This is a genomic window from Bradyrhizobium sp. 4 (assembly GCF_023100905.1).
In the GTDB taxonomy this organism is placed as follows: domain Bacteria; phylum Pseudomonadota; class Alphaproteobacteria; order Rhizobiales; family Xanthobacteraceae; genus Bradyrhizobium.
On record NZ_CP064686.1, the window covers coordinates 6,970,001 to 7,081,458 of the forward strand.

Here is a 111,458-nt window from a genome sequence, read left to right on the forward strand (position 1 = left end):
CTCCTCTTTACGATGTCAGAAATCACGCAGCTTACTGTCCATCCGGACTAGTAAGTGCGAAGTGATGTTTCGCGGACGACGGTAAGAGTAGTCGGTGATCAAACCATCTGGTGGAGCCAGACGGGATCGAACCGACGACCTCATGCTTGCAAAGCACGCGCTCTCCCAGCTGAGCTATGGCCCCGTAACCAGAAGACGAATGCTCACTCGATGAGTGTGGTGGGCCTGGGAAGACTTGAACTTCCGACCTCACGCTTATCAAGCGCGCGCTCTAACCAACTGAGCTACAAGCCCCTAACGCATATCCAGTCAAGGACCAGGGATTCTGCAAGGTTGCAGCCCCAGCGCGTGTTCGTCCGCGAAGAAAGAGAAACGAAGACGGCGAAATCCCGCCAATGCAGCTCAACGATCCTGACGACCGTTGGCCACTGATGTTTCTAAAACGGTTCGATAGAAGCAAGCTTCTGAAGAACCATCCTTAGAAAGGAGGTGATCCAGCCGCAGGTTCCCCTACGGCTACCTTGTTACGACTTCACCCCAGTCGCTGACCCTACCGTGGCCGGCTGCCTCCATTGCTGGTTAGCGCACCGTCTTCAGGTAAAACCAACTCCCATGGTGTGACGGGCGGTGTGTACAAGGCCCGGGAACGTATTCACCGTGGCGTGCTGATCCACGATTACTAGCGATTCCAACTTCATGGGCTCGAGTTGCAGAGCCCAATCCGAACTGAGACGGCTTTTTGAGATTTGCGAAGGGTTGCCCCTTAGCGTCCCATTGTCACCGCCATTGTAGCACGTGTGTAGCCCAGCCCGTAAGGGCCATGAGGACTTGACGTCATCCCCACCTTCCTCGCGGCTTATCACCGGCAGTCTCCTTAGAGTGCTCAACTAAATGGTAGCAACTAAGGACGGGGGTTGCGCTCGTTGCGGGACTTAACCCAACATCTCACGACACGAGCTGACGACAGCCATGCAGCACCTGTGTTCCAGGCTCCGAAGAGAAGGTCACATCTCTGCGACCGGTCCTGGACATGTCAAGGGCTGGTAAGGTTCTGCGCGTTGCGTCGAATTAAACCACATGCTCCACCGCTTGTGCGGGCCCCCGTCAATTCCTTTGAGTTTTAATCTTGCGACCGTACTCCCCAGGCGGAATGCTTAAAGCGTTAGCTGCGCCACTAGTGAGTAAACCCACTAACGGCTGGCATTCATCGTTTACGGCGTGGACTACCAGGGTATCTAATCCTGTTTGCTCCCCACGCTTTCGTGCCTCAGCGTCAGTATCGGGCCAGTGAGCCGCCTTCGCCACTGGTGTTCTTGCGAATATCTACGAATTTCACCTCTACACTCGCAGTTCCACTCACCTCTCCCGAACTCAAGATCCTCAGTATCAAAGGCAGTTCTGGAGTTGAGCTCCAGGATTTCACCCCTGACTTAAAGACCCGCCTACGCACCCTTTACGCCCAGTGATTCCGAGCAACGCTAGCCCCCTTCGTATTACCGCGGCTGCTGGCACGAAGTTAGCCGGGGCTTATTCTTGCGGTACCGTCATTATCTTCCCGCACAAAAGAGCTTTACAACCCTAGGGCCTTCATCACTCACGCGGCATGGCTGGATCAGGCTTGCGCCCATTGTCCAATATTCCCCACTGCTGCCTCCCGTAGGAGTTTGGGCCGTGTCTCAGTCCCAATGTGGCTGATCATCCTCTCAGACCAGCTACTGATCGTCGCCTTGGTGAGCCATTACCTCACCAACTAGCTAATCAGACGCGGGCCAATCTTTCGGCGATAAATCTTTCCCCGTAAGGGCTTATCCGGTATTAGCACAAGTTTCCCTGTGTTGTTCCGAACCAAAAGGTATGTTCCCACGCGTTACTCACCCGTCTGCCGCTGACGTATTGCTACGCCCGCTCGACTTGCATGTGTTAAGCCTGCCGCCAGCGTTCGCTCTGAGCCAGGATCAAACTCTCAAGTTGGACTTGAACTTTGAACCGGCTGATCACAACGTTTTGACGAGGTCCCACCATTTTTCATCGACCGAAGTCAATGAGCTGCCCGCGATTCACATCGCTGGCAACGATGGTGTAACCTTAAAACGTGTACCGCCGAAGTCTTTCGTCCGGTCCCGATCCAAAAAGCCGAAGCTCTTTAAATGCGAGACCCGCAAGGACTCCGCCGTCCACGTTTCTCTTTCTTCATCTTCACTTGTCAAACAGCCCGGGACCAGGAGGCCCCAACCTTCCAGAGAGGAAGGGTTCCGACACCCTTACCGACGATGGATGAACTCCAATCGACTTACGTCGACTGTTGTGTCACTCAACAAGGTGAGGAGCATCAGTGGCGCGTTCGCTCGCCTTGGTCAGTGACCCGGCGGCGCCGCGCTCAGTGGTCGGGTTATAGGCCCCACCCATCGGGGTTGTCAACGACCATTGTCAGAAAATCGTCGCACGGTGGATTGTTCGAAAAATCCACGCATTTACAGCAGGTTAGAATATCGCCGAGCGGCCGGATCGGGCCAGCGCGGAGAAAAAGCCCAAAAAAAGTTTGGGCCCGAGTGGGCTCCGGAGGCGGCATGGAGGCGCCTTGAACGCGGCTTGGAGCGCCCGCCCCTGGAAGGCCCCTGGCGCCCAGTCGTTCGGGAAACTTTTCCATATTAGGCGCCGTACTTGAGCCACAATCCCCCGGCGTTCTGATACAGACAAAGCTTGAATCGCAGGGATGCCAGTGGGGGCTGCCGGCGGTTTGTGTGGGGTCCGAGGAAGGCGATCATCCGATGAAGCGGCCTTCTTCAGACATTCGAGACACATCGAGAGATCTTTTTCCGCTTAGCTGTTCGTAATTTCGGCCGGTCCGTCATCTGGGCCTTCTGACCGCGGACGCCTATGCGGCTTGCCTTTTCCGGAGACACCCCGAAGGGGGGCGGCGTAAGGAGGGGCTCGATACCGGGCTCTTGGGTCGTTGATTGGGGGATTTGGGTTGAACCACAGGACGTCACGCGGCGCTTACGGGCGTGAGACCGGGATCATCGATCTCGGCCACGAGCCGCCGCTGTCCGTCGATGGTTCCGAAGCCGCCGTCATCGATCGCCGCCGTGTCTCGGTGCAATGGTTCAGCGGGACAATCTTGACCGGACTCTGCGGCGCAGCCCTGATCGGCGGCGCCGTTTTCGCTTCGCTCGACGGCGAGATGACCTTCGCCAAGGTGCCGGAGCGCGTCGAAGGCGCGCTGCGCGGCGCATTCGGCGCAGCCGACCGCGCCGCCACGCTGCACAAGAGCGACCGCCTGCCGCCCCCGAACGAATCCACGGCCTCGCGCAACATCGTGCGCGTCTCGACCGTTGCCCGCGTCGGCAACCGCGACGTGATGCGGGTGCGCCCCTTCATCCGGATTGCCGGCAATCTGTCGATGACGACGAGCGACCTGTCGGCGAAGATCCCGCCATTCAACGCCCAGCGCCTTCTCACCGATGTCGGCTCCGATCCGAAGGCGGCATCCGAGGATCCCAACAATCCGGAAGCCGTCGAACCCGACGCCGAGGTCTCCTTCGTCACCAAGGACCTCTCCCAGGTGCTGCCGAAAGCCAAGATTTCCGCAGTGGTGGCGCTCGACGACATCCTGATGCGGGTCCGTGATGCCGCGAACTGGCGCGGCAATGGCGGGGTGCGCTACGCCGCACTCTCCAATGCTGCGGCCGACGTCTCCGGCGCGACCGGCCCGTCCGACATCAGAAGCGCCTACGCCACCGAAGTGTCGCCGTCCGATCCCTATGCCGGCTTCGAGACGCGCGTGGTGCCGGAAAACGTCACGCTGCTGCCGAAGACCAAGGAACAGATCACCGGCGGCAATCCCAACGGCGAACGCGTCCACGTGGTCAAGAAGGGCGACAGCGTCGCCGGCGTGCTGCGCGATCTCGGCGCCACGGCCGAGGAGATCAAGGCGATCACCGCGACGCTCGGGCCGCGCGGCCGCGACGGCGGTCTGAAGGAAGGCGAGAAGCTGCGCATCCTGATGGCGCCCGCAAGCCCCGGCGCCCGTCTGCAGCCCTACCGCGTCGTCATCGCCAACGAGACCATGGTCGAGGCGATCGCGGCGCTGTCCGATCTCGGCAAATACGTCGCGGTCGACGTTTCCAGCATGAATACCGTCGCCGACGCGGCGGCGAACGCCAACAGCGACGACGATGACGACGATGACGGCACGGGCGTGCGGCTCTACCAGAGCATCTACGAGACCGCGATGCGCAACAAAGTGCCGATGCCCGTCATCGACGACATGATCAAGATCTACTCCTACGACGTCGATTTCCAGCGCAAGGTGGCGCCGGGCGATTCATTCGACGTGTTCTACGCCGGCGAAGACGAAGGCGTGACGGCGAGCGAAAAGAACGACGTGCTGTTCGCTTCGCTCACGCTCGGCGGCGAGACCAAGAAATACTACCGCTACCAGAGCCCCGACGACGGCGTCGTCGACTACTATGACGAGACCGGCAAGAGCGCGAAGAAGTTCCTGGTGCGCAAGCCCGTCAACAACGCCATCATGCGCTCCGGCTTCGGCGGCCGCCGTCACCCCATCCTCGGCTACGTGAAGATGCATACCGGCGTCGACTGGGCGACCTCCTATGGCACGCCGATCTTCGCCTCCGGCAACGGCGTGATCGAGAAGGCCGGCCCCGAAGGCGGCTACGGTAAATACATCCGCATCAAGCATAACAACGGCTACGAGACCGCCTATGGCCATATGTCGGCCTTCGCCAAGGGCATGGAGCCCGGCAAGAAGGTGCGGCAGGGCCAGGTGATTGGCTTCGTCGGTTCGACCGGCGCGTCGACCGGCCCGCACGTCCACTACGAAATCCTGGTCAACGGCCGCTTCGTCGATCCGCTCCGTGTGAAACTGCCGCGCGGCCGCTCGCTGGAAGGCCCGATGCTGGCCGGCTTCGAGAAGGAGCGCGACCGGCTCGACGGCATGATGAGCGGCCGCGCCGGCGCCATCGCCCGGATGTCGGACGCAACCGGCGGTCCGTTGCAGGTCACCAACAGGTAAAAGCCGGCGACCGGCCGAGATCGGCCGATCATCTTCAAACACGATCCGGTTTTGACGTTGTCGCGCGGAGCTCGCCTGGCGGCATCACAACGTCAAGTTTCGTTTGCCAAAGCGGCATGAGGAGCGAATATTTTCCAAAAAACGGGAGGTCTCGCCATGAAGAACAGGCTCGCCTGCGCAGCCTTCGTTGCTGCGATTGTCTCCGCCACCAGTGTTTCGGCCGAAAACTGGGAGGTCACCAAGCTCGTCCCCGGCTCGGCGTTCCACGGCGTGCACGGGCTTGCGATCGACAAGGCCGGCCATCTGTTTGCCGGCAGTGTCGCGGGCGCGGCGCTCTACGAGGTCGACATCGCCGGCGGTACCGCCAAGGTTGCAATCCCCGCTCCGGTCGGAATGGCCGACGACATCGCATTCGCGCCCGACGGCACCATGGCCTGGACCGGCTTCCTGGCCGGCGATCTCTACTCGCGCAAGGGCGACGGCCCGATCAAGAAGCTCGCTTCCGGCCTTCCCGGCATCAATTCGCTCGCCTTCCGCAAGGATGGCAGGCTGTACGCCACCACCGTCTTCCTCGGCGACACGCTCTATGAGATCGACGTCGAGGGCGTCAAACCACCGCGCCAGATCATGGAGAAGATGGGAGGCCTCAACGGCTTCGAGTTCGGTCCCGACGACAAGCTCTACGGTCCGCTCTGGTTCAAGGGGCAGGTCGCAAGGGTCGACGTCGACAAGGCCGAGCTGACCGTCGTCGCCGACGGCTTCAAGGTCCCGGCCGCGGTGAACTTCGATTCCAAGGGCAATCTCTGGGTGGTCGACACCGCCCTCGGCCAGCTCGTCCGCCTCGATCCGAACTCGGGCGCCAAGACCATGATGGCGCAATTGAAGCCGTCGCTGGACAATCTCGCAATCGACGACAAGGACCGGATCTACGTCTCCAACATGGCCGACAACGGCATCCAGGAGGTCGATCCCGCGACCGGCCAGGCGCGGCAGGTCATCATCGGCAAGCTCGCTTTGCCCGGCGGCATCGGCGTCACGTCGGAGAACGGCAAGGATACGATCCACGTCGCCGACGTGTTCGCCTATCGCACGGTGGACGGCGCGACCGGCGAGGTCACCGAGAAGGCCCGCATGCACGCCGCCGGCGTCACGCTCGAATATCCGATGAGCGCGACGGCGAAGGGCAACGATGTGGTCCTGTCGAGCTGGTTCACCGGCACGGTGCAGGTGATCGACGGTAAGACCGGCGCCACGCGCGACATGCTGCACGGCTTCAAGGCGCCGCATGACGCGCTCGTGCTCGCGGACGGCAGCATCCTGGTGGCCGAGCTCGGCACCAAATCGCTGGTCCGCGTCAGCGGCGAGCACGGCAAGGACCGCACCACGCTGATCGGCGGACTCGAGGGTCCGGTCGGGCTGGTCGCCGGATCGCGCGGCGAGGTCTATGCCACCGAAGCCTTTTCCGGCGTCGTCTCGATGATCGAGAGCAACGGCGAGAAGACGGTCATCGCCAAGGACCTGAAAATGCCCGAAGGCATCGCACGCGCCAGCGACGGCAAGCTGATCGTGGCGGAGGTCGGCGCGAAGCGGTTGATCGAGATCGCACCGGAGAGCGGCACGATCACCGAGATCGCGGCCAATCTCCCGATCGGCCTGAGCGGTGCGCCCGGAGGGCTGCCGACGCATATCCCGACGGGCGTTGGCATCGGGGAATCCGGCACGATCTATTTCTCTTCTGACATCGAGAACGCGATCTACAAGGTCACGAAGAAATAACTCCCCGCGCGTCGAAATTGTAGATGGATTGCATATGCCGGCAGGGCCGCACCGCAAAGATTGCACGTCCTAGCCAGACCACACTCCGGCTGCAGCAACATCGTCAACAACCCGCAAAACAAACCGCCCCGGAGAGATTGACCTCTCCGGGGCGGCATTTTGCTTCAGGCTTGGATTGCCGGCGCTCAGTTCAATTTCCGCTTCGACACCGGCGCCTCGAACTGGGCGATCTCCGCGGTCTGCGGCGCCTTGCCGTTGAAGGTCAGCACGTTGCCTTCGGACGAGATCGCAACGGTATCGCCGTCCTTGACGTCGCCGGCCAGGATCATCTCGGCGAGCGGATCCTGGACGTGACGCTGGATCACGCGCTTGAGCGGCCGTGCGCCGTAGGCGGGATCCCAGCCCTTGGCGGCGAGCCAGTCGCGGCCCGCAGCGTCGAGCGTCAGCACGATCTTGCGATCGGTCAAGAGCTTCTGCAGCCGCGCGAACTGGATTTCGACGATCCGGCCCATCTCGCTCCTCTGCAAGCGGTGGAACAGGATGATCTCATCGACGCGGTTCAAGAACTCTGGCCTGAAGTGCGACCGCACCATTCCCATCACCTGCTCGCGCACGGCCGAGGTGTCCTCGCCCTCCGGCTGGTTCACCAGAAACTCCGAACCGAGGTTCGAGGTCATGATGATCAGCGTGTTGCGGAAGTCGACGGTGCGGCCCTGGCCGTCGGTGAGGCGGCCGTCGTCGAGCACCTGCAACAGGACGTTGAACACGTCGGGGTGCGCCTTCTCGATCTCGTCGAACAGCACGACCTGGTAGGGCCGGCGCCGCACTGCTTCGGTCAGCGCACCGCCCTCGTCATAACCGACATAGCCCGGAGGCGCGCCGATCAGCCGCGAAACCGAGTGCTTCTCCATGTACTCGGACATGTCGAGCCGGACCATCGCGGTCTCGTCGTTGAACAGATACTCGGCGAGTGCTTTCGTCAGTTCGGTCTTGCCGACGCCGGTGGGCCCCAGGAACATGAACGAGCCGGTCGGCCGGTTCGGATCTTGCAGCCCCGCGCGCGAACGGCGCACGGCGGTCGCGACCGCACGTACGGCTTCGGCCTGGCCGACGACGCGCTTGCCGAGCGAGTCCTCCATCCGCAGAAGCTTGTCTTTCTCGCCTTCCAGCATCTTGTCGACGGGCACGCCGGTCCAGCGCGAGACCACCTGCGCGATGTGGTTGGCGGTGACCGCCTCCTCCATCATCTCGCCGGAGTTCTCCTTGGCCTCGATGTCGGCAAGCTGCTTTTCGAGCTCGGGGATCCGGCCATAGGCCAGCTCACCGGCCTTCTGGAATTCACCGCGCCGCTGCGCGTTGGCGAGTTCGACCCGTAAGCCGTCGAGCTCGGCCTTCAGCTTCTGGGCGTCGGAGAGCTTGTTCTTCTCCGCGCTCCAGCGTGCGGTGAGCGCCGCGGACTTCTCCTCGAGATCGGCTAGCTCCTTCTCCAGCGTCTGCAGGCGGCTCTTCGAACCGGCATCGCTCTCTTTCTTCAATGCTTCCTGTTCGATCTTCAGCCGGATGATTTCCCGATCCATCGAATCCAGCTCTTCCGGCTTGGAGTCGACCTGCATCTTGAGCCGCGCGGCCGCCTCGTCCATGAGGTCGATGGCCTTGTCCGGCAGGAAGCGGTCGGTGATGTAGCGGTTGGACAGCGTCGTGGCGGCGACCAGCGCGGAATCGGTGATCCGCACGCCGTGGTGCTGCTCGTACTTGTCCTTCAGCCCGCGCAGAATCGAGATCGTATCCTCGACCGAGGGCTCGCTGACGAAGATCGGCTGGAAACGCCGCGCCAGCGCTGCGTCCTTTTCGACGTGCTTCTGGTACTCATCGAGCGTGGTGGCGCCGATGCAGTGCAGCTCGCCGCGGGCGAGCGCAGGCTTCAGCAGGTTGGACGCGTCCATCGCGCCATCGCCCTTGCCGGCGCCGATCAGCGTGTGCATCTCGTCGATGAACAGGACGAAATTGCCCTCGCTCCCGATCACCTCCTGGAGCACGGCCTTCAGCCGCTCCTCGAACTCGCCGCGATACTTCGCACCCGCGATCAGCGCACCGAGGTCGAGCGACAGCAGCTTCTTGTCCTTCAGGCTCTCCGGCACGTCGCCGTTGACGATGCGCAGCGCCAGGCCCTCGGCGATGGCGGTCTTGCCGACGCCGGGCTCACCGATCAGGACGGGATTGTTCTTGGTCCTGCGCGACAGCACCTGGATCGTGCGGCGGATCTCCTCGTCGCGGCCGATGACCGGATCGAGCTTGCCATCGCGCGCCGCCTGGGTGAGGTCGCGGGCATATTTCTTCAGCGCGTCATACGCGTTCTCGGCCGTGGCGGAGTCCGCGGTCCTGCCCTTGCGCAGCGCCTCGATCGCCGCGTTGAGGTTTTGCGGGGTGACGCCGCCCTTGGCCAGGATCGCGCCCGCCTCGCTGGTCTTCTCCAGCGCGAGGCCGAGCAGCAGCCGCTCGACCGTGACAAAGCTGTCGCCGGCCTTCTCGCCGGCCTTTTCGGCGGCGTCGAAGGTGCGGGCGAGCTCAGGCGCCAGATAGATCTGGCCGGCGCCGCCGCCGGAGACCTTCGGTACCTTGTTCAGGGCGTCCTCGGTCGCTTTCAGAATTGCGCGGGAATTGCCGCCGGCACGGTCGATCAGGCCGGCAGCGAGGCCTTCATTGTCGTCCAGCAGCACTTTCAGGACGTGCAGGGTCGAAAACTGCTGGTGCCCTTCGCGCACCGCAAGCGACTGCGCGGACTGGACGAAGCCCCTGGAGCGTTCGGTATATTTTTCGATATTCATATCGTGGTCTTTCCCTCGGCCTGCCCCTGGAGCCCTCTAAGGCACTCCAAACGGCATCTTCATTGGGTTTCCGATGACCGCATTGACGTTTCTCAACCGGCAACGGTCGTTATCAGCCGGCGCTGGCGCCGGCCTGACCCAGATGTGGGAAGCGAGGCCTCCGACCGGAAGAGGCGAGTTCACAATTTCGTGCGCGGATCCACCCGCTTGGCGCCGATGGGCCGAATCCCCTAAGTAGCGGCATGACCCCTAGCGCAATGACAGCCAGCCAGACCGCCGAGATCACCGGCCTCTACCGCTATCCGATCAAGGGCCTGACGCCGGAGCCCCTGCCCCGCGTCTCCCTGCGAGCCGGCCAGACCCTGCCCGCCGACCGCCGCTACGCCATCGAGAACGGCCCCAGCGGCTTCGATCCGGAACAGCCGCAGTGGAAGCCGAAGATCCAGTTCCTGATGCTGGCGCGCAATGAGCGGCTGGCTTCGCTCGACAGCCGGTTCGAGGACGCGACCAACCGCCTGACCATCCGCAAGGACGGCCAGATCGCCGCCAGCGGCGATCTCGAGACCGCCGCCGGGCGCGCCGCCATCGAGGACTACTTCGGCCAGAACTTTCAGCCGGAGCTGAAAGGTCCGCCCAAGATCCTGTCCGGCCGAGACCACAGCTTTTCCGACGTCGCCCGCAAGGTCGTGTCCATCATCAATATCGACAGCGTCCGCGCGCTCGAGACCATGCTCGGCGGCGCCGCCGTCCACCCGCTGCGCTTCCGCGCCAATCTCTACGTGAAGGGCTGGCCGGCCTGGTCCGAGCTCGACCTCGTCGGCCAGACGCTCGCGATCGGACAGGCCCGGCTGCAAGTGGTCAAACGCATCAAGCGCTGCCCGGCCACCAACGTCGACCCCGAGACCGCCAGGCGCGATCTCGAAATCCCGGCCACGCTCTCGAGCAATCTCGGCCACATGGACTGCGGCATCTATGCCGAGGTGATCGCCGACGGCGACATCGGCGTGGGCGACGCGGTTGCGTTTGAAGAGCCGAAGCTGGTGTGACGCGGCGCCGGCGCCACGTACTCCGTCATTGCGAGCGCAGCGAAGCAATCCAGATATCTATCTGCGGAGACAGCCTGGATTGCTTCGTCGCTTCGCTCCTCGCAATGACGGCCGTCAGTTCGGCATCACATACGCATAGATCCGGCCGCGCGAGACTGGTGCTTCGCGAACGCGGTTGCCGTTGTTGCCGGAGATCATGATCGGATTGCCCTGCGCGTCGACGCCGGTAATGATGCCGACATGACCACCCCGACCACCGCGCGACATCACTGCGATGGCGCCGACCTGCGGACCGGAGACGCGCGTCCCGTAATGCGCGAACGAATTCGCCATATCGGAGCCGGTGCCACGGTGACCGGTCTTCTCAAGCACCATGTTCATGAACCGCGCGCACCACAGGCTGCCGCGGCCGGTCGGATTACCGCCGACATAGCGGCGTGCCTCGGACACGAGGCCCGATCCGCCGCCGAAGCCGCCGCTGCCCGTGGCGCTATGGGCCACGCCGCCGTCATTCGCGTTAGTGGCCATCCCACCGCCACGCCTCGTGGCGATTCGACGGCTGGCGCGCGTGATCATCCCACCGCTATCGCTGGTAACCATTCCTGCGTTGCCCCTCATGGCCATTCCACCGCTGCCGCTCATGGCGATGCCGCCGGTATTGGCGTTCGGGTCATAGCTGGCGAAGGTGTTGCCGAAGCCGCTCGCCTGCAATTGCGCCGCGCCGCGATCGAAACGCGAGCTGCGTGCATGCCGGTAATGATGATGTCTGCTGGCGTGATGCGCGTAAGCGTGGCGCTCTGCGCTATGACGATGAGGTCGTGCTGACGCCGGAGAAGTGAAGGCGGCGACCGCCGCGAAGAAAACAGCCAGCGCGACGACACAGCGCGACAGGCGAGACGCAAACAACTCGAACATTCTTCATCCTTCGTTGACACCCCCACTTCCCGATCGGCCGGTGCGGTGGCCGATATCCGCGGGCTGTATCAGTATCCTGATGTGGCGAGAACAAGACGCGGTCGCGGAGATTTTCGACGATGATTAATAAGTGTTAGGGTCGTATGCGCTCACCGCAGGACGGCATTCCAACGCCGCAGCCACCTCAGGGAGAAAACCGGATGCCTCACGCCCTCACGAAGGATAATTGTCGCCTCTATTTCGAAGAAGCAGACACCGGCACGCCGATTATTTTTCTGCACGAATTCGCGGCCGACTACACCAATTGGGAGCCGCAGATGCGCTACTTTTCGCGCGGCCATCGCTGCATCACCTATTCGGCGCGCGGCTACACGCCATCGGACGTGCCTGATGGCGAGGTCTACGGCTACACGCATTTCTATACCGATGCGCTCGCGGTGCTCGATCACCTGAAGATCGATCGCGCGCACTTCGTCGGTCTCTCGATGGGCGCCTATTCGTCGCTCCAGATCGGGCTCAACGCGCCCCAACGTGCGCTATCGATGACGCTCGCCGGCGTCGGCTCAGGCTCGGAGATCGAGAACCTCGACGCCTGGTGCAAGCAGTGCCGCGCCAACGCGGAGCAATTCGAGATGCTCGGCTCAGCCGAAGTCGCAAAAGTCACGCGCGAGGCGCCGAGCCGGATTCCCTTCCTGGTGAAGGACCCGCGCGGCCACGCCGATTTCTATGCCGCCCTGGCGCGGCACGACGCCAAGGGATCGGCGCGGACGATGCGCGGCTTCCAGGCCGGCCGTCCCTCGATCTTTACGATGACGGACGCGATCAGAGCGGCCACGACGCCGGCACTCATCATCTGCGGCGACGAGGACGATCCGTGCGTGGGCGCAAGCCTGTTCCTGAAGAAGCATCTGCCTGCGGCAGGGCTCGCCATGTTTCCGAAGTCCGGCCACGTGCTCAATCTCGAAGAGCCCGCGCTGTTCAACGAAACGGTGGAACGGTTCGTCACGCTGGTGGAAGCGGGAAGATGGCCGGCGCGCGACCCGAGGTCACTGGCGCCACATTAGCGCTGCGCGCGCAATGACGAAGAACTACTTCCTGCCGCCGCGCGTCAGCAGAAACACGCCCTGCTCGCCGAACAGATTCCACACCCACCAGGGCATCCGCAGCCGCAGCGGACGGCCGTAGAGGTCGAGCGCCTCGGCACGTTCCATCTTGACGTCGATCGCATCGCAGAGCTCGACGAAATCCTTGATGGTGCAGAAATGGATGTTGGCGGTGTCATACCAGCTTGCCGGCAGGTTCTCCGTGCGCGGCATGTGGCCGCCGATCAGGAGCTGGAGCCGCATCTTCCAGAAGCCGAAATTCGGGAACGACACGATGGCGCGGCGGCCGATGCGCAAGAGATTCTCGAGCACGACCTTGGGCTGCCGCGTCGCCTGCAAGGTTTGCGACAGGATCACGTAGTCAAAGGCGTCATCCGGATAATTCACGAGGTCGGTGTCGGCATCGCCCTGCACCACCGCGAGACCCTTGGCGACGCAGCGGTTGACGCCCTCGCGCGACAGCTCGATGCCGCGGCCGTCGATGCCGCGAGTTTCCAGCAGCTGGAGCAGGTCGCCCTCGCCACACCCGACATCGAGCACTTTCGAGCCCGGCTTGACCATCTCGGCCACCAGCACATGGTCGGCGCGAAAATCACCGGGCTGCCCGGCCGCAAGGCCGCCCAGCGGCAGCGCTTCCTGTACAGACATGACTAGCCGTCCTTTAAGCTTTCTTGGCGGTGAGCCCGCGCGCCTTGCCTGCCGACTGCAGGAACGCACGGCCGATGTCGAAGAACTCGGGCACGTCGAGGAGGAACGCGTCGTGACCGCGATCGGTCTCGATCTCGGCGAACGACACCCGCGCGCTCGACGCATTCAACGCGTGCACCAGTGCGCGCGATTCCGATGTCGGGAACAGCCAGTCGCTGGTGAAGGAGACCACGCAGAACCGGGTCTGGATTCCCGCGAACGCCTTCGCCAGCACGCCGCCATGGTCGCCCGCGATGTCGAAATAATCCATCGCGCGGGTCAGATAGAGATAGGAGTTGGCATCGAAGCGTTCGACAAAGGACGAGCCTTGGTAGCGCAGGTAGGACTCGACCTGGAAGTCGGCGTCGAACGAGAAGGTCGGCAGCTCGCGGTCCTGCATCCGCCGTCCGAATTTGCGATGCAGCGCGGCGTCGGAGAGATAGGTGATGTGCGCCGCCATCCGGGCGACAGCGAGCCCACGATGCGGATGGATACCTTGATCGGCATAGCCGCCATGGTGCCAATCGGGGTCGGCCATCACCGCCTGGCGGCCAAGCTCGTGGAACGCGATGTTCTGCGCCGAATGTCGTGTCGAGCAGGCGATCGCCAGCGCGGAGAACACCCGGCTCGGATACGCCGCCGTCCATTGCAGCACTTGCATGCCGCCCATCGAGCCGCCGACGACTGCGAACAGCGTGTCGATGCCGAGCCGGTCGATCAGCATCGCCTGCGCGCGCACCATGTCGGGGATGGTGATGACGGGGAAATCGAGGCCCCAAACCTTGCCGGTCGCCGGATTGATCGAAGCCGGACCGGTCGAGCCCATGCAGCCGCCGATCACGTTGGAGCAGATGATAAAATACTCGCTGGGATCGAGCGGTCGGCCCGAGCCGACCAAAGTCTCCCACCAGCCGGGCTTGCCGGTGACAGGGTGCACATTGGCGACGTGCTGGTCGCCGGTCAACGCATGGCAGATCAGGATCGCGTTGGAGCGATCGGCATTCAGCTCGCCATAGGTCTGGTAGGCGATCTGGAACGGGCTGAGATCGACACCGCAATCGAGCCGCAGCGGCTGTTCCAAGCCAAACTGCGCGACGTGCGAACTCGGATGATCCACCTCGTGCGACCGCTCGTCGGCGGTGATCGCGGGACTCGGAATTGACTGGACGCCAACCATCTGACCATCGACCTCGTTTGCGGTCGTCGTGGTGACCGCATTGACATCAGGCCATGAAAAACCCGGCCTGAACGATAGGTTCGGCCGGGATCGAAAGCGTCCCCGGCCTGTTTAGCGAGTTTTTTAACGTGGCTGCAAGCCGGCCGGCTCAAATGACCACGGAACGGGTAAAAACTACCGTCTTGGACGGTTTTCGTCAAGTCACGGCCCGGATCAGCCAAATTCGCCTGTCGCGCCACGGGCGGAAAGGGCCCGATTTCCCTTTGCATTTCTCTTTGCTTTCGCAGCCCCGACTGCCTAATCAGGATATCCATCACAGCGGTGACGGCTCGACTGATCCGCATTGGAACGCCTCTCAACAGCACCTGTCAGACATGTCCCAACGTCCGCCCGCGCCACCATCACTCCAGGAATTGCGCAAGGAGATCGACGCGATCGACGAGGGCATGCATCGCCTGCTGATGCAACGCGGCGACATCATCGACCGCCTGATCCAGGTGAAGCAGACCCAGGAGGTCGGCTCGGCGTTCCGCCCGGCACGTGAGGCCTCCATGATGCGCGACCTCGTGCAGCGTCATCGCGGCATCCTGCCGCTCGATACGGTCGAGAGCATCTGGCGCGTCATCATCGCGACCTTCACCTATGTCCAGGCCCCGTTCTCGGTGCACGCCGACATCTCGGCGAGCGAGCCGGCCATGCGCGATTCCGCGCGATTCCATTTCGGCTTCACGGTGCCTTACGTCGCGCATTTCAGCGCGCAGGCGGCGGTCGAGGCCGTCGCGAAGTCCAAGGGCGATCTGGCGCTGGTCTCGGCGACTTCGAGCCGCACGCCGTGGTGGCTGTCGCTGGAAGAAGCCGGCGCGCCAAAGATCATCGCGCGGCTGCCCTTCGTCGAGCGCGCCGACCATCCGGCGGCGTTGCCCGTGTTCGCGGTCTCGCGCGTCGCCGACAGCGCCCTGGTGACGGAGGTCGAGACCTTCAGCGTGCGCGTGTCGGGGTGGAATGCGGAGGTCGCGCGCGCCCTGTCGCCGCTCGCCGAGATCGTGGCAGTGCCCGACACCGCCTTCGACGGCGCCGCGCTGCTGGTCTCGGTCACCGCGACAAGCAGCATCGACAAGATCAAGGCTGCCCTGATCGAAGCGGGGGCCTCGGTGCGCTCCACGGCCCTCGTCGGCAGCCACGCAACGCGCTATACGGTGCCCCCGACCGGGTCGAAATCGTAAGTCGCGAACCGCTTAAGCCAGTCCGGAGTTGAAGATGTCCCGCCCCGTGCCGAATCCCGGCATTCTCGATATTGCGCCCTATACGCCCGGCAAGACCCCGGTGGCAGAGCCCGGCCGCAAGGTGTTCAAGCTCTCGGCCAACGAGACGCCGTTCGGGCCCTCGCCGAAGGCGATCGAGGCGTTCAAGCAGGTGGCGGATCATCTGGAAGACTATCCGGAAGGAACCTCGCGCGTGCTGCGCGAAGCGATCGGGCGCACCTTCGGGCTCGATCCCAACCGCATCATCTGCGGCGCCGGCTCGGACGAGATCCTCAACCTGCTCGCCCACACCTATCTCAGCCATGGCGACGAGGCGATCTCGACCACGCACGGCTTCCTGGTCTACCCGATCGCGACCATGGCGGTCGGCGCGAAGAATGTCATCGCGGCCGAGAAGAACCTCACCTGCGATGTCGACGCCATCCTCAAGGCGGTGACGCCGAAGACAAAGCTGGTCTGGCTCGCCAACCCCAACAACCCGACCGGCACCTATGTGCCGTTCGACGAGGTCAAGCGCCTGCGCGCCGGCCTGCCCTCGCACGTGCTGCTGGTGCTGGACGCAGCCTATTGCGACTACGTCTCGCGCAACGATTACGAGATGGGGATCGAGCTGGTCGCGACCACCGAAAACACGGTGGTGACACACACCTTCTCCAAGATCCATGGTCTCGCGGCGCTGCGCATCGGCTGGATGTTCGGCCCCGAGCACATCATCGATGCGGTCAACCGCATCCGCGGTCCCTTCAACGTGTCGACGCCGGCCATGTACGCCGCCGTTGCCGCGATCGAGGACACCGCGCACCAGGCGATGTCGAAGCAATTCACCGAGACCTGGCGCAACTGGCTGACCGAGGAGATCGGCAAGCTCGGGCTGAAGGTGACCCCGAGCGTCGCCAATTTCGTGCTGATCCACTTCCCGACCGAGGGCAAGACCTCGGACGCCGCCGACGCGTTCCTCACCAGGCGAGGCCTTGTGCTGCGCGGCTTGAAGAACTACGGCCTGCCGCATTCGCTGCGCATGACCGTCGGCACCGAGGAGGCCAACCGCCTCGTCGTCGAGGGCCTGCGCGACTTCATGGCCGGACGATGAGCGCGACCCCGCACTTCCAGCGCGTCGCGCTGATCGGCTTCGGCCTGATCGGCGGCTCGATCGCGCGCGCCGCGAAGCTCCAGGGCCTGGCTTCCGAGATCGTCACCACCGCGCGCTCGGAGAAGACGCGCGCACGCGTGATGGAGCTCGGCATCGTCGATCAGGTCGTGGCGACCAATGCAGAAGCCGTGAAGGACGCCGATCTCGTTATCCTCTGCATTCCCGTCGGCGCCTGCGGCCCGGTGGCGCAGGAGATCGCCCCGCATCTCAAGCCCGGCGCGATCATCTCCGACGTCGGCTCGGTCAAGGGCGCCATCGTCAGGGATATGGCGCCGCATCTGCCGAAAGGCATCCATTTCGTGCCGGCGCATCCCGTCGCAGGCACCGAGCATTCGGGCCCAGATTCCGGCTTCGCCGAGCTCTTCATCAACCGCTGGTGCATCCTTACCCCTCCGGAGGGCGTTGATGCGGCCGCCACCGATGGCCTGCGTGCGTTCTGGGCGGCGATGGGCGCCAAGGTCGAAATCATGACGCCGGATCATCATGATCTCGTGCTCGCGATCACCAGCCATCTGCCGCATCTGATCGCCTACACCATCGTCGGCACCGCCGACGAGCTGGCGCAGGTGACGGAGTCCGAGGTCATCAAGTTCTCCGCCGGCGGCTTTCGCGACTTCACGCGCATCGCGGCATCCGATCCGACGATGTGGCGCGACGTCTTCCTCGCCAACAAGGAAGCCGTGCTGGAGATGCTCGGCACCTTCACCGAGGATCTGGCAAAGCTCACCCGCGCGATCCGCCGCGGCGACGGCGAGGCACTGTTCGACCACTTCACCCGCACCCGCGCCATCCGCCGCGGCATCGTCGAAATCGGCCAGGACTCGGCCGCGCCCGACTTCGGCCGGCCGCACGCGCAGCTCGGCAACAAGCCGTAGCACTGAAGTAGCCCGGATGGAGCGCAAGCGTAATCCGGGACCTCCGTCGCTTGAGGCAAGATTCCCGATTGCGCTTCGCTCCATCCAGGCTACCAGCCTGCGTGGCTCCGTGACTAGAACGGATAGTAGCGGATCTGCGTCATGACGACGTTGTCGTCCGTCCTCGGAGCGCCGCCGACGCCCGCGAACGCGAACCGTTGCGTGTGGGAATACTGCAGGCCGGCTTTCAGCGTACCGAAACTCCCCTGGTAGATGGTGTCGTAGATCCCGGTCGTGATCTGCCGGACCTCCCTGGTGTTGCCGTTGCAGGTCGCGGCCGGCGAGTTCTCGGTCAAGCAGCCGGTGTTGTTGTAGAGCGGATTGCCGTAGCCGAACGGCACCGTTCCAACATTGGCGAAATTCGCCTTGGCCTTTTCGAGGCCTGCATAGGAGTAGACATCGAGGCTCGGCGTCGCGTGCCAGATCAGGCCGACGGCGGCCGCCGTGATCGTCAGCGGGAGGATGGTGCCGTCCTGCGCCACCGCCGCGTCGGGGAACGGCGTTGCCGTGAAGCGGCCCAACACGCCGTGCGAGCCATAGAGCTGAAGATCGAGAGTTTTCGGAATCAGTTCGGCGAAGATGTGTCCACCGAAGCTTCCGGTGTCGTAGGTGTGGTTGGCGTTGTTGAAGCGATCGAACAGCTGGCGGTAGAGCGCCCACGCCTCGACATGCAGCTTGGTGGGCCCGAGCCGTGGGTCCCACGCTGCCTTGACGGTGATGTCGGGCACCTGATTCAGACTGACATTGTTGAGGTTGTTGAAGAAGCTGCCGCCGGGACCGGTCAGATTGACCTGAAGGTTCGGGTTCAGCACGCCCTGTGGTCCGATGGCGGGTGTGCCGACGGCCGGGACGTTGCCGCCGAAGAACGCTGTCTGGGCATTCTCGACCGAGGCAGCCAGCTTGAACTCCGGTCCGATGTCCTGCCAGACGCGCAGCCCGGGCTGGCGTGCCGCAAGAAATCCCGGAACGGATTCGAAGTCGATCACGCCGGGCGCATCGACGCCACGAGGATCGATGCCGGACTTGGTCGGCGCGTTGAGCGACCAGGATTGCCCGGCGAGGAAGTGAAGACCGAGATCACTGCGGTCCAGTTCCAGACTGAGCTGCCGCATGCGCGGATTGAACGAGTTGGTCGCAACCGAGCTCGCCGTCTGAGCCGCACCTTCGAAATCGATCTCGCCATAACCCGCGAGGTGCGTGTCCGCATCGGCATTGCCCTCGGCCAGCACCGAGAACCTGCTCTGGCGCGCGGAGAAGCGCGTTTCCGGAATGTTGAAGTTGCGGCTCTGCTGATAGGGGATGAAGTTGTAGACCGAGCCGGTATCGGAGGCGAGATTGCGTGAGCGGTAGATGCCGGTGAGATCGACCCAACCACCGAATGTCAGCGTCACGCCCTTGTTGCAGACCTTGCCGGCCGCACATGGATCGGCGGCGAGCGCCTTGTAGCTTGCAGGTAACTGAACGGTTTTCGCCTGCGCTTCAACCTGTCGCGTCTTGCGCGCCTCGGAGTCCACGCGCTGCTGTAGCTCCTTCAGCTTGGCCTTCAGCGACTGGATTTCGGTTGTGACATTGTCGTCGGCACGCGCCTGCCCGGAACAGGCAGCGAGAATGCCCAGCATCAGTCCGCAATTGATGATCCGCACTTGAAGCTTCCTCCATTTGGGAAGTGGATTGGATTCCGCGCGCCGTCTCCGGCGCATGCATGCTTCCCTGGTGTGGAGTGATTTGAATGCGGCTGCGATTATTCGCGGCGCCGTGCATCTTCTGCATCACGTTTTCCTGACGATCCTGTTCGGAATATTTTTCGTTGGCTGCGGATCCGCACGCGCGATTGTCCAAAGCCACGTTCAAGGCAACGCGCATTGGGCCCGGCCGGGACATGACCGGGCCCAGTTCGCGAGGGGCAAGTGGTGGGACGGCGGCTATTTGCCCTTGGTCGCGCGCATCACCGTGGGGCGCGGTGATTTCGGCGTGGGGACGAATGCCATCGTCTCCCGCGTCGTGGGATTCGAGATGTTGCGATCACCATTCGGATACATCGAGGCGTATGCGGCCGGCTCCTGCGACTGCCATTGCCACTGCGCGAAGGCGGGCGTCGCGATCGCGGCCGAGATGGCGACGACGGCAACGAACAGTTTGGACTTGATCATGATTATCTCTCCTGCCTGGGGCGACCGCATCATCGTGCGGCCGACATGGAGAGAGAGCGGAGTTTGCGGCTCCGCATTCCCGGCGGGTCATCACGATCCGGCGAAGCGGCCGTGAGTTCAGCTCGTAACCCGCATGGAGCGCGTTACGACAGCTGAGGGCGATGAATGGAGAGAGGCGACTCTGAATTCTTCCTACTGCTTCGCGCTGCGAACAAACTTTCCCGGCTTGAACAGATCGAGGTCGATGGCCTGTCCCATCGCCAGATATCCGGTGCGGTTGGGATGAAGCTTGTCGCCGGCGCCGCCTGTCGTGCTTTCGGGAACGAACTCCGGCTTGAGGCCACCCGAGGCCGGGTCGAGCGTCGCGCGATCAAAATCTATCACAGCGTCGAATGTCCCCGAGCTACGGATGAATGCGTTGAGCGCCTTACGCTTGTCATCCTGCTCGGGAAAACCATGGGCCGCGCTGGTGCTGCCCAGTGCCGAAACAACGGTGGCGCCGATGATCCGGGCTTGCGGCCATTTCGCGCGTAGTTTCGCGACGCCGTCCTTCATCGCGGCGATGACCTGGTCGGCGGCAAAATTGCCGTTCTTGCTGAAATCGTTGATGCCTTCCAGCCAGATCAGGCTCGATATGCCGGACAGCGACAGCACGTCGCGATCGAGCCGCTGACCCGAAGCGGGGCCGCCCGCGTACGGTTTGTCGGGACCGTATTCGGCGGGGCCTGCGATTTGGTTGCCACCGATGCCGCCATTCACGACGGCGACCTTGTTGCCGTAGACCGCCTTCAGGCGACGCGACAGCACGTTGGGCCAGCGATCGTCGCCATTCATGGTCGAGGCGGTCCCGTCGGTAATCGAATCCCCAAACGCCATGATGGCGAAGGCGTCCGCAGGCGCAGTCATCTCGATCGCATCGAGGAAGAACCACGACGCGGTCGCATAGGGGAAGGAAGCCTCGTCTTCGAGGGCGCCCTTCGCGCCGCCGCCCGGCGCACTGACATAGGAGGTGGTCAGCGCTTTGGCGTGCCAGGTCATCGGACCGCTCTGGCCGGCGACATGAAAACTGACCGCAAGCCCGCGGCCGGCGAGGTCATCGGGCCGCTTTGCAAACGGCAGCGCGATCGCATCGCTCCAGACCGAATTCCCCGGCGACACCGTAACGGAAGGCGTGCCGGCGAACGTAATGGGAGTGTTGGAGCCGCGGATCAACGCGGCACTACCCGACTGCAGGCCGACGTAAACGCCGTCAAACGTGACGGGTTTGGTGCCGAAGGCGTTGCTGAGCCGGATGCGGGCCTGACGGCCCCAGATATCCGGCCGCACGATCAGGCGAAAAGTCTGGTCCCGCGCACCGGCCGCAGGCTCGGGAAACGCGAATTTCTGTTCGGGCTGGGCAGACGGATTGCCGACGGGGTATGGGCCCTGAACCGCGCCCGTCCAGGACACCACCCAATGTTCGCTATCCCTGGCGGTTGCGGTCTGAAGGGAGGCGACGAGCAGCGATGCTGCCACGAGATAATTCAACGCGCGCATTGTTTCCCCCGAACCCCAGATAATCTGGGCGCGACTTTAGAGCCGGCAGTTGGTCTTCAATAGGGCGGCAGAACGCTACCTGTCGAGCCGCAACTGATACACTCCTCGCCCGACGCCGGAGAGGACCTCGCGGGTTGCATCACCGGCGCTAACAAGAAGCTCCTCGGAAGCCATCTGTTTACAGCTTCAAACGCGTCAGGCGGACCAAGCTGTCCGCCCGGCAGATTTATGAATTCACGACCTAATACAGCGGCGGGATCTGGCCGACCTTGACCGGGCCGAGCAGCACGGCGCCGTCGACGAACTTCAGCGGGAAGCTGCGGGCCTTCTTGCCTTCCAGCGTGCTCTCGGTGCCGATCGAATTGATGCCGGCGGCCACACCGGCATTGGCGTTCTGCTTGATGACCTTGCCGAGGCCGGGAACGGCGCGGTCGAGCGCACCGAACAGATTGTTGAGGTCCTGCGACTTTACGCCGGGCGCGACGCGATCGAGGGTTGCCTGCGGCACCCCCTCCTCCAGCATCTTCTCGATGCCGAGCGCGGGGATCACGCGCTCGAGACCCGTCACCGTCATCTGCAATTCGCCGTCGAGACGGCCGTTAGCCGAGAGCCCGAGCGTGCCGGCCGCAACCGCGATCATCTCGCCCTGCTGGATCCGGGACTGTACGATCTCGATATGGCCGCCGGCGGCCTGGATCTCGCGGAAGCGCTGCGGCCACGGCTTTGGCGTGAGGTCGGACAGTCCGGTGATCTTCGCCCGCGTGTCGGCCTCGAACGGCTCGGCGAGCAGCGGATGAACGCCCTGGATGCTGCCCTGCGCGATCTGGAGCACGGTCTCGATCACGGGATGATCGGACGGCGATCCATCCGCGAGGCGTCCATGCAGCTCGACCTGTTTCGCGCGCGCGAGCGGCACCTGCACGCTGCCGTCGACACGATTGACCGTCGGCTCCTCGAATACGATGGAGGCGCGCTCCGGCACGGCGGGCAGGCCGACCACGCTGCTGCGACCCTTGCTCCAGTTCACCACGAAGGTGCTCTGCGTGACGCCATCAGTGAGCGTCGCGGGTGCGGTGAATTCCGCGATGACGCGCTTGGGGTCGTAGACCTGCGCGACGACCAGGATGTTGTCGAGCTTCGCCGTGAACGGCGTCTTGCTGGCGTTCTGCGACACCAGGGCGACGCTGGCGCCCGAACACTGGACCTCAAAGCGGAAGGGGAAGCCCGCGATCGAGCGCTTGGCGCAATCATAGACGCGGCCGGATTTGGCCTCCTGCGCGCGCCAGGCATCGGCGGCGATTTCGGCCTGCGACGCCGCATAGAACCAGAAGCCGCTCCACGCCACCGCGAGGATCAGGAGGATGACAGGGGCGATGAAAAGGCCCCAGCGGGAGCGCCGGCGTGCGGCAACGGTCATATCGGACATGCGGCGACCCTTTGACCCCTGATTTTGTCAAATGTAAGCGAGGTTGGCTTGCTCCGAAAGGCGGAGAATTCGCTTCGCTTGGGGGCGCGGTTCTGGTAGCCGTGCCCGAAATGTCGGAAATCACCCTCCCCTCCGTCACCACTGCCAAAGGCGACCTCTGGGTGTTCGGCTACGGCTCGCTGATGTGGCGGCCGGGCTTCGAATTCGAGGAGCGCGTCCCCGCGCGGCTGGTCGGCGAGCACCGCGCACTCTGCGTCTATTCCTTCGTGCACCGTGGCACGCCGGAGAAGCCGGGTCTGGTGCTCGGCCTCGACCGCGGCGGCGCCTGCCGCGGCATCGCCTTCCGCGTCGCCGAAAAGAACCGCGCCGACGTCGTGGCCTATTTGCGCGCGCGCGAGCAGGTGACGTCGGTCTATCGCGAAGTCATGCGCTCGGTGTGGCTGGAGAACGATGCGCGGCAGCGCGTCTCCGCGCTCGCCTATGTCGTCGATCGCGGCCATGTGCAATATGCCGGCCGGCTGTCGCTCACCGACCAGCATCGCCACGTGCTCCAGGGCCACGGCCAGTCCGGCGCCAACCGCGACTACGTGACCGCGACGGTGAAGGCGATCGAGGCCGAAGGCTTTCGCGACGCGCAGCTGCATCAGCTTGCCATGATGCTGCATGGGGATGCGCATTCTCCGCACGCCCCGGCTCCGGTGGACAATCGGGAAAACCGCTAGTTCTCCAACGGCGCATAGCTCGGCGCCGAGCCGATCAGCTGCTCCTGCTCCTTGCGACCCGCTTCGACGAGGCGGCCGGTCGCGTCTTCGATCGCCGTTTGCACGCGGGAGAGAAACTCGTCCTTGGGCAAGCCCGGCGGCAGCGGATCGAGGAACTCCACCACCAGCGTGCCGGGATAGCGCATGAAGGTGCGGCGCGGCCAGAACAGGCCGGAATTGAGCGCGATCGGCAGGCACGGCGCGCCGCAGGACGAATAGATCTGCGCGAAGCCGCTTTTGTAGTCCGATGGCGCGCCCGGAGCGCGGCGCGTGCCTTCGGGAAAGATCACGAGCTGCCCGCCGCTGCGCACCGCCTCGCGCGCCCGCCGCGTCATGTCCAGCAGCGCCTTGACGCCGGCATTGCGGTCGATCGCGATCATCCCGGTCTTGACCAGGAACTGACCGAACACCGGGATCTGCATGAGCTGACGCTTGAGGATGAAAATCGGACGGTCGAAGAAGCCCGGCAAGACGAACGTCTCCCAGAACGACTGGTGCTTCGCCACGACGACCAATGGTCCCGTCGGAATCTTGTCGAGGCCGCGGAATTCCACCTTGATGTTGCAGACCGCCCGCATCAGGAACAGCGTCGCCTTCGCCCACCATTGCGCGACCGTGAGCATGGCGCGCGGCGGCAACGCGAAGGTCGGCAGCGCCACGATCGCGAGGCACACCAGCACGGTGTAGAACAGCACGTTGAAGACGAGCGATCGCAGGAAAATCAAGAACATCGAGGATCCGATCAATTGCCGATCAGTTGCCGATCAATTGGCCTGTGCGGTGGCGGGCCGCTTCGGCTGCAGCCCGGAAGGCTGCTCCGACATCTCGGGCGAAAGGTCAATCCCGAAATCCTCCAGCCGCACCCTGAGCTCGGCCGCGATGTACTTGACATATTCCGACAGCAGCAGCCGCAAGGTGGACGCCGAGGTCCACCACGGCTCCTCGCGCCATTTGTCGCCGACCACCACGAACGGGATCAGTGTCGTCTCCGGCATCGCATGCGAAAATTCCACCAGCGCGCGCGGCATGTGATAGTTCGAGGTGACCACGATCAGCGATTTGAATCCGCGCCCCGCGGCCCAGCGCCGCGCTTCCGCGGCATTGCCGCGGGTCGAGACCGCGGTGCGGTCGAGATCGACGCAGCAACGCATGAAGGACTGGTTCTCCGGCAATGTCCGGGAGATGTCGGTCGCCGTCGAGGTCGGGTGCACGCCGGAGATCAGGAGTCTCCTGCCGTAGCCGGCAGCGAGCAGCTCCATCGCATCCGACACCCGCGAGGAGCCGCCGGTCAGAACCACGATGCCGTCCGCCTTGCGGTCCGGCGCGATCTCGGCGCCGCGCAATTGCGACAGAAACGCGATGAAGCCCACCGCCACGCCGACGAAGGCGAGCGCAATCGCCGACATCACGGCCGCGCGCAGCCAGCCGCGCGGCAGTTTCGGCGATCGATCGTCGGTCGGCGCGGTCATGTGATGTCGGTGATCCCTTCCCAGAGATGATTTTAGGACGTTTTGAGGCGAAGTGGAGTCCGGTTTGTCGGCCTCAATCGACATCATTCAGCGTCGCGAACAGCGTCTGGCGCGAGGCGACCGCGGTGATGGCGCCGATCAGCACGGCCTGCACCGCGAGCACGATGTAGCCGGACGGCCGCAGCGAGAAGGTGCCGAGCAGCGCGGCGAACTGGTCGCCGACGGGGGTGCCGGAAAACCAGCCTGCAATCGACTCGGAGAAGCCGAACACCAGCATGGCGGCGCCGCCGCCGATCACGCCGCCCTCCAGCCCCAGCCTGAGAAAATGACGCAGGAAGCGGTTGGCGATATAGCGGTCGCCGGCGCCGACGAAATGCAGCACCTCGACGATCGGACGGTTCGCCGCCATGGCGCCCCGGGTCGCGAACGACACCGAGATGATGGTGGCGACGATGACGAGCGCGAGGATGCCGAGACCGGCGAGCACGGTGGCGTTGGTCATCGAGCGCATGCGCTCGATCCATGCGCGGTGATCGTCGACGCTGGCGCTTGGCGCCACCTGGGTCACGCGGGCGCGCAGAGCGCCGAGATCGAGCGCCGTGCCGGGCTGCACGCGCGCGATGATCATGCGCGGCACCGGCAGATCGTCCATCGACAGGCCGGTGCCGAGCCAGGGCTCGAGCAGCTTGCCGCTCTCGTCCTTGGTGAACGGCTTGACCTCGACGATGCCGGCTTGCGCGCGCATGGCCTCGGTCACCGCCGCGGTGTCGCGTTCGAGATCGCGGCCCGTCTGCGGGCGGACCTGGATGGTGATCTCGCTCGCGACATCCGACTGCCATTCAGCGGCGGAGGCGCTCACCAGCAGCACCGTGCCGGTCGTCATCGACGCCAGGAAGGTCATGATGGCGACGACGGCGACGAGCGCGCGGCCGTGGATCGAGGCGCGCGGCACGATCGGCGACATGTTGCGCGCCCGGGCCGGAAGCGGCGGCCCCTCCTGCCCGAGATCGACCAGCACACCGCGCTCCTCGGGCCTACTCATAGACGTGCAGCCGTCCCTGGTGCAGCACGAAGCGTCGCGCCTCGTACTGGTCCATCAGGGCGATATCGTGGGTGGCGATGATGACGGCGGTGCCTGACTTGTTGAGCTCGATGAACAGCCGCAGCAGGCGGCGGCCGAGCGTCGGATCGACGCTGCCGGTCGGCTCATCTGCCAGCAGCAGCTGCGGCCGCGAGATCACGGCGCGCGCGATTGCCGCGCGCTGCTTCTCGCCGCCGGACAGGATCGGCGGCAGCGCGTCCATGCGTTCGCCGAGCCCGACCCATTTCAGCAGGTCGATGACCTCCTTGCGGTAGCTCGATTCGCTGCGGCCCATCACCCGGAACGGCAGCGCGACGTTCTCATAGGTGGTCATGTGGTCAAGCAGGCGGAAATCCTGGAGCACGATGCCGATGCGCTTGCGCAAGTCTGCGATCTCGTCCTTGCCCAGTTGCGAGATGTCGTGACCGAACAAATTGACGAGGCCGCGCGTCGGGCGATGCGACAGGAACAACAGGCGCAGCAACGAGGTCTTGCCGGCGCCGGACGGGCCGGTGAGAAACTGGAAGGAATGCGCCGGAATTTGGAAGTTGAGGTCGCGCAAGACCTCGGGCCCCAGACCGTAACGCAATCCGACATTTTCGAACCGAACCAAGCTCAGCTCCGTTCGAGAGAGGCCGCGGACCGCACGGCTGTGCTCCGCCACACGCGATCAGCGGGTTTTGCGGCCGTTATGGTTTCCGGTTCGTTAACGGTCGTCCTGTAGCATAATTGGTAGCATCTTTCCCGCTCGGTTCTCCGCGACCGTGTCACCGTCACGACTTGGCCATGCATCAAGGCTCGTCCATGCATATCGTCTGCCCTCATTGTACGACATCCTACGCCATCAAGCCCGCGAGCCTTGGGGCGAACGGCCGGGCCGTGCGCTGTTCCCGTTGCAAGGAAACCTGGGTCGCCCATGCCGAGGATGCCATCGAGGAGGCATCTGTCCCAGCCATGGCCGCGGCCAGCCGGGGCGACGACCAGTCCGATCTCGCCGAGCAGTGGAACTCCTATGCCCAAGACGACGGCGCCGCTGAGGCGCCTGTCGTTGACAGCCCCTCGATCGCGAGCGACTGGCCGGACCAGGAAACCAGCGACACCGAGGACGAATGGTCCGCGGCCGCCCGGTCCGTCGAGGAGGAAGTCGTCGGCGAACAGCACCAGTCCTGGTTCCGCGGCCTGTTCGGCCGCCGCCGCGGCGCCCGAGTGCGCCGTCCGATGGCCACCGCGGCCCCGCGAAAATCCCATTTCGGCCTGCCGACAGCCTGCGCCGCCATGGGCGCGCTGGTGCTGGCGCTGGTGATTTGGCGCGGCGACATGGTGCGGCTGCTGCCGCAGACGGCCGCCTTCTACAGGATGGTCGGCCTCGAAGTTAACCTGCGCGCACTGGCCTTCAAGGACGTCAAGCTCTCCAGCGAGACCGTGGACGGTAAGCAGGTGCTGGTGATCGAGGGCGTGATCGTGGGCCAGGGCAAGAAGCCGCTCGACATTCCCCGGCTGCGCTTCGCGGTGCGCGACGCGCAAGGCGCGGAAATCTACGCCTGGAACGCGGTTCTGGAACAGACCGTGCTACAGCCCGGCGAGCGCGCCTTTTTCCGCTCGCGCCTGGCCTCGCCGCCGCCGGAGGGCCGCAATATCGACGTTCGCTTCTTCAACCGGCGCGACATCGCCGGTGGCAGCGTATAATCGATTTCGCAGGTCTCGCAGGCAAAGTTGGTCGCGAGATTGATCCCAAGGTTGGTCTCATGTCCAAAATCCTGATTGCCGACGACGAGGATTCGATGCGCCAGCTGGTGGCGCGCGCCATCGCCATGGACGGCCACGAGATCGTCACCGCGCAAGACGGCGCCGAGGCGCTTGAAATCCTGACCCTCGCGGACGGCCAGTTCGACCTGCTGCTCACCGACATCCAGATGCCGGTGATGGACGGCATCGCGCTGGCGCTTTCCGTCGCACGAGATTTCCCCGATTTGACCATCCTGCTGATGACCGGCTTTGCCGACCAGCGCGAGCGCGCCTCGAACCTCAATGCGCTGGTGCACGACGTCGTGACCAAGCCGTTCTCGGTCGCCGACATCCGCACGGCGGTGGCGGATGCGCTGGCGGCGAAGAAGGGGTAGCAGGCGGAGCGGCCGGGTATTCCGCTGTCATGCCCCGGCTTGACCGGGGCATCCAGCACGGCGCAGCCTCTCGATTGAAACACAACCGCTTCGGAGTACTAAATCGCCCGGTCAAGCCGGGCGATGACAGAGAACTCAAAAATCCTTCAGCAGCCGCTCGATGTAGTCGAGTTCGATCTGCGGGCGCGAGCTATCCCCCAAGCGGCGGCGGAGCTCCTCGAGGATGCGACGGACGCGCTGGGCGTCGATCTCGCCGGGAATCTTGACCGTGTAGTCGTCGCTCAGATCGCGGCCATGAAGGGGGCGACCCAGCGGATCGGTCTGATTGCCGCCGCTCTGCTGACGGCCGGGCCGGTTGCCGGGACCATCGCCCTGCCCGTCGCCATCGCCCTGCTGCATCGCCTCGGCCATCTTCTGCGCGCCCTTGCGCAAGGCCTCGAGCGCTTTCCCTTGCGCGTCCACGGCACCGTCCGAATTGCCTTCGCCGAGCTGCGAGCCGGCATCGCCCATGGCCCCGTCGGCGGCGTCCAGACTGCCGTCGTCATCGCCCTGGTCACCGTCCTGATCGCCGTCCTGGCCCGGTTGTCCCTGCTCGCCCTGCTGACCCTTTTGCCCTTTCTGGCCCTGGCTCTTCTGGCCCTTTTGCCCCTTCTGCGCGAGGCCGCGCTTGGCGAGCTCGTCCTGCAGCTTCTTCAGCCGGTCGCGCAGCGACTGCTGATCCTGCTGGAGATCCGACATCGACTGGTCGCCCTGCTGCTTGCCGCGCGAGCGCTCACGCCGGGAATCCTGCCCCTGCTTGAAAGTCTTGTCGCGCAATTGCTGCTGCTTGCGGATCATGTCGCTGAGCTCGTTGAGCGCCTGCTCCATGTCGCTGTCGCCGGATTGCCCGGGCTGCGCCATCTGGAGATTTTCCATGATCTGCGCGAGCTGCTCGAGCATGCGCTGGGCCGCTTCTTTATTGCCTTCGCGCGCGGCCTTCTCGATTTGCTTCAGCAATTCGTCCAAGTCGCGCTGCGTGATGACGGAACGATCGCGATTGGAGGATTGGCTCTTTTCCGTCGCGCGCTTGTAGTCCTCGAGCTTCTGAATCGCATCGGATTGATTGTTCAGGCTCTTGCCGGATTCCTTCTGCCTGAGGCTGTCGCCGGAATCCTGCATCGCCTTTTCAGCGCCATCGAGCAGGGCATCAACATCCTGATCCTGCTGGGCAGCCACGGGCGAGACGCCTCCCAACAGGAAGGCGAGACAAGCGATCGAGATCGCCTTCAAGACTGGCACGCGTGCTAGCTTCCGCATTTACGGTCTCGCGTCGACTGGTTGGCCCCGTCGTTACCCGCCTTCGCCCGGTTGTTCGCCGACTTGCGATAGGCCTGAAGCTGCTCGCGCAATGCGTCCTGCTGCTTCGCCAGCTCTTCGAGCTGCTCGGGCGTGGCGTTCTGGGTCTTTTGTTTCAGCTCGACTGACTTGTCGAGGATGAGCTGAACCTCTGCCGGGAAAGGCTGCCGGGGTCCAAGCGGATTCTGCTCGGCGCGCCGGGCGAGATCGCGCACCTTGCCGGCCATCGCCTCGCGAAGCTTTTGCGTCAGCGCCTTGATCTCGTCCTCGCTGGCGCCGCGTTCCAGCGCCCGCTTGAGCGCGTCCTGGGCCGAACGCAGCGCGGCGTTGACGCTGCCGGCGACACCGTCGTCCTCGATGGTGACCGCGAACGCCCACATGCTTTTCACCACATCGCGCATCGCGTCGTCGGTGCGGGCGGCTTCCAGCTGCAGCGCCAGGCTGCGCAGGCCGAGATAGCAGCCCGCATCCGGCGTGAACAATTCGGGTGCGATCATCAGCGCGTCGAGCGCGGCGTAGACATCCGAGTTCTTGTTGGCGTCGAGCGCGAGGATGCGGCGCTGCTCGACCAGCGCGCGCGCGAGCGAGTTGGTGAACAGTCGCTCGGGCAAACGCATGTTGAAGGGCTCGCTCCTGGCCTCGTTGCCCGCCTCGTCCTTGGCGGTGAGGGTCAGCGTGACGTCAGCGCCGGCATAGGGATCCTCGCTGAGGTCCTTCACCGTCTGACCGACGCCGTTTCGGGTGCGCGCATTCGGCAGCACGAGCGGGAATTGCGGAGGCTGGAATAGCGGCCGCGCGGCGGCCTCCTTGACGCCATCCTTGACGCCATCCTTGGCATCGACGGTACGCAGGCCGATTTGCGCGTCGGCTCCAGTGACGCCGTAATCGTCCTCGACCTTGTATGTGAGCTGGAGTCCGCCACGGGCCTGGCGCTCGGGATCCTTGGCCAGCGCGATCGTCGGCGCACGGTCTGGCGTTGCCGCAAACACCCATTGCGGCTGGCCGGAGGGAGCGCGGACATGCGCGGTGCCGTCGCCGCTGATGGCAAAATGCTTCTCGTTGGTACCCTTGGGCGCGGCTTCTGTGGGCGCGACTTCCTTGAGGCCGCCGGAGACGACAACATCAAGGCTGCCGCCGGAGGAGCGAACGATCAGGGTCGAGCCTGCGGGAACGGCAAGCGGCCCGCTGGCCGGCAGCGCCGCGGCCTCCTTGTTCGCCGCCGACAGGATGATTGGCGGCTTGCCGGTGTAGAGCGGTGGCGTGACCCAGGCATCGACGCGAACATTCGTCAGCGCCAGTACGCCGTTCCAGTGGAAGGCGGCCCCGAGCCGCATCGCACGCTCGTCGCCGGCGGCGAAGAAGGTCGCAACCAGCATCACCATGACCAGCGCGCGCAGCGCCCAGGGGTCATGCAGAGCGAGCCGGGGCTGCGGCAGACCGGCGCGGATGCGCTTGATCGAAGCCAGCGTGCGCTCGCGCTGCGCCCGCCACAAGGCCTGCGCAACCGGGTCCTGTGAGCTCAGCGTGTCCGTCAGCGTGGTGGCCGGCCGATGACGGATGCCAGAGCCGCGGTCGAGCCGGGCCAGAGCCTCCTCGCGGCTCGGCCAGCGGAAGCGACTCAATGGGAACAGGACGGCAATCGCAACGCCGGCGAAAACGACAAGACCGATGGCGCGGGCAATGGACGGCAGCGCCAGCCAGAGGCCGGCCCAGGACACCACCAGGAACAGACCGACGACGGTAAGAAGCCGCGCCAAATTTGGCCAGGCACGCTCCCACGCGATGGCATAAATGGCCCGTTGCAGGGCTTGCGCCAGCTTCAGCCGCAACAGAGCGTCGCCATCGCGGATCGGGTCTGACGGGTCGGGGGTGACGCCGTTCAATCAACTCTCCAGGTTGCCCGGTAGAGAAGCGTACCACAACGGCAGCACTGAGGCATCCGTTCCTGTACGGGAGACACCCCTTTTCCCGCATAACACGAGGACGTGACTGGCCCGCCGCAACCCCGTAATTTCCGCGCCGCCATCCAAGGAAAAAGAAGGAAACGCCATGGACAAGAAGATGCACGACAAGGGCCTGGAAGTCCGCAAAGCGGTGCTCGGCGAGGCCTATGTCAACAACGCTCTGAAGAGCGTCGACGATTTCAACCGTCCGTTTCAGGAGATGCTCAACGAATATTGCTGGGGCACGGTGTGGGGCCGCGAGGAGCTGCCGCGCAAGACCCGCAGCATGCTCAACATCGCGATGATCGCGATCCTCAATCGTCAGCACGAATTCCGCGCGCATCTGAAGGGCGCACTCACCAACGGCGTCAGCCGCGACGAAATCCGCGAGATCCTGATGCAGGTCGCAATCTATGGTGGCATGCCGGCCGCGGTCGACAGTTTTCGGATCGCGCGCGAGGTGTTCGCGGAGATCGACGGCAAGGCGTGAGCTAGACTAACGCTCTTAACTCTATCGCTTCGTCATTGCGAGCGGAGCGAAGCAATCCAGAACCCCTCCGCGGCGACAGTCTGGATTGCTTCGTCGCTTCGCTCCTCGCAATGACAACGGGAAGGAAACACCATGGACATCGGATTCATCGGCCTCGGAAACATGGGTTTCCCGATGGCGCGGCGGCTGATCGAGGCCGGCAACCGGCTCGTCGTGTTCGACACGCGCCGGGAGGTCGTCGACAAGCTGGTGGCGCGCGGCGCCACTGCAGCGACGTCGCCGAAGGACGTCGCCGACCAGGTCGAGACGATCATGGCGAGCCTGCCTTCGCTGCAGGCCTCGCTCGCGGTTGCGACGGGGCCGAACGGCGTGATCGAGGGAAACCGCGTCAAACGCTTCATCGATCTCTCCACGGTCGGCTCCGCGATGGCGGTTAAGATTCACGGCCTGCTCGCCAAGCATGACATCGTGCAGATCGACTGCCCCGTCTCCGGCGGCGTCGGCGGCGCGGAGAAGGGCACGCTGGCGGTGATGGTTTCGGGGCCAAAGACCGAGTTCGAGCTGCTCAAGCCCGCGCTCGACATCATCGGAAAAGTGTTCTTCATCGGCGAGAAGCCCGGCGCGGCGCAGACCATGAAGCTCGCCAACAACTTCCTGTCGGCCACCGCGATCGTGGCGACCTCGGAAGCGGTAGTGATGGGCGTCAAAGCCGGGCTCGATCCCGCCGTGATGATCGACGTCATCAATGCCGGCTCCGGCATGAACACCGCGAGCCGCGACAAGTTTCCGCGCTCGGTGCTGCCGCGCAGCTTCGACTTCGGCTTCGCCACGGGACTGATGGTGAAGGACGTGCGGCTGGCGCTGGAGGAGATGAAGCAGCTCGGCCTGTCGATGGAGGTCGCGGATGCGGTCGGCCGGTTGTGGGAGACGGTCATCAGCGCGGAAGGCGCCGACTCCGATTTCACCGTGGCGATCAAGCCGATCGAGAAGAAAGCGGGCGTTGTGGTTGGCGGCAGGCCACCCAGCTAGCGCCAACACGAAAACGCAGCGCCGGCGACCGGCGCTGCGCTGTCCTCCTTGGATCGATCTGCTACGAGCCGCGTCTGCCAAGTTCCAGAAGGTCGATCGGCTGCTCCAGTTGCAAGGAGGCCGAGCCCCCGCTGCATTTGATATACTTCTCGTCGCACCTGCGCATGCATCGTCTCTCGCTCGAGCATTTCGCAGAGGTGTTGTTGCAGCTGACCCACGTAATGTCGCACCGTGTGACCCGGGCCGACGCGACGCCGGAAAGTGCGAGCAGCAAGGCCACGCTGCAAGCTACGAAAAGCATGCGAAGCAGGCCGGCGCCCGCGAGTGAATCGTTCATTCCAATCTCCTGTGTTGGCCGGGCAGGTCTGCGCCTGCGCGCCGAGTTTTTGACGAAACGCAGTTCAAGCCTTGGCGAGATAGGGGATCGTGCCGGCCAAGTCGGTATCGTCGATCAACTGGAAGCGACTCTCGCTGCCGCCCCTGCGCGATGCCGCGAAGCGGCTGTAGGCGGGATCAGTGACGAAGGACTCTGCTGCCTTCACCGTCGGAAACGACATGATCGCGATCAGCGAGGTGTCGAGAGGGGCACCTTCCAGCGTCTTCACATTGCCGCTGCGCGAGAGGTACTTGCCGCCGTGCTTGTGCACGAGGTCGTGAACGGAGGCCGCATAGTCCGGCACCCATTTTCCGTCGGTCACTTTGATGTCTGCGATCAGATAGGCTGTCATGCCGCGTCTCCTGGCTCGAGTTCAGCTCCGCGTTGATAGGGGCGGGCATCACTTGGGTGCCAGAACACGGCCGGGGCTCGCCAGTACGGGAACTGTAGCGGGGCGATACAAATACTGAATTGCGCCGCCCTGGATCAGCTCGCCAGCTTGCGTTCCTTGGCGAACGGGCTGAGGCCCAGCCAGCTTTGCATGGCCGCGGCAAGCTGCCGGTCGCCGGTGAGCAGCATCCGCCGGCTTGCGACGGCCGCGCGCACGGTATCGAGTCCCATCCAGATCGCCGTCATGGTGCGCAGATCAACCGACACGTAAAGGTCAACATCGAAACCGGGATCAATCGAGCAGAGGTCGACACTTTCGCCGGGATCGACGATCAGCCACCACAATCGCTGCGTCGAAGGCAATTCCGGATACGCGAACTGCAGCACACTGCGGTGGGTCGGCATCGGCGTCGTGTTCAAGTTCCGCCGCATGTCCCACATCAACAGCTGGACATCGAGATGCTGAAGCGACAGATCGGACTCGATGCGGCGCTGGCCCCAGATGCCGAACGCCTCCACGATTGGGCCGAGTTCGCGTCCGGCTGTGGTCAGCAGATATTCGGTGATACCGCGCTCGGAAGCCGATGCCCGACGCGTAACAATGCCGGCGGCTTCGAGCTCCTTGAGACGTTGCGAGAGCAAGGCAGGCGACATCCGCGGAACGCCGCGGCGCAGCTCGTTGAAGCGCGTCGAGCCGGCAATGAGTTCGCGAAGGAGCACGACGGTCCAGCGCGTGCATAATATCTCGGCCGCCATCGCGACCGGACAGAACTGCCTGTAGCTGCCAATGGTCATGCGGGCCTCCGTCACAAGCGAAGGCGCAACCTTAAGGCCGCGGCGCGCGGCTTCCTAGTTCAGTTTCTGTATCAGCACCGATTCATTCTCTGAACTGGCCGCGGACCGTGGTGAGCGTCTATTCGACCGGCATTGGCAAGCCGGCCGCCGCCATCACGGCCCGCCGGACACAGGAGATTACCATGAAGAAATACGATTCAGCGGCTTCCAGATTGCTCGTTTCGGTTCGTAGCGCCGCGATTTGCACCCTCGGCCTGGGCGTCGGCGTCATGCCGGCGTCCGCAGCCAATCTGACGAGGAGCATCGAGGTCAGCAGTGCTGCGGCCGAGGTGTGGTCCGTCATCGGGCCGTTCTGCGCGATCAAGGATTGGCTGCCGCCGGTGGGGCAGTGCATTGTGGACGGCAAGTCGCCGCCAACCCGCACGCTCGTCACCAGGGACGGCAAGGCTTCGTTCGTGGAGACGCAGACTGCGCGGAACGACAAAGACTACAGCTATTCCTACGCGTTCCTGTCGAGCCCACTGCCGGTGAGCCAGTACAAGTCGACCATCAAGGTCACGGCAAAGGGTGAAGGCGCGTCGGTGGTGACATGGACCGGCATCTACACGCCCGACCCGGGGCGAGAGAAGGAAGCGGTCGATGCCCTCGGCGGCGTCTATGATTCCGGCCTCGCCGCGATCAAGGACCGGTTCAAGAAGTAGGGGTCAATGCAGCGATGGGCGCAGCGGTAGCTGCGCTCATCGTGGACAATCACAGCCTCACAGCCACGGCGCCGGCGTATCCATCGCGATCAATTGCTCGACCTCGATGCGCGGACGCACGACGGCGTACTGGTCGCCCTTCACCAGCACTTCGGCCACCAGCGGCCTCGTATTGTAGGTGCCGGCCTGCACTGCGCCATAGGCGCCGGCGGTCATGATGGCGATGAGGTCGCCGGGCTTTGGCGTCGGCAGCGTGCGATCCAGCGCGAGGTAGTCGCCGGTCTCGCAGACCGGGCCGACGACGTCGGCCATCATGGTCGCGGCCCCCTTCGCAGGCTGCGTCACCGGCAGAATGTCGTGATGGGCCTCGTACAGCGTCGGACGGATCAAATCGTTCATGGCGGCGTCGATGATGACGAAATTCTTGCCGTCACCGTGCTTCACATAGATCACCTTGGCGACCAGGATGCCGGCATTGCCGACGATCATGCGCCCCGGCTCGAACATCAGCGTGCAGCCGAGATTGTGGCTGACGCGCTTGACCATCGCGGCATAGGCGTCGGGCGCAGGCGGCGCCTCGCGGTCCATGTAATAGGGAATGCCGAGGCCGCCGCCGAAATCGACATGCGAGATGTTGTGGCCGTCGGCACGCAGCGTCTGCACGAATTCGGAGAGGATGCGGAACGCGATCTCCATCTTGGACAGGTCGGTGATCTGGCTGCCGATATGCACGTCGGTGCCTGTGACCTCGATGCCCGGCAGCTTCGCGGCGCGGGCATAGACCTCGCGGGCCTGCGCGATCGGGATGCCGAACTTGTTCTCGGACTTGCCGGTCGAGATCTTTGCGTGCGTCCCGGCATCGACGTCCGGATTGACACGGATCGAGATCCGCGCGGTCTTGCCCGTCTCGGTCGCAAGGCGCGACAGCAGCTCGAGTTCGGGCTCGGATTCGACGTTGAGGCAGAGGATGTCGGCGGCCAGCGCGGCGCGCAGCTCGTCTTCCGTCTTGCCGACGCCGGAGAACAGGATCTTGCTTGCCGGAATGCCGGCGGCCAACGCGCGCTTCAATTCGCCGCCGGAGACCACGTCCGCGCCGGCCCCGAGCCTGGCCAGCGTGCGCAGCACCGACTGGTTGGAATTCGCCTTCATGGCGTAGCAGACCAGCACCTTCTCGCCGGCGAAGGCGTCGGTGAAAACGCGATAGTGCCGCTCGAGCGTTGCGGTCGAATAGCAATAGAACGGCGTGCCAACGGTTGCAGCCAGCTCGGACAGGTTCACTGCCTCGGCGTGCAGCACGCCGTTGCGATAGTCAAAATGGTTCATGGCGTTGGCTCAGTTGCCCCAGCCTATCGGCTGGGTCTTTCGTCCAGCAGCGGGTCGAGGATAAACGGTTTCTTCCTGCCCTTGGTCGCCGCCGGTGCGGCGTCCGCGCCATAGGTGGGATTGAACACGCTCGGCGTCCTCTGGGCTTCGGCCTCGGTGTCGGTCGGCGGTGCGACGTTGGCTGTGGACGCGCTCGAAGCGGTCGGCGGCAGATCCAGCGGGCCCTTGCGGCCACAGCCGGCAAGCGCGAGCGCCGTCAGGCTCAAGACAATGATGGCCCACCCTGAGCCGGCCGGGCGAAACTTTGACGTCACGACGAAATCCCCACTACGCGCGGCCCACCATACAGAGATTGGCGCGCTCTGGCGAGACCCGGATGATCATGAAACATAAGCGAAATTTTGCTCTCAGCCCAATTTTCGCTCTTTTTCCAGCCGCCTCAGCCAGGCCTTGGCCTGCGCCGCCACGTTCTTCGGCGCGGTGCCGCCGAAGCTGGTCCGGCTCTTGACCGACGATTCGACCGAGAGCACGCCAAGCACGTCTTTCGTAACCTTCGGCTCGATCGCCTGCATCTCCTTGAGCGGGAGCTCGTGCAGCGCCACGCCGCCCTCGGCGGCTTTCGCGACGATGCGGCCGGTGACGTGATGGGCCTCGCGGAACGGCATCTTCAGCGTCCGCACCAGCCAGTCGGCAAGATCGGTCGCGGTGGCGTAGCCCTCGCCTGCAGCAAGCTTCATCTTCGCTTCATCGGGTACGAGATCCCGGACCATGCCGGTCATGGCGCGGATCGCGAGCGACAGCGCGGCGAAGCCTTCCATCGCGCCCTGCTTGTCCTCCTGCATGTCCTTTTGATAGGCGAGCGGCAGGCCCTTCATCACGATCAGCAACCCATTGAGCGCGCCGATCACACGGCCGGTCTTGGCGCGCACCAGCTCGGCGGCGTCAGGATTGCGCTTCTGCGGCATGATCGAGGATCCCGTGGTGAACTTGTCGCTGAGGCGGATCATGCCGACCAACGGGGAGGTCCAGATCACGATCTCCTCGGCGAAGCGCGACATGTGCACCGCGCAGATCGAGGCCGCCGACAGCGTCTCCAGCACGAAGTCGCGATCGGAAACCGCATCGAGCGAGTTGGCCATCGGACGATCAAAACCGAGCGCCTTCGCCGTGGCGTGACGATCGATCGGGAACGAGGTACCGGCGAGCGCTGCAGCTCCGAGCGGGGATTCGTTCAGCCGCTTGCGCGCGTCCTGGAAACGGCCGCGATCGCGCGCGGCCATCTCGACATAGGCGAGCAGATGGTGGCCGAAGGTCACCGGCTGCGCGGTCTGCAGGTGCGTGAAGCCGGGCATGACCGTTCCGGCATGCTCCAGCGCGCGCTCGACCAGCGCCCGCTGGAATGCCGCGAGCGAGGCGTCGGTCTCATCGAGGACATCGCGGACGTAGAGACGAAAATCGGTCGCGACCTGGTCGTTGCGCGAGCGCGCGGTGTGCAAGCGGCCGGCGGCAGGGCCGATCAGCTCGGACAGGCGGCTCTCGACATTCATGTGAATGTCCTCGAGCGCGCGCTTGAATTCGAAGCCGCCCTTGCCGATCTCTGACAAAATCGTGTCTAGACCCTTGCCGATATTTTTCGCATCAGAGGCCGTGATGATGCCCTGCGCGGCCAGCATCGCGGCGTGGGCCTTGGATGCGGCAATGTCCTGGGCAAAGAGGTGCCGATCGACGTCGATGGAGACGTTGATCTCTTCCATGATCTCGTCGGGGCGTTCCGAGAACCGGCCGCCCCACATCTTGTTGCTCATGATCCCCTGCTCACGCCTTGCCTGTCGCCGCCGCACGTTTGCTGACGGCTGCCAGCCGTATTAAGAGGCCTCTGATAGCCATATCTGCGACCGGATGACAAACGATATGCTCGACCCCAACGACAGGCTCGACCAAACGAAAGCACGGTCGGCCACGCGCCGCATCCCCGTCGTCATCGCTACCGTCGTGGTCGGGGGCCTGGCTGGCTTTGCCGCGCTGTACGGGCTCGGCCCGGGCCGGTCCCCATCCGGCGATCCCGCCTGCCGGGCGGCGGTGAACACGGCGCAGAAGATCGCCCCGCTCGCCCATGGCGAGGTGGCGGCGCTGACCATGGCGACTGCACCGCTAAAGCTGCCGGACCTGGCCTTCGAGGACGCCGACGGCAGGCCGAAGAAGCTGTCGGATTTCCGCGGCAAGACGCTGCTGGTGAACCTCTGGGCGACCTGGTGCGTGCCCTGCCGCAAGGAAATGCCGGCGCTGGACGAGCTCCAGGGCAAACTTTCGGGGCCGAATTTCGAGGTGGTGGCCATCAATATCGACACCCGGGACCCCGAGAAGCCCAAGACGTTTCTGAAAGAGGCCAATCTTATCAGGCTCGGCTATTTCAACGATCAGAAAGCCAAGGTTTTTCAGGATCTTAAGGCGATAGGCCGAGCCTTGGGCATGCCCACCTCGGTGCTGGTCGATCCCCAAGGCTGCGAGATCGCGACGATCGCGGGGCCGGCGGAATGGGCGAGCGAAGATGCGCTCAAGCTGATCCGGGCTGCGACGGGCAAAGCCGCCGCGTCGTTCTAAGCGATGATGTTAGGCGGTGACGTTGAGGCTGCTGCCGACGCCGGCGCCGACATTGGCAAGCGAGGGCTGTCCGGCGCCGAGCAGCGTCAGGACGGTGGATTTCTCCGCGTCCGCGTTCTGCTTCATCAGCGTCGCCGAGATATTCGACTGCAGCGCGCCTTGCTGAGAGGCCAGCATGCTGCTGACCATCGCCATCATGTCCATTACGCAAACCCTCGTACCGGCCGTAACCTAGACGCGAGCGGTTAACGGGACATGAATTGCCACGAAACGCCCTAGGTGGGGCTTTGTCCGTGTTCCGGACGCGGCGCGCCATGCAATGACGCGACGCAGAGCCGGGGCGCGAGACCGGCTTATCTCGTCGGAACCGGCTTGGCGCCGCGGTAGTCGTAAAAACCGCGCTGGGTCTTGCGACCGAGCCAGCCCGCCTCGACGTATTTCACCAGCAGCGGGCACGGGCGGTACTTGGAGTCGGCGAGACCCTCATGCAGCACTTGCATGATCGACAGGCAGGTATCGAGGCCGATGAAATCGGCGAGCTCCAGCGGGCCCATCGGATGGTGCGCCCCGAGCTTCATCGCCGCGTCGATCGCCTCGACGTTCCCCACGCCTTCGTACAGCGTGTAAATCGCCTCGTTGATCATCGGCAGCAGGATGCGGTTGACGATGAAGGCCGGGAAATCCTCGGAGACCGCGACCTGTTTGCCGAGCTTGCCGACGAATTCCTTTGACGCCTCGAAGGTCTGGTCGTCGGTGGCGATGCCGCGGATCAGCTCCACCAGCTCCATCAACGGCACCGGATTCATGAAGTGAATGCCGATGAAGCGTTCGGGCCGGTCGGTGGCGGCGGCGAGCCGCGTGATCGAGATCGAGGAGGTATCGGAGGCAACGATCGCCTCCGGCTTCAACACCGCGCAGAGATCGTGGAAAATCTTGCGCTTGACCTCTTCCTTCTCGACCGCGGTCTCGATCACGAGATCGCAGTCCGCGAGGTCGTCCAGCTTCTCGCCGGCCACGATACGCGCCATCGCCTTGGCTTTGTCGTCCTCGCTAACGGCCTTCTTGGAGACCTGGCGCGTCAGGTTGCCGTTGATCGTAGCCATGCCTGACTTGAGGCGGTCGGTCGAAATGTCGTTGAGCACCACGTCGAAGCCGGCCAGCGCAGCGACATGTGCGATGCCATTGCCCATCTGCCCCGCGCCGATCACGCCGACCTTCTTGATTACTGCCGCCATAATTTCATCCACCGGAACGGCGCGCTATCAACCGCGCCTGCCTATCCCCCTGAGCCGGGAGGTCTGATTTAATCAGAACCCGGCCTCGAAACCTAGATTGGATCGCTTCGAAGGCGTGTCCCGCGCCAAAGAAAACGCCTCAAAAAGCAACACCGGCCGGAGTTTATAGCTCCGGCCGGTGTTTTAGCGCGTTTTACTTGCCGAGCTTGCCGAGTTCGGCCGTCAGCTCCGGAACCGCCTGGTAGAGGTCAGCGACCAGGCCGTAATCGGCGACCTGGAAGATCGGCGCGTCCTCGTCCTTGTTGATCGCGACGATCACCTTGGAGTCCTTCATGCCGGCCAGATGCTGGATCGCGCCGGAAATGCCGACTGCGACATAGAGCTCGGGGGCCACGACCTTGCCGGTCTGGCCGACCTGCCAGTCGTTCGGCGCATAGCCCGCATCCACCGCCGCGCGCGAAGCGCCGACGCCGGCGCCGAGCTTGTCGGCGAGCGGCTCGATGTACTTTGCGAAGTTCTCGCGGCTCTGCATGGCGCGGCCTCCGGAGACGATGATCTTGGCCGAGGTCAGTTCGGGACGGTCACTCTTTGCGACTTCCTCGCCGACAAAGGACGACAGGCCCGGATCGGCCGCCGCCGCGACGCTCTCGACCGACGCGCTGCCGCCTTCACCCGCTGCGGCGAAGGTGGAGGTGCGCACCGTGATGACCTTCTTGGCGTCCTTCGACTTCACCGTCTGGATGGCGTTGCCGGCGTAGATCGGACGCTCATAGGTGTCGGGGGCGACCACCTTGGTGATTTCCGAGACCTGCATGACGTCGAGCAGGGCCGCGACGCGCGGCATCACGTTCTTGAAGCGCGAGGTCGCGGGCGCGACGATGGCGTCATAGGACGGCGCCAGCGAGACGATCAGCGCGGCCAGCGGCTCGGCCAGATCGTGCGCGTAGAGCGCGCCGTCGGCGAGCAGCACCTTCTTCACACCGGCAAGCTTTGCGGCCGCGTCCGCTGCAGCCTTGGCGTTCTCGCCGGCCACCAGAACCTCGACGTCCGCGCCGAGCGCGGCCGCCGCGGTCAGGGCCTTGTTGGTCGCATCCTTGAGCGACGCATTGTCGTGTTCGGCAATCAGAAGCGTCGTCATCAGAGCACCCCGGCTTCGTTCTTGAGTTTCGACACCAGCTCGGCGACGTCCTTGACCTTGACGCCCGCCTTGCGGCCCGCCGGCTCGGTCGTCTTGAGAACCTCGAGGCGCGCGGCGAGATCGACGCCGTAATCGGCAGCGGTCTTGTCCGCGATCGGCTTCTTTTTGGCCTTCATGATGTTGGGCAGCGAGGCATAGCGCGGCTCGTTGAGACGGAGATCGGTGGTGACGATCGCCGGTCCCTTCAGCTTCACGGTCTGCAAGCCGCCGTCGACTTCGCGGGTGACCTTGAAGTCGCTGCCTTCGACCTCGAGCTTCGAGGCGAAGGTCGCCTGCGACCACCCGAGCAGCGCGGCCAGCATCTGGCCGGTCTGATTGCTGTCGTCGTCGATCGCCTGCTTGCCGAGAATGATCAGGCCCGGCTGCTCTTCGTCGGCAATCTTCTTCAGTATCTTGGCGACGGCGAGCGGCTCGACCGCGCCCTCAGCCTTCACCAGGATGCCGCGATCGGCGCCCATGGCGAGACCGGTGCGGATCGTTTCCGAGGCCTGCGCCGGTCCGATGGAGACCACCACGACTTCGGTCGCCTTGCCGGCTTCCTTCAAGCGCAGCGCTTCTTCGACCGCAATTTCGTCGAACGGGTTCATCGACATTTTGACGTTGGCGAGTTCAACACCCGATCCATCGCTCTTGACGCGGACCTTGACGTTGTAATCGACCACCCGCTTTACCGGCACCAAGACCTTCATCGATCCTCTTTCACTCAATCTGGGAGGGGGTTATCAACTGGCGCGGAACCTAAAGGCCTGATCCGGCCCGGTCAACGCGCCGAAGGGGTCTAATTTTGGCGCCCAGAAATGCGCCGCCTAATGGGTCAGCGATTCTGGCCCGGAACCCAGAGCACGTCGCCGGCGCCGTCGTCGTTACTGGCGCGGCTCGCGACGAACAGGAAGTCCGACAGGCGATTCATATACTGGATGCCAGCGACACCAACGGGCTCTTCCGGCCGGGCCGCCAGTTCCACCATCACGCGTTCCGCCCTGCGGCAAATCGTACGGGCGACATGGAGGGTGGCGGCGGCCGGCGTGCCGCCCGGCAGCACGAAGGAGGTCAGGGGTGCCAGCTTGTCGTTGAGCGCGTCGATGTCGCGCTCGAGCCGCTCGACCTGGCTCGCCACCACCCGTAGCCGCTCCGCCTTGCCCTCACGTTCGGGCACCGCGAGGTCCGCGCCGAGGTCGAATAGATCGTTCTGGATGCGGCCAAGCATCGCGTCGAGCTCGGGCGCATCCCTGGTGTGAAGCCGGACCACGCCGATCGCGGCATTGGTCTCGTCGACCGTGCCATAGGCCTCGATGCGCAGATCATATTTCGGCCGGCGTTCGCCCGAGCCGAGCGCTGTCGTGCCGTCGTCACCGGTTTTCGTATAGATGCGATTGAGCACGACCATGTTAACGCCCCATCGCCCACACGGCGACCATCGCGATGACGATCGCCACGAACTGAAGCAGCACGCGCCAGCGCATCAGCTTCTGCGAGGTGTTGGGCGAGCCACCGCGCATCATGTTGATGAGACCGAGCAGCAGCACCAACGCCACGGCGCCGACCGCGATCGGCAGGATGAAAGTACTCAGAAGAGATGCCATTCGAGGGTAAATAACACCCTCCGCGCCGGTCCGCCATGGCGTTCCCGATCTGGCTTTTAAGCCAATAATATCAGAAGCTAGCTGGATGAATCTGGATTTGCGCGAATTACCCGTCCTCTTCGCCTCTTCCCGCCTGCGGCGAGAGGTCGGAATGCGTTTCCCCTGCGCGGGAAGAGGAAACGACAACAGCAGTGCAGGTGGTGCGTGAAGGCAATCCGTGCCATCTACGTCGTCGCGATGGACGCGTTCTACACGTTCCTGGCCGACGATGGCTGGGCGATCGCGAGCCACATTGCACTGTCGACACTGATGGCGCTGTTCCCGTTCCTTATCGTGCTGACCTCGCTCGCCGGCTTCTTCGGCTCCAAGGAACTCGCGGACCAGGCCGCAAGCCTGATGCTCCAGGTCTGGCCCAAGCAGGTCGCGGATTCGATCTCGGGGGAAGTCCACGACGTGCTGACCACGACCCGCACCGGCCTATTCACCATCGGCGCGGTGCTGTCGGTCTACTTCGCCTCCAACGGCGTCGAGGCGCTGCGGGTCGCACTGAACCGCGCCTATGCGGTCGTGGAGATGCGGCCCTGGTACTGGCTACGGCTGGAATCGATTGCCTACACGCTGATTGCGGCCATCACCGCGCTCGCCATGGCATTCCTGATCGTGCTCGGGCCGCTCCTCATCGAGGCCGCGCGCGCCCACATTCCGCTGTTCGTCGAGTCCAACGAGAGGATCCTCACCTGGCTGCGCTACGGCATCACCGTCGGCGCGCTGGTCGTGGCGCTGATCATCCTGCATACTTGGTTGCCGGCGGGACGGCGCCGGTTCCTGCAGATCCTGCCCGGCATCGTCTTCACCATCGTGGCGTCGCTGATCTCGGGCATCGTGTTCGGGCAGTATCTGGCGCGCTTCGCCAACAATTACGTGACGATGTATGCGGGGCTCGCCTCGGTGATCATCGCGCTGGTGTTCCTGTACTTCATCGCGGCGATCTTCGTTTTCGGCGGCGAGCTCAACGCCGCGATCATCAAGTCGCGGCTTCCTCACGGCGTGTCGCTGCAAGCAGCGCAGTCGCTAGCGCCCGCGGAGACACAGGCTTGACCAGAAAGGCGTCGGCGCCGGCCTCGCGTGAGGCGACTTCGTCTTCGCCGCGGCCGGACACCCCGATGATGGGGATCTGAGCCAGCGGCGTCGCCATGGTGCGGATCCGCCTGATCGCCTCGACGCCATTGATGCCCGGCAGCACCATATCCATCAGCACCGCGTCGAAGGCGCCCTGCGCGAGCCGGTTCACCGCATCCTCGCCGCGCCCGATGAACTCGGCATGATGGCCAAGCTCGGTCAGGATGGTGTTGAGCACGACGCGGCCGAACGGATTGTCCTCGACGCTGAGCAAGCGCAGCGCCGGGACCGCATCCATCTCGGCTTCACCCTTCGACTTGCGGGACTTGCCCGATCCCGTGGCATCCACCGACACCGTCAACGTGAAGGTGGCGCCGCCGCCGAGCCGAGGGGCGACCGTGATGTCGCCGCCCATCGCGCGCGCCAGTTGCTTCACCGACGACAGGCCCAGGCCGGCGCCGCCGAAGCGCGAGGCAATGGTCACATTGGCCTGGGTAAACGGCCGGAACAGCCGCTTGATCTCGGCCATGGTGAGGCCAATGCCGCTGTCGGACACCGCGAAGGCGATTCCGACCCTGCCTTTGCTCTTTGCTTGGCCTTTGCTCTTGGTGCTGCCCTTGCTGTTGCTCTTGCTCTTGGCGGAACGCCAAGGCGCGACCGTGAGCGCCACGCCGCCGTGCTCGGTGAACTTCACGGCATTGTCGATCAGGTTCTCGAGCGCGGCGCGCAGGCGCACGGGATCACCGACCACCAGCCCGGGCAGCTTCTCCGAGATATTGACCTCGGCCTGGAGGCCCTTGGCCGCGGCGCGACCGGCCAGCGAATCGCCAGCGTTGCGAGCGAGCGTCCGCAGGTCGAACAAATCCTGCCGCAGCGAGCTTCCACCCCCGACCGTCTTCCCGGTCCCCTTGCCACTTCGGGCGGCATCGACGAACAGGGTGGCAAGGTTCGCCAGATGCTCGGCCCCGGCCTTGATCGTGTCGGCCCAGCGTCTTTCCCGTTCCCCGAGATCCGAAGTCGCGAGCAGGTCGCTGATCGCGAGAATGCCGGTCAGGGGGGTGCGGACCTCATGGGCAAAGGCGGCAAGCGCGGCCTGGACGACGTCCGGCTCCACCCGCTTGGTGCTGCGCTTGCGCAACCGGGCAGTCGGCCCGGAGCGCTTCCGAGCCACTCGCTTGGACGTCCCCGTAGTGCGCGCTGCGCGCGTTTTCGCCGCCATAACTCCCCTTCGAAGTATCCCCTTCGAACCCCGGGCCGTCAGGTGAGCATGGCACGGCGGAACACCCGGAGTCACGGCGGCGTTTGGCTAACCCCCAGAGAAACTTAATCTAATCCCACCAACTGGCGGATACCGGCCGGCGTGGCGCCGGCAGCGCGCAGCTCACGAAGGCCGGTCGAGTTGGTTGATTTCGACAGTTTCCGGCCACCCTGGTCGCGAACTAGCCCATGGTGGCGGTAGACGGGTTCCGGCAGGCGGAGCAGAACCTGGAGCAAACGGTGGACCGAAGTGGCGTGGAACAGGTCTTGGCCCCGCACGATCTCGCTGATGTCCTGGAGCGCATCGTCGACAACGACGGACAGATGGTAACTGGTCGGCGTCTCCTTGCGGGCCACAATGACATCGCCCCAGGCTTCTGGCCGCGCCGGAACGACACCACGCTCACCATCGGGCCCCTCGCCTAGTTCGTTCCAGCTCAGGCCGGCGGCGCGGCGGCAGGCAGCCGCCATGTCGAGCCGAAGCGCATAAGGCGCACCGGTGTCGATGAGGCGGTCGCGCTCGTCGGCGGACAGCGATCTGGCGTCGCCGGGATAGAACGGCGCGCCGTCGGGATCGCGCGGCCACGGCCCATCTGCTTCACGCGCCGCAACCAGCCTTGTGATCTCGGCGCGGCTTTCGAAGGCGGGATAGACCAGGCCGAGCGCCGAGAGCCTGTCCAGTGCCGCGCGATACGCGTCGAAATGCTCCGACTGCCGCCGCACCGGCGTCTCCCAGGCGACACCGAGCCAGGCGAGGTCTTCGTAGATCGCTGTCTCATATTCCGGCCGGCAACGCGTCGCGTCGATGTCCTCGATCCGCAGCAAGAGCCGCCCACCGGTCTCGCGCGCGCGGTCGGAATTCAACAGCGCTGAATAGGCGTGGCCGAGGTGCAGAAAACCGTTCGGACTGGGGGCAAATCGGAAAACGGGTGGCGACATATGCACAAATCTCGTCATGGCCGGGCTTACCCGATCATCCATCTTCCAACACTCTGTTACGATAGGAGATGGATGCGCGGGTCAAGTCCGCGCACAACGAGTTCAGCAAGCGATGACCATCCACCTCGAAACCCAATCCGATCTCGAAGAGGCCGTCTATGCGCTGGTCAAGCGCGACCCGCGCCTGAAGCCGGTGCTGGCGACTGCCGGCATGCCGGCGTTGCGGCGGCGCGAGCCTGGCTTTGCGGGGCTTGCCCACATCGTCTGCGGGCAACAGCTCTCGACCGCGAGCGCCGCGGCGATCTGGGGACGGCTGTCGGCTGCGTTCGATCCGTTCGACCACGAGGCGGTCCGCCGCGCCCGCACTGACCGGCTGGGGCGGCTCGGCCTGTCCGCCGCCAAGATCAAGACGCTGAAACATCTCGCGCGCGAGATCACCGCACAGCGGCTGAACCTCGACGTGCTCGCAGAAGAAGACGCCGATGCCGCGCACCACACGCTGATCGCACTGCCCGGCATCGGGCCGTGGACCGCAGACGTCTATCTGCTGTTCTGCCTGGGCCATGGCGACGCTTGGCCGGCCGGCGACCTCGCGGTGCAGGAAGGCATCCGCATCGGGCTCGGCTTGCAGGCGCGGCCGACGGAGAAGCAGATGGCGCCGCTCGCCGAACCCTGGCGCCCCCTGCGCGGCGCGGCGGCGCATCTGTGGTGGAGCTATTATCGCGCGGTAAAAAAACGCGAAGGCGTCATCGCGGGATCAGCTTAGCCCCGCAGCCTAACGCGATCGGTCCGGGCGCAATCGGCGACGAAGTCGATGACGGCCCGCACCGCCGGCAGTTCGACGAGGTCGGGATGGGCGAGCAGCCACAGGTCCGCGATGCTGGCGAGCTTCTGGGGCGCGACACGCACGAGATCGGGATAGCTTTCGGCGACGAAGCACGACAGGGCGGAGATTCCGAGTCCGGCGCGGACCGCCGCCAGCATGTCGCCCTGCGACGAGCAGCGCATCACCACCCTGGCCTGACGCGTGACGACGTCGCTCCAGCGCGCAAGCTGGGCATTGGAGGCCTGATCGGCGAAACCGATGACGCTGTGCCCCTTCCACTCGCCGCGCCGTTCCGGCAGGGACCGCCCGCCGGCGTACTCGCGCGAGGCGTAGAATCCGGTGCCGAGACGGCCGACCTTGCGGCCGACCAGATTTTCCTCGCCGCTGTCGAAAGGCCGCAGCACCACGTCCGCCTCGCGCCGGCGTACGCTGGCCGGAAACGGATGGGTGATGACCTCGAGCTGGACGTGATCATGCGCGCGCAGGAACGCAGGCAGGCACGGCATCAGCCAATGTGAGGCCAGCGTCGCGCCGATCGACAGCTTGACGGTCCCGCGCGCCTTGTGCCCTCCGGCCGAGACTGCCGTCTCCGCCCGCAGCGCGGCCGCCGCCATCACCTCGGCGTGCTCGCGCAGCGTCCGTCCCTCCGCGGTCAGCGCCAGGCCGTCGGCGGCGCGCGCCACCAGCCTGGTACCGAGCTGGGCTTCCAGCGCCGCGATCTTGCGGCTGACGGTGGGATGGCTGCTGTGCAGCCGGCGTGCCGCGCCGGTGAAGCTGCCGGTATCGGCGACCGCGACGAAGGTCTTGCAAAGGTCCCAGTCCATGAGCGGCCTCTGTTCAAATCTGAATAGTCATCCGTTCAATATTGAACGATGGGAGGCCGCACTCCAACCCCTATAATGGCGTGAAGTGAAACATGGGCGGCAACTCGCCCGCGACGATCAAAGGGAAACGCCACGTCATCCGCCCGCCGGCGGGCTGCGTTTTCCGGGAGGACATCATGGCGCTGCCCGCTCTCTTGAAGGATTCGCTCGAGCTGCCCGTGGTCGGCTCGCCGCTCTTCCTCGTCTCGGGCCCTGAGCTGGTGATCGCCCAATGCAAGGCCGGCATCGTCGGCTCGTTTCCGGCGCTCAATGCCCGTCCGGTGGAAAAGCTCGACGAGTGGTTGAGCCGCATCGAGGACGAACTCGGCGAATACAAATCGCTCAATCCCGGCAAGAAGGTCGCACCCTACGCCGTCAACCAGATCTGCCACGCCTCCAACGACCGGCTGATGAAGGACATGGAGACCTGTGTGAAGCACAGGGCGCCCATCATCATCACCTCGCTGCGACCGCCCGCCGAGCTCGTCGAGGCCGCGCATTCCTACGGCGGCCTCGTGTTCCACGACGTCATCAACGTCAAGCACGCGCGCAAGGCGGCCGAGCAAGGCGTCGACGGGCTGATCCTGGTCTGCGCCGGCGCTGGAGGACATGCAGGAACGCTCTCGCCTTTCGCGCTGGTACGTGAGGTCAAGCAATGGTTCGACGGCGCGATCCTGCTGTCGGGCGCAATCAGCGATGGCTTCGCAATCGCCTCCGCGCTGACGCTGGGCGCCGACCTCGCTTATATGGGCACGCGCTTCATCGCGACGAAGGAAGCCAATGCTGACGAAGCCTACAAATCCGCCCTGACGCAGCACGCCGCCCACGACATCGTCTACACCAACCTCTTCACCGGCGTGCACGGCAACTATCTCGGTCCTTCGATCGCCGCGGCCGGGCTCGATCCGGACAACCTTCCGGCCGCGGACAAGACGAAGATGAACTTCGGCTCCGGCGGCAACATGAAATCCAAGGCGTGGCGCGACATCTGGGGCTCGGGCCAGGGTATCGGCCAGATCACAGACGCGCCGCCGGTCGCCGAGCTCGTCGACCGGATAAAACGGGAATTCGACCAGGCCCGACAGGATTTCCTGATGCGCGCCAGCGCCTGACGACTCGGAACGACAATAAAACGGGAGGACACCATGAAGCTGGCAGCCGCACTGATCGGCATGTCGTTGCTGACGCTCGCCGGCGGCAGTGCCCATGCCGAAGGCAGCGACGAGATTCGCATCGGGCAGACCCTGCCCTACAGCGGTCCGGCCTCTGGCTTCGGCGCGATCGGACGGACGCAGGAAGCGTTCTTCGAGAAGGTCAATGCCGAAGGCGGCATCAACGGCCGCAAGGTCAAGTTCATCACGCTGGACGACGCCTATTCGCCGCCAAAGACCGTTGAGCAGACCCGCAAGCTGGTGGAGCAAGAGGAGGTGCTGATGATGTTCGGTTCGCTCGGCACCGCCACCAACAGCGCCGTGCAGCGCTATCTCAACGCCAAGAAAGTGCCGCAGCTGTTCGTGCTCTCCGGCGCCACCAAATGGGCCGATCCGCAGAAGAACCCGTGGACCATGCCGGGCATGGCGGCCTACGAATCCGAGGGCGTGGTCTATGCCAAATACATTTTGCAGGCCAAGCCCGACGCCAAGATCGCGATCCTGTCGCAGAACGATGATTTCGGCCGCGACTATGTCGCGGGGTTCAAGCGAGCGCTCGGGACCAAGGCGGCCGGCATGATCGTCGCGGAAGCAAGCTACGAGACCAGCGCGCCGACGATCAGCTCGCAGCTCTCGACCTTGAAGGCCTCCGGCGCCAACGTGCTGTTCGGCGTCGTGCTCGGCAAGTTCACCTCGCAGATGGTCAAGGGCGTGGCCGAGATCGGCTGGAAGCCGGAGCTGTTCTTCGTGCCGACCTCGGCGTCGTCGATCTCTTTCCTGGAACCGGCAGGGCTCGACAACGCGGTCGGCCTGATCTCGTCCAGCAACCAAAAGGACACGATGGACCCGCAATGGGCCGACGATCCCGGCGTGAAGCAATATTTCGCCTTCATGAAGCGCTACATGCCGACCGCGGACCTCTCCAACTCCAACTACGCCGCAGGCTACCACTATGCCACGCTGCTGATGACCGTGCTGAAGGCGTGCAAGGACGATGTCAGCCGCGACAACATCATGCGCCAGGCGGCCTCGTTGAAGGATGTGAAGCTGCCGCTGCTGCTGCCGGGAATGACTGTTGCGACCGGCCCCGACGACTATCTGCCGTTCCAGCAGCTTCAGCTCCGGCGTTTCAACGGCAAGAGCTGGGTCGGCTTCGGCGACGTGCTGGATGATCGCTAGACGAGCGGAATGAGGAGACGCCATGATCATCAGCGGCGAACGCCAGATCAGCTATGACGACATCCGGGCCCGGATCAAGCGGGCGATGAGCGGCTTCCGTGCCCTGGGGCTTGCGGAGGCAGCGCCGGTCGCGATGATGCTGCGCAACGATTTCGCCCTGTTCGAGGTGGTTGCCGCTTCCGCCGCGCTGGGCAGTCCGGTGGTGCCGATCAACTGGCATCTGAAAGCCGAGGAGGTCCGTTACATCCTAGCCGACAGCGGGGCGAAGATCCTCGTCTGTCATGCCGATTTGCTGCCGCAGATCCGCGACGGCATACCGGCGGATGTCCTTCTCCTGGTCGTCGCGACGCCGCCCGAACTCGCGGCGACCTTCTCGATCCCTCGGGAGCTGACCGAGATCCCTGTGGGACTGACCGATTGGGACCGCTGGCGCGACGACCATCCGCAAGCGCAGGAGCCGCCGCGGCGGGCCGCAGCGATGATCTATACATCGGGCACCACGGGCATGCCGAAGGGCGTGCGGCGCATGCCGATGCAGCCCGAACAGGCGGCCGCCTCCGAACGCGTGGGCGGGATCGCCTATGGCATCAAGCCGCAGGAAGACCAAATCGTGCTGATCAACGGGCCGATGTATCACTCGGCGCCGCATTCCTACGGCATGTTGGCGTTCCGCAGCGCTTGCACCATCATCCTCCAGGCGCGGTTCGATGCCGAGGAGCTGCTGGCGCTGATCGAGCGCCACCGCGTCACGCACATTCACATGGTACCGACCATGTTCGTCCGGCTGCTGCGGTTGCCCGAAGCGGTCAGGCAGCGTTACGACCTGTCGTCGCTGCGTTTCGTCGTGCACGGCGCCGCGCCCTGCCCGCCAGACGTCAAGCGCGCCATGATCAACTGGTGGGGACCCGTCATCAACGAATATTTCGGTTCCACGGAGACCGGGATCCCGGTCTGGCACTCGGCCGAGGAAGCCTTGAAAAAGCCCGGCACGGTCGGCCGCGCCATCGAAGGCGGCATCGTCAGGATCTTCCGCGATGACGGCAGCCCGTGCGGTGCCAACGAAGTCGGCGAAATCTACATGCGCCAGACGGCAGTGCCCGATTTCGACTATCACGGCAGGACGCAGGCAAGGGCCGAGGCCGGCCGCGACGGCCTCGTCAGCGTCGGCGACGTCGGTTACCTCGACGAGGACGGCTATCTGTTCCTGTGCGACCGCAAGCGCGACATGGTGATCTCCGGCGGCGTCAACATCTATCCCGCCGAGATCGAGAACGCGCTGATCGGAATGCCCGGCGTGCGCGACTGTGCCGTGTTCGGCATACCCGACGCGGAATTCGGCGAACAGCTGTGCGCCTTTGTCGAGCCTGAATCGGATGCCGGGCTCTCGGCCGACGCTGTCCGATCGTTCCTGCGCGAGCGGCTTGCCAATTTCAAGGTGCCGAAGGACGTCGAATTCCGCGACGCGCTGCCGCGCGAGGCAACGGGAAAGATTTTCAAGCGCAAGCTGCGGGAGCCCTATTGGGCGACGTGAAAACAGCCGACGCGTCCGAGAGTGCGAGACCGTATAAACGGGAACGAGTGGCAATCGTTCCTGGGCCTCTTCAATATCGAGCAATTTGAAGACGCGCGCTTCCGTCGCAAAATGGAAGAGCAACCAATTCGAATCTCGTCTGTTGTCGACCGGCACAATCACTGCCGGAGGATAAACTATGTCACGTCTAATTTCGCTCGCTGCGGCTCTCCTGCTGCTCGGATCGGTACCCGTAAGCGCGCAGTCGCAAAAGGCACAAAGCGGCCCGGGCAACAATGCGGTCAACAGCTCTGATCACAACAACTCCAACGCACCGGTCGCAGGCCGCAACAGCTTCACCGAGGGCCAGGCGAAGTCGAAGATCGAGGGCGCGGGCTATTCCAATGTTTCCGGCCTGCAAAAGGACGACAACGGCGTCTGGCGCGGCAAGGCCGACAAGGCCGGGACCAAGGCGGACGTGAGCGTCGATTTCCAAGGCAACGTGAACCCCGCCAAGTAAGGAGGATAAAACATGACCACCACCATTTCTCGACTCTATGACACCTATTCGGATGCGGAACGTGCGGTCAGCCGCCTGGAGGCCGCGGGCGTGCCGCACTCCGACATCAGCATCGTCGCGAACAATTCCGATAATTGGTACGGCTCATCCACCGGCAAGGTCGACCGCGATCGCGACGGCGTCGACGATCGCGCCGAAGGCGCCGGCACGGGTGCCGGCATCGGCGCGGGCCTCGGAAGCGCGGCGGGCCTGCTTGCAGGACTCGGCTTGCTGGCCATTCCGGGACTCGGACCGGTGGTTGCCGCCGGATGGCTGGCTTCGACCGCAGTTGGTGCCGCGGCCGGCGCCGCGACGGGCGGCATCGTCGGCGCGCTGACCGAAGCCGGCGTCTCCAAGGACGATGCGTCGCGCTACGCGGAGGGCGTCCGTCGTGGCGGAACGCTGGTATCGGCGCGGGTCCCCGACCAGGACCGCTCACGGCTCGATGCTCTTCTGCACGAAAAGGCCGTGAACCTGCAGGAACGGAGCACCGCCTGGCAAAAATCCGGCTGGAACGGCTTCGATGCCGCAAGCCCGCCGCTGTCGCCTGACGATGTCGGCCGTGAGCGCGAGTTGTACGGCAATGGGATGCGGGGCAGATAAGGATCCGCGAACCAAAACGACAGCACGAGGAGGCTCCACTCAGGTGGAGCCTTTTTCGTCATACACCTCTCTCGTTCCGCGAGCGTGCGGCGGGCATCTCGCAGCGCTCACCGGCGTATTCCGCCTGAGCAGGGCCACATGCTTTCGCTGCTCGGGTAAAGCGCTTTCGATACCCCTCCTTCCAGTATAGCTTTCGACCCTAGAGGAAACGCCGCGAAGACGGCACGAGGTCGCGCATGCTGGACAGGACCAAGGATATTGCCGCATCCGCGCAGGCCTGGCTCGACGAATTTGAGCGCACGCTTGGCGCACCCGATGGCGCTGGGCTGGATCGTCTTTTCCTCGCCGACAGCTATTGGCGCGACGCGCTGGCACTCAGCTGGAACCTGCAAACGATCGCCGGCGGCGATTCGATCAAGCGGGAGCTGACAACGCTCGCCGCACGGGTCGCGCCGGGCAGCTTCAAGATCGCGCCGAACCGGGCGCCGCCGCGCTGGGTCACGCGTGCCGGGACCAACACGATCGAGGCGATCTTCAATTTCGAAACCGCATTGGGACGCGGCAGCGGCATCGTCAGGCTTGTGCCCGACGCCGCCGACGGCGACCGCCTGAAAGCGTGGACGCTCCTTACCGCGCTCGACGAGCTCAAGGGCTTCGAGGAGCAGCTCGGCACCTCGCGGCCGCGCGGCCAGGCCTATTCGCGCGACTTCCGTGGACCGAACTGGCTCGACCTGCGCAACGCCTCGCGCGACTACGCCGCTCGCGATCCTACCGTGCTGGTGGTCGGCGGCGGCCAGGCCGGACTCGCGATTGCGGCGCGGCTGAAGCAGTTGAAGATCGACAGCCTGATCGTCGATCGCGAGGCACGGATCGGGGACAATTGGCGCAAGCGCTACCACGCGCTGACCCTGCACAACCAGGTGCAGGTCAATCATTTGCCCTACATGCCGTTTCCTCCGAGCTGGCCGACCTATATTCCCAAGGACAAGCTCGCCAACTGGTTCGAAGCTTATGTCGAGGCGATGGAGCTCAACTTCTGGACCGACACCGAATTCGAAGGGGGCGCCTATGACGATGCCAAGGGCAATTGGACCGTCACGTTGCGACGTGCTGACGGTGGCAAACGGACCATGCACCCGCGCCATGTGGTGATGGCAACCGGTGTCAGCGGCATCGCCAATGTGCCTTTCATCCCGACACTCGACAACTTCAAGGGCACGCTGCTGCATTCGAGCCGCTACGAGGACGGCGAACACTGGACCGGCAAGCGCGCCATCGTCATCGGCACCGGCAACAGCGGTCACGACATCGCGCAGGATCTTCACTCCAGCGGCGCCGAAGTGACGCTGGTGCAGCGTTCACCTACGCTCGTCACCAATATCGAGCCGTCGGCCCAACTCGCTTATGCGACCTACAATGAGGGCACGCTCGAGGACAACGATCTGATCGCGACCTCGATGCCGACACCGATTGCGAAGAAGACCCATGTGATGCTGACGGAGCAGTCGAAGCAGCTCGACAAGGAGCTGCTCGACGGCTTGCGGCGCGTCGGCTTCAAGCTCGATTTCGGCGAGGCCGGCACCGGCTGGCAGTTCAAATATCTCACCCGTGGGGGCGGCTATTATTTCAACGTCGGCTGCTCCAACCTCATCGTCGAAGGCGCGATCAAGCTCAGGCAGTTTTCCGAGATCGAGAGCTTCGTCGCCGAGGGCGCCCGGATGAAGGACGGCGCGACTATTGCCGCCGATCTGATCGTGCTCTCGACCGGCTACAAGACGCAGGAATATCTGGTGCGGAAACTGTTCGGCGACGGCGTCGTCGACCGGGTCGGCCCTATCTGGGGCTTTGGCGACGGCCTCGAGCTGCGCAACATGTATGCACGCACCAGGCAGCCCGGCCTCTGGTTCATCGCCGGCAGCCTCGCGCAATGCCGGATCAACTCGAAATATCTCGCGCTCCAGATCAAGGCGATCGAGGAAGGGATTTTGGGGCGTGAGGCGGGCGCAATTTGAGCCTCCTCGTCATTGCGAGCGCAGCGAAGCAATCCAGTGTCTTTCCGCGGACACAGTCTGGATTGCTTCGCTGCGCTCGCAATGACAGTGTGGAAACGATCGCGCATCGCCGACACCAATAAGAGGAGAACACCCATGCCAGCCATTCTCGGCACCGGCGAGCACCGCTACCGCGTCGTTGAAAATTTCGCAAAGCTGCCGGACGGATGGCAGCTCACCGACGTCGCTTCGGTCGCCGTCGACAGCAAGGACCGCGTCTACGTCTTCAACCGCGGGGCCCATCCGATGGTGGTGCTGGACCGCGAGGGCAATTTCTTGCGCAGTTGGGGCGAAGGCCTGTTCTCGCGCGCCCATGGCCTGCACATCGATGCCGACGACAATCTCTATTGCACCGATGACGGCGACCACACCGTGCGCAAGTGCAGCACAGACGGCAAGGTGCTGCTGACGATCGGCATTCCCGAGAAACCGTCGCCGTTCATGAGCGGCGATCCCTTTCACCGCTGTACCCACACCGCGCTGTCGCCGAAGGGCGAAATCTACGTCTCCGACGGCTATGGCAATGCGCGCGTGCACAAGTTCACGCCCGGCGGCAAGCTGATGACAAGCTGGGGCGAGCCCGGCACCGACCCCGGCCAGTTCAACATCGTGCACAACATCGCCACCGATGCGGACGGCTTTGTCTATGTCGCCGACCGCGAGAACCATCGCGTTCAGGTGTTCGACGGCAACGGCAAGTACGAGACGCAGTGGAACAATCTGCACCGCCCTTGTGCGCTATGCCTTTGCGGTGGGGCTAAGAGCCCGACCTTCGTTATCGGGGAACTCGGCCCTGGCCTGGCGGTCAACCGCAAGGTACCCAATCTCGGCCCGCGGTTGTCGATCGTGGACGCCAAGGGCAACCGCATCGCGCGGCTCGGCGGCGAGGCAGGCCCGGGCGTTGCGAGCGGAAAATTCCTGGCACCGCACGGCGTTGCACTGGATTCCAGGGGCGACATCTATGTCGGCGAGGTCGGCGTCACCGACTGGAAGACCAGCTTTCCGGATGAGGAGATGCCGGCCGCGGTGCGCGCGACGCGATGTTTGCAGAAGCTGGAGCGGGTGCGGGAGTAGCTGCCTCGGCACATCCACATCGCGCTGTCAGGACGACGCTGCCTCCGCGGCCTCGGACCTGGAATCACGGCGTTTTTCGCGCTTTGCCACCCCCCGGCCGCGTTGCTTGCGCCGGAATAAGTCGCTCAACGGGCTTCACAATCCCGTCACGCTGCATGTAGTATGTCAGTTACGTGCTGCTTCGCAGCGTACATTGGAGGCCAGGAGCGTTACTTGAACGCACATGTCTCGCAAGGCCATTGGCCGGTGTTGGTGCTGAATGCGGACTTCCGGCCGCTGAGTTACTACCCACTGTCTTTGTGGTCGTGGCAGGACGCGATCAAGGCGGTATTCCTCGACCGCGTCAACATCGTCGCGCATTACGATCAGGCGGTCCATAGCCCCACGCTGCAAATGCAGCTACCGAGCGTGGTCTCGCTCAAATCCTTCGTCAAGCCGACCACCCACCCTGCCTTCACCCGATTCAACGTCTTCCTGCGCGATCGTTTCGCCTGCCAATATTGCGGCTCGCCCGAAGACCTCACCTTCGACCACATCATCCCGCGCAGCAAAGGCGGCCAGACCACCTGGGAGAATGTGGTTGCGGCGTGCTCGCCCTGCAATCTGCGCAAGGGCAATCTGACGCCGGTGCAGGCCAGGATGTTTCCACGCCAGCACGCGTTCGCGCCGACCGTGCACCAGCTCCACCGTAACGGCCGGCTGTTCCCACCGAACTATCTGCACGACAGCTGGCTGGATTATCTCTACTGGGATACGGAGCTGGATCCGTAGCGTCGGCGTGCAGGCCCTCGGCAGTCCATCGTTGACTCGCGCCGCTCAACGCCGGGAGAGATCAGCGAGCTTCGCTATCTGCGCGCCTGCTCCAGATCGATCTGATAGACAGAAATCCGGTCGATCTCGAATGCGACGGTAGGCGGCGACTCCGCGTCGACCGGACCGACGCCGAGAAAGAATCTCGATCCGATCGCGAGATTGACGATCATGTACATGGGATCGTCGAAACCGATCGGCACCTTGATGTCGGACACCGGCCTGCGATCGATGAAATAGACCAGGCGATCCTCCTCCCACAGCACGCCGTAAGTGTGGAATGCGCTCGACGCGTCGCCGACCGCGAAGTCGAAGCCGCAGGACTGGATCTTCTGGGTCGAGGGAATCCGCCAATGCGTCGTCATCACGAGATCACCCGGCTTTTCGCCGCGGCCTTCCAGCACGTCGACCTCCGGCGGCCAGCCGCCGTCATCCGCCAGCATCCAGAACGCCGGCCATACCGCATGTCCGACCGGCACCTTGGCGCGGATCTCGAAATAGCCGTGCTTCTGCGCGAACGTGCCCTGGGTCGTCAGTATCCCGGAGATGTACTCGTTGTCGAACAGCACCGGCTTCAAGCCCGGCGGCGTGCGGCTGGCGACGATCGACAGCACGCCGTCCTTGACCTTGAAGGGATCGAGCCCGAGCGGCGCCGCCGCGCGCCCGGCGTAGCGCGGATCGACATAGATCTGTTGCTCGCCATTGGCGCTGGTCTTGCGCTTGAACTCGGAGCCGTCGCCGCCCCAATAGCGCGCCTCCGGCCAGGCCGCACCGCCAGCGTAATGCGGCACCCAGCGTCCGTTCGCCAGCGGATGCTCGTCAAAATCCTCATTGAAGGTCCGGCGTAGCGGCAAGAAGACCAGCGAGGCCGGATTGACCTCCTCCAGCCGACGGCACTCGATGGTGGAGGGATCGGTCGTGACCTGCAGCGACATGCTCACCGGGGCACCGTCGAGATCGTCCTGCGCGATGGCCGGCGCAGGCACTACGCAGAGACCGATCGCAGCAAGAGCGCCCCTCGTCCAACGCGCGATCATCACCGCTCTTCGAAGATGCCAGAGGAAGGGCGGAAGTTAGCTCGCCCATATCGGGACGGGCAAGAGCGGGCCCGCGACCGCGCGCCAATTCGGGAGCGCCACCCGCCCACGCCATCCGGATTTTCGTGCACTTATAAAAAATGGAGCACCGCGCGCGGCAGGCGACCGGCGGGTCTCCCTCGGGGACGGAACTCGAAGCGCCGGCATCCGTTCAGAGTCGAGGCCGGATGTCGCGCGGACGCCAGTTGTCCGCGACAGACATATCCGGCCCCGCCACAGCACAAGGGGAGAATAGTGATGGCCACAAGCGAGACGGATCACGTCTACAAGATCCTGGAACTGGTCGGATCGTCCGAGACTTCGATCGAGGATGCGATCAAGAACGCGGTCAGCCGGGCCGCAAAGACCGTTCGCGAGATGAAATGGTTCGAGGTTGTGCAAACGCGCGGCCATATCGAGAATGGTGCCGTGCGCCACTACCAGGTGACGCTGCGGGTCGGCTTCACGCTGGATGAGTAAGGCAGAAAACGCCGGGCGAAGCCGACGCCCGACGCCAGCCTGGTTAGCTCGACAATAGCTCCGTCCATTGCCGAGGATTGTTCCAACCGGAAGCGCACAATCCGCGCGGATGTTGCAACAGGCCGTTAAGGCCAAAGTGAGAGGTTTGCGCCGAAATGGAGCAAGCCTGATGACCACGGGTCGCGAACTCGGAAAGACTCGCCTTCCGCTCTGGGCAGCGGGTTTCGTCATCTTGACCTGCTTCGCCATCCTCGGCTTGAGCGCCTGGCGTGAATGGGAAACACGCGATGCAGATCTCAAGAACGCCGAGATCGACGTCGCCAATCTGGCGCATTCGCTGATCCAGCACGCGGACGACACCTTCGAACTCGTTGATACGATCCTCGTCGGGCTGGTCCATCGGCTCGAAATCGACGGCACGGGTCCGGACACGATTACCAAGCTTCAGGCCTATCTGCCGACACGGAAATCGTCAGACCGCATCCGCGGCATCTTCGTTTATGACGCGACCGGGCAGTGGCTTGCCACGACCGAGCGGCTCGACTTCTCCAAGCTCAACAACAGCGACCGCGGATACTTCCAGCGTCATCGCGACTCGCCCGAGATGGGCACGTTGATCGGAGCGCCCGTGAAGAGTCGAGCCGGCGGCCAATGGGTCGTCACCGCGTCCCGCCGGATCAACGATGCCGACGGCGGCTTCGCCGGCGTTGCCCTGCTCACGATCGACGTCAGCTATTTCGTCAAGTTCTACGAGCGGTTTGACATCGGTCCGAACGGCTCGACGTCGCTGCTCAACGATAGCGGTATCATGCTGGCGCGCAGCCGCGACGACAGCGGCGCCTTTGTCGGACGCGACCTGTCCAACGCGCCCTTGTTCAAGGGATGGGAAAGTCGTCCCGCCGCAGCAGTCTACTATTTCAAGTCGCCGCTCGATGGGGTCCAGCGGCTTAGCTACTACCAACGCAGCAGCCGCTATCCCCTGATGGTGCTGGCGAGCAAGTCGCGGGACGACGTGCTGGCGCCCTGGCGGCAAGCCGCGGCAGCGCGCACCACCTTCGTCCTCGGCCTCGTGCTGCTGATCGCGGTGATCGGCTTCTACCTGGTCCGTCAGCTCGTACAGCGGCAGCGCATGGCCCAGGCCCTCGTCGTCAACGAAGCAAACTTCCGTCTGTTAGCCGAGCAATCCAGCGACATGGTGACCCGGATCGGGCTGGACAACCGGCTGCTCTACGTTTCCCCCTCGTGCGTACGCATCACGGGCTGGTCGTCCGACGAACTGCTGTCCACCTCGGCCCTGGCCGGCATTCACGCCGACGACATGGAGCGGGTCGAGCAGGCTATCGCCGCGCTGAGGAATGGCGAGGCCGAGGAGGCGCGGTTCGTCTATCGCCAGCGTCACCGCGACAAGGGCGAGATCTGGGCGGAGGCGGCGTTGCACGTGACCCTGGCGTCGGACAGCGGCGAGATCGACGGCGTCGTCGCGGTGGTGCGCGACATGACGGAGCAGAAGGATCTTCAGGACAAGCTCGCCTCACTCGCAACGACCGACGGCCTTACCGGCCTCGCCAACCGGCGCACATTCGACGAGCGTCTCGCGGACGAATGGGCGCGCGCCAGGCGCGACGGCACGCAGCTCTCGCTCCTGCTGATCGATGTCGATCATTTCAAGAAGTTCAACGATCATTACGGCCATCTGGCGGGCGACGGATGCCTGCGCGCGCTGGGCCGGATCCTGTCAGCCCACACCAAGCGCCCGGCCGACCTCGCGGCACGCTACGGTGGCGAAGAATTCGCCGTGCTGTTGCCGAACACCGGTCCCGAGGGCTGCGCCGAGGTCGGCGATGGGATTCGCAAGGCGCTGCACGATCTCGCCATGCTGCATGCGCAAAGTCCCCCCTCCCGCCTGGTGACCGCAAGCGTTGGCGGCGCGACGAGTCTTCCATCCCAAACCACGGCGGACTGCAGCACGCTGGTCGCCGCCGCCGACCGCGCGCTCTACGCCGCCAAGGACAACGGCCGTGACCGGCTTGTGATGTCGGGACAGGTCGTTCCCTGGCCCGCCAGGAGCGCGTGACGGATCGACCGTTGCGCCGGATTTGTCGCCTGCGTCCCAGCGCGTTATGACTTGGATCACGGCCGGATGTTCGGCCAATCCGAGAGTGCCGCTGTGACTGGTGGAATCAAACTTGTCCTCTTCGACATGGACAATGTCCTCTGCGACTACGACAGGGCAAAGCGTGTCGTATGGCTGGCGAAGCTTGCGGGGACCACGAACGAATCCGTCCACAAGGCGATCTGGGACAGCGGCTTCGAGCTGTTCGGCGATTCCGGCACTCTCGACGCCGCGGACTATTTGCGGGGTTTCGGCGAGCGCATCGGCTATCCGCTGTCACTGGACGAGTGGATCGAGGCGCGACGCCGTTCAATGCAGGCCGATCATGCGATGCTGGAGATTGCCGGCAGCTTGCGTCAAACCGTCGACATTGCCGTCCTGACCAACAACACCACGCTGGTCGCCGACCATGTCGCTGCGCTGCTGCCGGAATTGCCGCCGCTGTTCGGCAAGCGAATCTACGCCTCGGCCCGGTTCAAGACGGCGAAGCCGGACCCGCGCTGCTTCCGCCTCTGTCTGTCGGAGCTCGACGTCAAACCGGAGAGCGTCCTGTTCGTCGACGATCTCATGGCCAATGTCGCCGGCGCGCGAGAGGCGGGCCTGTTCGCGCATCACCACACCTCGGTTGAGGCTTTCAAGCAGGCCCTGTCGGAGCACGGCCTGCTTCACGCTTGAATGCGCGCTCCGCTTTTCCCGGCGTCAGGCGAGATGGCACGCCACAAAGTGCCCGCCCGCTCCCTCCTTCAGCTCCGGTGCGCTTTCCGCGCAACGCGGCTGGGCGATAGGACAGCGGGTGTGGAAGTGGCACCCCGACGGCGGCTTCATCGGGCTCGGAACGTCGCCCTTGAGGCGGATGCGCTCGCGCTTGAGCTTGGGATCGGGCACCGGCACCGCTGACAACAGCGCCCTCGTGTAGGGATGCTGCGGATTGCGGTAGAGGTCGCTGGCCTTGGCGAGCTCGACGATACGACCAAGATACATCACCGCGACGCGGTCGGAGATGTGCTCGACCACCGACAAATCGTGCGCGACGAAGAGATAGGTGAGGTTCAATTCAGCCTGGAGATCTTCCAGCAAGTTGATGACTTGCGCCTGGATCGAGACATCGAGCGCGGACACCGGTTCGTCGCAGACGATCAGTTTCGGCTCGACCGCGAGCGCGCGCGCGATCACGATGCGCTGGCGCTGGCCGCCGGAAAACTCATGCGGATAGCGGCGCATGTGCTCGGCCTTGAGACCGACCTTCACCAGCAGGCTCGCAACGCGATCCTCGCGCTCCTTGGCCGATGAGCCGAGCTTGTGGATGACGAGCGCCTCGCCGAGGATGGCGCCGACCGTCATGCGCGGATTGAGGGAGGCGAACGGATCCTGGAACACGAGCTGCATGTTCCGCCGCATCGCGCGCAAATCGGTGCCGCCGAGCTGGCCGACATCCTGGCCGTCGAACACGACCTCGCCGTCGGTCGGCTCGATCAGGCGCAGCACGCAGCGTCCCGTCGTCGACTTCCCGCAGCCGGATTCGCCGACGAGGCCGAGCGTCTCGCCGCGATTGACCGAGAACGAGACCCCGTCGACCGCATAAACGCTGCCGACCTGACGCGACAACAGGCCGCCATGCACGGGGAAATGTTTCTTCAGGCCGCTGACGCGGAGCAAGGGCTCGGTCATGCTGCGCCTCCCAACTGCGTATCTCCCAGATGACAGGCCATGCGGTGGCCGGGCGCGATCTCGCGCAGCAACGGCTCCCTCTCGGTGCAGACGCTCATGGCGTGGCGGCAGCGCGGCGCGAAGCGGCAGCCGACCGGCGGATTGATCAGGATCGGCACCGAGCCGCCGATCGCCTCCAGCCGCACCTTGTGCTCGCTGGCGAGATCGATGCGCGGGATCGAGCGGATCAGTCCCTGGGTATAGGGATGGCCGGGATTGCCGAAGAGCTCGTCGACAGACGCCTCCTCCACCACCTTGCCGGCATACATCACGACGACGCGCTGCGCGGTCTCGGCGACGACGCCCATGGCATGGGTGATCAGCATCACCGCCATGCCGAAACGTTCCTTCATGTCCTGGAGCAGGTCGAGGATCTGCGCCTGAATGGTGACGTCGAGGGCCGTGGTGGGCTCGTCGGCGATGATCAGCTTCGGCTTGCAGGCGAGCGCCATCGCGATCATCACGCGCTGGCGCATGCCGCCGGAGAACTGATGCGGATAGTTGTGCACCCGGCCTTCGGCATTGGGAATCTGCACCAGCTTGAGCATCTCGATGGTGCGCTCGAGCGCCTGTTTCCTGGTGACGTTCTCATGGCGGCGCAGGCTTTCGGCGATCTGCTCGCCGATGGTCAGCACCGGATTGAGCGAGGTCATCGGCTCCTGGAAGATGAAGCCGATCTCCTTGGCGCGGATCTCGTCGAGCTGACTGCTCGTCAGCGGCACGAGATCGCGGCCTTCGAAGATGATCTCGCCCGCCGCGATGCGGCCCGGCGGCATCGCGATCAGCTTCAGGATCGACATCGCGGTGACGGTCTTGCCGCAGCCGGATTCGCCGACGACGCAGAGCGTCTCGCCGCGATTGATGGAGATGTCGACACCGTCGACGGCCTGGAGGATGCCGTCGTCGGTGGAGAAGTGGGTTTTCAGTCCCTTGATCTCGAGCAGCGGCGCCATCAGATCACCCGCCGCGCATCGAGCGCGTCACGCAGGCCATCGCCGATGAAGTTGATGGCGACCACCGCGATGAAGATCGCGCCGCCCGGAAACAGCGCCCAGTGCGGGCCGATGTCGAGAAAGTCCTTGGCATCATAGAGCAGCCGGCCCCAGGTCGGGGTATCCGGAGGGAAGCCGAGGCCGAGGAAGGACAGCGTCGATTCCGCGATGATGGCGGCGGCCACGTCGATGGTGCCGGCGATGATCACCGGACCCAGCGCATTAGGCAGGATATGGCGCACTACCTGCCGCACCGGGCTTGCCCCGAGCGCGCGCGCGGCTTCGACGAATTCCTTCTCGCGGATCGACAGGAACTGCGCCCGAACGAGCCGGGCGACGGGCATCCAGCGCAAGCCACCGATCACGAGCACGATCAGGATGAAAATGCCGCCCTCGGGGCCGAAAGCGGCCTTCAGCCCGTCGCGGAAGAGATAGATCAGCAGCAGCAGCAGGGGCAATTGCGGCAGCGACAGAAAGAGATCGGTGAGCCACATCAGCCCATGACCGAGCGCGCCGCGCGACATGCCAGCGAGCGCGCCGATCAACACGCCGACAAAGACCGAGACCAGCATCGCGGCGAGACCGACCGCGAGCGAGATGCGCCCGCCATAGATCATGCGGGCGAGGATATCCTGCCCGAGATCGTCGGTGCCAAAGGGATGGGCCAGCGACGGCCCCTGCATGCCCGCCACGATATCGATGTCGTCGATCTTGACCCGCCAGACGAAGGGGCCGACCACCACCGCCAGGATCAGAACGAGGAGCAGGAACGCACTGACCACGGCAAGCTTGTGCCGGCTATAGCGCCGCCACGTCTCGCGCCAGGGCGAGTAGACGCGCCGCTCAGCGGAGGGAGATGCGAGGGTCAAGCCAGCCATAAAGAACGTCCGCGATGAGATTGAACAGCACGACCAGGCACGCAAAGACGAAGGTGACGGCCATCACCACCGGCGTGTCGTTGGAAAGGATGGAGGAGATCAGCAGCGAGCCGATGCCGGGGATGCGGAAAATCTGCTCGGTGACGATCGCGCCGCCGAACACCGCCGGGATTTGCAACGCAATCAGCGTGACGACCGGGATCATCGCGTTGCGCATCACGTGCTTGATGATCACCCGCCGCTGGCCGATGCCCTTGGCGCGCGCGGTGGTGACGTAGTCGAGCCGGATGACGTCGAGCATCGCCGAGCGCACGAAACGTGTCATCGACGCAGCCTGGAACAGGCCGAGCACCGCCACCGGCATGATCGCCTGACGGATCATCTCCAGCACCCAGTGAATACCAGTGCCCTTGATGTCGGTCGTGTAGACGAAAGGCAGCCAGTCCAGCGTGACCGAGAAGATCAGGATGAACAGGATGCCGGTGAAGAAGGTCGGCAGCGAGAAGCCGACAAAGGCGAGCGTGTTGGCGACCTGGTCGAACAGCGAATAAGGTTTCGTCGCGGCATAGACCCCGACCGGGATCGCGATCAGGAGCGCCAGAATCTGCGCCGAGCCGATCACGTAGAGCGTTGTGGGCAGTCGCTGGAGAATGAGCGTGTCGACGTTCATCCGGCTGACGAAGGAGAAACCCCAGTCGCCGTGCAGCATGGCGTTGAGCCAATGCAGGTAACGAAGGTAGATCGGATCGTCGAGGCCGAACTTCGCCCGAAGCGCGAGAGCGACTTCGGGCGGCACGTTCGGATTGGTCGCCAGCTCCGAGAAGGGATCGCCCGGGGCGAGTGCGAGCACGACGAACAGCACCAGCGAGATTCCGAGCAGGCTCGGAATCGCGATCAGGAGGCGACGCAGGACATACTGGCTCATGAAGAAGGACCGCTCTAGGCGTGCGTGATCATTCTTCGCGGTACCAGTCGAACAAATTGTCGGTCTCGTTGGCCCAGCCGGAAACGACCGGGCGCAGATTGTTGGCGGCCGCCTCGACCTTCAGGCGGTGCTGTACCGGGATGAAAACGATGTCCTGGTACATGAGATCATTGGCCTTGATGTAGAGCGCCGCGCGCTTGACCGGATCCATCTCGCCGTCCGCGGCCAGGATCGTCGCGTCGTACTCCTTGTTGACCCAGCGCGGGAAGTTGGTGCCCTGCCACTTGTTCTCCTTGGTGGCGACGAGGTTCGAAAGGTAGCGACGCATATGCTGCGACGGATCGGGCTGGCTCAGCGGGATCTGGAACATCTCCATGTCGGCGTAGAACTTGGAATAGGTATCGGGATTGCCGACGTCGGAGGAGAAGAACACGGAGGCGACGACCGATTTCAGCTCGACGTCGATGCCCGCCTTCTGGCACGCCTGCTTGACGATCGCCTGCGTCTTCTGGCGCGGCCCGTTGATCGCGGTCTGGTAGAGGAGCTTCAGCTTCTTGCCGTCCTTCTCGCGGATGCCGTCGGCGCCCGGCTTCCAGCCGGCGTCGTCCAGGATCTTCGAGGCCTTCTCGACGCTGAACTCCCACGAGGTGTTCTTGGACACGAATTTTTCGGGCCCGTTGAGGAAGTTGGCGGTGGTACGGCCAGCGCGGCCGTAGATCGCCTTCTTGACTGACTCGCGATCGATCAGCAGCGAGAGCGCCTTGCGCACCGCTGGATCAGAAAACAGCGGGTGCTTGGTCTTGATCGAGGAGCGTTCGCCATCGACCTCGGTGTTGGGATCGGTGAAGTTCAGCGCGATGAATTCGGTGTCGCCACCCACGGCGTAGACGGTCTTTCCCTTGCCGCCCTTCTCCAGGCGCAGCAGCACGTCGTCCTCGACCTGAATGTTCCAGCCGAAATCATATTCGCCGGTCTGGATCACCGCGCGCGCGGCAGAGACGGCGTCGCCGCCGCCCTTCATCTCGATCGAATCGAAATAGGGCCGGTTCGCCATGTGATAATCGGGATTGATCACGCCGCGGACAAGATCGCCCGGCTTGAACTCGACGAACTTGTAGGGGCCGGTGCCGACCGGCGAGAGGTTGGTCGGCGCCTCCCGCGACTTGGACCCCATATAGTCCTTGAACAGATGTTTCGGGATGATGGTATTGGGAGCCCCGACAAAAGCGTCGGCCCAGAACGGCGTCGGCTTGTTGAAGAGGATGCGGACCGTGAGGTCGTCCACCTTCTCGACAGTGATGTCGCGGAGCGTCGCGATCGTCAGCGCGGAGGTCGCCGGATCCTTGGCATATTCCCAGTTGAAGACGACGTCGTCGGCCGTGAACGGCGTGCCGTCGTGCCATTTGACGCCGGGCTTGAGCTTCCAGGTCACCGACTTGCCGTCGGCGGCGAGGCCACCGTTCTGGATCGAGGGAGTTTCGGCGGCCAGAACCAGCTTCATGTTGCCGTCGGGATCCCAACAGGCGAGCGGCTCGTAGAACAGGCGCGCGCCGTCCTGGTCCTTGGTGCCGGTGGCAAAATGCGGATTGAGCAGGGTGGGCCCCTGCCACCACAGCAGCTTGAGCGCACCACCGCCGCCGCGCTTGGTCGGCTTGTAGGTCGAGGCGCCCTCAGCCATCGCGACGCCGCCAAGCGCGAGGATCTGGTTGGCCAAAGGCGCGGTGAGACCCACGGCAGCCAGGCGCTGAATGAAGCCGCGGCGATCCATTCGCCCGTCCTTCACGTCACCGATCATCGAACGCAGTTCTTTATCCAGCATGGTTGTCCCCGTCTGGTTCCCGTATGGATGCAGGCGGTCGCGCGGGGCGACCACCAAGTTGGCTGGCGGTAGATGGCACACCGAATGGGCCGCGCGTCAACCGGGACCGTGTGTATGCAAACGGTCTTCTGACTGTCTGTTGGGCAAAATCATATTCCGCAGCCCATCCGTTCGGCAATCCAGCATCAAAACACGCTGAATTCCGCGCTGCACTGCAGAAAATTTGATCGCCGGATCAGACGAAGTATCGAGGCGAAATTCTACGCTACGGACATGTCGAGCGGCGGCGCGACGTTGTCTGGCAGCGGACAGACGTAAGGCGTCTTGGCCGTCCGCTTCTTAAGGTCAGCCTTGGCAGCCTTGATCAGCTCCGGGTCCGTCAGCGCCTTGATGCCGATGCCGGCCATCGCCTTGGCGGCCTGCACCATGGCCTTGTGGGCATGCGCGCTCTTGCCCTGCGCGACCACCTGCCAGGTGTGGAAGGGCGTACCGATTGCAACCGTGGGTGCGTGAACCTGCACGGTCGGCACCACCCAGCTCACGTCGCCGACGTCGGTCGAACCGACCAGCGGATTGCGCTTGGCATCGAGTGGCACCAGGAAGTCAGCCAGCGGCCGGTCGGTCGGCTCCATGCCGATCGCGTAATAGACCGACTCGATGTCCTTGTCGCTCAGCGTCGCGCGGATCTCCGTGGCAAAGCCCTTGTCTGCGTCGTCGAAATGCGGCGGTCCGAGCTCTTCCATGACCCGGTGCAGCGCGTGCTCCAGCGGCGTGTTCGGCAGGATGTTGGAAACCGCGGAGATGATCTTCATCTCGACCTTGGTCTCGGTCATCAGCGCCGCGCCGTCCGCGATCTTGCTCACGCGTCCGACCAGCTCGTTCATGCCGGGCAGATCACGGGCGCGGATCGAATAACGCACGCGCGCATGCGCCTGCACCACGTTCGGGGCGATGCCACCGGTGTCGAGCAGCGCGTAGTGCACGCGCGCGTCGCTCGGCATGTGCTCGCGCATATAGTTCACGCCGACATTCATCAGCTCCACGGCGTCGAGCGCGGAGCGGCCGAGATGCGGCGAGGCCGCCGCATGCGAGGTGCGGCCGGTGAAGATGAAGTCGGCGCGGGTGTTGGCGAGTGACGGCGTCACAGCGACTTCCCAGAAGCTGTGCGGATGCCAGGTGATGGCGATGTCGGCGTCTTCAAATGCGCCGGAGCGCACCATGAAGGCTTTTGCCGCGCCGCCCTCCTCCGCGGGGCAGCCGTAATAGCGCACGCGACCCGGCACCTTGTTCTCGGCAAGCCAGTCCTTCACCGCCGTCGCGGCGAGGAGAGCTGCGGAACCGAGCAGATTGTGACCGCAGCCATGGCCGTGGCCACCGGTCTCGACCGGACGATGCTCCGCGACGCCCGCCTCCTGGCTGAGGCCCGGCAGCGCGTCATATTCCCCCATGAATGCAATGACCGGTCCGCCCTCGCCCCATTCGCCCATCACCGCGGTCGGAATGCCCGCGACCTGCTCGGTGATGCGAAAGCCCTGATGACGCAACTCGGCAAGATGCTCGGCGGCGGACCGCGCCTCGGTGTAGCAGACTTCGGGCATGCCCCAGACCTTGTCGCTGAGGTCGATGAAACGTGCCTTGATCGCGTCGATGCCACGCCAGATGTCGCTGCGGTTGTCCATGCTTCGGTCCGTGATCTCTAGGTCAAACGAAGCGGCAATGGTTAGCAGCTTCATTGTACGGCGCCTAGCACCTCGCCGGACAGCAGCCATGCGGTCAATGCCGGAGAGCCGCCCGACCGACCGACCGTGCATAACCGGTCCTGTGCCTTTGAAAGATTTCACACGGCGTTCTCTGGAATAGTTAGGAACGAGGCTTTCAAGACGGCCTCCTCCAGCCTAAATTATGCGTGCTTCGTGCGTCGTTCCGCTAGCCACGGCGGAGCGATGCTCTCAGCCAGGAGAACTCGATGCCCGCCCTGACCGAATGGAGAGTGCCGCCGGCCAATCAACCGCGTGCGAGCGATTACGGTTTCGATCTCGACCGCGCGCTCGCCTCCGTCGTCGGCCTGCATGCCATCATCCCGCCGGACGCCTTCAGCGCCGAGACACTGGGGACCGAACGCGCTGGCAACGGCGTCGTGATCGACGATGGGCTGGTGCTCACCATCGGTTATCTCATCACCGAAGCAGAGTCCGTGTGGCTGCATGTCGGAGACGGGCGCGTGGTGGAAGGACATGTGCTCGGCTTCGACGCCGTCACCGGCTTTGGCCTGGTGCAGGCGCTCGGCCAGCTCGACGTCGCCCCCTTGCCGCTCGGTGTCTCGGCCGAGACCCGGCTCGGCGACCGCGTCGTGGTCGGCGGCGCCGGGGGACGCACGCGTTCGGTCGCGAGCCAGATCGTGGCCAAGCAGGAATTCGCCGGCTACTGGGAATATCTGCTGGACGAGGCCATCTTCACCCATCCCGCGCACCCGAACTGGGGCGGCACGGCGCTCCTCAACGAGCGCGGCGAGCTGATCGGCATCGGCTCGCTGCAGCTCGAACGCGAGCGCGACGGCAAGGCCGAGCACGTCAACATGATCGTGCCGATCGACCTGTTGAAGCCGATCCTCGACGATCTGCGCAAGTTCGGTCGCGTCAACAAGCCGGCACGGCCATGGCTCGGACTCTTTTCGACCGAGATCGACAACCGCGTGGTGGTGATCGGAATCTCCGCCAATGGTCCCGCCGCCCGCGCCGAGCTCAAGACCGGCGACGTCATCCTCGCGGTCGACGGCGAGAAGGTCACGAGCCAGACCGGCTTCTACAAGAAGCTGTGGGGCCTCGGCGCCGCCGGCGTCGACGTGCCGCTGACGGTACATCATGAAGGCGTCACCTTCGACGTCACGGTGACCTCGACCGATCGCTTCAAGCTCTTGAAGGCGCCGAAGCTGCACTGACAAGGCGAACTGACGCAGGGAAACGACGATGAGCGAGGCCGTCGTTGACGACATCGTGGCCGTGCTGCCGCCGCTGCTCAATGCGCTGGAAGCGCTCGCATTCTTTCAGCGAAACCTGCACCCGCCGGCCTTCGGCTCCGTGATGAACGCGATCGGCGCTCCCGACGAGGCGCTGCAAACGGCGCGCGCGGCAATCGGAGAATGGCCGGGGCAGTTCACCGGACTGCGCGAGCGGCTCGATCGTGCCTGCGACGAAACGCTCGCCGCCTTTGCCAGCCTGCGCGAGGTTGAGCGTGGCAATGGCGACCTCGTCGCGGTGTTCCGCGCGCTGCGCCATGTGCCGCGCGCGCAGGAAGCACTCTATCCGCTGGCCGTGCAGTTTCCGCCGGTCAGCAGCTTCTTCCTCAACGCCGCCATGCGCGAGAATGCCGACCTGTTGTCGCGGCTCGAAGCCGGCGCGGACGCGCACACCGGCATCATCCACGATCACAACGAGCCCGGCAGCCGCGGCGGCTTTTCGGTCTACGTGCCCGAATATTATACGCCCGATCGCGCCATGCCGCTGGTGGTGGCGCTGCATGGCGGCAGCGGCAACGGCCGCGGGTTTCTGTGGAGCTGGCTGCGCGACGCCCGCAGTCTCGGTGCAATCCTGGTGGCGCCGACCGCGACCGGCCCGACCTGGGCCCTGATGGGTGACGATTCCGACACGCCCAACCTCACGCGCATTCTCGAAACGGTGCGCAGCCGCTGGACCATCGACGCCTCGCGCATGCTGCTGACCGGCATGAGCGACGGCGGCACCTTCTGCTACGTCACCGGGCTCGACGGCGCCTCGCCCTTCACGCATCTCGCGCCAGTCTCGGCGACCTTCCACCCGCTGATGGCGGAGATGGCCGACGCCACACGCCTGCAGCGCCTACCGATCTTCATCACGCACGGCAAGCTCGACTGGATGTTTCCGGTGCAGACCGCGCGGCAGACGCAGGCAGCCCTCGCCGCCGCCGGCGCGAATGTCACCTATCGCGAGATCGACGACCTCAGCCATACCTATCCGCGCGAGATCAACGCGGAGCTGGTGCAGTGGCTGAATGGAGAATGAACGACCTCTCCTTACCTGCGCCGCACTGTCGCGGAACAATCGATCCGGGTCGACGTTATCGCCCGTCATTGGAGGTTTCGCGATGCGGATGTTTCTTGGAATGATTTTGGGCGCGCTGCTGCTCGGCTGCGGCGTGTATGTCTATGACTCCATGCAGACGTCGTCGGTTGCTAATGGCGAGGTCGCGACGACCAATCGCACCATCGTGAACTGGGATGTCGCAAAAGCCGACTGGGACGCGCTGCGCGATCGCGCGCACAAGGACTGGGTCCGCATCTCCTCGAAGTAACGACGTGGTATCGTGAATGAAATGAGGCGCCGTCGCGGGTCCGCGGCGGCGCCTTCGTCTTGCGCGGTGAATATCGCTGGGCTCAGTTCATCTTGGCCTTGCGGGCGTCGGCGATGACCTGCTCGAACTCGTTCATGCTGAGCACGCCCGGCACGCGGTACTTGCCGACGATGAAGGACGGGGTGCCGCGGAAACCGAAGGCTTCGGCCTGCTCGTTGTTGCGCTTGAGCAGAGCGTCGATGTCCTTGGCGTGGTCGGCGAGATCGCGCTTCAACCGATCCATGTCGACGCCGGCGGCCGCGAGCAACTCGTTGATGCGTGGCTCGGTCAGGCGCGAGCTGACGCCCATCATGGCGTCATGGGCCTGGTGGTACTTGTCCTGGAATTTCGCCGCGAGCGCCGCCCGCGCCGCGGTGACCGAGACCGGTCCGAGGATCGGCCAGTCCTTCATCACCAGCCTGACCTTGCCGTCGTCCTGGACGACCTGACGCAACTCGGGCTCGAGCTTGCGGCAATAGGGGCAGTTATAGTCGGACCATTCGATAATACTGATATTCCCGTCGGGATTACCAGCGACGGGAACATCCGGGTCACGCAGCACCTTGGCTTCGGTCAGCACCTCGTCTTCGTCGGTCGCCGCGCGCGCCGAGGTGATTCCACCCGCGACAAGGGCGCCCGCCCCAATCAGCGTCAGCGCCGCGCGCCGCGTCGGCACAAGGGCTTTATTCCTGAATCCAGCCATATCTCGTTCCATTTCGGTCCCATCTCCGTCGATACGGTTCGAGACTGGGAATTGTTACAGCTCATATAGAGTGTCGCGGCGCCGATGTCATCGCACCAGCAGCGTGACCGCCAAGGGCACCAGGAAGGAGGTCACCAAGGCGTTCAGGCTCATGGCGATCCCGGAGAAGACGCCGGCGATCTCGTCGACCTGGAACGCTCGCGCGGTACCGATCCCATGCGCGGCAAGGCCGGCGGCAAAGCCGCGGGCGCGGAAATCGCTGATGCCGGTGCGGTTCATCAGCGGCGTCACGATGATCGCGCCCATAATGCCCGTAAGGATGACCGCAACCGCAGCCAGCGAGGGATCGGCGTGCAGGGATTCGGCGATGCCCATGGCAACACCGGCCGTGACGGATTTCGGCGCGAGCGACAAAACCACTTCGTGCGGCAGACCGGCAAGTTGGGCCAGTAACACCACGGACACCACGGCCGTGACCGATCCCGCGACCAGCGCCACCAGCATCGGCACGATCGAGGCGACGACGCGCTTGCGGTTCTCGTAGAGGGGAACAGCCAGCGCGACCGTCGCGGGCCCCAAAAGGAAATGCACGAACTGCGCGCCGGCGAAATAGGTCGTGTAGGAGGTGCCGGTTAGCAGCAGGAACGCGCCGACGATCCACATCGCATGCAGCACGGGATTGGCGAGCGGATGGCGCCGCGTCGCCAGCGACACCGCGTCCGTACCGGCATAGACCAGCAGCGTCACTGTCAACCAAAGCAGCGGCGACTGCGAGAGATAGACCCAGAGCGAGAATGGATTGTCCTTCATCGCGCGTCCCTCAACAGGCGGCTGACCAGGCGGAAAGTGAGTACGGTTGCGAGCAGGGTGACGACCACCGACAGCGCGAGCACGAGGATGATGGCGATGCCGTGGGACGCGAGCAGATCGAGCTTCTGCACGACGCCGACCCCGGCCGGCACGAACAGCAACGACAGATGCGCGAGCAGACCCTTGCTCGCCGTCTCGACGCCATCACCACGCAGCGGCCCGCGCGCGAGAAGCGCAAAGCGGTCGCGCGCGAGCAGCAGGATGAGGAGCAGCAAGAGGCCAAGCACCGGGCCCGGCATCGGCAGGCCGAGGCCGCGCACGACGGCTTCGCCGATCAACTGGCAGAGAAGAATTAGACCAAGGCTTGCAAGCATGACTTAGGCATCAAGGGATGCGCCGGCGGTCTTGTCAATCGCCGCTATGCAGCGGTCGTGCGCGGCGCTTGCGCAGCCGCAACGCGCGGCAGCATTGCCATCAGCGTCCCGGTCATCATGGCGATCAACGTGACCTTGCCCTCGTGCTCGGCAAATGCCTTTGCCTCGCAAAAGGTCAGCGTGCGGCCGGGCTTGACCACCCCGGCCTTGAAGACGAAACGCTCGCCCCGCGCCGGCGCGAGCAACGTGGTCTTGAACTCGACGGTGAGGATATCGGCCTCGCACGGCATCAGGGTGAAGGCAGCACCACCACAGGCATTGTCGAGTCCTGCGGTAATGATGCCGGCGTGGACAAAGCCGTTCTGCTGTGTGAGGGCCGGCGAATGCAGCATGGCGAGTTCAGCCTCGCCCGGCGCAAGGCGGACGATCGCGATGCCGAGCGTGTGCATTGCCGGCTGGCGATCGAACATGGCGATGGCAGCCGCGCGGTAGCCCGGGTTCTTCGGCTCGTATGCAGCCATGGCTCAGGCCTCCGCCGGCTCGGCGAGATGTCTCAAGGCGATCTCGCGAATGGCGTCCGTGAACGGCACCGATTTGCGCTGGCTACGGTCCATGTGCACGCCCGTGATCTCGCAGAACGCGGCGATCTCGCCGGTCTCGGCATTGGTCATGTCGTGCCGGAAGCGAATCGATTTGTCGCGGATCTCGAGCAGGTGACTGCGCATCTCGACGATGTCACCGGCGAGCAGCTCGCGCTTGTAGGTGATGTTCTGCTGCACGGCGGCCGTGCCGCGGCCGGAGCCGCGCAGATAGCTCGGCGTCAGCCCGAGCCGGGCGAACAGATTCCAGTTGGCTTCGTCGAACTTGCCGACATACCACATGATGTTCATGTGGCCGACGTGATCGCACTGCCACGGATAGACCGTGCCGCGATAGGTCGCCTCCTGCTCCATCGCAATTCTCCCTGACCTTTTCTGGCTTTGATTGTTGATACGGTAGCGTATCAACCTCCTCCCGCGTTAGCAATACGGTACCGTATCAAGAATCGGCGAGGCTGCCTGCATGAGTGACGGCAAAGGCGATGTCTGGGTCGAGGCAGGGTTCACTGAACTCGCCCGATCGGGGGTCGAGGGGGTGCGGGTCGAGGTGCTCGCCAAGAATTTGGGCGTCACCAAGGGCGGCTTCTACCGCCGCTTCGCCGACCGTGCCGCGCTGCTCGGTGCCATGCTGGAGCGCTGGCGCGAGGGGCGCTCAACGGCGATCGCGCAGCAGACGAGTCTCGATGGCCAAGAGCCCCGTGAACGGCTGAGGGCAGTGATCCAGCTCTATTCGGAGCGGCTCAATCCGGACGGGATGGCGATCGAGCTTGCGATCCGGCAATGGGCCCGCTCGGACGAGGGCGCCGCGGCAGCGGTGGCGAAAGTGGACGCGGCGCGGCTGAAGCACGTCGCCGAACTCTATCGCGCGACCGGCCTCGAGACCGAGGCAGCTGAAGCGCAGGCTTTCCTGTTCTACTGCTTCATCTTCGGCCAGAGCCTGCTGTTCGTCGAGCGCGGCCCGCGCAAGCGATCGCAGCTCGTGGCGAAATCGGCCGAGAAGCTACTGGATTAAAGCAAGAGGCCGGAGCTTGGCTCCGGCCTCTGCGTCGTCTTGAAGCCTCAGGCGGCGCCCTTCAGCTTCTTGTTGCATTCGCTGTAATAGCCGCCGCCCTTCTCGATCCACTTCATGCCGCCATTGCCGTTGGTGGTCTTGTTGGCGTTGTACTGGTCGACGCAGGTGTGCAGGCGCCCCTTGCCGGGGGTCTCCTTGGCGTATTTCGGATCAACGGCGTTCGGATAGATCGCGGGGCCGGCCGGCAGGGTCGGCGCGGCAGCCGGGGCGGCCTCCTTCTTCGCCTGCTTCGGCTCGGCGGGAGCGGCGGGCGCAGCAGGAGCGGCCGCGGTCGGCGCAGCCGCTGGCGTCGCATCCGCGCCGCACTGGGCCTTGCGGAAGTCATTCCACTTCGTGGTGCCGAGCGAGCCGTCCTTCTTGGCGGCCTGGTATTTCGCGCTGCACTCCTGCGAGGTCAGCGCCTGCGCCGGCGCACTCACCACCAGCGCGGCAAAGCCCGACAGCGCAACTGCACACAGCAACTTTGATTGAATGGTCATCCTTGGTCTCCTCCTTGATCTTCCCCCGAGGGAAGTGAACCGAGGATTGCTATCCTAGCGTGCCGCCAGCTCGCGACAAGGAAGCGATGGCTGCTGCCGCCAAAATATAGTGATCCTCCACGTTCGAATTATTCATGTCGCGTTCAGCAAGGCCAGCCGACTTTCGCGCCCTTCGCAATTCCCGCAAGAAGAGTGCAGCACCATGACCTTCACATCTCGCCTCGCCGTCGTCGCTCTCACCTCCCTGCTCGCCACCGGCACTGCCTTCGCGCAGACCGCCGCGCCGGCAGCAAAGACCGACACCAAGACCACAACCGCCGCCCCCATGGACAAGAAGGCACCGAAGGAGCACTCGGCCGAATCGCTCGAATGCTCCAAGCAGGCCGACGCCAAGGGCCTGCACGGCAAGGAGCGCAAGAAATTCCGCTCCGAATGCATCAAGACCGCCAAAGCCGGTATGGCCGCGCCGGCTGCGGACAAGAAGTAAATCCTTCCCCCTGCTCGCGGCTTCGGGAGAGGCGCGCGCATTGCGGCATGACGTGGCCGCAATTGTGCGCCTCTCGCTGATTTGCGATAAGGCGGTGTGAAGCAAATCACCGTCTCCCTGCCGTTCGAATGGCCGAGCCGTGCCAAGATCTTGAGCACGATGGAAACGCTTGTCATCGGCACCACCGGCGGCCTCGTGTTTTTGCTCGCGGGCCTTCCGGGGGGATTGATCTCGGGCTCCATGATCGCGGTCGGGATCGCCGCGATCGCCGGTCGCCAGCTGACGCTGCCGCCGATCCTGACCCAGACCGTGCTGGTGCTGCTCGGCATTTCGTTAGGATCAGTCGTCTCGCGCCACCTGCTTCAACAGGTCAGTGCGTATCCGCTCACCATCGGGCTGCTCGCGCTCGCGACCTTCTGCTCGACCTTCGGCTCGAGCTATTATCTCCAGCGCATCCACGGCTGGGACCGCACCTCGGCCTTCCTCGCGGGCAGCCCCGGCGCGCTATCGCAGATCACGATTTTGGCGGTCGAGCGCGGCGCCGACTTGCCGGGCATCGCTGTGGTGCAGACCATGCGCGTGATCATCCTCACCGCGGCGCTGCCGATGGTGCTGGCGTTCGCCGGCGTCGCGCCCTCCGTCGCGCCATCGCTGACGACGACCATCGCCTCTCCGCTCGACCTCGTCGAGTTGGTCGCGGCCTCGCTGGCCGCGGCGCTCGTCCTGCGGCTGATCAGGTTTCCGGCGAGCTGGATGTTCGGCGCGATGATCGGCTCGAGCGTGTTGCATGGCGCAGGCTGGGTCGAGGGCGGCCTGCCGGACTGGGTACGCGGCGTGGCGCTGATCGGCATCGGCGCCCTGATCGGCAGCCGCTTCGCGCGGATGCAGATCAAGACGCTCGCCGGCCACATCAACGCGGCGCTGGGCTCGTTTGCCGTCGCCATCGCCGTCTCCGCGATTTTCGTCGGCATCGTGGCGCTCACCACGCAGGTGAAATTCTCCGACGTCGTGGTCGCCTACGCACCGGGCGCGATGGACGCCATGCTGGCGCTGGCCCTGACGCTGCACATCGACCCGATCTTCGTCGGCGCCCATCACCTCTCGCGTTTCGTCTTCGTGACGATCGCGACGCCGGGCATCGTGCACCTGTTCGGCCGGACGCAGGACGATGTGGATGATTGAGCCTTAGCGCTTCGCCGTCGCAACGAATCCCCACGCGGCGATCGCAGCTATCAACAGCGAGATCAGCAAATTGTAGCCGGCAAGCGAGAGGCCGAGGAAGCGCCACTGCACCTCGTCGCAGCGGACCACCTTCACGGTGTCGAGTCGCGACAGCAGGTCGGTGGCGCTGCCGAGATTGACGACGGGACCGGAGCAGTCGGTCGGTCCCTTCCAAAAGCCCCATTCGACGCCGGCGTGATAGGTGCCGAGCCCGGCATTGGCGAGGCTGGCCAGCACAAGGATCGCGAGGCCCGCGAACAGCAGCGGCCTCGGCGCACCGCCCCGCGCCGCGAGTGCGATGAGCAGGCCCAGCGGGATCGCGAGGTAATAGGCGTAGCGCTGCTCCAGGCACAGCGGACAGGGCACGATCCCGAGCACCAGCTGGAAGAACCAGGCGCCTGCGATCGTCGCGGCTGCAATCAGCGTGACCGCGAGCGAAGCGACCAGCGCGGGGCTCGTGGCCGCCGGTTTGAATGCAGGTATTGCGGCACTCTGGGTCGTCACGGCAGCCTCTTTTCGATGGGTCGCTTTCCAAGGCTGTAACCCCGGCTCATGCGGCTGTCGAGAACGGCCGGGATCACTTTGGCGCGGGTTGACCCCGCTTGGTCCATGGCTATAGTCCGCCGGCTTCGCGACGCCCTGTTAGGGGCTGACCGAGGGCCCCTGTGGCGGAACTGGTAGACGCGCTCGACTCAAAATCGAGTTCCGCAAGGAGTGCTGGTTCGATTCCGGCCAGGGGCACCACGCTTCGCCCTTTCGGGCTTCGCGTGGCGCAGCCCGCGCCAAGCCCGAAAGGGTGAAGCGTGTCCGGCGAAGCCTCTTGGCGAAGACGGACTGTCTCGGCCTCCCCCTCCCTAGCAATCGTCACATGCCACCTGTATAAACCGGTAGCTTCTTCCGCAATTCGAAGGAGCTCATATGAACGACCTGCACACGTGGCTTTCGCAACAGCACCACGGCCTGCGCACCTTCCGGATCTTTCAGCAAAAGCTCGAGACGCTCGGCCGCGACGACTCCGAACAGCGCGGCCTGTGCCGTCTGTTGAGCGGTCTCGTCGGCAGCTATGTCGAGACGTTCGAAGAGGCTCCGCTGCCCGTCGAGGTCGCTGACGACGCCTATCATCGCCTGCTGGCGCTGGTCGCAAGCCTCGATCTCGAGGGCGACACCAGTCGGCGGCTCGCGGACATCAACCGGGTTGCGACCTGCGAACTCTGGCAGTGACGAGAGCGGGCCGCCGTCCGGCTCGCATCCGCATCCCTGGGACACTTCGCCAGGAGAGGGCCGTGTGCTTCCCTGCACGAGCCTCCCTCGACGGGTTCGACTTCGCAGAGCCAGTCCCTATATCGTGGGGCAACCTATGTTGATGCAGCGAGCAGCTTCGATGGCCAGGAGACGCGCGACCGAAACGGACGCCGACGACGTCCCCCGCTTCTTCGTCTGGGTGCGCGGTCTCGAGGGCCCCGAACCGCAGAAATGGATGGCGATGGATTTCGGCGTCGGTGACTGGAAGCGGCCGCTCGTGCTCGCCTATCTGGAGCTGCCGGAAGGCGAGCGACACTTGCCGTTGTCGGCGCTGGCCCGGCGATACCCACCGCCGCGGGGAGAGGCTTCGTAGAGGAGCCATCCTGGGCGGAAGCGAGGATCTCGCCAGCCCTCAACCCAGGGCGAGCAACGCCGCACGGCGCTAATCACGGTGCAGCGTCTGCCAGTGCCGCCGACGCCATCGGCCGCAGCAAAGCGATAGGCGGCGTCCGCGACGGCGGAAGAGTGACAATGCGCCCCCATGATTATGGGTGTCGCGGCGCCCGCACCGCAGCTAAACTTGGCCCTGCGCCGCGGGGGACACGCGGTGCAGGACGATGATCATGACCGAACAGGGCGAGACGGGTGAAGCCATCACCATCCTCCTCGTCGAGGACGACGCGCCGACCTGCTGGCGGCTCCACGACGCGCTGGTCAAGGCCGGCTACGAGGTGCGCAGCGCCGGTACGCTGGGAGAGGCTCGTTCGGCGCTGAGCGCGGCGGTGCCGCGCGTGCTGCTCACCGATCTGCGGCTGCCCGACGGCCACGGCATCCAGCTGATCCGCGAGACAAGGCAACGCTTTCCCGACACCGAGATCATGGTGATCTCGGCGCTTGGCGACGAAGAGAGTGTGATCTCCGCGATCACGGTGGGCGCCACCGGCTATCTCCTGAAGGATGCGTTCCCCACGGACATCGCCACCACCGTGCGCGATCTGGTCGCCGGCCATTCGCCGATCTCGGCCTCGATCGCCCGTTTCATCGTGCGCAGAACGCAGGGTACCGCGCAGAATGCGGCCGAGCCTCCGCCGGGTCCCGCCCTCAACACCGCAAGGCTCACCCCACGCGAGATCGACATCCTCTGGGGCATCGCCAAGGGCTTCAGCTACGCCGAGATCGCGAGCCATCTCGGCCTGTCCAGGCAGACCGTGCCCGGCCACATCAAGAACATCTATCGCAAGCTCGAAGTGCACACCCGCAGCGAAGCGGTGTTCGAAGCGGTGCAGCAGGGCCTGATCAAGCTGTGAGCGAGATCGCGGCGAAGGCACCGTTCAAACCCGCGCGACGCCGGCTGCTGGTCTCGCGACTCGTGCCCTATCTGCTGCTCCAGGCGCTGATATTGGTCGCGACCGTCCTCGGGCTGCGGCTGCTCCAGCCCAGCGACCCCGACGACTTTGCCCTGAGCGAATTCTCGCTGCGCGAGGACGGCGTGGCGCGTCCCGTGACGTTGCCGCATTTCACGTCATCACGCTATTCCCTGGCCGACCCGCCGCTCTACACCGGCGCCTTCACGTTCCGCCGCGGCGATGTGGCGTCGGGATGGTCGGTATTCCTGCCGCGCTTCAGCAACGCGGTGGAGGTCTCAATCAACGGCGTCGTCATCCTGGATTCCCGACGCGATGCCAACGCCAACCGGCCCGACCGCAACACTCCGCAGATCGGGTCGATCCCGTCCTCGCTGCTGCGCGAGGGCGCGAACGAGATCACGGTGCGGCTGTTGGTTTGGGGACCGCTCAAGGGCTTTCTCGACACCGTCTATGTCGGGCCGGATGCGGCCTTGCGGCCGGCCTACGAGACACGCACGCTGATGTTCGTCACGTTGCCCGTGGTGTTCTCCGCCTGGCAATCGATCCTCGCCGTCATCCTGGCGATCATGTGGCTGATGCGCCGCCGCGAGCCGGTTTACGGCGTGCTGGCGGTGGCGATGGTACTCGGCGTGGTGCAGGCCTTTGCGCCGCCACCGGTGCCCCCCGTCAACACCTCCCGGCTCGCCGCGGTGTTGCTCGCGTCCGCACCGATCGAGAGCGCCCTGGTCGTCGTCTTCGGCGTGCTGTTCTTCGGCTGGCGCTGGCCGCGTTACGGCATGCTGCTGTTCGCGCCGGGGCTCGTCGTGTTCAGTGTCGGGCTGATCGCCGGCCCGCCGTTGCCGCGCATTCTGTTTCTCCTGTTGGGGATTCCGACCGTCGGGCTCTGCCTGTTGCTGATGGCCTGCGTCACAGCTGCCGCAGTGGTGCGGCGGCAGGACGCGGCAAGCTTCACGCTCGGCTGCGCGGTGACCATCGTGCTGATATGCTGGGTCCACGACATGCTGTCGGTGTTCGAGATCGTGACCGACGAGCGCATCTTCCTCTCGCGCCTCTCCTATTCGGCGATGCTGGTCGCGATCGGCGCCGGCTTGACCTGGCGGTTCGCGCGCGCGCTGAACCAGGTCGACAGCTTTGCCGGCCAGCTCGTAACGCGCGTACGCGAGGCCGAGGAGCGGCTGAAGGCGAGCTTTGCCCGCGAGGAGGAGCGTGCACGGGCCGCCGCGCTCGCCAATGAGCGCACGCGGCTGATGCGCGACCTGCATGACGGCCTCGGCGGCCAGCTCATCAGCATCGTGGCACTGTCCGAGCGCGGGCACGAGGGCGCGACCATCACCGACGCCGCCCGTGCGGCGCTGAAAGACCTCCGTCTCGTCATCGACTCCATGGACGACATCGGCGGCGACCTGATGCTCGCACTCGGCTCCTGGCGCGAGCGCGCGACCGCACAATTGCGACCGCACGACATCGCACTCGACTGGCACGTGGCGACGCCGCAAGGGCTGCCGCTGCATCCCGAGCTCAGGCCATGGCATGTCATCCAGATCGTGCGCATCCTCGACGAGGCCGTGACCAATGCGGTCAAGCACGCAGAGGCCCGCCGCATCGCGGTCACCATCGAGACGGTCGTCGGAGGTCAGGGACCGTACGGTGTGATCAGGGTCGCGGATGACGGCAAGGGCTTTGCGAACGGTTGTGCGCCGGTCGGCAGCGGCGGGGCCACCGACGCGAGCCAGACCGCGCGGGGCCTTCGCAACATGAGGAGCCGTGCCGCGCGCTGCGGGGCGATGCTCGATCTCGGTTCGGATTCCTCAGGCACGCGCGTGCGGCTGCAATTGCCGCAGATTTTCCCCGACAGCGATGCCGCCGTCGGCTGAAAAGCCCCCTCTCCGAACGTGTGGGACGCGCGGAGAGAGGGACGGGCCGGATGATTTGCCTGCGGAGGACGGGGGGTTCGTCCGCACGGCTCCTTCGCCCGAACTCTTTCGTTGTTCTCAGCGCACGCCCACGCGATTGACCGGACCACCGCGATTCATCGGCGTGCCCGCGCGCACGCCGACACCGGGCGCACCGACCCCGGGTGTCGCCACGGCGACCGCGGCGGCCGGCGCTACCCTCACCGCTGCCGCCGGTCGCACCACGCAGCCTTTGGGTATGCCGACCGTCTTGCAATAGACCACCGCTTGCGCCGGGCTCGTGCCCAGCGACACCATCGCCGAACCTGCCAGCGCCAAAATCGTCAACCCGGCGCTCAGCGCTCCTGCTCTTTTCGACATCTTGCTCTCCTGCTTGCCGTTCGGCGTCCCGATGCAATCACCGGGTCTCGCAGCCGACGTGCAGCCTGAATGACAAAAGACGGCGCGCTGATACATGCCATGAAAATGGGGGTACGGCGGCGGGACGGGCTGGCCGATGCCATGAACATGGCATGGACCTGCGCCCGGCGGTCGCGAGATGGTCCGGCCCGCTTGATCCCAGGCGGGACCAACGACATTCCCAAGGAGGTGTTTTATGAAGATTTCGGTTCTTGCCGTGCTGCTGCTCGCCGCGACCGCCCAGACCGCCGCTGCGCAATCCGGTCCGACCCCGCAGGAGCAGATGACCTGCCGAAGCGACGCGAGCAAATTCTGCGCCGAACACATCGGCAAGCCGCCGCAGATGAATGCCTGCCTGCGCGAGAACAAGTCGAAGCTTTCGGACGGCTGCCGCAAGGTCGTGGAGTCGCACGGCGGGTGAGTGGTCACCGTCCACAACACAAATCTCGCCGGTGTTGCGTCAGACCATAGCCGTCGATGCGCCCGTCATAGATCGCGCGCGACGGCGAGGACGGACCTAATCGTCGTCGCCGAATAGCCTGATCTGCGGAAAGCCGCCGCGCGGCCGGCTCGGGACCTCGCGCGCGTCGGCATCTTCGCGGATGTTGCGCGCGACGTCGTCCCAATCGGTCCGGTCGCGCATCCCACGCGGCTCGCGGGAATCGTAATGACGGCGCTCGGCCCAGCGCTCACGGCGCTCCGTCCGGCGCCGTTCAGACGTGGCCCGCTTGACGTCAGAATCCCTGGCCTTGGCAAAGGCGTTGTCGGGTGGGGATGACGGCTCTGTCGACGCCTGCTGTGCAGCAGGCTTCGCGAGTTGCGGAGGCGATGCCGGCGCTGGCTTGGGCGGCTCTACCGCAGCCGCTTGCGAAGGCTGTTGCGCTGGCTGTTCAGCGTTGGCCTGAGTGGTCTGCGTGCCGGGCTTCGCGGCTTCGGATTTTGCTTCAGGCGTGGATTCGGGTTTAGCGTCGGATTTCGCTTCGGCCTGCGCTGGCGCGGCGACCATGGCGCCAAATGCTTGCGAGCCGGTGAGATATTGCAGGCGCTCGGATGGCGCATCCGTGGTGCCGGGCTTGGCGTCAGCGCGTTGCGCCATCTTGCTGGTATCAGGCCCCTGCTTGGGCGAGACCGGATTCATGATATTGCCGGCGACAATGCCGCCGCCGAGACCAATGGCGATGGCTGCGACGATGGTTCCTGCACCGACGAAATAGGCTGTCGAGGCGCGCATTGGTCCACTCCCTCTTTGGAGCGGGCAACGCCTGTCGATTGCCGGATGTTCCCGATACAGGCGCAGTTCCGGGAGGAACTTGGTTTCGGGAAGAAACTTGCGCGTTAGATCTGCTGCGCCACCTTCTCGAGCCCGATGATGCGGGCGAGCTTGCGCACTTCCTCTTTCTGGTCGTCACGCAGCTGGAACAGCAGCGGCATCGCCGCCGACTTCAACTGCTGGACCTCGTCGCAATTGGGATCGATCGGAACACCCTGCACGTTCGGATTGGACAGCTTGTTTGCCGAGATCTTGCGGACAACATTGCGCAGCGCGGTTTCGACCGAGGGCCAGTAATATTCTTGCGACGACGACAACTTCAGACGGTCCCTGATGCCCGCGATCTGCACGTCGGACAATAGCGAATAGGATTTCTGCGGCTGCGGCTTGGCGACGACCTTCGGCTTGGCCGGGACTTCGACGGCAGGAATCTCTGCAGCGGCCGGAGCCTCGTTCACGCTCGCCTTGGGCATCGGGAAATCCGCTGGCGTGGCGGCGGCAAACGCCTGGCGCAGCGGCTCGGTCAGCACGGGCATTTGCGAGAGCTTGTCGGCAGGAACCTGGACCGGGTCGAACGCGGCCGAGGCCAGTGCCAGCGTCGGAACCAGACGATCGGCCTTGGCGGCCCGGTTGGTTGCAAGCGGCTTGGGTGCCGGCGCCTGCGTGATCATTTCGGCGCTGACGCTGGGCACGCTGTCGCGGCCGAGAATGGCGGTGGTGGCGGCGCCGAGGACGAGGAAGCAGGTCAGCACGACGATGGTGATGGCTTTCGACAAACGTCTCTCCGCAACCGGCTTCAAGTCCACGTGATCACTGCCCGGAAACTGGGCGAAAATTAAGGCTTAACCGTGCCATTGCGACGGCAATCGCGCGGACTACGGCGACATTTCCTAGAAAACTCAACAAAATCAGGCAGCTATCGCCAGATCGTAGGCGTCCTGGATGTCGGCCACGATCTCCGAGGCCTCCCAGACTCCGCGCGGCTCGACCGATTGCAGAGCCACCGTCCAATTGCCGCCCCGGCGGGTGCGGGGGACGCTGACGATGTCGAAGCGCACATTGCGGCACAGCGGGTGGCGGGCCAGCGCATGGGCTACGCGAACACGAATCTCGTCCAGCGAAGCCGCCGTCCTGGCGTTGAGAAAGTCGAAGTCCATCGCCTGTCCCTCTCGGTCCTGATTGGCGCCGTGAGAGGGATTCTTGCCGGGCGTTGGTTAATCTGCCGTTAAGTGGGGGCCTCTAAGGAGCGCTCGATTAACCGTGAGGGGGCGACGGGCCCTGTCGGTCTCCGCATTTTCACGGGGAGACGCGGCCACCCGCCCCTCGATACTCGGCGACCGTCCCTGCGACGAGATCGTCAACCGCGAGCACGTCGGTCACGCCGGATGTCGAGTGCCCACCGCTCCAGATATCGCGCCAGCGCTTTGGCCGGTTCTCCCGTGCGGCGACGTCGATGTCCTTGGCGATGTCGATGGCCCCGCGCGCCGGCAGGTCGTCGGGATCGAGACCCGCGGCGACGATCGACGGCTTTAGCATGCTGGTTTGAAGTCCCGTGAACGCGGTGGTCAGCAGGATATCGTCGGCGCTGCTCTCGACCAGAAGCCGCTTGTAACGATCATCCGCCATGCTCTCGTGGGTCGCGATGAACTTCGTGCCCATGTAGCCGAGATCGCAGCCGAGCACTTCGGCCGCGCGCAATGCCTGGCCGTCGCTGATACCCCCCGCGAGCACGATGATGCCATCGTAGAACGCGCGCACCGCGCGGACGAAGGCGAACGGGTTGAGCCAGCCGGTTTGGCCGCCCGCGCCCGCAGTGAGCAGCACGAGCCCGTCGGCACCTGCTTCCGCCGCGCGTTCGGCGTGGCGGATCGAGGCAACATCCGCAAGCACCAATGCGCCGGCGTCATGCAGCGGCTCGAGCACCGGCATGGGCGAGCCGACCGAGGTGATGACGATCTCCGGCCTGTGGTGCAGCAACACGGCGAGATCCTGCTCCAGCCGTGCATTGGAGCGGTGCACGATCAGGTTTGGGCAAAGCGGCGCGGCCTTACGGCCGGTTTGATCTTCATGCCGCAGCAGCCGCGCTTCGATGTTGGTGAGCCATTCATCGAGTTGTTCGGCGCTACGGCAATTCGCGCTGGGGAAGCTGCCGATCACGCCGTTGCGACAGACGCCGACCATGAGCTCGACGCCCGACACCAGAAACATCGGCGCGGCGATCAGCGGCAGGGCGAGACGACCGTGGAAACGTTGCAGCCGATCTGACGTCACGCACGCCTCCCTCGCGCGGGCTTAGTCGTTCCCTCCCGCATTCCCTGTGCTAGCGTCGCGGTAAACATTGGCACGCCGGAAGCCGATGACAAAGCAGCGAGGAAACATATGTCCGATCCGCTCCATGCATCGTCTCCGACTTGCGCGCAGGCGCTGCGGGCGCTGTCGCGCTACCCGGGCCGAACCGCGTTCGCGTGGCCCGGCGGATCGCTGAGCTATCAGGGCACCATCGACCTGATCGGGCGCATCCAGGGCCTGTTCATGCGGCTTGGATTGCGGCCCGGCGCGCGGGTCGCCTTCCTCACCGCGAACCGCGCCGACACATGGTGCGCCGGCGTCGCCGCGCAATTGTCGCGGCTCTGCGTCACCTGGCTGCATCCTTTGGGATCGCGAGGAGACCAGTTGTTCCAGCTCGAGGATTCCGGGGCCGAAATGCTGGTGGTCGATGCGGCCGCCTTCCGCGAGCGCGGCGGCGAGCTCGCCGCACAGGCGGCCTGGCTCAAGGCGGTGTTCACCACGGGACCGGCCGACTATGGCGTCGACCTCTTGCAGGCGATCGAGATCGAAGGCCATGCCAGCGCGCATTGCCTCGCCGGCCCCGACGATCTCTCCACCCTGAATTACACCGGTGGCACGACCGGCAAATCCAAGGGCGCGTTGCGCTACCACCGCGAAAATGCCGGAGCCGCGGCCGCGATCCTTGCCGACTTCGAGATCCCCGATGGCGCGCGCTACCTCGCGGTGGCACCGATCAGCCATGTCGCCGGCACGAAAGTGCTGCCGACCTTGATGCGGGGCGGCACCGTGCACATGCTGAAGGGTTTTGATCCCGAGGCGGTACTGGCGACGATCGCACGCGAGCGCATCAACTTCACGCTGTTCGTGCCGACCATGATCTACGTGCTGCTCGATCATCCCGCGCTCGACAAAACCGACCTCTCCTCGCTTGAGCTCGTGCTCTATGGCGCCTCCGCGATGTCACCGAGCCGGCTGATCGAGGGCATCGAGCGGATCGGGCCGGTGTTCTCGCAGCTCTACGGCCAGACCGAATGCTATCCAATCTCGGTGCTGCGCAAGGCGGATCACGATCCCAACAGGCCGGAGCTGTTCCTGTCATGCGGTTTCCCGATCGCGGCGTGCGAGGTCAAGATCCTCGACGACAAGGACCAGGAAGTGAAGACGGGCGAAGCCGGCGAAATCTGCGTGCGCGCTCCACACGTCATGGCGGAGTACTGGAAGCGGCCGGACATCACCGCCGAGACGCTGAAGAACGGCTGGGTGCACACCGGCGACATCGCTCGCAAGGACGATCGCGGCTACATGTTCATCCTCGACCGCAAGAAGGACATGATCGTCTCCGGCGGCTTCAACATCTTTCCGCGCGAGGTCGAGGACGTGCTGTCGCAGCATGCGGACGTGGCCATGGTGGCGGTCGTGGGCATCCCCGACGAGAAATGGGGCGAAGCCGTCACGGCTGTCGTCGTCCTGCGCGAAGGCGCAAAACCTGACGCCGATGAACTGATCAATCTGGTGAAGACGCGAAAAGGCTCGGCCCATGCGCCGAAGCAGATCCAGTTCGTCAAGCAACTCCCGATGACGGGTGTCGGCAAGGTCGACAAGAAGGTGCTGCGCGCGAGCTTTTGGAGCGGGCGGGGCCGGATGGTGGGATAGAAAAGGTGCCTTACCGCTTCTCGATCACAAGGCTTTGCACGGCGCGGCCGAAATAGCCCTGCCGGTCGGCGAGCCGCGACATCGCAAGCCCGGCGCCATCGGGGCCGATCCAGGAATCACCGTCGAGCAGGATCCATTCGCCGACCGGCTGGCGCGCAAAGCTCACGGTGAGGTCGGCGTTGATATAGGTCCAGGCGCGGAAATCGAGCGACGAGGCGGTGCCGTTGGAAAAATCGGCCGCGACCACGGCGCGCATCGCCTGCGAGAGCGGTTCGCCTGCGATCAGGGGATGGTCGACGCGAAACCAGATCGCACCGGCGCCGGCCTGGCCGAAGCGGCCGCGCGCGGCACGCATCGACACCGATCGCACGAACGGACTGGTGGCGGCATGACCGTCCTCGAGCAGCGAGTCCTCCGGGGACGGCAGCGTAACCGGCAGCGCCTTGACGTCCTCGGGCAGCGTCAGCGGCTGGCGCTTGATCTTGAGCACGGTGGCGGCGACCACCTGTACGCCGTCGGCGAACAGCTTGACCCCGCAGAGCTGAATCTTGCGGCCCTCGCGCAAGATCTCGGTCGCGATCGTGAGCGGCGCCACCGGCACCGGGCGCATCAGGTCGATGGTGACCCGCGCGATGACCATCGCGACAGGCGTTGGAATGCGCTCCGCCGCCCACGTCACCAGCGCGGCCGGCGCTGAACCGTGCTGCATACGCCGGTCCCACGGGCCCGCAGCATCCGGGCTGGTGACGACGCTGCCGCCGTCGACGCGGTAGATGGGGGTCATCGGTTCTCCGTGATGCATGTGCGGAGTTCAGCAAAAAGTGGCGTCCCGGCTAGTGCGCAATTGCGCACTAGCCGGGACGACTAAGATCACAACGGCGGATCAACCGCCTCGTCGTATTCCCTCTTGAAGCGCGCGATCATTTCGGCGGCAGGCACGATGCCGTCGATGCTGCCGACGCCTTGGCCCGAACCCCAGATTTCCTTCCAGGCTTTTGGCTTGGCACGTTCGCCGGAGGCGTCGGTGCCGAAGTTCATCTTGGAAGGATCGGACGTCGGCAGGTTTTCCGGATCCATACCGGCGGCAAGAATCGACGGCTTCAGATAGTTACCGTGCACGCCGGTGAAGAGGTTGGAATAGACGATGTCATCGGCCGTCGCGCCCGCGATCATCTCCTTGTACTTCTCGACCGCATTGGCTTCCTTGGTGGCGATGAAGGCCGAGCCGATATAGGCAAAGTCGGCGCCGAGAATGCGCGCGGCGCGGATCGCCTTGCCGTTGCCGATCGCGCCCGACAGCGCGATCGGGCCGTCGAACCATTTTCGAGTTTCGGCGACGAACGCCAACGGCGAGATCGTGCCGGCGTGGCCGCCCGCGCCCGCCGCGACCAGGATCAGGCCGTCGGCACCCTTCTCGATCGCCTTGTGCGCAAATTTCTGGTTGATCACGTCGTGGAAAACGATGCCGCCCCAGCCGTGCACGGCCTGATTGAGCTCCTCGCGCGCGCCCAGCGACGAGATGATCATCGGCACCTTGTACTTGGCGCAGAGCTGCATGTCATGGTCGAGCCGGTTGTTCGACTTGTGCACGATCTGGTTGACCGCAAACGGCGCCGACGGCTTGTCGGGATGCGCGCGGTCATACGCCGCGAGCTCTTCGGTGATGCGCGCCAGCCACTCGTCAAGCAGCTCCGGCGGCCGTGCGTTCAGCGACGGAAACGAGCCGACCACGCCCGCCTTGCACTGCGCGATCACGAGATCGGGCACCGAGATGATGAAGAGCGGCGAACCGATCACCGGGATCGACAGGCGTCCCTTGAACAAGGCAGGCATGGACATTGCGAGACGATCCTCTGTTGGCGTCAAATCGAAGCTGGGAGCCATACCAACAAGGCAATCTTTCCACTGTCAAGTAGTGCGTTTTGGTGCCGTGGAGGACGGCGTTACCGCAATTCCAAGCCGCGGAATTCAGCGCGGGACGACGCCATCACGCAATCAGGTCCGGATTGATCAGCCGCTCGAACGAGAACATCTCGTCCCATTTCTCCTGCGTCAGCAGCTTACGCTCGACCACGACGATCTGGTGCAGTGACTTGCCGCTCTTGTAGCCCTCGCGCGCGATCTCGGCGCATTGCTTGTAGCCGAGCAGCGGCTTCAGCACCGTAACGATACCCAACGAGTTCAGCACCATGTTGCGGGTATGCTCCTCGTTGGCAGTGATGCCCACGACGCAATTCTCGCGCAGGCTGTTGACCGCGCGCTCCATGGTGCGGATGGAGAAGAACAGCGCGAACGAGATCACCGGCTCCATCACATTGAGCTGGAGCTGACCCGCGGACGCCGCGAGCGTCACGGTGGTGTCGAGCCCGATCACGAGGAAGCTGGTCTGGTTGACGACCTCGGGGATGACAGGATTGACCTTGCCCGGCATGATCGAGGAGCCCGGCTGAAGCTGCGGCAGGTTGATCTCGTTGAAGCCGGCACGCGGGCCCGAGGCGAGCAGGCGGATGTCGTTGCAGATCTTGGTCAGCTTGCTCGCGGTGCGCTTGAGGACGCCGGAGAGCTGCACATAGGCGCCGGTATCCGACGTCGCCTCGACGAGGTCGCCTGCAAGGATGAAGTCGACGCCGGTGAGCGCGCTCAGATGCCGGACCGCGAGCTTGGGATAGCCCTGCGCAGCGGTGACGGAGGTGCCGATCGCGGTCGCGCCGAGATTGATCTCGCGCAGCAGCGCGCGGGCCTCGGAGATTCGATCGACCTCCTCGCCCATGGTGGTGCCCCAACCGCGGAATTCGGCGCCGAGTGACATCGGCACCGCGTCCTGTAGATGGGTGCGGCCCATCTTCAGCACGCGATCGAACTCCCTGCCCTTGGCGAAGAACGCCTCCTGGAGTTGACGCAGCGCCGTCATGTAGCTCTCGAGCCGCAGGATCAGCGCCAGCCGAAAGGCCGTCGGATAGGTGTCGTTGGTCGACTGGCCGTAATTGACGTGATCGTTGGGGCTGACGTGCTGGTAATCGCCCTTCGCAAAGCCGAGCGATTCCAGCGCGAGATTGGCGATCACCTCGTTGGCGTTCATGTTGGTGGAGGTGCCGGCCCCGCCCTGGATGAAGTCGGTGACGAACTGGTCCATCATATCGCCGGCGATGACGCGATCGCAGCCCACGATAATGGCTTCCGCGACTTTGGTGTCCACCGCCCCGAGATCGCGGTTGGCCATGGCGGCGGCCTTCTTGACGTAACCAAGCGCCTTTACGAAGTAAGGCTCCTGGTTCATCGGAATGCCGGTGATGTGGAAGTTCTCCTTCCCGCGGATGGTCTGGACGCCGTAATAGATGTCGTCGGCGATCTCACGCTGTCCGAGGAAGTCCTGCTCCGTGCGACTCATGGGCGCTCCTTGCTTGCTCGCGCGACGTCCTCAGTTCTGGCACAGCGCGCTGGTGACGAAGGTATCGGTGCGGCAGTCATCCGGTTTGCGTTGCCTGCCCGGAATCAGAACCTTGGCCGAGCACTTTTCCGCGGAGTCGGCATTCAGGCTCTTGCCTTCCGTGTAGCCCTTGCTCTGGCAGAGTTTGTCGGCGGCGAGCTTGCAGTCGGGCGCGCCGTTCGACGAGGCCGGACAGGCCACGCGCCCCGACACCATGGTCGACGGCTTCGCCAGGCGCGACAAATCGTTCATGGTCTCGCTCGGGCTTTTGATCGGCGGCAGGATCGAGGGCAGCTTGTCGAACAGCTTGCCCATTTCGTTGATCAGCCCGGGATTTTCCTCATGCACCGGCGGCGACGGAGGGGCTGTCGAGGGCGCCGGTGCGGCCTGCGGTCCTTGCTCCTGCAAGCCGAGCGCCGGCGGTGCGGATTGCGGCCATCCGGTACCGCCGGCAAGGAGCAGGACCGAAAGCGCCGAAAATATCAGCCTGCCCAGTCGCAGGACCGGATTGCCGGATCGAAGCATCATGACGGCAACCGTAGCCGAACGAGACGCAGCGGCAAAGCGCCTTCGGGGTTAGATCAATTTGACTGCGACGACAAAGCCGAGCACGAGCACCGCGGCGCCGATTGCCACCACCAATCCGAGATGCTTCTCGATCTTGACCCGGATCCAATCGCCGTAGCGGTTGAGCAGAATCGCCACGATAAAGAAGCGCCCGCCACGCGCCACGATCGAGCACAGGATGAAGAGCCCGATATTGTAGCCGGCAAAGCCGGACGTGATGGTCACGAGCTTATAGGGGATCGGTGTCAGGCCCTTGAGCAGGATGATCACGGCGCCCCATTCGGCATAGGAGGCGCGGAAAGCGTCGACCTTGCCGCCGAGGCCATAGACCTCGATCAGCCAATGGCCGACCGAGTCGAAGAGCAGCGCACCGATGGCGTAGCCCAACATGCCACCCAGCACCGAAGTCGCAGTGCAGATCGCCGCATAGACCCAGGCGCGTTGCGGGCGCGCCAGTGACATGGGGATCAGCATCACGTCCGGCGGGACGGGAAAGAAGGAGCTTTCAGCGAAAGCCACGGCGCCCATGATCCAGAGCGCGTAAGGCTTGTGAGCGGCGTCGATGCACCAGTCGTAGATACGTTTCAGCATGGCGCCGCGATGAAGCACCATGGGACGGATTTGTCCATGCCGAGATGGGACCGATTCGTGCCAATACTAGTGGCGCTTGCGCGCGGTACGGCCTTCGAGCGCGACGATTGGCCGCCTGGCGGCGACACGCGGTGATGCACCTTTGGGCAGTTTCATCGCCGATTTCGGCAGCTTCTCGGCGATGCCGAGCATGTCTTCACGCCGCGTCATCTCGCGCCAGACGTCCTCAGGGCGCACGCCGGCCGAGGCCCAGAGCACGGTCAGATTGTAGAGCAGGTCGGCGCTTTCCCGGATCACGGCTTCGCTATCGCCGTTGACCGCGTCGATGACGACCTCGATAGCCTCTTCAGCCAGCTTCTTCGCCATTTTTGACGGGCCGCGCTGAAACAGCCGCGCGGTGCGCGATGTTGCCGGATCAAGGTCCCTGGCCGCGAGCACAGCCAGATATAGCCGCTCAAGCGAATCACTCATGTACGCGAAGCTACTCTAAACCCGTGGCGGGGACGTTAACGCACGGCAGCAAAAGCAAAAAAGCCGGCCGTCGCAGCGAGCGCGACGGCCGGCCAACATTTGCTAGCCAAAGCTAGTAGCAGGTCGAAAGGTTGCCTTGGCCGCCGTGCGCGGACTGGTACGGGCCGCCGCAACGGTGATACGGGCGCGGACCGATATACGAGTCGCCGCCGTAATAGACCGGACCGTCGTCGTAGTAGACCGGGCCGCCGCCGTAGTAGGCAGGAGCATCATAGGCGTAGGCGTCACGGGTCGCGGCGATTGCGAGGCCGGTGCCGATAGCACCGGCAATGGCCGCGCCGGCAAAGGCCGCACCGCCGCCGCCACCATGCCAATGACGGCCGCCCGCGTACGAAGCGGTCGGGGTCATTGCGGTCAGCGCCAGCACCGCGGCGGTAGCGAGAACGGCCTTACGGCCGGCAAATCCTGAAAATCTGTCAAACATGTCCTGGACCCTCCTTGGGACCTCGAATGGTGCCTGATGACAGGCTCGTGTCTCTCAAACACCCGCATCCCATGTTGGGTTCCCCAACCCCAACACAAGCTGAACGGGGTTGCGTGATCGTGACGCAACCGCCGCTCATCCGCCGTTCATATTGACGCGGACAAGCTTGTCTCCAGCCGGCGCTCCGAGCGTCACCAAATCATAACACCGGACCGGCGCCACTGATGTTCGAATTCGCGACAATCGCTCTTCGCGGCCTGCTGGCCGCTGCAATTTGTCTTGCGGCGCTGACTGCGCGCGATGCTACCGCGGCCGAAACCGCCGCGCCCTCCATTGCAATCCACTTCACCTTCGACCGCCCGATCGATGCGAGCATGGCGCCGTTCTTTCTTGCCGCAAAGGACGGCAGCTTCGGAGCCGAGCGTCTCAACGTCTCCTTTAGCAGCGCGGCCGGATCGCCGGAGGCGCTTGCGCGCGTCGCCAAGGGCGACAGCGAGTTCGCGCTCGTCGACATCAACGAGCTGATCCGCTTCCGCGACAAGGATGCGACACCGGTCAAGGCGGTATTCGTGCTGTTCAACCGCGCGCCCTACGCGATCGTCGCCCGCAGGAGCCGTGGCATCCACCTCCTGCCCGACCTGGACGGCAAGACCGTCGGCGTTGCCGATAGCGATCTGTCGATGCGGCTGTGGCCGGCGCTGGCGCAGCAGAACGGCATCAACACGGCTCACGTGAAATTCCACAAGATCAGCGCCGCGGTGCGCGAGCCGATCCTCTCCGCGGGACAGGTCGATGCCGTCGCCGGCTTCAGCTATCTCTCGGCAGTGAACCTGCGCGACCGCGGCGTACCAGGCGGCGATCTCGTCGCGCTTCGCTATGCCGACTATGGTTGCGAGGCCTATGGCTTTGCCGTCGTGGTCAACCCGGTTTTCGCCGCGGCCAAGCCGGACACCGTGAAGGGCTTCGTCCGCGCATTGATCGCCGGCATCAACGCGACCGTCAAGGAGCCGGCGCGTGCGGCGGACGAGGCCGCGAGCCGCATTGAGGACGGCGACCGCGATCTTGAGCTGGAGCGCCTGCGCACCGTCCTCGTCGACAACATCCTGACCGACGAGGTCCGTCGCAACGGCCTCGGCGACATCGACCCGGCGCGCATGGATCGCGCGATCGACCAGATCGGGCAGGATTTCAAATTCCGCAAACGGCCGGCGGCGGGCGACATCTTCGACGGCGGGTTCTTGCCGCCCGTTGAAGGGCGGTTGATCAACTGAGCAAAACCGACAGCTTCCGCTATATCTCGCAGCCGATCCCTGATTAGAGTATGGGCTCACTCCGTTCGATCCGCCCGAGCTCCCCGCCCATGCCCATTCTCCGCCTTTACACCCGCGTTCTCGATCTGCTCGGCAAGGAGGCACGACTGGGCTGGCTGCTCGCGGTCGTCAATCTCCTGCTTGCGGGCTCGCAATTCGCCGAACCGGTGCTGTTCGGCCGGATCGTCGATGTGCTCTCGGGCAAGACGGTCGCAGGCTCCAACTCGGCCTGGCCATTCCTGGTTGCATGGGTCGCGTTCGGGCTGTTCACCATCGCCTGCAGCGCGGTCGTAGCGTTGCAGGCCGACCGGCTCTCCCACCGCCAGCGGCAGGCGGTCCTGACGGAATATTTCGAGCACATCATGCAGCTGCCGCTGACCTTCCATTCGGGCACCCATTCGGGCCGGTTGATGAAGGTGATGCTGAACGGCACAGATGCGCTGTGGCGATTATGGGTCGGCTTCTTTCGAGAGCATTTTGCCGCGATCCTCTCGGTCGTGGTGCTGCTGCCGCTGTCGCTCTACCTGAACTGGCGGCTTGCAATCCTGCTGTTCGTGCTCTGCATCGTCTTCACCGCGCTGACCACCTTCGTGGTGCGCAGAACTTTCGGCATGCAGATGGAGGTGGAGGAGCACTACAGCGAGCTTTCCGCGCGCGCTTCCGACGCCCTTGGCAATGTTGCGCTGGTGCAGAGTTTCGTGCGCATCGATTCCGAGGTGAAGGGCCTGCGCTCCGTTGCCGACGAGTTGCTAGCGGCGCAAATGCCGGTGCTGTCGTGGTGGGCCCTCGTCACCGTCATCACGCGCGCCTCCACCACGATCACTGTGCTCGCGATCTTCACTTTCGGCATCGCGCTGCACGACCAGGGGCTGACCTCGGTCGGCGAGATCGTGATGTTCGTGAGCTTCGCGACGCTTCTGATCCAGAAACTGGAGCAGGTCGTGAGCTTCATCAACAACGTGTTCATGGAAGCCCCGCGCCTGCGCGAGTTCTTCAACGTGCTCGATGCGGTGCCTGCGGTGCACGACCGGCACGACGCGATCGATGCGGGTCGGCTCTCCGGCCTCGTCGAATTCAACGACGTCACCTTCTCCTATGATGGCAAGCGGCCGGCGGTCGAGGACCTCTCCTTCACCGCGCTTCCCGGCCAGACCATCGCGCTGGTCGGCGCAACCGGCGCCGGCAAGTCGACGGCGATTGCGCTGCTGCATCGCGCCTTCGATCCACAGTCCGGCTTCATCAGGATCGACGGCATGGACGTGCGCGGGGTGACGCTGACATCGCTGCGGCGGAACATCGGCGTGGTTTTTCAGGAGGCGCTGCTATTCAACCGCTCGATCGCGGAGAATTTGCGCGTCGGCAAGCCGGACGCCACCGAGGCCGAGATGCGCAAGGCGGCGGAGCGCGCGCAGGCGCTCGAATTCATCGAGCGCAGCGGCGGCTTCGAGACCAATGCCGGCGAGCGCGGTCGGATGCTGTCGGGTGGTGAGCGCCAGCGGCTGTCGATCGCCCGTGCACTGCTGAAGGATCCGCCGATCCTGATCCTGGACGAGGCGACCAGCGCACTCGACGCCGTCACCGAGGCGAAGGTGAATACCGCTCTCGACGAAGTGATGAAGGGCCGCACCACCTTCGTGATCGCCCATCGCCTCTCCACCATCCGCAATGCCACGCGCATCCTGGTGTTCGAGAACGGGCGTGTGATCGAAAGTGGAACTTTCGATGAACTCGTGGCCAAAGGCGGCCATTTCGCCGACCTCGCCAGGGCTCAGTTCATGGTTCAGGAGAACGTACGGGCCAGCGTGACAGCGGCTGAGGCTGCCGCGACGGCCGCCAAGTCATCTTAGCAAGTCGCCTTGGCAAGTCCCCATCATATCGTCGAAATTCGGCCCATTTCATTGCGGAATACCCCGCTGATGCCCCTATTCCCGACGCACCAGCCGGTATAGGTTTGCGGCGCCGCAAGCGGCGGCGCTGGATTTCAGAACCGAACATCAGATCACGAGAGCCGACCGGAACCGGCGGGTCTCCAAGGACCGGAATCGGATAGTGCACGCTCTTCGCCCGCTGCTTCGTCAATCCCTGTTCAACCTGTTCGCCGCGACACTCGCCTGCGGCGCATTGCTCGCGCCGCGCGCGGCGGGCGCCGAAGCGCTGCTTCTGATCGAGGCCGATAGCGGCAAGGTGTTGCAGGCGGAAAACGCGACCATTCCCTGGTATCCGGCTTCCGTCACCAAGATCATGACCGCCTATGTGACGCTGAAGGCGGTCAAGGACGGCAAGCTCACGCTCGACACAATCCTCACGGTGTCGCCGACCGCAGCCTCGCAGTCGCCCTCGAAGATGGGGTTCCGCCCAGGAACGCAGCTTACCGTCGACAACGCACTCAAGATGATGATGGTGAAATCGGCGAACGACATGGCCGTCGTGCTCGCCGAAGGCGTCGGCGGTTCGATCGACGGCTTCTCGGCGCTGATGAACGACACTGCGCAGAAGCTCGGCATGACGCAGACGAGCTACGTCAATCCGAACGGCCTGCCCGCCGACGGACAGATCACCTCCGCACGGGATCTCGGCATTCTCGCGCGCTCGTTCCTGCGCGACCTGCCCGAGTACGAGTATTTCGTGCATATTCCGGCAATCCGCTTCGGCAAGCGCGTCACCGGCAATTTCAACAAGCTGATCGGCCGCTATCCCGGCGCCGACGGTTTCAAGACCGGCTTCATCTGCGCCTCCGGTTACAACCTCGTCGCATCGGCCACCCGCAACGGCCGCCGGCTGATCGCCGTCGTGCTGGGCGCCAACTCCGGGACCGCGCGCGCGGTGAAGGCGGCGCAGCTGCTGGAGCGCGGCTTCTCGCAAGACAATCTCACCTGGCTCCGGCCCTCGCTCGGCACCGTGGACAAGCTGGTGCCGGTCGACGCCTCGCCGCCGAACCTGCGTGACGACATGTGCGGCGGCCATCGCAAGCGGCCGGCCAGTGACGATGACGACGCACTGATCGCGACCAATGGCGGCACGTCCGGGTCCGCCTCGGCCACGGGCGGCGAAGCTCAGGTCACCTTCTTCACGGCCGGGCTTCAGCCGCCGCTGATGAAGGCCTCCGAGCTGATGGCCTCGGCCCCGGCGGCGGCCGAGCCCGTGCTGGTGTATACCGGCCCGACCCGCACCGGGACCGCCCTGATCGCGGCGGTCGCGGCCGATGCCGACCAGCAGGCCACGCCAAAGCCGCGTGGCAAGAAGTCGCGCGTCGCCAAAAAGCCCGACGCGGCAGACAAGCCGAAGGATGCCAAGACGGCGGCGGCAAAGCCCGACAGCAAGCCGGTGGCGGCCGCCAAGCCGGCCGACGGCAAATCCGCAACCAAGCCGGCCGGTACCAAGCATGCCGCAGCCAAGCCCGATGCGGCGGCAAAGCCTGCGGCCAGCGGCGAGCAGGCGGCCAAGCCCGCCAAACCCAAGGCCGCGACCAAGCCCGCCAAGCCGGCCAACAACAGTTAACGGCCGACGCGAGCCGAGACCGCGCCGCACTTCGCAGTTGCGGCAGCGCCATTGCGAGGATTCCGGTAGCCACTCCCTGACGTTTGTCCTAAGGCTCGACCGCTTGCCACCCGTTCCGGCAGGCTCGATACTGACGGCAATGAGGCAAGCCCGAGACACAACGGGCTCTGGTCAATGAGGGGAGTTTCCATGGAGCGCATCTGGCTTAAGCAATATCCGCCCGGCGTCCCCGCCGATATCGAGCCGACGCAATATTCATCGCTGGTCGACCTTCTGGAGGAGAGCTTCGCCAAGTTCGCCGACCGCAAGGCGTTCATCTGCATGGACAAGTCGATCAGCTATCGCGATCTCGACCAGATGTCGCTGGCGATGGCGTCCTACCTGCAAGGACGAGGCATGCAACGCGGCGCCCGCGTCGCGATCATGATGCCGAACGTGCTGCAATATCCGGTCGCGACCGCGGCCGTGCTGCGCGCCGGTTTCGCCGTGGTCAATGTCAATCCGCTCTACACGCCACGCGAGCTCGAGCACCAGCTCAAGGATTCCGGCGCCGAAGCCATCATCGTGCTGGAGAATTTCGCCCACACCGTCGAGCAGGTGATCGCGAAGACGCAAGTCAAGCACGTCATCGTCGGCAGCATGGGCGACCTGCTCGGCTTCAAGGGCGTGATCGTCAATCTGGTCGTTCGCCGCGTCAAGAAGATGGTGCCGGCGTGGTCGCTGCCAGGCGCGGTATCCTTCAACGACGCGATCTCCGCCGGCCGCTCTCTGGCCTTCAACAAGCCGAAGCTGTCGCCCGGCGACGTCGCCTTCCTGCAATATACCGGCGGCACCACCGGCGTGTCCAAGGGTGCCACCCTGCTTCATCGCAACATCGTCGCCAATGTCCTGCAGAACGACGCCTGGCTGCAGCCGGCGATGGCCGCGCCGCCGCATGTCGATCAACTCATGGTCGTCTGCGCGCTGCCGCTCTATCACATCTTCGCCCTGACGGCCTGCTACCTGCTCGCGGTGCGCGCCGGCGGCTGCAATCTCCTGATCCCCAATCCGCGCGACATCCCGGGCTTCATCAAGGAATTGGCGAAGTACCAGGTCAACAACTTCCCGGCCGTGAACACGCTCTACAACGGCCTGATGCACCATCCCGACTTCAAGAAGCTCGACTTCTCCAAGCTGAAGATCTCGAACGGTGGCGGCATGGCGGTGCAGCGTCCGGTCGCCGAGCAGTGGAAGGCGATCACGGGCTGCTCCATCGCCGAAGGCTACGGCCTGTCGGAGACATCTCCGACGCTGACCTGCAACACCACGACCGATCCCGAGTTCAACGGCACCATCGGCATCCCCGTGCCCTCGACCTGGATCTCGATCCGCGACGACGACGGCAACGAGATGCCGCTCGGCCAGCCCGGCGAGATCTGCGCCAAAGGCCCGCAGGTGATGTCGGGCTACTGGAACAGGCCGGAGGAGACCGCCAAGGTGATGACTGCGGACGGCTATTTCCGCACCGGCGACATCGGCATCATGGACGAGAGGGGCTACACCAAGATCGTCGACCGCAAGAAGGACATGATCCTGGTCTCCGGCTTCAACGTCTATCCGAACGAGATCGAGGAAGTGATCGCGAGCAACCCCGGGGTGCTCGAATGCGCCGTCATCGGCATTCCCGATTCCAAGTCGGGAGAGGCGGTGAAGGCGTTCGTGGTCAAGAAGGACCCGAACCTCACGGCGGAGGCCCTGGTCAAGTTCTGCCAGGAGCAGCTGACCGGCTACAAGGTGCCCAAGCACATCGAATTCCGTACCGATCTGCCGAAGACTAACGTCGGCAAGATCCTGCGCCGGCAGCTGCGCGACGAGAAGAAGGCGGAGGCGGCGTAAGCGCCTCTTTCGTTCATGACCGACGACAGCAACATCAGTCCGGCCGGCATCCTCGCCTTCTGGCGCGAGGCCGGCCGCGATGCCTGGTACGAGCGCAATGACGCATTCGACGTTGAGGTCAGGCGCCGCTTTCTCGCGCTGTGGCAGAAGGCGGTCGCCGACGAGCTCTTGTCATGGGAGGCGACCGACGAGGGCGCACTCGCGCTCGTCATCGTGCTCGACCAGTTTCCGCGCAACATGTTTCGCGGCACGTCGCAGGCCTTTGCCAGCGACGCTTTGGCGCGCGACGTCGCCCGCCGCGCCATTGCGCGGGGTGCAGATCAAAGGATCGACCCGATCCTGCTCGAATTCCTCTATTTGCCCTTCATGCATTCCGAGCACCTGCCCGATCAATTGCACTGCGTCGCGCTGTTTCAAAACACCGACAATGCCGAAAACCTGAAATACGCGCGGGAGCACGCGGATATCATCCGGCGGTTTGGCCGCTTCCCCCACCGCAACCGTCTGCTCGGCCGCGACACCACGCCGGACGAGCAGGCCTTCCTCGACGGCGGCGGGTTCGCCGGCTGATGACATAAAGGTGAAGGTCCCGCCCTCACCGGCTCCGGGTCACTATCCGTGCCGGCAATATTGTGCAGGCCCGCCGCACGGTCTAAAAAGCGGGACCGATTTTCAGGGAGACTGACGATGGCGATCCAGACTGGCGACAAGCTGCCCGAGGCGAAATTCCGCGTGATGACGGCGGAAGGCCCGCAGGTGAAGACCACCGACGATATCTTCAAAGGCAAGAAAGTGGCGCTGTTCGCGGTGCCCGGCGCCTATACCGGCACCTGCCACAAGATGCATCTGCCGAGCATCTTCCTCAACGCCTACGCCCTGAAGGACAAGGGCGTCGACACCATCGCCATCGTCTCCGTCAACGACGCCTTCGTCATGAACGCGTGGAAGCGCGACACCGACCAGCGCGACGAGGCCATCTTCCTGGCCGACGGCAATGCCGACTTCGCCAAGGCGATTGGCATGGAGCTCGACGCCTCCGGCAACGGTCTCGGCATTCGCTCCAAGCGCTATTCGATGCTGGTCGAGGACGGCGTGGTCAAGAAGCTGAACCTCGAGGCGATGCCGGGCAAGGTCGAAGTGTCCGGCGGCGATACTCTGCTCGGGCAGCTGTAAGCGGCCACCGCTTCAGCCACAAACGACACTGTCATGCCCCGCGAAAGCGGGGCATCCAGTATTCCAGAGACAGTTGTTGTTAAATCGAGAGGCCGCGGCGTACTGGATCGCCCGCCTTCGCGGGCGATGACAGTTGAGACTGGAGCGCCGACCGCGCGCTACTCCGCCACCCGTGCCTGCAACCGCGCCTTCACAATCCCGTCGCGCGCGAGCTGATCGGCGCGTTCGTTCTCGGGATGCCCTGCATGGCCCTTGACCCAGTGCCAGCGCACGTCATGAGCCTTCAGCGCGGCATCGAGGCGCTGCCATAGCTCGACATTCTTCACCGGCTTCTTGTCGGCGGTGCGCCAGCCGTTGCGCTTCCAGCCGTGGATCCAGCCGGTGATGCCCTGACGGACATATTGGCTGTCGGTATAGAGATCGACGGTGCACGGCTTCTTCAGCGCTTCCAACGCGGAGATCGCCGCCATCAATTCCATCTGGTTGTTGGTGGTGTGGCGCTCACCACCGTTCAGTTCTTTTTCCTTGTCGCCGAACTTCAGGATCGCGCCCCAGCCGCCGGGCCCCGGATTTCCCGAGCAGGCGCCGTCGGTGTAGATCGTGACAATCGGAAGCTCGCTCACGCCATCAGCCCCGACGGCATCAGCCCGTAGTCGCGCACGCTGGAAACGCTCTGGTGGAAGCGCAGCTTGCGGACATATTCCAACGGATCCTTCGGCTTGACCAGCGCGCCGGGCGGAACGTTGAGCCAGTCGACCAGCCGCGTCAGCAGGAAGCGGATCGCAGCTCCGCGCGCGAGCAGCGGCAGCGCTGCCTCTTCCGCCTCGGCCAGCTTTCGCACGCGGCCATAGGCATTGAGGAAGGCCCGCGCCTTGGTGACGTTGAAGGAATGATCCGGCTCGAAGCACCAGGCGTTGAGGCAGATCGCGACGTCATAGGCGAGCCAGTCATTGCAGGCGAAGGTGAAGTCGATGATCCCCGAGAGCTTGTCGCCGAGAAAGAAGACGTTGTCGTTGAAGAGGTCGGCGTGGATCACGCCTTCGGGCAGCTGCGTCGGCCAGACGCCACTCTCGAGGTAGTCGAGCTCGTGGCCCAGGAACGCGCGCAGGCCGGGCTGCACCTCGTCGGCCCGCTGTGACGCGGCATCGAACAGCGGCCGCCAGCCCGGGACCGACAGCGCGTTCGCACGCCTGATCGCGAAATTCGCACCTGCCAGATGCATCCTGGCGAGCCCCTCGCCGACGCCGGCGCAATGGGCCGCGCTCGGCTTGCGCGGCCAGACGCCTTCGAGAAAGGTGATGATGGCGGCGGGCCGGCCCGACAGCTCGCGCAACGCCTCGCCGTCCGTTCCCTTCACCGGCAGCGGGCAGTTGACGCCGTGCTCGGCCAGATGCGTCATCAGCGCGAGGAAGAACGGCAGATCGTTCTTCGCCACGCGCTTCTCATAGAGCGTGAGGATGAACGACCCCTTGGTCGTATGCAGCAGGAAGTTGGAATTTTCGACGCCCTCGGCGATGCCCTTGTAGGAGAGCAACTCGCCGAGATCGTACTGGTTGAGGAAGTCCGCAAGCTCGTCGGCGGCAACGTCGGTGTAGACCGCCATGAAGATCTACTCGGCGGCGGCTTCGGGGCGCACCTGACGCGGCAGCGGGAAGAATTCGTTTTCTTCCGCGGCCGAGACCGTCTCCACATGCAGCGTGAAGCGCTCGGCGAACGCGTCCATGATCTCCTCGACGATCACTTCCGGGGCCGAGGCGCCCGCGGTGATGCCGAGGCTGGTGATGTTCTCGAACCGCTTCCAGTCGATTTCGGTCGCGCGCTGCGCCAGCACGGCGATCGGGCAGCCCTCGCGCTCGGCGACCTCACGCAGGCGCTGCGAGTTCGACGAGTTCGGCGCGCCGACCACGATCAGGGCATCCACCACCGGCGCCACCTTCTTCACCGCGAGCTGGCGGTTGGTGGTGGCGTAGCAGATGTCTTCCTTGTGCGGCCCGTTGATGTTCGGGAAGCGCTCCTTCAGCAGCGCCACGATCTCCGCGGTGTCGTCGATCGACAGCGTGGTCTGGGTCACGAAGGCGAGGTTGTTCGGGTCCTTCGGGGCGATGGTCTTCGCGTCCTCGGCGGTCTCGATCAGGGTCACGGCGCCGGTCGGGAGCTGGCCGAGCGTGCCCACCACCTCCGGATGATGGGAATGGCCGATCAGGAAGATCTCGCGGCCGCGCTTGAAATGGATCGCGGCCTCGCGGTGCACCTTGGTGACCAGCGGGCAGGTCGCATCCAGCGAGAACAAATTGCGGGACGTGGCGTCGGCCGGAACCGATTTCGGCACGCCATGGGCCGAGAACACCACCGGCGCGGTGGTGTTTTCCGGGATCTCGGCGAGTTCCTCGACGAAGATCGCGCCCTTCTTCTTCAACCCATCGACGACGTATTTATTGTGCACAATCTCATGGCGAACATAGACGGGGGCACCGTATTTATCGAGCGCCCGTTCCACGGTGTCGATCGCCCGGACCACCCCGGCGCAGAAGCCACGGGGAGAACAAAGCACGATCTTGAGGTCTGGTTTTGCTGACATTGAGCGATCTCGGGACCGAATCACCTCGCCAAATAGGCGGGAAGCGGTCGATGAATGAATAGGGGCTTGGGTACGGTCTTACAGCGACTTCAGAGGGAATTGGGCCCCCTTTCGGGCGCTGTCAAGGCACTATCTATAGCAGAACCATTGCGTGGCTACCCCCTCCGGGCTTATATAGCGCGAATTCCCAGTCATCGCTGATGACCACCGGTTTCGCCTCCAAAGGGGTGGGCGAAGCACAAAGGAGATTTGCCATGAGCAACGCACCTCTGATGCCCAAGGCGACCGCCGTCTGGCTGCTCGACAACACCGCGCTGACCTTCGATCAGGTCGCCGATTTCACCAAAATGCACCCCCTCGAGGTGCGCGCGATCGCCGATGGCGACGCCGCCCAGGGCATCAAGGGCATGGATCCCCTCTCCAACGGCCAGCTGACCCGCGAGGAGATCGAGAAGGGCGAGAACAACCCGGACTACCGGCTCCGCCTCCAGGAGAGCAAGGTGGTGCTGCCGCCGCAGCCCAAGCGCAAGGGCCCGCGCTACACCCCGGTCTCGCGCCGCCACGAACGCCCAAGCGCCATCCTCTGGCTGCTGCGCAACCATGCCGAGCTCAAGGACGCCCAGATCATGCGCCTGGTCGGCACGACCAAGAGCACGATCGCCAGCGTCCGTGATCGCACCCACTGGAACACCTCCCAGCTGACGCCGATTGATCCCGTCACCCTCGGCCTCTGCTCGCAGATCGAACTCGATTTCGAGGTCGCGCGCGCGGCCAAGGAAAAGCCGATCGACGCGGCCTATGGCGGTGCCACCCTGCTGCCGGCCTCAGAAACCACCAAGAAGGACGAGTACGAACCCGCGGAGAGGTCCAGCGACGATCTCAACGTCGATGCCGTGTTCGCCAAGCTGAAGACGCTCGGCGGCAAGAAGCAGGACCAGGAGGAGGAGTAATCCTTCGTCTTCAGTCGTCATCGAATGCAAGCGCGGCGGGGAAACCCGCCGCTTTCTTTGCGTGACGCAAGAAGCTTCAGCAACCGCGTCATTGCGAGCGCAGCGAAAAGCAATCCAGATTGTCTCGACGGAGAGATCCTGGATTGCTTCGCTGCGCTCGCAATGACGGATAAGTGGAAAGCAGCCTTTACGGCCGGTCCGGATGGTTCAGCATGTATTCGCCGAGGTCGCGCTGGCGTCGGTCGGCGCGGGTGGTCGCGGCGCTGCGCTGGACGTCGCGGTCCTTGCGGCAGGCCACGTATTCGGGCGAGCCGGCCGCATAGCCGCGGCTCTGGCAGACCGCATCGTCATCGTCGCCGCCCATGGCCACCGGCGTCTGGTAGCGCGCGGAGCAGGCGGAGAGAATGAGGCCCGCAAATGCAATCGCTAGAAACGGCTTCGAATTCATGGCAGGCCCTTCATCCTCAGGGTGAGGAGCCCGCGCAGCGGGCGTCTCGAACCATGCAGGCCAAGCTGCAGCAGCGGGGCCTTTCATCCTTCGAGACGCGCGCGAGGCGCGCTCCTCAGGATGAGGATTGAGCGGAAAAATGCGGCCTATTCAAGCCCCATTACAAACCTCACACCCGCCCCTTCAGCGCATCGCCGATCTCGTCCAGCACCTTGGGGTCCTCGATCGTCGCCGGCATGGTCCAGGCTTCACCATCTGCGATCTTCTTGATGGTGCCGCGCAAGATCTTTCCGGATCGCGTCTTGGGCAGGCGGCCGACGGTGATGGCGAGCTTGAACGCGGCAACGGGACCGAGCTTGTCGCGCACCAGCGCGACGATCTCCTTCTCGATCTCGGCCGGGGCCCGTTTCACACCCGCCTTGAGCACCAGGAAGCCGCAGGGCACCTCGCCCTTGATCGCGTCCTTGACGCCGAGCACCGCGCATTCGGCAACATCGGGATGCGAAGCCAGGATCTCCTCCATGCCGCCGGTGGAGAGCCGATGGCCGGCGACGTTGATGATGTCGTCGGTGCGTCCCATGACGAAGACATAGCCGTCTTCGTCCTTGTAGCCGGCATCCGACGTTTTGTAGTAGCCGGGGAATTCGGTGAGATAGGCTTCCTTGAAACGTTCGTCCTGATTCCAAAGCGTCGGCAGGCAGCCCGGCGGCATCGGCAGCTTGATGACGATCGAGCCCATGGTGTTCGGGCCGACCGGCTTTGCCGCTTCGTCGACCACGTCGACCTGATAACCCGGCATCGGCACCGTCGGCGAGCCGTGCTTCACCGGCAGCTGGCCTAAGCCGACCGGATTGCCGGCGATGCACCAGCCGGTTTCGGTCTGCCACCAATGGTCGATCACAGGCACTTTCAACTGCTGCTCCGCCCATTCCACCGTTGGCGGATCGGCGCGCTCGCCAGCCAGGAACAGCGTACGGAAGGTCGAGAGGTCGTATTGCCGGATGAATTTTCCTTCCGGATCTTCTTTCCGGATCGCGCGGAATGCGGTCGGCGCAGTGAAGAAGGCGACAGCTTTGTGCTCGCTGATCACGCGCCAGAATGCGCCGGCATCGGGCGTGCCGACCGGCTTGCCCTCATACATGATCGAGGTCGCGCCGTGCAGCAGCGGTCCGTAGACGATGTAGCTGTGGCCGACCACCCAGCCGATGTCGGAGCCGCACCACCAGACCTCGCCCGGCTTGACGCCATAAAGGTTGAACATGGACCATTTCACCGCGACGAGATGGCCGCCATTGTCGCGCACGACGCCCTTGGGAATGCCGGTCGTGCCTGACGTATAGAGGATATAGAGCGGATCGGTGGCGGCGACGGGCACGCAAGGCGCCTTCTTGCCGTCGTTCATCGCCTTGCGGCGCAGGCCCGCCCAATCATAGTCGCGGCCGGGCGTCAGGGCGCAGACGAGCTGCGAACGTTGCAGCACGATGCAGGCCTTCGGCTTTGCGCCCGCAAGCCTGATCGCCTCGTCGAGCAGCGGCTTGTACTGCACGATCCGGCCGGGCTCGATGCCGCAGCTCGCCGACAGAATCAACTTTGGCTGCGCATCGTCGATGCGGGTGGCGAGCTCTTTCGCGGCAAAGCCGCCGAACACCACGGAGTGCACCGCGCCAATGCGCGCGCAGGCGAGCATCGCGACGACGGCCTCCGGGACCATCGGCATATAGAGGATGACGCGATCGCCCTTGGCGACACCAAAATCCTGCATGATGGCGGCGAGCGCCTGCACTTCGGCCAGCAGTTCCGCGTAGGTGAATTTGGTGACGTTATTTGCCAGCGGCGAATCATGGATCAGCGCGATCTGGTCGGCGCGGCCGCGTTCGACATGGCGGTCGAGCGCGTTGTAGCAGGTATTGACGACACCACCGCCGAACCAGCGACCGTAGACGCCCTGCGAGGGATCGAAGATCTTTTTCGGCGACTCGATCCAGTCGATTTCCTTGGCCGCCTCGGCCCAAAAGCCCTCAGGTTCGGCCAGCGAGCGCGCATAAACCTCGTGATAGAGGCTCTTTCCGTCGACGTTTCCTCGGACGTTCATTCCCGCGCTCCCGTTCCCTTTATTCGCCTGGCCTTGACCTTGTGGAAGGACAAACGTCCCGCCATGACAGGGATCAAGTACCGGCCATGTTTGAGGGGTATTTTCCCGGGAACGGGCCGCGGTTCAAGCTGAAAAGAATAGTGCTCAGCTATCCATCGCATTGAGCCGCTGCAGCCGGTCCTGCATGACCTTCCTGAGATCATAGCCCGGGCGGCCGAAGCTCGTATTGCGGGTGGCGAGGAAGTCGCGTTGGGTGCGACGGAGCTCGCCGGCCGAGCGGGACCCGGCCGATTTCAGCACGCGCTCGTAGGTCTCGGCGATCTGGCGGTCGAGCACACCCAGTTGCGGATCGGCACAGATCACCTTCTCGACCTCGCGCTTCGCAGTGGCACAATCGAACGACGGGCCATTGCCGGAATTCGCAGCGAGCGGCCGCAGCGGCTCGCCGCCGAATTTCGCGATCTCCGCGATCATGGCGCTGCGTCCGGCGGCGGCGTTGTCATTGCCGGGATCGAGCCGCAGCGCGGTCTCGTAGTCGGCCAGCGCCTTCTTGCGTTCGCCCATCTTCTTGTAGAGCACGGCGCGGTTATTGTAAGTCTGCGCGAAATTCGGATCGAGTTTCAGCGCGGCCTCGTAATCGCTCAGCGCCGCGCCAAGCTCGCCCTTGAGGTGGTAGGAATCGCCGCGGTTTGTGAAGAAATTCGGCCGCGGTGCCAGCCGCAGCGCCTGATCGTAATCGGCAATCGCCTTGTCGTACTCGCCCATCGCGGCCAGCGACAGCCCGCGATTGTCGTAATATTCGGGCACCTTCGGATCGAGCCTGATCGCCTCGCCGTCGTCGGCAACCGCCTTGTCGAGCTGACCGAGCTTCTTGTAGGCGGCGCCACGATTGGTGTAGCTGCGCGGCCGGTTCGGATCGAGCCGCAACGCCTCGCTGAGATCGCGGACCGCCTTCTCGTTGTCGCCGCCGAGATAATAGGTCACGCCGCGGTCTGACCAGGCCTGTGCATTGTCCGGCTTTAGCTTGATCGCCTGATCGTAATCGGCAAGCGCGCGGTCGAGCCGGCGCTGGTTGGTGTAGACGACGCCGCGCAGCTCGTAAGATTCCGAATCCTGCGGATCGAGCTCGATGGCCTTGCTGAGGTCCGCCGCGGCGCGGTTGAGATCGCCGCCGGCCTCGCGGAGGAGATCGCCGCGCAGGCGCCAGGCTTTTGCGTTCTTGCCATCGAGCGCAATGGCGCGATCGATATCTCGCAGCGCCTGCGTGAGGCCGCCCGAGGTCCGCGCATTGGCGTCGGCGCGCACCAGCAACGCCGCGGCGCGATCGGAGGATGGAATTGAGGTCTGGTCAATGGTGGCGCTGCAGGCCGGGATCAGCTCAGCCGGAGCGGCCTTGCTCCCCATCACGCAATCGACGCCAGCCGAGGCAGGGGCGACGAGGACGACGCTCATTGCCGCGCTGAGCAGGAGCGAGAGAAACGAGATTTTTGCAAACGAGAGCATTTGCGCGGAAGGATGCGTGCCGCACATGGCATAGGGCTCCGGGACATCAGGCTTTCACCATTGTCGCGGCGGGGACGCGATGGGTTCAAAATTGAGCCAGTCAGGGGCGCACCAGCGCCCTTTTCACGAGAAGTCGTCATGCCCGGGCTTGAGGTTGCGGAGGCCCTAAAGCTTCAATACCCGTCCACCCCGTTGAGCCGCTGCAGCCGCTTCTGCATTGCCTTCTTCAAATCGTACCCCGGCCGGCCGAACCCGGCGTTGCGGCGGGCGATGAAATCGTCCTGCTCGCGCTGAAGCGCCTTCGCTTCGCCTGCATTGCGGGCTTCGCGCAACACGCGCGCGTTGGCGGCAAAGACCTCACGGTCGAGATCGGCGAGCTCGCGGTTGGCGCAGATCGCCTTCTCGACGGGACGGCGCGCACCCTTGCAAATGAAGCTGGGCTTGCCCGCGACCGCCATCTGCGCGCCGATCCGCTCGATCTCGCGTGCCATCGCCTTGTGGTTGACCTTGGCCTTCTCGTGGTTCGGATCGATCTTCAATGCCGCGCCGAAATCCTGCACCGCCTTGGGCTTGTCACCCTTCCTCAGCCAGAGCTCGCCCCGCGCGTTGAAGATATCGGCGAGACCGGAATCGAGCTCCAGGGCGCGGCTGTCGTCAGCGATTGCGCGGTCGACCTGATCATGCCGGGCAAACAGCGCGCCGCGCGCGATCAGCGCCTTGATCAGGTCGGCCTTCGCCGTCTTCTCATTGTCGATCACGGCGGCGCAGGCCGTGACGGCCTTGTCAATATCGTCGGCTGCGGCGGCCGCGAGGCACGGCGCGATGTCGACCTGCGGGACCGCGGCCGGTTCGCCGCCGGTCGCGGCATGAGCCACGACGAACGAGAGCGCGAAGAGCACCGCGGCGCCGGACCATTGAATGAGAAAACGCATGCTCGTCACAGTCGGAAAGTCTTGAGTTAAGGTCCGGGTTGAGGTCTTGCCTTGGGGCTGCACTATCCATCATACGGCCGGATTGGTGCTAGCTTGTGGCGCCGCTCAAATCGGTTTCGGGGATCAACGTGTCGACATTCGAATGGATCATCGTGCTTCTGCTCGGCGCCGTTGGATTATCGGCGCTGGCGCGGCGGATCAAGGTCCCCTACCCGACCTTTCTCGCGATCGGGGGTGCACTGATCGCCTTTGTGCCGTCGAGCCCGTCCTGGACGCTGGAGCCCGACCTGGCACTGGCTCTTTTTGTCGCACCGGTCCTGCTCGATGCCGCCTTCGACACCTCGCTGCGCGATCTCCGCAACAATTGGGTTCCAGTCGCCACCCTGGTCGTCGCCGCCGTCGGCCTGACCACGGCCGGCGTGGCCTACGTCGCGCACCGGCTGATGCCTGATATGCCCTGGGCCGCCGCGGTTGCGCTCGGCGCCATCGTGGCCCCGCCGGATGCGGCCGCCGCGGTTGCGATCCTGAGCCAGGTCAAGCTGCCTCATCGCATGGTGAAGGTCCTGGAAGGCGAGAGCCTGCTCAACGACGCGACCGCGCTCCTGATCTATCGCATCGCCGTCGGCACGGTTGCCACCGAGCATCTGGCATGGAGCCAGGTCGCGCCGACCATGGCGCTGGCGCTGGTCGGCAGCGTCGTCGCGGGCCTGGTCGCAGGCCGCATCATCCCGCTGTTCATGGAACGCGTGAAGGAAGCGCCGAGCGCGATCATCGTGCAGTTCGCCACCACCTTCATGGTCTGGATTGCCGCCGAGCATCTCGGTCTCTCCGGCATCCTCACCATCGTGGTCTACGGCATCACCATCGCGCGCACGGCGGGGGCACGCATGCCGGCGCGGCTGCGGGTGCCTTCCTATGCGGTGTGGGAGACTATGGTGTTCGTGCTCAACGTGCTCGCCTTCATGCTGATCGGCATGCAGATGCGGCCGATCTGGACGCGGCTCGATGCAGACGTGCGCTGGGAATATTGCGTGGCCGCGGCCTGGATCCTGCTCACCGTGGTCCTGGTGCGCCTGGCCTGGATCACATTCTACCGCACGACGCTGCGCGCGCTGATCGCGCACGGGATCTATCACCCCAAGGATCCGAAGCAGGTCGCCTCGCCCAAGGGCGGCCTCATCATCTCCTGGTGCGGTATGCGCGGCCTCGTCACGCTCGCCACCGCCTTTGCCTTGCCGGAAAACTTTCCGCATCGTGACTTCATCGTCTTCTCGGCGTTTGCCGTCGTGCTCGGCACGCTGGTCGTTCAGGGCCTGACGCTGCGGCCGCTGATCCTGGCGTTCGGCCTCAAAGATGACGATCCCGTCGGCATCGAGGTCGCGCGCGCCCGGGCCGTCGCCTATCGCGCGGCGCTCGACGCGATCGAGGACGATCCATCCGAGGAGGCTGAAATCCTGCGACTCGAATATCGCGCCATCCTGATGCAGGCGGACGACGATCCCCATGGCGGCATCACCAACGGCGAACTGCCCGCCGATCCGCTGCGCCGCCGAGGTATCGCGGCCGCGCGCAAATCGATCTTCGACCTTCGCGCCAGGGAAGTGATCGGCGACGATGCGTTCCATCGGATCGAGGAAGAGCTCGATCGCGCAGAATTGAGCGCAGGGGGTTAAATCCCAATCCCCCAACAAGAGCCCCGCACAGGTGGCTAGGGGCTTGAACCAAACGCCGCCTCTCCAGACTCATCCCTCATGACGACCCTGATCGACGACCGTCGTGTGCGCGCGCGAGATGCGTCGCCCGCACGATATTTCTATCTCCACATGTCCCTGGCCTGCGCTGTCACCGCTTTTCTCGGCTTCGCACCGACCTATTTTGTGCCGCTGGCGCAACGGACGTTGTCCGCAAGCCCCGTCATTCATTTCCACGGTCTCTTGTTCTTCACCTGGTCTC

The 111,458-nt window shown here is 64.5% G+C and carries 109 protein-coding genes, 3 tRNA genes, 1 rRNA gene and 1 riboswitch (1 of these 114 cut by a window edge); of the genes, 50 read left to right on the forward strand and 63 right to left on the reverse strand.

The window, feature by feature from the left end; translation table 11 throughout:
- Window positions 1-108: 108 nt before the first annotated feature.
- From IVB45_RS33350 to IVB45_RS33360, 3 genes are all read right to left on the reverse strand, one after another.
- Window positions 109-184: transfer RNA gene (locus IVB45_RS33350), tRNA-Ala, on the reverse strand.
- A gap of 33 nt (window positions 185-217) precedes the next feature.
- A tRNA-Ile gene (locus IVB45_RS33355) sits at window positions 218-294 on the reverse strand.
- A 188-nt stretch (window positions 295-482) separates the two neighbouring features.
- Window positions 483-1,971: ribosomal RNA gene (locus IVB45_RS33360) — 16S ribosomal RNA — on the reverse strand.
- Between the two features lie 1,000 nt (window positions 1,972-2,971).
- Between IVB45_RS33360 and IVB45_RS33365 the strand changes: the two genes are divergently transcribed.
- Together IVB45_RS33365 and IVB45_RS33370 are read left to right on the forward strand one after the other, a co-directional pair.
- Window positions 2,972-5,035 (forward strand): M23 family metallopeptidase, encoded by a 2,064-nt coding sequence (locus IVB45_RS33365; protein ID WP_027565592.1) that lies wholly within the window; start codon window positions 2,972-2,974, stop codon window positions 5,033-5,035.
- A gap of 156 nt (window positions 5,036-5,191) precedes the next feature.
- A complete protein-coding gene (locus IVB45_RS33370; protein WP_027565593.1) occupies window positions 5,192-6,811 on the forward strand; it encodes an SMP-30/gluconolactonase/LRE family protein in 1,620 nt (539 codons plus the stop codon).
- A 185-nt stretch (window positions 6,812-6,996) separates the two neighbouring features.
- Here the strand turns inward: IVB45_RS33370 and clpB are convergent, their stop codons facing one another.
- The gene (gene clpB / locus IVB45_RS33375) at window positions 6,997-9,636 is read right to left on the reverse strand and encodes an ATP-dependent chaperone ClpB (RefSeq protein ID WP_247357817.1); all 2,640 of its coding nucleotides are present in this window, start codon (window positions 9,634-9,636) and stop codon (window positions 6,997-6,999) included.
- Window positions 9,637-9,893: 257 nt separating this feature from the next.
- Here clpB and IVB45_RS33380 point away from each other — a divergent pair, with 257 nt between their 5' ends.
- Complete coding sequence (locus IVB45_RS33380; protein WP_247357816.1) at window positions 9,894-10,682, forward strand: MOSC domain-containing protein; 789 nt, start codon at window positions 9,894-9,896, stop codon at window positions 10,680-10,682.
- Between the two features lie 114 nt (window positions 10,683-10,796).
- Here the strand turns inward: IVB45_RS33380 and IVB45_RS33385 are convergent, their stop codons facing one another.
- Window positions 10,797-11,597, reverse strand: coding sequence for a TIGR02594 family protein (locus IVB45_RS33385; RefSeq protein ID WP_247357815.1), 801 nt, complete (start codon window positions 11,595-11,597; stop codon window positions 10,797-10,799).
- Between the two features lie 200 nt (window positions 11,598-11,797).
- Between IVB45_RS33385 and IVB45_RS33390 the strand changes: the two genes are divergently transcribed.
- A complete protein-coding gene (locus IVB45_RS33390; protein ID WP_247357814.1) occupies window positions 11,798-12,661 on the forward strand; it encodes an alpha/beta hydrolase in 864 nt (287 codons plus the stop codon).
- Between the two features lie 24 nt (window positions 12,662-12,685).
- Here IVB45_RS33390 and metW read toward each other — a convergent pair whose 3' ends face one another.
- Together metW and IVB45_RS33400 are read right to left on the reverse strand one after the other, a co-directional pair.
- Complete coding sequence (metW, locus tag IVB45_RS33395; protein WP_247357813.1) at window positions 12,686-13,348, reverse strand: methionine biosynthesis protein MetW; 663 nt, start codon at window positions 13,346-13,348, stop codon at window positions 12,686-12,688.
- Between the two features lie 13 nt (window positions 13,349-13,361).
- Window positions 13,362-14,564, reverse strand: a complete 1,203-nt coding sequence (locus tag IVB45_RS33400) for a homoserine O-acetyltransferase (RefSeq protein WP_027565598.1) — start codon at window positions 14,562-14,564, stop codon at window positions 13,362-13,364.
- Window positions 14,565-14,654: 90 nt separating this feature from the next.
- Window positions 14,655-14,734, reverse strand: a riboswitch (SAM riboswitch).
- A gap of 204 nt (window positions 14,735-14,938) precedes the next feature.
- Here IVB45_RS33400 and IVB45_RS33405 point away from each other — a divergent pair.
- The 3 genes from IVB45_RS33405 to IVB45_RS33415 are packed head-to-tail and all read left to right on the forward strand — an operon-like array spanning window position 14,939 to window position 17,851.
- A complete protein-coding gene (locus IVB45_RS33405) occupies window positions 14,939-15,787 on the forward strand; it encodes a chorismate mutase (RefSeq protein ID WP_026232498.1) in 849 nt (282 codons plus the stop codon).
- Between the two features lie 34 nt (window positions 15,788-15,821).
- Entirely contained in the window at window positions 15,822-16,916 is a 1,095-nt protein-coding gene (hisC, locus tag IVB45_RS33410; protein WP_247357812.1) for a histidinol-phosphate transaminase, read from the forward strand.
- The gene (locus tag IVB45_RS33415; RefSeq protein ID WP_247357811.1) at window positions 16,913-17,851 is read left to right on the forward strand and encodes a prephenate/arogenate dehydrogenase family protein; all 939 of its coding nucleotides are present in this window, start codon (window positions 16,913-16,915) and stop codon (window positions 17,849-17,851) included. The genes hisC and IVB45_RS33415 overlap by 4 nt, the downstream gene beginning before the upstream one ends.
- Window positions 17,852-17,964: 113 nt before the next feature.
- Here IVB45_RS33415 and IVB45_RS33420 read toward each other — a convergent pair whose 3' ends face one another.
- Window positions 17,965-19,533, reverse strand: coding sequence for a hypothetical protein (locus IVB45_RS33420; protein ID WP_247357810.1), 1,569 nt, complete (start codon window positions 19,531-19,533; stop codon window positions 17,965-17,967).
- Between the two features lie 28 nt (window positions 19,534-19,561).
- Here IVB45_RS33420 and IVB45_RS33425 point away from each other — a divergent pair, with 28 nt between their 5' ends.
- Window positions 19,562-20,155: a hypothetical protein gene (locus tag IVB45_RS33425; protein WP_247357809.1), complete on the forward strand. Its 594-nt coding sequence runs from the start codon at window positions 19,562-19,564 to the stop codon at window positions 20,153-20,155.
- A 77-nt stretch (window positions 20,156-20,232) separates the two neighbouring features.
- Here the strand turns inward: IVB45_RS33425 and IVB45_RS33430 are convergent, their stop codons facing one another.
- Together IVB45_RS33430 and IVB45_RS33435 are read right to left on the reverse strand one after the other, a co-directional pair.
- On the reverse strand, window positions 20,233-21,576 hold the full coding sequence (locus IVB45_RS33430) for a GDSL-type esterase/lipase family protein (protein ID WP_247357808.1): 1,344 nt from the start codon (window positions 21,574-21,576) through the stop codon (window positions 20,233-20,235).
- Window positions 21,577-21,817: 241 nt separating this feature from the next.
- Complete coding sequence (locus tag IVB45_RS33435; RefSeq protein WP_247357807.1) at window positions 21,818-23,002, reverse strand: DUF2125 domain-containing protein; 1,185 nt, start codon at window positions 23,000-23,002, stop codon at window positions 21,818-21,820.
- Between the two features lie 110 nt (window positions 23,003-23,112).
- On the opposite strand from IVB45_RS33435, the gene IVB45_RS33440 reads away from it, so the two are divergent.
- Window positions 23,113-23,724: a gamma-glutamylcyclotransferase gene (locus IVB45_RS33440; RefSeq protein ID WP_247357806.1), complete on the forward strand. Its 612-nt coding sequence runs from the start codon at window positions 23,113-23,115 to the stop codon at window positions 23,722-23,724.
- Here IVB45_RS33440 and IVB45_RS33445 read toward each other — a convergent pair.
- From IVB45_RS33445 to ftsE, 4 genes are all read right to left on the reverse strand, one after another.
- Window positions 23,721-24,494, reverse strand: coding sequence for a lysophospholipid acyltransferase family protein (locus IVB45_RS33445; RefSeq protein ID WP_247357805.1), 774 nt, complete (start codon window positions 24,492-24,494; stop codon window positions 23,721-23,723). The genes IVB45_RS33440 and IVB45_RS33445 overlap by 4 nt on opposite strands.
- A gap of 33 nt (window positions 24,495-24,527) precedes the next feature.
- Window positions 24,528-25,232: a YdcF family protein gene (locus IVB45_RS33450; protein ID WP_247357804.1), complete on the reverse strand. Its 705-nt coding sequence runs from the start codon at window positions 25,230-25,232 to the stop codon at window positions 24,528-24,530.
- A gap of 73 nt (window positions 25,233-25,305) precedes the next feature.
- Entirely contained in the window at window positions 25,306-26,274 is a 969-nt protein-coding gene (locus IVB45_RS33455) for an ABC transporter permease (protein WP_247357803.1), read from the reverse strand.
- A complete protein-coding gene (gene ftsE / locus IVB45_RS33460; protein WP_008135325.1) occupies window positions 26,267-26,926 on the reverse strand; it encodes a cell division ATP-binding protein FtsE in 660 nt (219 codons plus the stop codon). The genes IVB45_RS33455 and ftsE overlap by 8 nt, the downstream gene beginning before the upstream one ends.
- A 191-nt stretch (window positions 26,927-27,117) precedes the next feature.
- Here ftsE and IVB45_RS33465 point away from each other — a divergent pair, with 191 nt between their 5' ends.
- Window positions 27,118-27,999, forward strand: a complete 882-nt coding sequence (locus tag IVB45_RS33465; protein WP_247358117.1) for an MJ0042-type zinc finger domain-containing protein — start codon at window positions 27,118-27,120, stop codon at window positions 27,997-27,999.
- Between the two features lie 59 nt (window positions 28,000-28,058).
- A complete protein-coding gene (locus IVB45_RS33470; RefSeq protein ID WP_247357802.1) occupies window positions 28,059-28,433 on the forward strand; it encodes a response regulator in 375 nt (124 codons plus the stop codon).
- A 135-nt stretch (window positions 28,434-28,568) separates the two neighbouring features.
- Here the strand turns inward: IVB45_RS33470 and IVB45_RS33475 are convergent, their stop codons facing one another.
- Together IVB45_RS33475 and IVB45_RS33480 are read right to left on the reverse strand one after the other, a co-directional pair.
- Window positions 28,569-29,729, reverse strand: a complete 1,161-nt coding sequence (locus tag IVB45_RS33475) for a DUF4175 family protein (protein WP_247285827.1) — start codon at window positions 29,727-29,729, stop codon at window positions 28,569-28,571.
- On the reverse strand, window positions 29,717-31,651 hold the full coding sequence (locus IVB45_RS33480; RefSeq protein WP_247357801.1) for a TIGR02302 family protein: 1,935 nt from the start codon (window positions 31,649-31,651) through the stop codon (window positions 29,717-29,719). The genes IVB45_RS33475 and IVB45_RS33480 overlap by 13 nt, the downstream gene beginning before the upstream one ends.
- A gap of 166 nt (window positions 31,652-31,817) precedes the next feature.
- Between IVB45_RS33480 and IVB45_RS33485 the strand changes: the two genes are divergently transcribed.
- On the forward strand, window positions 31,818-32,201 hold the full coding sequence (locus tag IVB45_RS33485) for a carboxymuconolactone decarboxylase family protein (protein ID WP_027514149.1): 384 nt from the start codon (window positions 31,818-31,820) through the stop codon (window positions 32,199-32,201).
- Between the two features lie 132 nt (window positions 32,202-32,333).
- Entirely contained in the window at window positions 32,334-33,230 is an 897-nt protein-coding gene (locus IVB45_RS33490; RefSeq protein ID WP_247357800.1) for an NAD(P)-dependent oxidoreductase, read from the forward strand.
- Window positions 33,231-33,631: 401 nt separating this feature from the next.
- On the opposite strand, the gene IVB45_RS33495 is transcribed toward IVB45_RS33490, so the two are convergent.
- Window positions 33,632-33,958, reverse strand: coding sequence for a DUF1330 domain-containing protein (locus tag IVB45_RS33495; RefSeq protein WP_247357799.1), 327 nt, complete (start codon window positions 33,956-33,958; stop codon window positions 33,632-33,634).
- Between the two features lie 134 nt (window positions 33,959-34,092).
- Window positions 34,093-34,791, reverse strand: coding sequence for a helix-turn-helix domain-containing protein (locus IVB45_RS33500; RefSeq protein ID WP_247357798.1), 699 nt, complete (start codon window positions 34,789-34,791; stop codon window positions 34,093-34,095).
- A gap of 182 nt (window positions 34,792-34,973) precedes the next feature.
- On the opposite strand from IVB45_RS33500, the gene IVB45_RS33505 reads away from it, so the two are divergent.
- On the forward strand, window positions 34,974-35,492 hold the full coding sequence (locus IVB45_RS33505) for an SRPBCC family protein (RefSeq protein ID WP_027514154.1): 519 nt from the start codon (window positions 34,974-34,976) through the stop codon (window positions 35,490-35,492).
- 57 nt (window positions 35,493-35,549) lie between these two features.
- On the opposite strand, the gene lysA is transcribed toward IVB45_RS33505, so the two are convergent.
- The 3 genes from lysA to argH form a co-directional block, all read right to left on the reverse strand.
- Complete coding sequence (gene lysA, locus IVB45_RS33510) at window positions 35,550-36,815, reverse strand: diaminopimelate decarboxylase (RefSeq protein WP_247357796.1); 1,266 nt, start codon at window positions 36,813-36,815, stop codon at window positions 35,550-35,552.
- A 23-nt stretch (window positions 36,816-36,838) separates the two neighbouring features.
- On the reverse strand, window positions 36,839-37,129 hold the full coding sequence (locus IVB45_RS33515; protein ID WP_247285814.1) for a lipoprotein: 291 nt from the start codon (window positions 37,127-37,129) through the stop codon (window positions 36,839-36,841).
- Between the two features lie 93 nt (window positions 37,130-37,222).
- Complete coding sequence (gene argH, locus IVB45_RS33520) at window positions 37,223-38,620, reverse strand: argininosuccinate lyase (protein ID WP_247357795.1); 1,398 nt, start codon at window positions 38,618-38,620, stop codon at window positions 37,223-37,225.
- Window positions 38,621-38,726: 106 nt separating this feature from the next.
- Between argH and IVB45_RS33525 the strand changes: the two genes are divergently transcribed.
- Complete coding sequence (locus tag IVB45_RS33525; RefSeq protein WP_247807535.1) at window positions 38,727-39,416, forward strand: TlpA disulfide reductase family protein; 690 nt, start codon at window positions 38,727-38,729, stop codon at window positions 39,414-39,416.
- A 9-nt stretch (window positions 39,417-39,425) separates the two neighbouring features.
- Here IVB45_RS33525 and IVB45_RS33530 read toward each other — a convergent pair whose 3' ends face one another.
- The 6 genes from IVB45_RS33530 to IVB45_RS33555 form a co-directional block, all read right to left on the reverse strand.
- A complete protein-coding gene (locus IVB45_RS33530) occupies window positions 39,426-39,620 on the reverse strand; it encodes a hypothetical protein (protein WP_247357793.1) in 195 nt (64 codons plus the stop codon).
- Window positions 39,621-39,769: 149 nt separating this feature from the next.
- Window positions 39,770-40,651: a 3-hydroxybutyryl-CoA dehydrogenase gene (locus tag IVB45_RS33535; RefSeq protein WP_007597339.1), complete on the reverse strand. Its 882-nt coding sequence runs from the start codon at window positions 40,649-40,651 to the stop codon at window positions 39,770-39,772.
- A 193-nt stretch (window positions 40,652-40,844) separates the two neighbouring features.
- A complete protein-coding gene (locus tag IVB45_RS33540) occupies window positions 40,845-41,789 on the reverse strand; it encodes an FAD-binding protein (protein ID WP_027514159.1) in 945 nt (314 codons plus the stop codon).
- Complete coding sequence (locus IVB45_RS33545) at window positions 41,789-42,538, reverse strand: electron transfer flavoprotein subunit beta/FixA family protein (RefSeq protein ID WP_247357792.1); 750 nt, start codon at window positions 42,536-42,538, stop codon at window positions 41,789-41,791. The genes IVB45_RS33540 and IVB45_RS33545 overlap by 1 nt, the downstream gene beginning before the upstream one ends.
- A 125-nt stretch (window positions 42,539-42,663) precedes the next feature.
- Window positions 42,664-43,236: a cob(I)yrinic acid a,c-diamide adenosyltransferase gene (locus IVB45_RS33550; RefSeq protein ID WP_247357791.1), complete on the reverse strand. Its 573-nt coding sequence runs from the start codon at window positions 43,234-43,236 to the stop codon at window positions 42,664-42,666.
- 1 nt (window position 43,237) lies between these two features.
- Window positions 43,238-43,432, reverse strand: coding sequence for a twin transmembrane helix small protein (locus IVB45_RS33555; protein WP_027514161.1), 195 nt, complete (start codon window positions 43,430-43,432; stop codon window positions 43,238-43,240).
- Between the two features lie 204 nt (window positions 43,433-43,636).
- Between IVB45_RS33555 and IVB45_RS33560 the strand changes: the two genes are divergently transcribed.
- Window positions 43,637-44,530, forward strand: coding sequence for a YihY/virulence factor BrkB family protein (locus IVB45_RS33560; RefSeq protein ID WP_027565623.1), 894 nt, complete (start codon window positions 43,637-43,639; stop codon window positions 44,528-44,530).
- Here IVB45_RS33560 and IVB45_RS33565 read toward each other — a convergent pair.
- Complete coding sequence (locus tag IVB45_RS33565; protein WP_247357790.1) at window positions 44,457-45,770, reverse strand: ATP-binding protein; 1,314 nt, start codon at window positions 45,768-45,770, stop codon at window positions 44,457-44,459. The two genes, IVB45_RS33560 and IVB45_RS33565, sit on opposite strands and share 74 nt — an antisense overlap.
- Before the next feature lie 104 nt (window positions 45,771-45,874).
- Window positions 45,875-46,747 (reverse strand): tRNA glutamyl-Q(34) synthetase GluQRS, encoded by an 873-nt coding sequence (gene gluQRS, locus IVB45_RS33570; protein ID WP_247357789.1) that lies wholly within the window; start codon window positions 46,745-46,747, stop codon window positions 45,875-45,877.
- A gap of 112 nt (window positions 46,748-46,859) precedes the next feature.
- Between gluQRS and IVB45_RS33575 the strand changes: the two genes are divergently transcribed.
- The gene (locus IVB45_RS33575) at window positions 46,860-47,513 is read left to right on the forward strand and encodes a DNA-3-methyladenine glycosylase (protein ID WP_027565626.1); all 654 of its coding nucleotides are present in this window, start codon (window positions 46,860-46,862) and stop codon (window positions 47,511-47,513) included.
- Here the strand turns inward: IVB45_RS33575 and IVB45_RS33580 are convergent.
- On the reverse strand, window positions 47,510-48,397 hold the full coding sequence (locus IVB45_RS33580; RefSeq protein WP_027565627.1) for a LysR family transcriptional regulator: 888 nt from the start codon (window positions 48,395-48,397) through the stop codon (window positions 47,510-47,512). The two genes, IVB45_RS33575 and IVB45_RS33580, sit on opposite strands and share 4 nt — an antisense overlap.
- A gap of 176 nt (window positions 48,398-48,573) precedes the next feature.
- On the opposite strand from IVB45_RS33580, the gene IVB45_RS33585 reads away from it, so the two are divergent.
- The 8 genes from IVB45_RS33585 (at window position 48,574) to IVB45_RS33620 (ending at window position 57,334) form a co-directional block, all read left to right on the forward strand.
- Window positions 48,574-49,548 (forward strand): nitronate monooxygenase family protein, encoded by a 975-nt coding sequence (locus IVB45_RS33585; protein WP_247357788.1) that lies wholly within the window; start codon window positions 48,574-48,576, stop codon window positions 49,546-49,548.
- 33 nt (window positions 49,549-49,581) lie between these two features.
- Window positions 49,582-50,766, forward strand: a complete 1,185-nt coding sequence (locus tag IVB45_RS33590) for an ABC transporter substrate-binding protein (RefSeq protein ID WP_247357787.1) — start codon at window positions 49,582-49,584, stop codon at window positions 50,764-50,766.
- 22 nt (window positions 50,767-50,788) lie between these two features.
- Window positions 50,789-52,297, forward strand: a complete 1,509-nt coding sequence (locus IVB45_RS33595; protein ID WP_247357786.1) for an acyl-CoA synthetase — start codon at window positions 50,789-50,791, stop codon at window positions 52,295-52,297.
- Between the two features lie 178 nt (window positions 52,298-52,475).
- The gene (locus IVB45_RS33600; RefSeq protein WP_027565631.1) at window positions 52,476-52,796 is read left to right on the forward strand and encodes a PepSY domain-containing protein; all 321 of its coding nucleotides are present in this window, start codon (window positions 52,476-52,478) and stop codon (window positions 52,794-52,796) included.
- Window positions 52,797-52,808: 12 nt separating this feature from the next.
- A complete protein-coding gene (locus IVB45_RS33605) occupies window positions 52,809-53,438 on the forward strand; it encodes a general stress protein (RefSeq protein WP_027565632.1) in 630 nt (209 codons plus the stop codon).
- Window positions 53,439-53,674: 236 nt separating this feature from the next.
- Entirely contained in the window at window positions 53,675-55,450 is a 1,776-nt protein-coding gene (locus tag IVB45_RS33610) for an NAD(P)/FAD-dependent oxidoreductase (protein ID WP_247357785.1), read from the forward strand.
- 135 nt (window positions 55,451-55,585) lie between these two features.
- The gene (locus IVB45_RS33615; RefSeq protein WP_247357784.1) at window positions 55,586-56,563 is read left to right on the forward strand and encodes a peptidyl-alpha-hydroxyglycine alpha-amidating lyase family protein; all 978 of its coding nucleotides are present in this window, start codon (window positions 55,586-55,588) and stop codon (window positions 56,561-56,563) included.
- A gap of 213 nt (window positions 56,564-56,776) precedes the next feature.
- Complete coding sequence (locus tag IVB45_RS33620; protein WP_247357783.1) at window positions 56,777-57,334, forward strand: HNH endonuclease; 558 nt, start codon at window positions 56,777-56,779, stop codon at window positions 57,332-57,334.
- Between the two features lie 74 nt (window positions 57,335-57,408).
- On the opposite strand, the gene IVB45_RS33625 is transcribed toward IVB45_RS33620, so the two are convergent.
- Window positions 57,409-58,410: a glycoside hydrolase family 16 protein gene (locus tag IVB45_RS33625; RefSeq protein WP_247357782.1), complete on the reverse strand. Its 1,002-nt coding sequence runs from the start codon at window positions 58,408-58,410 to the stop codon at window positions 57,409-57,411.
- A 297-nt stretch (window positions 58,411-58,707) separates the two neighbouring features.
- Between IVB45_RS33625 and IVB45_RS33630 the strand changes: the two genes are divergently transcribed.
- The 3 genes from IVB45_RS33630 to IVB45_RS33640 all read left to right on the forward strand — a co-directional run bounded on the left by IVB45_RS33630 (window position 58,708) and on the right by IVB45_RS33640 (window position 61,717).
- Window positions 58,708-58,929 carry a dodecin gene (locus IVB45_RS33630; RefSeq protein WP_018453224.1) on the forward strand — a complete coding sequence of 74 codons (222 nt, stop codon included), beginning with the start codon at window positions 58,708-58,710 and terminating at the stop codon, window positions 58,927-58,929.
- 169 nt (window positions 58,930-59,098) lie between these two features.
- Window positions 59,099-61,003 (forward strand): sensor domain-containing diguanylate cyclase, encoded by a 1,905-nt coding sequence (locus IVB45_RS33635; protein WP_247357781.1) that lies wholly within the window; start codon window positions 59,099-59,101, stop codon window positions 61,001-61,003.
- A gap of 66 nt (window positions 61,004-61,069) precedes the next feature.
- The gene (locus IVB45_RS33640) at window positions 61,070-61,717 is read left to right on the forward strand and encodes an HAD family phosphatase (RefSeq protein ID WP_247357780.1); all 648 of its coding nucleotides are present in this window, start codon (window positions 61,070-61,072) and stop codon (window positions 61,715-61,717) included.
- A 24-nt stretch (window positions 61,718-61,741) separates the two neighbouring features.
- Here IVB45_RS33640 and IVB45_RS33645 read toward each other — a convergent pair whose 3' ends face one another.
- The 6 genes from IVB45_RS33645 to IVB45_RS33670 all read right to left on the reverse strand — a co-directional run bounded on the left by IVB45_RS33645 (window position 61,742) and on the right by IVB45_RS33670 (window position 69,042).
- Entirely contained in the window at window positions 61,742-62,710 is a 969-nt protein-coding gene (locus IVB45_RS33645; RefSeq protein WP_247357779.1) for a dipeptide ABC transporter ATP-binding protein, read from the reverse strand.
- Window positions 62,707-63,702 carry an ABC transporter ATP-binding protein gene (locus IVB45_RS33650; protein ID WP_007615332.1) on the reverse strand — a complete coding sequence of 332 codons (996 nt, stop codon included), beginning with the start codon at window positions 63,700-63,702 and terminating at the stop codon, window positions 62,707-62,709. The genes IVB45_RS33645 and IVB45_RS33650 overlap by 4 nt, the downstream gene beginning before the upstream one ends.
- A complete protein-coding gene (locus tag IVB45_RS33655; RefSeq protein WP_007615333.1) occupies window positions 63,702-64,619 on the reverse strand; it encodes an ABC transporter permease in 918 nt (305 codons plus the stop codon). Before IVB45_RS33655 ends, IVB45_RS33650 begins: the two co-directional genes overlap by 1 nt.
- Window positions 64,585-65,544 (reverse strand): ABC transporter permease, encoded by a 960-nt coding sequence (locus IVB45_RS33660; RefSeq protein ID WP_007597394.1) that lies wholly within the window; start codon window positions 65,542-65,544, stop codon window positions 64,585-64,587. The genes IVB45_RS33655 and IVB45_RS33660 overlap by 35 nt, the downstream gene beginning before the upstream one ends.
- 28 nt (window positions 65,545-65,572) lie before the next feature.
- Entirely contained in the window at window positions 65,573-67,363 is a 1,791-nt protein-coding gene (locus tag IVB45_RS33665; protein WP_247357778.1) for a peptide ABC transporter substrate-binding protein, read from the reverse strand.
- Window positions 67,364-67,623: 260 nt separating this feature from the next.
- Window positions 67,624-69,042 carry a M20 family metallopeptidase gene (locus IVB45_RS33670; RefSeq protein WP_247357777.1) on the reverse strand — a complete coding sequence of 473 codons (1,419 nt, stop codon included), beginning with the start codon at window positions 69,040-69,042 and terminating at the stop codon, window positions 67,624-67,626.
- A gap of 287 nt (window positions 69,043-69,329) precedes the next feature.
- Between IVB45_RS33670 and IVB45_RS33675 the strand changes: the two genes are divergently transcribed.
- The 3 genes from IVB45_RS33675 (at window position 69,330) to IVB45_RS33685 (ending at window position 71,689) form a co-directional block, all read left to right on the forward strand.
- Complete coding sequence (locus IVB45_RS33675; RefSeq protein ID WP_247285783.1) at window positions 69,330-70,301, forward strand: S1C family serine protease; 972 nt, start codon at window positions 69,330-69,332, stop codon at window positions 70,299-70,301.
- A 28-nt stretch (window positions 70,302-70,329) separates the two neighbouring features.
- A complete protein-coding gene (locus tag IVB45_RS33680; RefSeq protein WP_247357776.1) occupies window positions 70,330-71,400 on the forward strand; it encodes a phospholipase in 1,071 nt (356 codons plus the stop codon).
- Window positions 71,401-71,482: 82 nt separating this feature from the next.
- Window positions 71,483-71,689 (forward strand): hypothetical protein, encoded by a 207-nt coding sequence (locus tag IVB45_RS33685; RefSeq protein WP_027514183.1) that lies wholly within the window; start codon window positions 71,483-71,485, stop codon window positions 71,687-71,689.
- An 82-nt stretch (window positions 71,690-71,771) separates the two neighbouring features.
- Here the strand turns inward: IVB45_RS33685 and IVB45_RS33690 are convergent, their stop codons facing one another.
- The 5 genes from IVB45_RS33690 to IVB45_RS33710 form a co-directional block, all read right to left on the reverse strand.
- Entirely contained in the window at window positions 71,772-72,431 is a 660-nt protein-coding gene (locus IVB45_RS33690) for a DsbA family protein (RefSeq protein WP_247357775.1), read from the reverse strand.
- Between the two features lie 87 nt (window positions 72,432-72,518).
- Window positions 72,519-73,241, reverse strand: coding sequence for an LrgB family protein (locus IVB45_RS33695; protein WP_027565645.1), 723 nt, complete (start codon window positions 73,239-73,241; stop codon window positions 72,519-72,521).
- Complete coding sequence (locus IVB45_RS33700) at window positions 73,238-73,615, reverse strand: CidA/LrgA family protein (RefSeq protein WP_247357774.1); 378 nt, start codon at window positions 73,613-73,615, stop codon at window positions 73,238-73,240. Before IVB45_RS33700 ends, IVB45_RS33695 begins: the two co-directional genes overlap by 4 nt.
- A 44-nt stretch (window positions 73,616-73,659) precedes the next feature.
- On the reverse strand, window positions 73,660-74,136 hold the full coding sequence (locus IVB45_RS33705; RefSeq protein WP_247357773.1) for a PaaI family thioesterase: 477 nt from the start codon (window positions 74,134-74,136) through the stop codon (window positions 73,660-73,662).
- Window positions 74,137-74,139: 3 nt separating this feature from the next.
- The gene (locus IVB45_RS33710) at window positions 74,140-74,568 is read right to left on the reverse strand and encodes an acyl-CoA thioesterase (RefSeq protein WP_247357772.1); all 429 of its coding nucleotides are present in this window, start codon (window positions 74,566-74,568) and stop codon (window positions 74,140-74,142) included.
- 109 nt (window positions 74,569-74,677) lie between these two features.
- On the opposite strand from IVB45_RS33710, the gene IVB45_RS33715 reads away from it, so the two are divergent.
- On the forward strand, window positions 74,678-75,226 hold the full coding sequence (locus IVB45_RS33715; RefSeq protein ID WP_247285775.1) for a TetR/AcrR family transcriptional regulator: 549 nt from the start codon (window positions 74,678-74,680) through the stop codon (window positions 75,224-75,226).
- A gap of 47 nt (window positions 75,227-75,273) precedes the next feature.
- On the opposite strand, the gene IVB45_RS33720 is transcribed toward IVB45_RS33715, so the two are convergent.
- Window positions 75,274-75,765 (reverse strand): hypothetical protein, encoded by a 492-nt coding sequence (locus IVB45_RS33720; protein WP_247357771.1) that lies wholly within the window; start codon window positions 75,763-75,765, stop codon window positions 75,274-75,276.
- Window positions 75,766-75,967: 202 nt separating this feature from the next.
- Between IVB45_RS33720 and IVB45_RS33725 the strand changes: the two genes are divergently transcribed.
- Window positions 75,968-76,252, forward strand: a complete 285-nt coding sequence (locus IVB45_RS33725) for a PsiF family protein (RefSeq protein ID WP_247285771.1) — start codon at window positions 75,968-75,970, stop codon at window positions 76,250-76,252.
- A gap of 96 nt (window positions 76,253-76,348) precedes the next feature.
- Window positions 76,349-77,434, forward strand: a complete 1,086-nt coding sequence (locus IVB45_RS33730; RefSeq protein WP_247285769.1) for an AbrB family transcriptional regulator — start codon at window positions 76,349-76,351, stop codon at window positions 77,432-77,434.
- Between the two features lie 3 nt (window positions 77,435-77,437).
- On the opposite strand, the gene IVB45_RS33735 is transcribed toward IVB45_RS33730, so the two are convergent.
- Window positions 77,438-77,977 (reverse strand): disulfide bond formation protein B, encoded by a 540-nt coding sequence (locus IVB45_RS33735; protein ID WP_247357770.1) that lies wholly within the window; start codon window positions 77,975-77,977, stop codon window positions 77,438-77,440.
- A gap of 155 nt (window positions 77,978-78,132) precedes the next feature.
- On the opposite strand from IVB45_RS33735, the gene IVB45_RS33740 reads away from it, so the two are divergent.
- The 5 genes from IVB45_RS33740 to IVB45_RS33760 all read left to right on the forward strand — a co-directional run bounded on the left by IVB45_RS33740 (window position 78,133) and on the right by IVB45_RS33760 (window position 81,956).
- Window positions 78,133-78,217: transfer RNA gene (locus tag IVB45_RS33740), tRNA-Leu, on the forward strand.
- A gap of 174 nt (window positions 78,218-78,391) precedes the next feature.
- On the forward strand, window positions 78,392-78,694 hold the full coding sequence (locus tag IVB45_RS33745) for a hypothetical protein (protein ID WP_247357769.1): 303 nt from the start codon (window positions 78,392-78,394) through the stop codon (window positions 78,692-78,694).
- 160 nt (window positions 78,695-78,854) lie between these two features.
- Window positions 78,855-79,088: a hypothetical protein gene (locus IVB45_RS33750; RefSeq protein ID WP_247357768.1), complete on the forward strand. Its 234-nt coding sequence runs from the start codon at window positions 78,855-78,857 to the stop codon at window positions 79,086-79,088.
- Between the two features lie 250 nt (window positions 79,089-79,338).
- Window positions 79,339-80,022: a response regulator transcription factor gene (locus IVB45_RS33755; protein WP_247357767.1), complete on the forward strand. Its 684-nt coding sequence runs from the start codon at window positions 79,339-79,341 to the stop codon at window positions 80,020-80,022.
- Window positions 80,019-81,956, forward strand: a complete 1,938-nt coding sequence (locus IVB45_RS33760) for an ATP-binding protein (RefSeq protein WP_247357766.1) — start codon at window positions 80,019-80,021, stop codon at window positions 81,954-81,956. The genes IVB45_RS33755 and IVB45_RS33760 overlap by 4 nt, the downstream gene beginning before the upstream one ends.
- A gap of 117 nt (window positions 81,957-82,073) precedes the next feature.
- Here the strand turns inward: IVB45_RS33760 and IVB45_RS33765 are convergent, their stop codons facing one another.
- Window positions 82,074-82,355 carry a hypothetical protein gene (locus IVB45_RS33765; protein WP_027565657.1) on the reverse strand — a complete coding sequence of 94 codons (282 nt, stop codon included), beginning with the start codon at window positions 82,353-82,355 and terminating at the stop codon, window positions 82,074-82,076.
- 235 nt (window positions 82,356-82,590) lie between these two features.
- On the opposite strand from IVB45_RS33765, the gene IVB45_RS33770 reads away from it, so the two are divergent.
- Entirely contained in the window at window positions 82,591-82,815 is a 225-nt protein-coding gene (locus IVB45_RS33770; RefSeq protein WP_007597470.1) for a cysteine rich repeat-containing protein, read from the forward strand.
- Window positions 82,816-82,911: 96 nt separating this feature from the next.
- On the opposite strand, the gene IVB45_RS33775 is transcribed toward IVB45_RS33770, so the two are convergent.
- The 4 genes from IVB45_RS33775 to IVB45_RS33790 form a co-directional block, all read right to left on the reverse strand.
- Window positions 82,912-83,625: a hypothetical protein gene (locus IVB45_RS33775; RefSeq protein WP_247357765.1), complete on the reverse strand. Its 714-nt coding sequence runs from the start codon at window positions 83,623-83,625 to the stop codon at window positions 82,912-82,914.
- Window positions 83,626-83,729: 104 nt separating this feature from the next.
- Window positions 83,730-84,440 carry a hypothetical protein gene (locus IVB45_RS33780; RefSeq protein WP_247357764.1) on the reverse strand — a complete coding sequence of 237 codons (711 nt, stop codon included), beginning with the start codon at window positions 84,438-84,440 and terminating at the stop codon, window positions 83,730-83,732.
- A 132-nt stretch (window positions 84,441-84,572) separates the two neighbouring features.
- On the reverse strand, window positions 84,573-84,821 hold the full coding sequence (locus IVB45_RS33785) for a hypothetical protein (protein ID WP_247285759.1): 249 nt from the start codon (window positions 84,819-84,821) through the stop codon (window positions 84,573-84,575).
- Between the two features lie 139 nt (window positions 84,822-84,960).
- Window positions 84,961-85,935: a nitronate monooxygenase gene (locus IVB45_RS33790; protein WP_247357763.1), complete on the reverse strand. Its 975-nt coding sequence runs from the start codon at window positions 85,933-85,935 to the stop codon at window positions 84,961-84,963.
- 108 nt (window positions 85,936-86,043) lie between these two features.
- Here IVB45_RS33790 and IVB45_RS33795 point away from each other — a divergent pair, with 108 nt between their 5' ends.
- A complete protein-coding gene (locus IVB45_RS33795) occupies window positions 86,044-87,606 on the forward strand; it encodes an AMP-binding protein (protein ID WP_247357762.1) in 1,563 nt (520 codons plus the stop codon).
- Between the two features lie 10 nt (window positions 87,607-87,616).
- On the opposite strand, the gene IVB45_RS33800 is transcribed toward IVB45_RS33795, so the two are convergent.
- From IVB45_RS33800 to IVB45_RS33830, 7 genes are all read right to left on the reverse strand, one after another.
- The gene (locus IVB45_RS33800; RefSeq protein WP_247357761.1) at window positions 87,617-88,390 is read right to left on the reverse strand and encodes a thioesterase family protein; all 774 of its coding nucleotides are present in this window, start codon (window positions 88,388-88,390) and stop codon (window positions 87,617-87,619) included.
- An 86-nt stretch (window positions 88,391-88,476) separates the two neighbouring features.
- Window positions 88,477-89,445, reverse strand: coding sequence for a nitronate monooxygenase family protein (locus tag IVB45_RS33805; protein ID WP_027565664.1), 969 nt, complete (start codon window positions 89,443-89,445; stop codon window positions 88,477-88,479).
- 148 nt (window positions 89,446-89,593) lie between these two features.
- Window positions 89,594-90,994 carry an aspartate ammonia-lyase gene (locus IVB45_RS33810; protein WP_027565665.1) on the reverse strand — a complete coding sequence of 467 codons (1,401 nt, stop codon included), beginning with the start codon at window positions 90,992-90,994 and terminating at the stop codon, window positions 89,594-89,596.
- Window positions 90,995-91,024: 30 nt separating this feature from the next.
- Complete coding sequence (locus tag IVB45_RS33815) at window positions 91,025-91,561, reverse strand: hypothetical protein (protein WP_027565666.1); 537 nt, start codon at window positions 91,559-91,561, stop codon at window positions 91,025-91,027.
- A 48-nt stretch (window positions 91,562-91,609) separates the two neighbouring features.
- Complete coding sequence (locus IVB45_RS33820) at window positions 91,610-92,212, reverse strand: YqaA family protein (RefSeq protein ID WP_247357760.1); 603 nt, start codon at window positions 92,210-92,212, stop codon at window positions 91,610-91,612.
- Between the two features lie 45 nt (window positions 92,213-92,257).
- A complete protein-coding gene (gene hisE / locus IVB45_RS33825; protein WP_027565667.1) occupies window positions 92,258-92,662 on the reverse strand; it encodes a phosphoribosyl-ATP diphosphatase in 405 nt (134 codons plus the stop codon).
- Window positions 92,663-92,774: 112 nt separating this feature from the next.
- Window positions 92,775-93,146: a hypothetical protein gene (locus IVB45_RS33830; RefSeq protein ID WP_247357759.1), complete on the reverse strand. Its 372-nt coding sequence runs from the start codon at window positions 93,144-93,146 to the stop codon at window positions 92,775-92,777.
- Between the two features lie 224 nt (window positions 93,147-93,370).
- Between IVB45_RS33830 and IVB45_RS33835 the strand changes: the two genes are divergently transcribed.
- The 6 genes from IVB45_RS33835 to IVB45_RS33860 all read left to right on the forward strand — a co-directional run bounded on the left by IVB45_RS33835 (window position 93,371) and on the right by IVB45_RS33860 (window position 101,002).
- Entirely contained in the window at window positions 93,371-94,417 is a 1,047-nt protein-coding gene (locus tag IVB45_RS33835; protein ID WP_247357758.1) for an ABC transporter substrate-binding protein, read from the forward strand.
- An 89-nt stretch (window positions 94,418-94,506) separates the two neighbouring features.
- Window positions 94,507-96,303 carry a glucan ABC transporter ATP-binding protein/ permease gene (locus IVB45_RS33840; RefSeq protein ID WP_247357757.1) on the forward strand — a complete coding sequence of 599 codons (1,797 nt, stop codon included), beginning with the start codon at window positions 94,507-94,509 and terminating at the stop codon, window positions 96,301-96,303.
- 202 nt (window positions 96,304-96,505) lie between these two features.
- A complete protein-coding gene (locus IVB45_RS33845) occupies window positions 96,506-97,954 on the forward strand; it encodes a D-alanyl-D-alanine carboxypeptidase family protein (protein WP_027565671.1) in 1,449 nt (482 codons plus the stop codon).
- 189 nt (window positions 97,955-98,143) lie between these two features.
- Window positions 98,144-99,829 carry a long-chain fatty acid--CoA ligase gene (locus tag IVB45_RS33850; protein ID WP_247357756.1) on the forward strand — a complete coding sequence of 562 codons (1,686 nt, stop codon included), beginning with the start codon at window positions 98,144-98,146 and terminating at the stop codon, window positions 99,827-99,829.
- A gap of 15 nt (window positions 99,830-99,844) precedes the next feature.
- The gene (locus IVB45_RS33855) at window positions 99,845-100,399 is read left to right on the forward strand and encodes a DUF924 family protein (protein ID WP_247357755.1); all 555 of its coding nucleotides are present in this window, start codon (window positions 99,845-99,847) and stop codon (window positions 100,397-100,399) included.
- 117 nt (window positions 100,400-100,516) lie between these two features.
- Window positions 100,517-101,002, forward strand: a complete 486-nt coding sequence (locus IVB45_RS33860) for a peroxiredoxin (protein WP_027565673.1) — start codon at window positions 100,517-100,519, stop codon at window positions 101,000-101,002.
- Between the two features lie 158 nt (window positions 101,003-101,160).
- On the opposite strand, the gene rnhA is transcribed toward IVB45_RS33860, so the two are convergent.
- The 3 genes from rnhA to ispH are packed head-to-tail and all read right to left on the reverse strand — an operon-like array spanning window position 101,161 to window position 103,580.
- Window positions 101,161-101,625, reverse strand: coding sequence for a ribonuclease HI (rnhA, locus tag IVB45_RS33865; protein WP_007597503.1), 465 nt, complete (start codon window positions 101,623-101,625; stop codon window positions 101,161-101,163).
- Window positions 101,622-102,605 carry a homoserine kinase gene (locus tag IVB45_RS33870; protein ID WP_247357754.1) on the reverse strand — a complete coding sequence of 328 codons (984 nt, stop codon included), beginning with the start codon at window positions 102,603-102,605 and terminating at the stop codon, window positions 101,622-101,624. The genes rnhA and IVB45_RS33870 overlap by 4 nt, the downstream gene beginning before the upstream one ends.
- A 6-nt stretch (window positions 102,606-102,611) precedes the next feature.
- Complete coding sequence (gene ispH / locus IVB45_RS33875) at window positions 102,612-103,580, reverse strand: 4-hydroxy-3-methylbut-2-enyl diphosphate reductase (protein WP_007597506.1); 969 nt, start codon at window positions 103,578-103,580, stop codon at window positions 102,612-102,614.
- A gap of 254 nt (window positions 103,581-103,834) precedes the next feature.
- Here ispH and IVB45_RS33880 point away from each other — a divergent pair, with 254 nt between their 5' ends.
- Entirely contained in the window at window positions 103,835-104,530 is a 696-nt protein-coding gene (locus tag IVB45_RS33880; protein ID WP_027565675.1) for a cell cycle transcriptional regulator TrcR, read from the forward strand.
- A gap of 187 nt (window positions 104,531-104,717) precedes the next feature.
- On the opposite strand, the gene IVB45_RS33885 is transcribed toward IVB45_RS33880, so the two are convergent.
- The 4 genes from IVB45_RS33885 to IVB45_RS33900 all read right to left on the reverse strand — a co-directional run bounded on the left by IVB45_RS33885 (window position 104,718) and on the right by IVB45_RS33900 (window position 109,505).
- Entirely contained in the window at window positions 104,718-104,978 is a 261-nt protein-coding gene (locus IVB45_RS33885) for a hypothetical protein (protein ID WP_007597509.1), read from the reverse strand.
- Window positions 104,979-105,147: 169 nt separating this feature from the next.
- Complete coding sequence (locus tag IVB45_RS33890) at window positions 105,148-107,070, reverse strand: propionyl-CoA synthetase (protein WP_247357753.1); 1,923 nt, start codon at window positions 107,068-107,070, stop codon at window positions 105,148-105,150.
- Between the two features lie 144 nt (window positions 107,071-107,214).
- Window positions 107,215-108,600 carry a tetratricopeptide repeat protein gene (locus tag IVB45_RS33895; RefSeq protein ID WP_247357752.1) on the reverse strand — a complete coding sequence of 462 codons (1,386 nt, stop codon included), beginning with the start codon at window positions 108,598-108,600 and terminating at the stop codon, window positions 107,215-107,217.
- Window positions 108,601-108,746: 146 nt separating this feature from the next.
- Entirely contained in the window at window positions 108,747-109,505 is a 759-nt protein-coding gene (locus IVB45_RS33900; RefSeq protein WP_027565678.1) for a tetratricopeptide repeat protein, read from the reverse strand.
- Window positions 109,506-109,600: 95 nt separating this feature from the next.
- On the opposite strand from IVB45_RS33900, the gene IVB45_RS33905 reads away from it, so the two are divergent.
- Together IVB45_RS33905 and IVB45_RS33910 are read left to right on the forward strand one after the other, a co-directional pair.
- Complete coding sequence (locus tag IVB45_RS33905; protein ID WP_247357751.1) at window positions 109,601-111,178, forward strand: sodium:proton antiporter; 1,578 nt, start codon at window positions 109,601-109,603, stop codon at window positions 111,176-111,178.
- A gap of 78 nt (window positions 111,179-111,256) precedes the next feature.
- Window positions 111,257-111,458 carry the 5' end (the start) of a hypothetical protein gene (locus IVB45_RS33910; RefSeq protein ID WP_247357750.1) on the forward strand. The gene runs 569 nt beyond the window's last position, so the window shows 202 of its 771 coding nt (coding positions 1-202); the start codon lies at window positions 111,257-111,259; its stop codon lies off the right edge, out of view.

Bases quoted from the DNA above. Each gene is read 5' to 3' on its own strand.
- IVB45_RS33370 (WP_027565593.1), top strand. From the start codon at position 5,192: ATGAAGAACAGGCTCGCCTGCGCAGCCTTCGTTGCTGCGATTGTCTCC.
- clpB (WP_247357817.1), bottom strand. From the start codon at position 9,636: ATGAATATCGAAAAATATACCGAACGCTCCAGGGGCTTCGTCCAGTCC.
- IVB45_RS33380 (WP_247357816.1), top strand. From the start codon at position 9,894: ATGACAGCCAGCCAGACCGCCGAGATCACCGGCCTCTACCGCTATCCG.
- IVB45_RS33385 (WP_247357815.1), bottom strand. From the start codon at position 11,597: ATGTTCGAGTTGTTTGCGTCTCGCCTGTCGCGCTGTGTCGTCGCGCTG.
- IVB45_RS33390 (WP_247357814.1), top strand. From the start codon at position 11,798: ATGCCTCACGCCCTCACGAAGGATAATTGTCGCCTCTATTTCGAAGAA.
- metW (WP_247357813.1), bottom strand. From the start codon at position 13,348: ATGTCTGTACAGGAAGCGCTGCCGCTGGGCGGCCTTGCGGCCGGGCAG.
- IVB45_RS33400 (WP_027565598.1), bottom strand. From the start codon at position 14,564: ATGGTTGGCGTCCAGTCAATTCCGAGTCCCGCGATCACCGCCGACGAG.
- IVB45_RS33405 (WP_026232498.1), top strand. From the start codon at position 14,939: ATGTCCCAACGTCCGCCCGCGCCACCATCACTCCAGGAATTGCGCAAG.
- hisC (WP_247357812.1), top strand. From the start codon at position 15,822: ATGTCCCGCCCCGTGCCGAATCCCGGCATTCTCGATATTGCGCCCTAT.
- IVB45_RS33415 (WP_247357811.1), top strand. From the start codon at position 16,913: ATGAGCGCGACCCCGCACTTCCAGCGCGTCGCGCTGATCGGCTTCGGC.
- IVB45_RS33430 (WP_247357808.1), bottom strand. From the start codon at position 21,576: ATGCGCGCGTTGAATTATCTCGTGGCAGCATCGCTGCTCGTCGCCTCC.
- IVB45_RS33435 (WP_247357807.1), bottom strand. From the start codon at position 23,002: ATGTCCGATATGACCGTTGCCGCACGCCGGCGCTCCCGCTGGGGCCTT.
- IVB45_RS33440 (WP_247357806.1), top strand. From the start codon at position 23,113: ATGTCGGAAATCACCCTCCCCTCCGTCACCACTGCCAAAGGCGACCTC.
- IVB45_RS33445 (WP_247357805.1), bottom strand. From the start codon at position 24,494: ATGTTCTTGATTTTCCTGCGATCGCTCGTCTTCAACGTGCTGTTCTAC.
- IVB45_RS33450 (WP_247357804.1), bottom strand. From the start codon at position 25,232: ATGACCGCGCCGACCGACGATCGATCGCCGAAACTGCCGCGCGGCTGG.
- IVB45_RS33455 (WP_247357803.1), bottom strand. From the start codon at position 26,274: ATGAGTAGGCCCGAGGAGCGCGGTGTGCTGGTCGATCTCGGGCAGGAG.
- IVB45_RS33465 (WP_247358117.1), top strand. From the start codon at position 27,118: ATGCATATCGTCTGCCCTCATTGTACGACATCCTACGCCATCAAGCCC.
- IVB45_RS33470 (WP_247357802.1), top strand. From the start codon at position 28,059: ATGTCCAAAATCCTGATTGCCGACGACGAGGATTCGATGCGCCAGCTG.
- IVB45_RS33475 (WP_247285827.1), bottom strand. From the start codon at position 29,729: ATGCGGAAGCTAGCACGCGTGCCAGTCTTGAAGGCGATCTCGATCGCT.
- IVB45_RS33485 (WP_027514149.1), top strand. From the start codon at position 31,818: ATGGACAAGAAGATGCACGACAAGGGCCTGGAAGTCCGCAAAGCGGTG.
- IVB45_RS33490 (WP_247357800.1), top strand. From the start codon at position 32,334: ATGGACATCGGATTCATCGGCCTCGGAAACATGGGTTTCCCGATGGCG.
- IVB45_RS33495 (WP_247357799.1), bottom strand. From the start codon at position 33,958: ATGACAGCCTATCTGATCGCAGACATCAAAGTGACCGACGGAAAATGG.
- IVB45_RS33500 (WP_247357798.1), bottom strand. From the start codon at position 34,791: ATGACCATTGGCAGCTACAGGCAGTTCTGTCCGGTCGCGATGGCGGCC.
- IVB45_RS33505 (WP_027514154.1), top strand. From the start codon at position 34,974: ATGAAGAAATACGATTCAGCGGCTTCCAGATTGCTCGTTTCGGTTCGT.
- lysA (WP_247357796.1), bottom strand. From the start codon at position 36,815: ATGAACCATTTTGACTATCGCAACGGCGTGCTGCACGCCGAGGCAGTG.
- argH (WP_247357795.1), bottom strand. From the start codon at position 38,620: ATGAGCAACAAGATGTGGGGCGGCCGGTTCTCGGAACGCCCCGACGAG.
- IVB45_RS33525 (WP_247807535.1), top strand. From the start codon at position 38,727: ATGCTCGACCCCAACGACAGGCTCGACCAAACGAAAGCACGGTCGGCC.
- IVB45_RS33530 (WP_247357793.1), bottom strand. From the start codon at position 39,620: ATGGACATGATGGCGATGGTCAGCAGCATGCTGGCCTCTCAGCAAGGC.
- IVB45_RS33535 (WP_007597339.1), bottom strand. From the start codon at position 40,651: ATGGCGGCAGTAATCAAGAAGGTCGGCGTGATCGGCGCGGGGCAGATG.
- IVB45_RS33540 (WP_027514159.1), bottom strand. From the start codon at position 41,789: ATGACGACGCTTCTGATTGCCGAACACGACAATGCGTCGCTCAAGGAT.
- IVB45_RS33545 (WP_247357792.1), bottom strand. From the start codon at position 42,538: ATGAAGGTCTTGGTGCCGGTAAAGCGGGTGGTCGATTACAACGTCAAG.
- IVB45_RS33550 (WP_247357791.1), bottom strand. From the start codon at position 43,236: ATGGTCGTGCTCAATCGCATCTATACGAAAACCGGTGACGACGGCACG.
- IVB45_RS33555 (WP_027514161.1), bottom strand. From the start codon at position 43,432: ATGGCATCTCTTCTGAGTACTTTCATCCTGCCGATCGCGGTCGGCGCC.
- IVB45_RS33565 (WP_247357790.1), bottom strand. From the start codon at position 45,770: ATGGCGGCGAAAACGCGCGCAGCGCGCACTACGGGGACGTCCAAGCGA.
- gluQRS (WP_247357789.1), bottom strand. From the start codon at position 46,747: ATGTCGCCACCCGTTTTCCGATTTGCCCCCAGTCCGAACGGTTTTCTG.
- IVB45_RS33575 (WP_027565626.1), top strand. From the start codon at position 46,860: ATGACCATCCACCTCGAAACCCAATCCGATCTCGAAGAGGCCGTCTAT.
- IVB45_RS33580 (WP_027565627.1), bottom strand. From the start codon at position 48,397: ATGGACTGGGACCTTTGCAAGACCTTCGTCGCGGTCGCCGATACCGGC.
- IVB45_RS33585 (WP_247357788.1), top strand. From the start codon at position 48,574: ATGGCGCTGCCCGCTCTCTTGAAGGATTCGCTCGAGCTGCCCGTGGTC.
- IVB45_RS33590 (WP_247357787.1), top strand. From the start codon at position 49,582: ATGAAGCTGGCAGCCGCACTGATCGGCATGTCGTTGCTGACGCTCGCC.
- IVB45_RS33595 (WP_247357786.1), top strand. From the start codon at position 50,789: ATGATCATCAGCGGCGAACGCCAGATCAGCTATGACGACATCCGGGCC.
- IVB45_RS33600 (WP_027565631.1), top strand. From the start codon at position 52,476: ATGTCACGTCTAATTTCGCTCGCTGCGGCTCTCCTGCTGCTCGGATCG.
- IVB45_RS33605 (WP_027565632.1), top strand. From the start codon at position 52,809: ATGACCACCACCATTTCTCGACTCTATGACACCTATTCGGATGCGGAA.
- IVB45_RS33610 (WP_247357785.1), top strand. From the start codon at position 53,675: ATGCTGGACAGGACCAAGGATATTGCCGCATCCGCGCAGGCCTGGCTC.
- IVB45_RS33615 (WP_247357784.1), top strand. From the start codon at position 55,586: ATGCCAGCCATTCTCGGCACCGGCGAGCACCGCTACCGCGTCGTTGAA.
- IVB45_RS33625 (WP_247357782.1), bottom strand. From the start codon at position 58,410: ATGATCGCGCGTTGGACGAGGGGCGCTCTTGCTGCGATCGGTCTCTGC.
- IVB45_RS33630 (WP_018453224.1), top strand. From the start codon at position 58,708: ATGGCCACAAGCGAGACGGATCACGTCTACAAGATCCTGGAACTGGTC.
- IVB45_RS33635 (WP_247357781.1), top strand. From the start codon at position 59,099: ATGACCACGGGTCGCGAACTCGGAAAGACTCGCCTTCCGCTCTGGGCA.
- IVB45_RS33640 (WP_247357780.1), top strand. From the start codon at position 61,070: ATGTTCGGCCAATCCGAGAGTGCCGCTGTGACTGGTGGAATCAAACTT.
- IVB45_RS33645 (WP_247357779.1), bottom strand. From the start codon at position 62,710: ATGACCGAGCCCTTGCTCCGCGTCAGCGGCCTGAAGAAACATTTCCCC.
- IVB45_RS33650 (WP_007615332.1), bottom strand. From the start codon at position 63,702: ATGGCGCCGCTGCTCGAGATCAAGGGACTGAAAACCCACTTCTCCACC.
- IVB45_RS33655 (WP_007615333.1), bottom strand. From the start codon at position 64,619: ATGGCTGGCTTGACCCTCGCATCTCCCTCCGCTGAGCGGCGCGTCTAC.
- IVB45_RS33660 (WP_007597394.1), bottom strand. From the start codon at position 65,544: ATGAGCCAGTATGTCCTGCGTCGCCTCCTGATCGCGATTCCGAGCCTG.
- IVB45_RS33665 (WP_247357778.1), bottom strand. From the start codon at position 67,363: ATGCTGGATAAAGAACTGCGTTCGATGATCGGTGACGTGAAGGACGGG.
- IVB45_RS33670 (WP_247357777.1), bottom strand. From the start codon at position 69,042: ATGGACAACCGCAGCGACATCTGGCGTGGCATCGACGCGATCAAGGCA.
- IVB45_RS33675 (WP_247285783.1), top strand. From the start codon at position 69,330: ATGCCCGCCCTGACCGAATGGAGAGTGCCGCCGGCCAATCAACCGCGT.
- IVB45_RS33680 (WP_247357776.1), top strand. From the start codon at position 70,330: ATGAGCGAGGCCGTCGTTGACGACATCGTGGCCGTGCTGCCGCCGCTG.
- IVB45_RS33685 (WP_027514183.1), top strand. From the start codon at position 71,483: ATGCGGATGTTTCTTGGAATGATTTTGGGCGCGCTGCTGCTCGGCTGC.
- IVB45_RS33690 (WP_247357775.1), bottom strand. From the start codon at position 72,431: ATGGCTGGATTCAGGAATAAAGCCCTTGTGCCGACGCGGCGCGCGGCG.
- IVB45_RS33695 (WP_027565645.1), bottom strand. From the start codon at position 73,241: ATGAAGGACAATCCATTCTCGCTCTGGGTCTATCTCTCGCAGTCGCCG.
- IVB45_RS33700 (WP_247357774.1), bottom strand. From the start codon at position 73,615: ATGCTTGCAAGCCTTGGTCTAATTCTTCTCTGCCAGTTGATCGGCGAA.
- IVB45_RS33705 (WP_247357773.1), bottom strand. From the start codon at position 74,136: ATGGCTGCATACGAGCCGAAGAACCCGGGCTACCGCGCGGCTGCCATC.
- IVB45_RS33710 (WP_247357772.1), bottom strand. From the start codon at position 74,568: ATGGAGCAGGAGGCGACCTATCGCGGCACGGTCTATCCGTGGCAGTGC.
- IVB45_RS33715 (WP_247285775.1), top strand. From the start codon at position 74,678: ATGAGTGACGGCAAAGGCGATGTCTGGGTCGAGGCAGGGTTCACTGAA.
- IVB45_RS33720 (WP_247357771.1), bottom strand. From the start codon at position 75,765: ATGACCATTCAATCAAAGTTGCTGTGTGCAGTTGCGCTGTCGGGCTTT.
- IVB45_RS33725 (WP_247285771.1), top strand. From the start codon at position 75,968: ATGACCTTCACATCTCGCCTCGCCGTCGTCGCTCTCACCTCCCTGCTC.
- IVB45_RS33745 (WP_247357769.1), top strand. From the start codon at position 78,392: ATGAACGACCTGCACACGTGGCTTTCGCAACAGCACCACGGCCTGCGC.
- IVB45_RS33750 (WP_247357768.1), top strand. From the start codon at position 78,855: ATGGCCAGGAGACGCGCGACCGAAACGGACGCCGACGACGTCCCCCGC.
- IVB45_RS33755 (WP_247357767.1), top strand. From the start codon at position 79,339: ATGACCGAACAGGGCGAGACGGGTGAAGCCATCACCATCCTCCTCGTC.
- IVB45_RS33765 (WP_027565657.1), bottom strand. From the start codon at position 82,355: ATGTCGAAAAGAGCAGGAGCGCTGAGCGCCGGGTTGACGATTTTGGCG.
- IVB45_RS33770 (WP_007597470.1), top strand. From the start codon at position 82,591: ATGAAGATTTCGGTTCTTGCCGTGCTGCTGCTCGCCGCGACCGCCCAG.
- IVB45_RS33775 (WP_247357765.1), bottom strand. From the start codon at position 83,625: ATGCGCGCCTCGACAGCCTATTTCGTCGGTGCAGGAACCATCGTCGCA.
- IVB45_RS33785 (WP_247285759.1), bottom strand. From the start codon at position 84,821: ATGGACTTCGACTTTCTCAACGCCAGGACGGCGGCTTCGCTGGACGAG.
- IVB45_RS33795 (WP_247357762.1), top strand. From the start codon at position 86,044: ATGTCCGATCCGCTCCATGCATCGTCTCCGACTTGCGCGCAGGCGCTG.
- IVB45_RS33800 (WP_247357761.1), bottom strand. From the start codon at position 88,390: ATGACCCCCATCTACCGCGTCGACGGCGGCAGCGTCGTCACCAGCCCG.
- IVB45_RS33805 (WP_027565664.1), bottom strand. From the start codon at position 89,445: ATGTCCATGCCTGCCTTGTTCAAGGGACGCCTGTCGATCCCGGTGATC.
- IVB45_RS33810 (WP_027565665.1), bottom strand. From the start codon at position 90,994: ATGAGTCGCACGGAGCAGGACTTCCTCGGACAGCGTGAGATCGCCGAC.
- IVB45_RS33815 (WP_027565666.1), bottom strand. From the start codon at position 91,561: ATGATGCTTCGATCCGGCAATCCGGTCCTGCGACTGGGCAGGCTGATA.
- IVB45_RS33820 (WP_247357760.1), bottom strand. From the start codon at position 92,212: ATGGTGCTTCATCGCGGCGCCATGCTGAAACGTATCTACGACTGGTGC.
- hisE (WP_027565667.1), bottom strand. From the start codon at position 92,662: ATGAGTGATTCGCTTGAGCGGCTATATCTGGCTGTGCTCGCGGCCAGG.
- IVB45_RS33830 (WP_247357759.1), bottom strand. From the start codon at position 93,146: ATGTTTGACAGATTTTCAGGATTTGCCGGCCGTAAGGCCGTTCTCGCT.
- IVB45_RS33835 (WP_247357758.1), top strand. From the start codon at position 93,371: ATGTTCGAATTCGCGACAATCGCTCTTCGCGGCCTGCTGGCCGCTGCA.
- IVB45_RS33840 (WP_247357757.1), top strand. From the start codon at position 94,507: ATGCCCATTCTCCGCCTTTACACCCGCGTTCTCGATCTGCTCGGCAAG.
- IVB45_RS33850 (WP_247357756.1), top strand. From the start codon at position 98,144: ATGGAGCGCATCTGGCTTAAGCAATATCCGCCCGGCGTCCCCGCCGAT.
- IVB45_RS33855 (WP_247357755.1), top strand. From the start codon at position 99,845: ATGACCGACGACAGCAACATCAGTCCGGCCGGCATCCTCGCCTTCTGG.
- IVB45_RS33860 (WP_027565673.1), top strand. From the start codon at position 100,517: ATGGCGATCCAGACTGGCGACAAGCTGCCCGAGGCGAAATTCCGCGTG.
- IVB45_RS33870 (WP_247357754.1), bottom strand. From the start codon at position 102,605: ATGGCGGTCTACACCGACGTTGCCGCCGACGAGCTTGCGGACTTCCTC.
- ispH (WP_007597506.1), bottom strand. From the start codon at position 103,580: ATGTCAGCAAAACCAGACCTCAAGATCGTGCTTTGTTCTCCCCGTGGC.
- IVB45_RS33880 (WP_027565675.1), top strand. From the start codon at position 103,835: ATGAGCAACGCACCTCTGATGCCCAAGGCGACCGCCGTCTGGCTGCTC.
- IVB45_RS33885 (WP_007597509.1), bottom strand. From the start codon at position 104,978: ATGAATTCGAAGCCGTTTCTAGCGATTGCATTTGCGGGCCTCATTCTC.
- IVB45_RS33890 (WP_247357753.1), bottom strand. From the start codon at position 107,070: ATGAACGTCCGAGGAAACGTCGACGGAAAGAGCCTCTATCACGAGGTT.
- IVB45_RS33895 (WP_247357752.1), bottom strand. From the start codon at position 108,600: ATGTGCGGCACGCATCCTTCCGCGCAAATGCTCTCGTTTGCAAAAATC.
- IVB45_RS33900 (WP_027565678.1), bottom strand. From the start codon at position 109,505: ATGCGTTTTCTCATTCAATGGTCCGGCGCCGCGGTGCTCTTCGCGCTC.